General features: G+C 65.9%; 83 protein-coding genes, 1 tRNA gene and 1 riboswitch (1 of these 85 running past the window's edge). Of the genes, 53 read left to right on the top strand and 31 right to left on the bottom strand.

Annotated elements, in window-relative coordinates:
* The first annotated feature begins 318 nt into the window (after positions 1 to 318).
* Positions 319 to 1,299: a S1C family serine protease gene (locus AC5RT3_RS10620; protein ID WP_494124104.1), complete on the top strand. Its 981-nt coding sequence runs from the start codon at positions 319 to 321 to the stop codon at positions 1,297 to 1,299.
* Positions 1,300 to 1,322: 23 nt separating this feature from the next.
* Here the strand turns inward: AC5RT3_RS10620 and AC5RT3_RS10615 are convergent, their stop codons facing one another.
* From AC5RT3_RS10615 to AC5RT3_RS10570, 10 genes are all read right to left on the bottom strand, one after another.
* Positions 1,323 to 1,700 carry a hypothetical protein gene (locus AC5RT3_RS10615; RefSeq protein ID WP_494050791.1) on the bottom strand — a complete coding sequence of 126 codons (378 nt, stop codon included), beginning with the start codon at positions 1,698 to 1,700 and terminating at the stop codon, positions 1,323 to 1,325.
* Between the two features lie 89 nt (positions 1,701 to 1,789).
* A complete protein-coding gene (locus tag AC5RT3_RS10610; protein ID WP_494124103.1) occupies positions 1,790 to 2,191 on the bottom strand; it encodes a fluoride efflux transporter FluC in 402 nt (133 codons plus the stop codon).
* A complete protein-coding gene (locus AC5RT3_RS10605) occupies positions 2,188 to 2,616 on the bottom strand; it encodes a fluoride efflux transporter FluC (RefSeq protein ID WP_494124102.1) in 429 nt (142 codons plus the stop codon). The genes AC5RT3_RS10610 and AC5RT3_RS10605 overlap by 4 nt, the downstream gene beginning before the upstream one ends.
* Position 2,617: 1 nt before the next feature.
* On the bottom strand, positions 2,618 to 3,331 hold the full coding sequence (locus tag AC5RT3_RS10600; protein ID WP_494008678.1) for a metal-dependent transcriptional regulator: 714 nt from the start codon (positions 3,329 to 3,331) through the stop codon (positions 2,618 to 2,620).
* 43 nt (positions 3,332 to 3,374) lie between these two features.
* Positions 3,375 to 4,133, bottom strand: coding sequence for a class I SAM-dependent methyltransferase (locus AC5RT3_RS10595; RefSeq protein ID WP_494050790.1), 759 nt, complete (start codon positions 4,131 to 4,133; stop codon positions 3,375 to 3,377).
* Positions 4,134 to 4,196: 63 nt separating this feature from the next.
* Positions 4,197 to 5,615, bottom strand: coding sequence for an aminotransferase class V-fold PLP-dependent enzyme (locus tag AC5RT3_RS10590; protein ID WP_494124101.1), 1,419 nt, complete (start codon positions 5,613 to 5,615; stop codon positions 4,197 to 4,199).
* A gap of 38 nt (positions 5,616 to 5,653) precedes the next feature.
* A riboswitch (SAM riboswitch) is annotated at positions 5,654 to 5,767 on the bottom strand.
* Positions 5,768 to 5,928: 161 nt separating this feature from the next.
* On the bottom strand, positions 5,929 to 6,741 hold the full coding sequence (gene hisN / locus AC5RT3_RS10585; protein ID WP_494050788.1) for a histidinol-phosphatase: 813 nt from the start codon (positions 6,739 to 6,741) through the stop codon (positions 5,929 to 5,931).
* 48 nt (positions 6,742 to 6,789) lie between these two features.
* Entirely contained in the window at positions 6,790 to 7,905 is a 1,116-nt protein-coding gene (gene rsgA / locus AC5RT3_RS10580; RefSeq protein WP_494124100.1) for a ribosome small subunit-dependent GTPase A, read from the bottom strand.
* A gap of 2 nt (positions 7,906 to 7,907) precedes the next feature.
* Positions 7,908 to 9,287: a 3-phosphoshikimate 1-carboxyvinyltransferase gene (aroA, locus tag AC5RT3_RS10575; RefSeq protein WP_494124099.1), complete on the bottom strand. Its 1,380-nt coding sequence runs from the start codon at positions 9,285 to 9,287 to the stop codon at positions 7,908 to 7,910.
* A 6-nt stretch (positions 9,288 to 9,293) separates the two neighbouring features.
* Complete coding sequence (locus AC5RT3_RS10570; RefSeq protein WP_494124098.1) at positions 9,294 to 9,842, bottom strand: DoxX family protein; 549 nt, start codon at positions 9,840 to 9,842, stop codon at positions 9,294 to 9,296.
* A gap of 293 nt (positions 9,843 to 10,135) precedes the next feature.
* Between AC5RT3_RS10570 and AC5RT3_RS10565 the strand changes: the two genes are divergently transcribed.
* Together AC5RT3_RS10565 and rsrA are read left to right on the top strand one after the other, a co-directional pair.
* On the top strand, positions 10,136 to 10,900 hold the full coding sequence (locus AC5RT3_RS10565; protein WP_494124097.1) for a sigma-70 family RNA polymerase sigma factor: 765 nt from the start codon (positions 10,136 to 10,138) through the stop codon (positions 10,898 to 10,900).
* Entirely contained in the window at positions 10,897 to 11,157 is a 261-nt protein-coding gene (rsrA, locus tag AC5RT3_RS10560) for a mycothiol system anti-sigma-R factor (protein WP_009356877.1), read from the top strand. The genes AC5RT3_RS10565 and rsrA overlap by 4 nt, the downstream gene beginning before the upstream one ends.
* A 104-nt stretch (positions 11,158 to 11,261) precedes the next feature.
* On the opposite strand, the gene AC5RT3_RS10555 is transcribed toward rsrA, so the two are convergent.
* The 5 genes from AC5RT3_RS10555 to AC5RT3_RS10535 all read right to left on the bottom strand — a co-directional run bounded on the left by AC5RT3_RS10555 (position 11,262) and on the right by AC5RT3_RS10535 (position 17,510).
* Positions 11,262 to 11,336 carry a 50S ribosomal protein bL37 gene (locus AC5RT3_RS10555; protein WP_369299106.1) on the bottom strand — a complete coding sequence of 25 codons (75 nt, stop codon included), beginning with the start codon at positions 11,334 to 11,336 and terminating at the stop codon, positions 11,262 to 11,264.
* 119 nt (positions 11,337 to 11,455) lie between these two features.
* Positions 11,456 to 12,070 (bottom strand): PadR family transcriptional regulator, encoded by a 615-nt coding sequence (locus AC5RT3_RS10550; RefSeq protein WP_494008671.1) that lies wholly within the window; start codon positions 12,068 to 12,070, stop codon positions 11,456 to 11,458.
* The gene (locus AC5RT3_RS10545) at positions 12,070 to 12,897 is read right to left on the bottom strand and encodes a DUF4097 family beta strand repeat-containing protein (protein ID WP_494124096.1); all 828 of its coding nucleotides are present in this window, start codon (positions 12,895 to 12,897) and stop codon (positions 12,070 to 12,072) included. Before AC5RT3_RS10545 ends, AC5RT3_RS10550 begins: the two co-directional genes overlap by 1 nt.
* Positions 12,898 to 12,977: 80 nt before the next feature.
* A complete protein-coding gene (locus AC5RT3_RS10540) occupies positions 12,978 to 13,577 on the bottom strand; it encodes a GDSL-type esterase/lipase family protein (protein ID WP_494124095.1) in 600 nt (199 codons plus the stop codon).
* A gap of 129 nt (positions 13,578 to 13,706) precedes the next feature.
* Positions 13,707 to 17,510: a multifunctional oxoglutarate decarboxylase/oxoglutarate dehydrogenase thiamine pyrophosphate-binding subunit/dihydrolipoyllysine-residue succinyltransferase subunit gene (locus tag AC5RT3_RS10535; RefSeq protein ID WP_494124094.1), complete on the bottom strand. Its 3,804-nt coding sequence runs from the start codon at positions 17,508 to 17,510 to the stop codon at positions 13,707 to 13,709.
* A 524-nt stretch (positions 17,511 to 18,034) separates the two neighbouring features.
* Between AC5RT3_RS10535 and AC5RT3_RS10530 the strand changes: the two genes are divergently transcribed.
* The 5 genes from AC5RT3_RS10530 (at position 18,035) to AC5RT3_RS10510 (ending at position 23,236) form a co-directional block, all read left to right on the top strand.
* Positions 18,035 to 19,372: a hemolysin family protein gene (locus AC5RT3_RS10530; RefSeq protein WP_494124093.1), complete on the top strand. Its 1,338-nt coding sequence runs from the start codon at positions 18,035 to 18,037 to the stop codon at positions 19,370 to 19,372.
* Entirely contained in the window at positions 19,369 to 20,439 is a 1,071-nt protein-coding gene (locus AC5RT3_RS10525) for a hemolysin family protein (protein WP_494008666.1), read from the top strand. Before AC5RT3_RS10530 ends, AC5RT3_RS10525 begins: the two co-directional genes overlap by 4 nt.
* Before the next feature lie 125 nt (positions 20,440 to 20,564).
* Positions 20,565 to 21,545: a metal ABC transporter solute-binding protein, Zn/Mn family gene (locus AC5RT3_RS10520; RefSeq protein WP_494124092.1), complete on the top strand. Its 981-nt coding sequence runs from the start codon at positions 20,565 to 20,567 to the stop codon at positions 21,543 to 21,545.
* Entirely contained in the window at positions 21,546 to 22,361 is an 816-nt protein-coding gene (locus AC5RT3_RS10515) for a metal ABC transporter ATP-binding protein (RefSeq protein ID WP_494124091.1), read from the top strand. It begins immediately after the preceding gene.
* Complete coding sequence (locus tag AC5RT3_RS10510; RefSeq protein WP_494050777.1) at positions 22,361 to 23,236, top strand: metal ABC transporter permease; 876 nt, start codon at positions 22,361 to 22,363, stop codon at positions 23,234 to 23,236. The genes AC5RT3_RS10515 and AC5RT3_RS10510 overlap by 1 nt, the downstream gene beginning before the upstream one ends.
* Positions 23,237 to 23,256: 20 nt before the next feature.
* Here the strand turns inward: AC5RT3_RS10510 and AC5RT3_RS10505 are convergent, their stop codons facing one another.
* A complete protein-coding gene (locus AC5RT3_RS10505) occupies positions 23,257 to 23,718 on the bottom strand; it encodes a Fur family transcriptional regulator (protein WP_494008990.1) in 462 nt (153 codons plus the stop codon).
* A gap of 95 nt (positions 23,719 to 23,813) precedes the next feature.
* On the opposite strand from AC5RT3_RS10505, the gene AC5RT3_RS10500 reads away from it, so the two are divergent.
* On the top strand, positions 23,814 to 24,470 hold the full coding sequence (locus AC5RT3_RS10500; protein ID WP_494050776.1) for an MBL fold metallo-hydrolase: 657 nt from the start codon (positions 23,814 to 23,816) through the stop codon (positions 24,468 to 24,470).
* On the opposite strand, the gene AC5RT3_RS10495 is transcribed toward AC5RT3_RS10500, so the two are convergent.
* The gene (locus tag AC5RT3_RS10495) at positions 24,467 to 25,597 is read right to left on the bottom strand and encodes a PLP-dependent cysteine synthase family protein (RefSeq protein ID WP_494124090.1); all 1,131 of its coding nucleotides are present in this window, start codon (positions 25,595 to 25,597) and stop codon (positions 24,467 to 24,469) included. The genes AC5RT3_RS10500 and AC5RT3_RS10495 overlap by 4 nt on opposite strands.
* 76 nt (positions 25,598 to 25,673) lie before the next feature.
* Between AC5RT3_RS10495 and AC5RT3_RS10490 the strand changes: the two genes are divergently transcribed.
* Genes AC5RT3_RS10490 through AC5RT3_RS10480 form a run of 3 tightly spaced genes read left to right on the top strand, consistent with a single transcriptional unit; the run spans position 25,674 to position 28,128 of the window.
* A complete protein-coding gene (locus tag AC5RT3_RS10490) occupies positions 25,674 to 26,561 on the top strand; it encodes a sulfurtransferase (RefSeq protein WP_494050774.1) in 888 nt (295 codons plus the stop codon).
* Positions 26,562 to 26,563: 2 nt separating this feature from the next.
* Complete coding sequence (locus AC5RT3_RS10485; RefSeq protein WP_494124089.1) at positions 26,564 to 27,703, top strand: NAD(P)-dependent alcohol dehydrogenase; 1,140 nt, start codon at positions 26,564 to 26,566, stop codon at positions 27,701 to 27,703.
* Positions 27,700 to 28,128, top strand: a complete 429-nt coding sequence (locus AC5RT3_RS10480; protein WP_494124088.1) for an HIT family protein — start codon at positions 27,700 to 27,702, stop codon at positions 28,126 to 28,128. The genes AC5RT3_RS10485 and AC5RT3_RS10480 overlap by 4 nt, the downstream gene beginning before the upstream one ends.
* A 49-nt stretch (positions 28,129 to 28,177) precedes the next feature.
* Here AC5RT3_RS10480 and hrpA read toward each other — a convergent pair whose 3' ends face one another.
* On the bottom strand, positions 28,178 to 32,149 hold the full coding sequence (hrpA, locus tag AC5RT3_RS10475) for an ATP-dependent RNA helicase HrpA (protein WP_494124087.1): 3,972 nt from the start codon (positions 32,147 to 32,149) through the stop codon (positions 28,178 to 28,180).
* 77 nt (positions 32,150 to 32,226) lie between these two features.
* Positions 32,227 to 32,394: a hypothetical protein gene (locus AC5RT3_RS10470; protein WP_009356890.1), complete on the bottom strand. Its 168-nt coding sequence runs from the start codon at positions 32,392 to 32,394 to the stop codon at positions 32,227 to 32,229.
* Positions 32,395 to 32,475: 81 nt separating this feature from the next.
* Between AC5RT3_RS10470 and AC5RT3_RS10465 the strand changes: the two genes are divergently transcribed.
* Positions 32,476 to 33,444, top strand: a complete 969-nt coding sequence (locus tag AC5RT3_RS10465; RefSeq protein ID WP_494050770.1) for a GlxA family transcriptional regulator — start codon at positions 32,476 to 32,478, stop codon at positions 33,442 to 33,444.
* Positions 33,445 to 33,494: 50 nt separating this feature from the next.
* On the opposite strand, the gene AC5RT3_RS10460 is transcribed toward AC5RT3_RS10465, so the two are convergent.
* Together AC5RT3_RS10460 and AC5RT3_RS10455 are read right to left on the bottom strand one after the other, a co-directional pair.
* Positions 33,495 to 33,830, bottom strand: coding sequence for a protealysin inhibitor emfourin (locus AC5RT3_RS10460; RefSeq protein WP_494050769.1), 336 nt, complete (start codon positions 33,828 to 33,830; stop codon positions 33,495 to 33,497).
* Positions 33,831 to 33,890: 60 nt separating this feature from the next.
* Positions 33,891 to 34,943: a M4 family metallopeptidase gene (locus tag AC5RT3_RS10455; RefSeq protein WP_494124086.1), complete on the bottom strand. Its 1,053-nt coding sequence runs from the start codon at positions 34,941 to 34,943 to the stop codon at positions 33,891 to 33,893.
* 196 nt (positions 34,944 to 35,139) lie between these two features.
* On the opposite strand from AC5RT3_RS10455, the gene AC5RT3_RS10450 reads away from it, so the two are divergent.
* Positions 35,140 to 37,068 (top strand): HNH endonuclease signature motif containing protein, encoded by a 1,929-nt coding sequence (locus AC5RT3_RS10450; protein WP_494124085.1) that lies wholly within the window; start codon positions 35,140 to 35,142, stop codon positions 37,066 to 37,068.
* Between the two features lie 137 nt (positions 37,069 to 37,205).
* Here AC5RT3_RS10450 and AC5RT3_RS10445 read toward each other — a convergent pair.
* The 4 genes from AC5RT3_RS10445 to AC5RT3_RS10430 form a co-directional block, all read right to left on the bottom strand.
* Positions 37,206 to 37,281 (bottom strand) — tRNA-Arg (locus AC5RT3_RS10445).
* Positions 37,282 to 37,403: 122 nt separating this feature from the next.
* Positions 37,404 to 38,948 (bottom strand): ferredoxin--NADP reductase, encoded by a 1,545-nt coding sequence (locus AC5RT3_RS10440; protein ID WP_494124084.1) that lies wholly within the window; start codon positions 38,946 to 38,948, stop codon positions 37,404 to 37,406.
* Positions 38,945 to 39,817 carry an FAD:protein FMN transferase gene (locus AC5RT3_RS10435; protein ID WP_494050765.1) on the bottom strand — a complete coding sequence of 291 codons (873 nt, stop codon included), beginning with the start codon at positions 39,815 to 39,817 and terminating at the stop codon, positions 38,945 to 38,947. The genes AC5RT3_RS10440 and AC5RT3_RS10435 overlap by 4 nt, the downstream gene beginning before the upstream one ends.
* 3 nt (positions 39,818 to 39,820) lie before the next feature.
* Positions 39,821 to 40,294 (bottom strand): FMN-binding protein, encoded by a 474-nt coding sequence (locus AC5RT3_RS10430; RefSeq protein WP_494050764.1) that lies wholly within the window; start codon positions 40,292 to 40,294, stop codon positions 39,821 to 39,823.
* A gap of 188 nt (positions 40,295 to 40,482) precedes the next feature.
* Here AC5RT3_RS10430 and argS point away from each other — a divergent pair, with 188 nt between their 5' ends.
* The 10 genes from argS to AC5RT3_RS10380 all read left to right on the top strand — a co-directional run bounded on the left by argS (position 40,483) and on the right by AC5RT3_RS10380 (position 53,368).
* A complete protein-coding gene (gene argS / locus AC5RT3_RS10425; RefSeq protein ID WP_494050763.1) occupies positions 40,483 to 42,147 on the top strand; it encodes an arginine--tRNA ligase in 1,665 nt (554 codons plus the stop codon).
* Positions 42,148 to 42,152: 5 nt separating this feature from the next.
* Entirely contained in the window at positions 42,153 to 43,646 is a 1,494-nt protein-coding gene (lysA, locus tag AC5RT3_RS10420; protein ID WP_494051337.1) for a diaminopimelate decarboxylase, read from the top strand.
* A 1-nt stretch (position 43,647) separates the two neighbouring features.
* The gene (locus AC5RT3_RS10415; RefSeq protein WP_494008646.1) at positions 43,648 to 44,964 is read left to right on the top strand and encodes a homoserine dehydrogenase; all 1,317 of its coding nucleotides are present in this window, start codon (positions 43,648 to 43,650) and stop codon (positions 44,962 to 44,964) included.
* On the top strand, positions 44,965 to 46,071 hold the full coding sequence (gene thrC / locus AC5RT3_RS10410) for a threonine synthase (protein WP_494008645.1): 1,107 nt from the start codon (positions 44,965 to 44,967) through the stop codon (positions 46,069 to 46,071).
* A 2-nt stretch (positions 46,072 to 46,073) separates the two neighbouring features.
* The gene (gene thrB / locus AC5RT3_RS10405) at positions 46,074 to 47,048 is read left to right on the top strand and encodes a homoserine kinase (RefSeq protein ID WP_494050761.1); all 975 of its coding nucleotides are present in this window, start codon (positions 46,074 to 46,076) and stop codon (positions 47,046 to 47,048) included.
* Positions 47,049 to 47,342: 294 nt separating this feature from the next.
* Entirely contained in the window at positions 47,343 to 49,475 is a 2,133-nt protein-coding gene (rho, locus tag AC5RT3_RS10400; protein ID WP_494050760.1) for a transcription termination factor Rho, read from the top strand.
* A gap of 306 nt (positions 49,476 to 49,781) precedes the next feature.
* On the top strand, positions 49,782 to 50,855 hold the full coding sequence (gene prfA / locus AC5RT3_RS10395; RefSeq protein WP_494050759.1) for a peptide chain release factor 1: 1,074 nt from the start codon (positions 49,782 to 49,784) through the stop codon (positions 50,853 to 50,855).
* A 12-nt stretch (positions 50,856 to 50,867) separates the two neighbouring features.
* Positions 50,868 to 51,740, top strand: a complete 873-nt coding sequence (prmC, locus tag AC5RT3_RS10390; protein ID WP_494050758.1) for a peptide chain release factor N(5)-glutamine methyltransferase — start codon at positions 50,868 to 50,870, stop codon at positions 51,738 to 51,740.
* Between the two features lie 12 nt (positions 51,741 to 51,752).
* Positions 51,753 to 52,613 carry an L-threonylcarbamoyladenylate synthase gene (locus AC5RT3_RS10385; RefSeq protein WP_494050757.1) on the top strand — a complete coding sequence of 287 codons (861 nt, stop codon included), beginning with the start codon at positions 51,753 to 51,755 and terminating at the stop codon, positions 52,611 to 52,613.
* Positions 52,613 to 53,368, top strand: a complete 756-nt coding sequence (locus AC5RT3_RS10380; RefSeq protein WP_494124083.1) for a WecB/TagA/CpsF family glycosyltransferase — start codon at positions 52,613 to 52,615, stop codon at positions 53,366 to 53,368. The genes AC5RT3_RS10385 and AC5RT3_RS10380 overlap by 1 nt, the downstream gene beginning before the upstream one ends.
* A gap of 42 nt (positions 53,369 to 53,410) precedes the next feature.
* Here AC5RT3_RS10380 and AC5RT3_RS10375 read toward each other — a convergent pair whose 3' ends face one another.
* Positions 53,411 to 54,307, bottom strand: coding sequence for a glycosyltransferase (locus AC5RT3_RS10375; protein ID WP_494050755.1), 897 nt, complete (start codon positions 54,305 to 54,307; stop codon positions 53,411 to 53,413).
* Positions 54,308 to 54,593: 286 nt separating this feature from the next.
* Here AC5RT3_RS10375 and AC5RT3_RS10370 point away from each other — a divergent pair, with 286 nt between their 5' ends.
* From AC5RT3_RS10370 to AC5RT3_RS10305, 14 genes are all read left to right on the top strand, one after another.
* Positions 54,594 to 55,706 (top strand): MraY family glycosyltransferase, encoded by a 1,113-nt coding sequence (locus tag AC5RT3_RS10370; protein ID WP_494124082.1) that lies wholly within the window; start codon positions 54,594 to 54,596, stop codon positions 55,704 to 55,706.
* A 109-nt stretch (positions 55,707 to 55,815) separates the two neighbouring features.
* On the top strand, positions 55,816 to 56,298 hold the full coding sequence (locus AC5RT3_RS10365) for a Cg1360 family ATP-synthase-associated protein (protein WP_494050753.1): 483 nt from the start codon (positions 55,816 to 55,818) through the stop codon (positions 56,296 to 56,298).
* Entirely contained in the window at positions 56,291 to 56,629 is a 339-nt protein-coding gene (locus AC5RT3_RS10360) for an AtpZ/AtpI family protein (protein WP_494050752.1), read from the top strand. Before AC5RT3_RS10365 ends, AC5RT3_RS10360 begins: the two co-directional genes overlap by 8 nt.
* An 81-nt stretch (positions 56,630 to 56,710) precedes the next feature.
* A complete protein-coding gene (atpB, locus tag AC5RT3_RS10355) occupies positions 56,711 to 57,511 on the top strand; it encodes a F0F1 ATP synthase subunit A (protein WP_035751787.1) in 801 nt (266 codons plus the stop codon).
* A gap of 107 nt (positions 57,512 to 57,618) precedes the next feature.
* Positions 57,619 to 57,822: an ATP synthase F0 subunit C gene (gene atpE / locus AC5RT3_RS10350; protein WP_009356484.1), complete on the top strand. Its 204-nt coding sequence runs from the start codon at positions 57,619 to 57,621 to the stop codon at positions 57,820 to 57,822.
* A gap of 52 nt (positions 57,823 to 57,874) precedes the next feature.
* On the top strand, positions 57,875 to 58,426 hold the full coding sequence (locus AC5RT3_RS10345; protein WP_494050751.1) for a F0F1 ATP synthase subunit B: 552 nt from the start codon (positions 57,875 to 57,877) through the stop codon (positions 58,424 to 58,426).
* Complete coding sequence (locus AC5RT3_RS10340; protein WP_494050750.1) at positions 58,426 to 59,253, top strand: F0F1 ATP synthase subunit delta; 828 nt, start codon at positions 58,426 to 58,428, stop codon at positions 59,251 to 59,253. The genes AC5RT3_RS10345 and AC5RT3_RS10340 overlap by 1 nt, the downstream gene beginning before the upstream one ends.
* A 78-nt stretch (positions 59,254 to 59,331) precedes the next feature.
* On the top strand, positions 59,332 to 60,969 hold the full coding sequence (gene atpA / locus AC5RT3_RS10335; RefSeq protein ID WP_493975827.1) for a F0F1 ATP synthase subunit alpha: 1,638 nt from the start codon (positions 59,332 to 59,334) through the stop codon (positions 60,967 to 60,969).
* Between the two features lie 72 nt (positions 60,970 to 61,041).
* The gene (locus AC5RT3_RS10330; protein WP_493975826.1) at positions 61,042 to 61,932 is read left to right on the top strand and encodes a F0F1 ATP synthase subunit gamma; all 891 of its coding nucleotides are present in this window, start codon (positions 61,042 to 61,044) and stop codon (positions 61,930 to 61,932) included.
* A gap of 78 nt (positions 61,933 to 62,010) precedes the next feature.
* A complete protein-coding gene (atpD, locus tag AC5RT3_RS10325) occupies positions 62,011 to 63,465 on the top strand; it encodes a F0F1 ATP synthase subunit beta (RefSeq protein ID WP_493975825.1) in 1,455 nt (484 codons plus the stop codon).
* 1 nt (position 63,466) lies between these two features.
* The gene (locus AC5RT3_RS10320) at positions 63,467 to 63,751 is read left to right on the top strand and encodes a F0F1 ATP synthase subunit epsilon (RefSeq protein ID WP_493975824.1); all 285 of its coding nucleotides are present in this window, start codon (positions 63,467 to 63,469) and stop codon (positions 63,749 to 63,751) included.
* Positions 63,752 to 63,761: 10 nt separating this feature from the next.
* Positions 63,762 to 64,193, top strand: a complete 432-nt coding sequence (locus tag AC5RT3_RS10315) for a DUF2550 domain-containing protein (protein ID WP_494008635.1) — start codon at positions 63,762 to 63,764, stop codon at positions 64,191 to 64,193.
* 5 nt (positions 64,194 to 64,198) lie between these two features.
* Positions 64,199 to 65,512, top strand: coding sequence for an alpha/beta hydrolase (locus AC5RT3_RS10310; RefSeq protein ID WP_494124081.1), 1,314 nt, complete (start codon positions 64,199 to 64,201; stop codon positions 65,510 to 65,512).
* Positions 65,494 to 68,049 (top strand): bifunctional lysylphosphatidylglycerol flippase/synthetase MprF, encoded by a 2,556-nt coding sequence (locus AC5RT3_RS10305; protein WP_494124080.1) that lies wholly within the window; start codon positions 65,494 to 65,496, stop codon positions 68,047 to 68,049. The genes AC5RT3_RS10310 and AC5RT3_RS10305 overlap by 19 nt, the downstream gene beginning before the upstream one ends.
* Before the next feature lie 155 nt (positions 68,050 to 68,204).
* Here AC5RT3_RS10305 and AC5RT3_RS10300 read toward each other — a convergent pair whose 3' ends face one another.
* Together AC5RT3_RS10300 and nucS are read right to left on the bottom strand one after the other, a co-directional pair.
* Positions 68,205 to 68,408, bottom strand: coding sequence for a cold-shock protein (locus tag AC5RT3_RS10300; RefSeq protein ID WP_133346276.1), 204 nt, complete (start codon positions 68,406 to 68,408; stop codon positions 68,205 to 68,207).
* A gap of 298 nt (positions 68,409 to 68,706) precedes the next feature.
* Positions 68,707 to 69,402 (bottom strand): endonuclease NucS, encoded by a 696-nt coding sequence (gene nucS, locus AC5RT3_RS10295; RefSeq protein ID WP_494008632.1) that lies wholly within the window; start codon positions 69,400 to 69,402, stop codon positions 68,707 to 68,709.
* Between the two features lie 106 nt (positions 69,403 to 69,508).
* Between nucS and AC5RT3_RS10290 the strand changes: the two genes are divergently transcribed.
* The gene (locus tag AC5RT3_RS10290) at positions 69,509 to 69,865 is read left to right on the top strand and encodes an Rv1322 family protein (protein WP_494008631.1); all 357 of its coding nucleotides are present in this window, start codon (positions 69,509 to 69,511) and stop codon (positions 69,863 to 69,865) included.
* Positions 69,866 to 69,909: 44 nt separating this feature from the next.
* Positions 69,910 to 70,710: an alpha/beta hydrolase gene (locus AC5RT3_RS10285; protein ID WP_494124079.1), complete on the top strand. Its 801-nt coding sequence runs from the start codon at positions 69,910 to 69,912 to the stop codon at positions 70,708 to 70,710.
* 16 nt (positions 70,711 to 70,726) lie between these two features.
* On the opposite strand, the gene AC5RT3_RS10280 is transcribed toward AC5RT3_RS10285, so the two are convergent.
* Positions 70,727 to 72,040, bottom strand: a complete 1,314-nt coding sequence (locus tag AC5RT3_RS10280) for an AI-2E family transporter (RefSeq protein WP_494008629.1) — start codon at positions 72,038 to 72,040, stop codon at positions 70,727 to 70,729.
* 191 nt (positions 72,041 to 72,231) lie between these two features.
* On the opposite strand from AC5RT3_RS10280, the gene AC5RT3_RS10275 reads away from it, so the two are divergent.
* The 9 genes from AC5RT3_RS10275 (at position 72,232) to AC5RT3_RS10235 (ending at position 81,921) form a co-directional block, all read left to right on the top strand.
* Entirely contained in the window at positions 72,232 to 73,944 is a 1,713-nt protein-coding gene (locus tag AC5RT3_RS10275; protein ID WP_494124105.1) for a DUF8094 domain-containing protein, read from the top strand.
* 52 nt (positions 73,945 to 73,996) lie between these two features.
* On the top strand, positions 73,997 to 74,992 hold the full coding sequence (locus AC5RT3_RS10270; RefSeq protein ID WP_494124078.1) for a co-chaperone YbbN: 996 nt from the start codon (positions 73,997 to 73,999) through the stop codon (positions 74,990 to 74,992).
* Positions 74,992 to 76,089: an NADH:flavin oxidoreductase/NADH oxidase gene (locus tag AC5RT3_RS10265; RefSeq protein ID WP_494008627.1), complete on the top strand. Its 1,098-nt coding sequence runs from the start codon at positions 74,992 to 74,994 to the stop codon at positions 76,087 to 76,089. Before AC5RT3_RS10270 ends, AC5RT3_RS10265 begins: the two co-directional genes overlap by 1 nt.
* A gap of 22 nt (positions 76,090 to 76,111) precedes the next feature.
* The gene (locus AC5RT3_RS10260; protein ID WP_494008626.1) at positions 76,112 to 76,378 is read left to right on the top strand and encodes a DUF3253 domain-containing protein; all 267 of its coding nucleotides are present in this window, start codon (positions 76,112 to 76,114) and stop codon (positions 76,376 to 76,378) included.
* A gap of 101 nt (positions 76,379 to 76,479) precedes the next feature.
* The gene (locus AC5RT3_RS10255) at positions 76,480 to 77,319 is read left to right on the top strand and encodes an ABC transporter ATP-binding protein (RefSeq protein WP_494124077.1); all 840 of its coding nucleotides are present in this window, start codon (positions 76,480 to 76,482) and stop codon (positions 77,317 to 77,319) included.
* Positions 77,301 to 78,872 carry a transporter gene (locus AC5RT3_RS10250; RefSeq protein WP_494124076.1) on the top strand — a complete coding sequence of 524 codons (1,572 nt, stop codon included), beginning with the start codon at positions 77,301 to 77,303 and terminating at the stop codon, positions 78,870 to 78,872. Before AC5RT3_RS10255 ends, AC5RT3_RS10250 begins: the two co-directional genes overlap by 19 nt.
* Positions 78,873 to 78,898: 26 nt before the next feature.
* Positions 78,899 to 79,678 carry a glucosamine-6-phosphate deaminase gene (gene nagB / locus AC5RT3_RS10245; protein ID WP_494050735.1) on the top strand — a complete coding sequence of 260 codons (780 nt, stop codon included), beginning with the start codon at positions 78,899 to 78,901 and terminating at the stop codon, positions 79,676 to 79,678.
* Between the two features lie 120 nt (positions 79,679 to 79,798).
* The gene (locus tag AC5RT3_RS10240) at positions 79,799 to 80,140 is read left to right on the top strand and encodes a DUF3039 domain-containing protein (RefSeq protein WP_494008622.1); all 342 of its coding nucleotides are present in this window, start codon (positions 79,799 to 79,801) and stop codon (positions 80,138 to 80,140) included.
* On the top strand, positions 80,140 to 81,921 hold the full coding sequence (locus AC5RT3_RS10235; RefSeq protein ID WP_494050734.1) for a DEAD/DEAH box helicase: 1,782 nt from the start codon (positions 80,140 to 80,142) through the stop codon (positions 81,919 to 81,921). The genes AC5RT3_RS10240 and AC5RT3_RS10235 overlap by 1 nt, the downstream gene beginning before the upstream one ends.
* A 60-nt stretch (positions 81,922 to 81,981) precedes the next feature.
* Here AC5RT3_RS10235 and AC5RT3_RS10230 read toward each other — a convergent pair whose 3' ends face one another.
* Together AC5RT3_RS10230 and AC5RT3_RS10225 are read right to left on the bottom strand one after the other, a co-directional pair.
* Positions 81,982 to 82,608, bottom strand: coding sequence for an isochorismatase family protein (locus AC5RT3_RS10230; RefSeq protein ID WP_494050733.1), 627 nt, complete (start codon positions 82,606 to 82,608; stop codon positions 81,982 to 81,984).
* Complete coding sequence (locus AC5RT3_RS10225; RefSeq protein ID WP_494124075.1) at positions 82,608 to 83,936, bottom strand: nicotinate phosphoribosyltransferase; 1,329 nt, start codon at positions 83,934 to 83,936, stop codon at positions 82,608 to 82,610. The genes AC5RT3_RS10230 and AC5RT3_RS10225 overlap by 1 nt, the downstream gene beginning before the upstream one ends.
* A 155-nt stretch (positions 83,937 to 84,091) precedes the next feature.
* Between AC5RT3_RS10225 and clpS the strand changes: the two genes are divergently transcribed.
* From clpS to AC5RT3_RS10205, 4 genes are all read left to right on the top strand, one after another.
* Entirely contained in the window at positions 84,092 to 84,475 is a 384-nt protein-coding gene (clpS, locus tag AC5RT3_RS10220; RefSeq protein ID WP_494050732.1) for an ATP-dependent Clp protease adapter ClpS, read from the top strand.
* Positions 84,468 to 85,034: a DUF2017 domain-containing protein gene (locus tag AC5RT3_RS10215; protein ID WP_494008618.1), complete on the top strand. Its 567-nt coding sequence runs from the start codon at positions 84,468 to 84,470 to the stop codon at positions 85,032 to 85,034. Before clpS ends, AC5RT3_RS10215 begins: the two co-directional genes overlap by 8 nt.
* Positions 85,035 to 85,157: 123 nt before the next feature.
* Positions 85,158 to 86,165, top strand: coding sequence for a glutamate racemase (gene murI, locus AC5RT3_RS10210; protein ID WP_494050731.1), 1,008 nt, complete (start codon positions 85,158 to 85,160; stop codon positions 86,163 to 86,165).
* Positions 86,162 to 86,830, top strand: the 5' portion of a protein-coding gene (locus AC5RT3_RS10205) for an MBL fold metallo-hydrolase (RefSeq protein WP_494008617.1). 129 nt of this gene lie beyond the right edge of the window; the window shows 669 of its 798 coding nt (coding positions 1–669); its start codon is at positions 86,162 to 86,164; its stop codon lies off the right edge, out of view. Before murI ends, AC5RT3_RS10205 begins: the two co-directional genes overlap by 4 nt.

Below are 86,830 nucleotides of genomic sequence, written 5' to 3'. Positions count from 1 at the left end.
AAGTCGCACGAAACCCCGGAAACATGCGGAACTTCGGCGCTATTCTTGGTGGCTGGGGTGGTTCAATTCCCCCCATCTCCACCAAAAAAGCCCCGGACTTCCGGGGCTTTTTTGTTGCCCTTCGGCATAGGACGCCAGTGGGGGCGCCCTGACACCCCAGTCCTCGGAGCGGGGTGTTTATCGTTGCCTGGGCTATGGCGCTGCCCGTTCACCCACGGCGTAGCCTGCACGGGACTAGGAGGCAGCCGCCGCTCGTTGTGATCGGTAAGGCCCGGTAACGCAACGGAGGTCCGGGCGGGCACAACCAGGAGGTGCGCCGTGGACCAGGCGCAGGAACCGGTCTTCGCCGACGACGGCGAGGTGCTGGATTCATATTCACAGACAGTCATGCGCGTGGCGGCAGCCGTCACCCCACACGTGGCGGCGATTGAGATGACGGCACGGCGCCGCAACGGCAGGATGCGCATGGGGGCCGGATCCGCAGTCCTCTTTACGCAGGACGGCTATCTCCTGACCAACTCCCATGTGGTGGCCGGGACGGAGAGGGGCCATGCGGTCTTCGCCGACGGCAGCCGGATGGAGCTTGAACTGGTGGGCAGCGATCCCTTGTCGGACCTCGCCGTGGTCCATGGCCGGCGTCCGAAAGTTCCGCCCGCTGAATTCGGGGCCGCGGAAACCCTTCGCGTGGGACAACTTGTTGTGGCGGTGGGAAATCCGCTGGGCCTTGCAGGCTCTGTCACGGCGGGCGTCGTGAGCGGCCTCGGCCGTGCCATTCCGGTGTGGTCGGGCAACAACCGCAGGGTCATCGAAGATGTCATCCAGACGGACGCGGCACTGAACCCCGGTAACTCAGGCGGTGCCCTCGCCGATACCCACAGCAGGATTGTGGGCATCAATACGGCAGTCGCGGGCGCAGGGCTGGGGCTGGCGGTTCCGATCAACGCGACCACGCGGCGGATCATCTCCGCCCTGCTTTCCGATGGACGGGTCCGCCGCGCCTACCTGGGCCTGGTCAGCACTCCCATCCGGCTGAACCCCAGCGCAGTGATCAGGACGGGCCAGCGGGAAGGGCTGCGGATCGTGGAGGTGCTGCCCGGCTCACCCGCTGACAGGGCGGGCCTGGCAGCGGGAGACATCCTCCTTACGGCGGGCGGCCGGCCCGTCAGCAATGCCGAAAGCCTGCAGCGGCTGCTCTTTGCCGACGCGATCGGCCAGCCGCTGGATCTCGCGGTACTGCGGGACGGTGCCGAGAGCCATCTGGTGGCCGTGCCGGACGAAATGACCAGCAACGGCAACTGAGCCGGGAACAGTGAAGTCCCGCGTCAGCGCCCCGTATCCGGCGCCGCCACGTCGGCGATGCCCACGAAACGCGTCCCGACGCCGTCGAACTCGCTCCGGACGAACCCCGGCGCGGCAGCCGGCACGTCCGCGGGTGAATGATGGTGGCAGACAACGTACGTGAAGTCCGGCCACCATTTCTTGGGACGGGCCGCCTCCTCGTAGCCGCAGACCGCACACTCAAGGTGGACCCACACCGGCCGCTTGCCCGTCCGGTTGGCGCGGGACTGGACCAGCCAAGGCGGCGGGTTGTCCAGGATCGCACCCAGTTCGGCCTCGGTCATCCATTTGGGAAGGCCATGGCGCTGGGCCATTTCCAGCGGCACATCCAGGGCAATTGCCGCGTCACGTCTGCTAATCATCACAGTCCACCATACGGGAGGCATCCAAATCAGGACCGAGCCCGGTGGGGCCGGGCGCCCAAGCGGGCTGAACCAACCGGACCGCACGACTAGGCAGTCAGCGCAATGCCGGCAGCAGCCGCGGCAAATCCGAGCACCAGGTTGCCGGCGATATTGAGGGCTGCCGCGCCGACGCGCGACTCCGCGAAGAGCCGAACGGTGGCCGTGGTCCAGGAACTGAAGGTGGTCAGCCCGCCCGCCAGGCCGGCGGACAGCCCGGCCTGCCAGTCAGGGCCCAGGCCGAGCCCCGCTGCCGCTCCGTGGGACAACCCGATGATGAAGCACCCCGCCACATTCACCAGCAACGTGGCCCACGGCCAGTGCAGCTTTTGGTTCCCGCTGCCGGTTCGGACGCTGCGGGTGGAGCTGTGGTGTGCGAACCAGCTGTCGACGCCAAAGCGCAGGAGTGCCCCCATCACGCCGAAGACGCCCACCATGACCGCGCCGATCATTGCCGGCGGCCCGGAACAGCGTCCACTGGTTGTAGGGTGAGCCGCTTGCCCAGCCGCCACCCCGCTCCTGCGGCAGCCAGGCCTAGAAGCAGCGATACTGCCAGATAGGCGATCCACACCGGGTGCTGGCCCGCCCGGGCCAGCTGGTCTACGCCGAACACCACGGCCGAGAACGTGGTGAAGGAGCCAAGCAGTCCGGGTCCCAGTCCGGCGCGAAGCCAGAACGCAGTCCGCGGCCGGGCCATCCAGGCAGTGGTCAGCGCGGCCAGGACAAAGCTGCCGGCAACGTTGATGCACAGTGTTGCCCACGGCACCGACGCGGGCTGCTCGGGGAACGCCAGCGTCAGGCCGTACCGGAGTTCGCTGCCAACCAGGCCGCCGACGGCAACAGCCAGCCATGCCCGCCAGACGGGCGCCGCTCCCACGTCAGCTGTCTCCCAGCAGGCAGCCTGGATGGGGATGGTCGCTGTGGACCCAGAGGGCTGAGGTGATCTCGTCCGCCAGGTCGTAATCCCTGGTCCGCCCGGAGTTCCGGATCCGCACCATCAGGGCACCGCCGAACGGCCGGCGTCCCACCACCTCTACTTCGGCGTCAAGGTCGATCTCCTCGGCGGACAGATAGCGGAGCAGGTCCGGGTTATCGTCGCTGATCCGCGTGATCCTGCCGGTGTGGCCCTTATCCAGCTCGCCCATCAGGTGCGCCCTGGGCATTAGCACCTTGCCGTCCGCCGTGGGAATAGGATCCCCGTGCGGGTCCCGGCTGGGATCGCCGAGCTTCGCGGCGACGCGCTCAATGAAAGTATCTGACACTGCGTGCTCGAGCAGTTCGGCCTCGTCGTGGACCTCATCCCAGCTGTATCCAAGCTGCTGGACCAGGTAGGTTTCGATCAGCCGGTGGCGCCGCACCATGGACAAGGCAAGCCGCAGTCCCGCGTCCGTAAGGGTAATGGCGCTGTACGGCTTGTGGTCAACAAGGCCCTGGTCCTTGAGCTTGCGAACCATTTCCGACACCGACGAATTGGCCACGCCCAGCCTTTGAGCCAACTGCGAGGACGTGATGGGCTTGTCCTGCCATTCAGTGAAAGAGTAGATGACCTTGACGTAGTCCTCAATGGAGGAGGAGGGCGCGCTGGTCTTCACAGGACCAAGCCTACCGGGTGCCCAGGGAGCGCGGCGGAACCGCTCATACTTTGACTGCCCGCCACGACAACGTCAGGTACGGCAGCCCGATGTCCTCGTCCGCGGCATGTCCCAGGTGCTCATGCAGGTACCAGTCAAGGTTGGCGAGGACCTTGGCACGGGTGGCATCACCTGCCCGGAGGTAATAGCTGCGCGATTTGGTCAGTTCGATCAGGTCCTCGGTGCTGACGGTGTCCTGCCAGTGCGTCACGTGGCTTTCCAGCTCACCGAATTCCGGGCCCACCACCGGCCGGTGGCCGGGCTTGTAGACGTCCCCGGCGTGCATGATCCGTGAGAGCCGGTGCACCCAGGGGACGGTGGTGTCCAGTTGGTTCCAGACAAGCCCGAGTGTGCCGTGCGGACGCAGGACGCGTGCCAGTTCGGTGCTCGCGGTGAGGGGATCGCACCAGTGCCAGGCCTGGGCAACGGTGACGACGTCGAAGGCGGACGACGGCAGGCCGGTGGCTTCGGCGGTTCCCAGGACCGCGGTGGCGCCGGGATAGTGTGCCTTCAGCTGGTCCAGCATGTCGGCGGAGGGGTCGACTGCGGTGACGGCCAGCCCGCGTTCCAGCAGGAGTTCAGTAAACTTGCCGGTCCCTGCCCCGGCGTCGAGCGCATCCCTCGCGCCCGCGGGGATGAGCCAATTGGCAGAGTCGGCGGGATAACCGGGCCGGACCCGCTGATAGTGCCTACCGCCCTGCTGGAAACTCTTGCCCAGCTCCCGGCGCCGCCCGAGATCCAGCTTTGGGCCACCCCGAACCACGTGCGGCCTCCTTCAGTCAATGCCCTGCGGTACCTTCCGAATTTACCGCATCTGCCGGATGGGTCAGTCGTCGGTGCAGGGAGCAGCGCCGGCGGTCCCAGGCGTGTTCGGGGCCCAGTGCGGGTAGGTGCGGGTGTCATTGGCGGGAACCCACCGCCCTGAGTCCACCACGTAGTCCCAGCCGAGCCCGTCACGGCGCAGCTTGGCGATGCCGGCCAGGAGCCGCTGGGCATCCTCCAGCCGGGAACCTACGCCGAAGCTGGCGCGGAGCGAACCCGAAGGCAGGCCCAACCGCTTCAGCAGGGGATGTGCGCAGAAGCGTCCGTCACGCAGGCCCACGCCGTGCTCGGCCGACAGGTACGCAGCCACGAGGCCTGCGTCGTAGCCCTCAACCGAGAAGTTGACCACGCCGATGGTGTCGGTGTCCGGGTTGGTGTCCTTGAAGATCTGGTGCACTGTGACGCCGTCGATCTCCTGGAGGCCCTCCACCAGGAAGGAACGGATGGCGGATTCGTGGGCGTGCCAGCGTTCCTGGTCCAGGCCCGCGATGACCTGGGTGGCCTTGGCCAGGGTGGCGGCACCCAGGACGTTGGGGGAGCCGCCCTCGTGGCGGGCCGGGCCGGTGGCCCAGCTGACGCCGTCGAGCCTGGCCTCCTTGACCGCGCCGCCGCCGGCGAGGTGCGGGGTTCCGGCGTCGAGCCAGTCCGGCCGTCCCACCAGGACGCCTGCGCCGAAGGGCGCGTACAGCTTGTGGCCGGAGAAGGCGACGTAATCGACGTCGTCCGCGCTGATGTTGATGCGGCGGTGCGGCGCCAGCTGGGCCGCGTCCACCACGATGCGGGCCCCGTGCTGGTGGGCCAGGGCCGCAAGGGCGCGGACCGGGAGGATTTCGCCCGTGACGTTGGAGGCGCCGGTGATGGCCAGCAGGCTGACGCCGCCCTGTTCCAGCTCTGCACGTACGGCGTCGATGGTTCCCGCGATGGTGTCGGCGGCAACAATGCTGCGGTGGGGAACGCCCTGCCACGGCAGCAGGTTGGCGTGGTGCTCAATGTCCAGGTACAGGACGTCGCCGGCGGGCTGGCCGCCGTTGAGGGGCAGGCAGCCGGCCAGCAGGTTGAGCGAGTCCGTGGTGTTCCGCGTGAAGATGACGGAGTCGTTCGGGCGGCCGCCCACAAAGTCGCGGACGATGCTGCGGGCGTTTTCGTAGACCGAGGTGCTGATCTGGGACGCGTAGCCGGCACCGCGGTGGACGCTGGCATAGAAAGGCAGGATCTCGTTGAGGTAGGCGGACACCACCGAGAGGGCGGGGGCGGAGGCGCCATAGTCAAGGTTGGCGTAGCGGATATGGCCGCCGGAAATCAGCGGTGCCTGGATTTCCGCGCCGGTGACGGCGGCGAGAGGCCGGCCGGCCAGTGCCTGCCGTTCGTCAAACACGGAATCAGCGGTGATGGCGGCGTTGGGGGAGACGGTGGCAGTTGTCACAGAGACCTCACTTCAAAACAGGACTCCGCTATCAAGGGAATCCGCGCTTGCCGCATCCGCTCCGGACCGGCCTGGTCGTCACCCGGGGCACCCCACCGCGAATGGAGGGTTGCCGGCCAGCAAACCGGGGTTTTGCGCTGGCACTCGTGACCTGGTTAAGAGCGTAGAACATGGGCCGGCCAGGATTGAAGCCGGCGCAATTGTTAAGGCCTTTGTTACGCGGGAATGGAAAACAGGCTTTTCGGCGAAGAAGACGACGGCGGACACCTCCTTCTGGAGGTAACCGCCGTCGTTTGTTCGGTTGCAGGGGGCTTTAGAGCAGGTCGTCAAGGTACGGGTTCAACCGCTGCAGCACCTCCGAGTGCAGGATGGAGTTGGTGGCCAATGCGTTCCCGCCGAACGGGCCATCCTCGCCCTCAAGCGATGTGAACCGCCCACCCGCCTCCACCACAATCGGCACCAATGCAGCCATGTCGTACAGATTGAGCTCGGGTTCGCAGGCGATGTCCACCGAGCCCTCTGCCACCATGCAGTAGGACCAGAAGTCACCGAAGGCACGGGTCCGCCACACATCCTCGGTAAGGCCGAGGAACTCGTCCAGGTTTCCCCGTTCCTTCCAGCCGGAGAGGCTTGAATAGGACAGTGAGGCGTCGGACAGGCTGGAGACGTCGGACACCCGCAGCCGGGTAGCCGCGGCAAGGGAACGGCCCATGTAGGCACCCATGCCCTTGGCCGCCCACCAGCGCTTGCCCAAGGCTGGAGCGCTCACGACGCCGACCACCGGCTCGCCCTCGTCAACGAGGGCAATAAGGGTGGCCCACACGGGGACGCCACGGACAAAGTTCTTGGTTCCGTCGATGGGGTCGATGATCCAGCGGCGCGAGCCGTGGCCGGTACTGCCGAACTCCTCACCGAGCACTGCGTCGCGGGGGCGGGAGCGGGAGAGCTGGCCGCGGATGGCTTCCTCGGCGGCCTTGTCCGCGTCGGTGACCGGCGTCAGGTCGGGCTTGGTCTCCACATGGAGGTCCAGTGCCTTGAAGCGGCTCATGGTCTGGTCATCCACGGAGTCGGCCAGGACATGGGCCAGGCGCAGGTCATCGTTGTAGCTCGAAGCGGGTTGGATCATGGTTCCAAACTACCGTCTGCAGGCTGTTCTGCTGGGAGATTGGCTTTGTCAGTTGACGCTGCCGAGCTCCTTTGCCTCCTGGGCTTCCTCCCGCGGATCCGCTCCGAGCAACCGGCGCAAGGACGCCAGCCGAGCCTCTCCGGTCGGGCCCGCGTGGCCTTCCGCCACCCAGGCATCCAGGCCGCAGTTAACGGCAGTTGCCGTGTGCTTGCAGCCGCGTTCGCAGGCGTCGGTGCCGGGGGAGAGGTCCGGGAAGGACCGCAGGATCCGGTCCGGGTCCACATGCGCCAGGCCAAAGGAGCGGATGCCGGGGGTGTCAATGATCCAGCTGCCCGGCGGTGCGTCAACCAGCCGCAGGGCCAGTGCTGACGATGATGTGTGCCGGCCCCTGCCAGTGACCGCGTTGACGCCGCCGGTGGCACGTTCGGCTCCCGTGAGCGCGTTGACCATTGTTGACTTGCCGACGCCGGAGTGTCCCAGCATGACGGTGACCTTGCCGTCCAGGTAGGACCGCAGCGCGGCAACAGCGGCGCTGTCCAGCCGGGCTGACAGGCCGTCGTCCGAGCGGGCATCAATGCCGGACGCCGCAAGGTCGGCGGTCCGGCTGATGATCACGGGAAGCTCGAGGTGAGTGTAGTTGGACAGGAGCTCCGCCGGATCCTTGACGTCCGCCTTGGTGACCAGCAGGATCGGGTCGATGCCGGCGTCGTAGGCCGCGACGAGCGCGCGGTCGATGAAGCCTGTGCGGGGTTCCGGGTTGGCGGCGGCCACCACGATCACCAACTGGTCGGCGTTGGCCACCACGGCCCGCTCCACTGGGTCAGTATCGTCAGCGCTGCGCCGCAGGAGCGTCTTCCGGTCCTGGATCTTGACCAGCCGGGCCAGGGTATGGGGGTCGCCGGAAACGTCCCCCACGAGGGAAACGAAGTCGCCCGCCACAACGGGGGAGCGGCGGAGTTCGCGGGCCCGGGCGGCGATAACTGTACGCTCGTCAGCGGAGTCCTCGCCCACCACGGCTGTGTACCGCCCCCGGTCAACGGTGATGATCCGCCCGGTCACGGCGTCGTCGTGGCTGGGGCGGTCCTTGGTGCGGGGCCTGGACCCCTTTTTGTTGGGCCGGATCCGGACATCCGATTCGTCCCAGGAATCAGTGCGCCTTGCCACCGCTAACCTTCCGCCCCGGTGCGGGCCTCCTGCTGCGGGGCACCGCCCTGGGCGAGCATGTCCGCCCAGAGCCGGGGAAAGTCGGGCATGGTCTTTGCCGTGGTGGCGATGTCCTCCACCTGCACTCCTTCCACCGCCAGGCCCAGGATTGCCCCTGCAGTGGCCATGCGGTGGTCGGCGTAGCTGTGCACGACGCCGGAGTGCAGCGGGGCGGGGCGGATCACCAGGCCGTCGCTGGTTTCCTCGGCGTCGCCGCCCAGGCGGTTTATTTCCGTAACCAGCGCGGCGAGCCGGTCCGTTTCATGCCCGCGCAGGTGGGCTATCCCGGTGAGCCGGGACGGCCCCGATGCAAGGGCGCACAGGGCCGCTACCGTAGGTGCCAGTTCGCTGGTGTCGGCGAAGTGGGCGCCCTTGATTTCGGGACCGCCCGTGACCGTGAGGACGCCGTCCTCAAGTGTCACTGTCGCGCCCATCTCGGGGAGGATGCTGCGCCACAAGTCACCCACCTGCTGCGTCTGCTCGGGCCAGCCGGGAATCCGGACGGTCCCGCCTGAAGCCAGCGCCGCTGCGAGGAACGGGCCGGCGTTGGACAGGTCCTGCTCGATCCGCTGGTCGAAAGCGCGGATGGGGCCAGGTGAGACAACCCAGTGGTTGGGCACCGAGTCATCCACCTGGACCCCGGCGCCGCGGAGGACCGCAACTGTCATGTTGATGTGGTCCAGGCTGGGCACTGGTTTGCCCACGTGCTCAAGATGCAGGCCCTCGGTGAACCGCGCCCCCACCAGCAGCAACGCGGAGACGAACTGGGAGGACGCGCTGGCATCGATCACCAGGTGCCCGCCGCGGACCTCCCCGCTGCCTTCCACCACGAACGGAAGCGACGACGGCGTGCCCCCATCCTCAGCGGATACCGTAACGCCCAGCGCCCTCAGCGCCTCGATAATGGTCCCCATCGGACGCTTGCGCGCGTGCGGGTCGCCGTCGAACACGCTGGCACCGTTGCGCAGCGCCGCGAGCGGCGGAACGAAACGCATGACCGTGCCGGCGAGGCCGCAGTCAATCCTGGTGAGCGGCTGCGCCGCATCCTGCCCCAGCGGGACCACTTCGAGGTCCGGCCCGAACGCGCCATCGCCCGGCACTTCCGTGATGGTGGCACCCAGCTGGCGGAGCGCCTCGACCATCAGGGCGGAGTCGCGGGAGTGCAGGGGTGCACGCAGGCGTGACGGTCCGTCGGCCAGCGCGGCAAGGACGAGGTACCTGTTGGTCAGGGACTTCGAGCCGGGAACCGTGAGAGTGGCGTTAACGGGCCGCGAAGCGAACGGTGCGGGCCAGTGGGGGACAGGAGCTCCGGAATCGTCCCGGGTGGCGGCTGCAGCGGTCATTCGTGCTTATGCCCCCGTGGCCTGTTCAACGGCGCGCCGGACGGCCTTGTCCGCCTTGGCCAGCTTATTGTTGGTGGTCCTCCGGGCGTCCGAGGCAAGGTGCGAGGCACCCTTGCGGGCATCGGCCGCCAGGTGCTCGGCGCGCCAGGCCAGGCCCGGCTTGCCGGCCGTGTCCACGGAGGCGAGCAGTGCCCCGCCGCTCAGGGACAGGTTCTTCAGCAGCTGGTTGCGGCGCGTTTCGCGGCCTTCCTTGCTGCTGATGTCCGCGCTGCGCCACTCCACGAAGGTATTCAGCAGGGAGATGACGGTGAGCAGGCTGGCCGAGAGCCTGGAGAACTTGCCCAACCCGAAGAGAACGCCGGCGCCCACCTGGGTCCCGCCGATCACACGGGCCAGCATTTTCTCGTCCGCCTGGAACGGCAGGGACGCCGCAGCCTTGCGGAGCAGGGGGGAGAGCTGCTGCGCCGTCTCGTCGGTGTTCTTGAGCTTATCCACTCCGGCAAGGACAAAGCTGGAGGCCAGCATGGGGCGGGCGAGCGTGCGTATAAAGGGCATGGATTTCCTCCTGATGGACGAACCGCGTCTTCGGCGGGGAGTCCGTTCTAGTCTTGCACTTTTGGGGAATATTTGCCTGCGACCGGGGGTTATGGCAAAGGCGGGTCGGCAAGGGCGGCCGCTATTCGAATCATGAAATAGATGTTCCACGACATACAGAGCGGAGCTGGGCCTTGAGGCAGGTGTTGGACGGAGTGGAAGCAGTGGGCCCGTTGGCTGTTGGCCTGGTGGATGAGGATGCCTCCGGGTATGGCTCGCCGCGCGCGCGGAGCCTGACAGTAGACTTGAAGGCAATGAGCACCCTGGATCCGGCCGTCTCGGCCATGTATGAGGCTTCGAACAGCGGCGTGAAGGGCACGCCCGGTGCGGCGCCCGTGTCCGCATCGGCTGGCGCCCCCGCACCAGGGGCCGACGCCACGGAAACGCTGGTGGACGTCTCGACGGAAACCCCTGAGCAGCGACGCATCCGCTTCGAGCGTGATGCCATGCAGTACGTGGACCAACTGTATTCGGCGGCGATGCGGATGGCCCGGAATCCCTCGGATGCCGAAGACCTCGTCCAGGAGGCCTATACGAAGGCCTTTTCGGCATTCCATCAGTACAAGCCGGGAACCAACCTCAAGGCCTGGTTGTACCGCATCCTGACCAATACGTACATCAACCTGTACCGCAAGCGGCAGCGCGAACCGCTCCAGTCCAACTCGGACACGATCGAGGACTGGCAGTTGGCGCGGGCCGAATCACACACCTCCAGCGGGCTCCGTTCCGCTGAGGCAGAGGCGCTGGACCACCTCCCGGATTCCGACGTCAAGCGCGCGCTCCAGGACATTCCGGAAGAATTCCGCCTTGCGGTGTACTTCGCGGACGTCGAAGGCTTCGCGTACAAGGAAATCTCAGACATCATGAACACGCCCATCGGCACGGTGATGTCCCGGCTCCACCGCGGCCGGCGAATGTTGCGGGACATGCTGGCGGAATATGCCGCCGAGCGCGGATTCAAATCGGCCGCGGATGCACAGGACACGGCTGCAGGCACACAACAGGAGAGCAGGAAATGAGCGACTGCCAGGGATTGGGCGATTGCGACGACACCCGGATGCAACGCATCTACGAATACCTCGATGGCGCCTTGACCCGTGAAGACATCACGGAGATCAAGAACCACCTGGATGACTGCCCGGAGTGCACGGAGCAGTACGACCTCGAGTGCGTCATCCGGAACATGGTCAAACGCTCCTGCACCGAAGCTGCACCGGACAACCTGAAGAACGCCATCCTGGACCGGATCCACTCCATCCGCACGGTTGAGGCATAGGGCCGATACGCACGCCCGGACAGCTGCAGGTTGGAAAGCAAAGGACCCCGGAAGCCGATTGGCTTCCGGGGTCCTTTGCTTGAACCGTAGTCCCTGGCATTTGCCTAGGTGTTGGGGCGCTTCCCGTGGTTCGCGCCGCCACGCTTACGGTCACGACGCTTGCGTGCACGCTTGCTCATAGCTGGCCTCCTTACTGTCGGTACTCAAAAGAGCTGCCCTCAAGTCTCCCACAACATCAGTGCGCCCGCGAACCGGGAGCACCCGCATGACCTGCGATAAGGCGCTGCCTGCCGGCGCCTTACGGCTTCAGCGAGTTCCGGACGGCGATGCGGGCCTGCTCCAGCACTGTGCGCATGGTCTCCAGGGTGACAGGGCCCAGGGGCTGGCTCCGGGCGTGTAGCCGGAGTTCGGTGCGGAGATCGTCCCGGAACTCCTGGAGCATCAGCTCGGCCTCCTTCAGTGACCGTGATCCTTCCGGCGGCACCCTGCCGCCGGGAACCCGGAAGTCCGTTGCGTGGGCGGCGGTGCGGGCCGCCTCGGCCGTGGCAGCCAGGTCCGCCCGGAGGCCGCGCATATTGCTGCGGATGTCCTCCCGCAGGCCGTCGGCCAGCCTTCGCACTGACGCCGAGATGTCGTTCTCCACCCCGGCCAGCTCGTCCCTCCGCCGGTTCAGCTCCGCGAGTCCTGCAGCGGTGATGTGGTAGTTGGTGCGGCGGCCGGCCGATTCCGTGGCCACCAGGCCCTCTTCCTCCAGCTTTCCCAAACGGGGATAGATGGTGCCGGCACTGGGGGAATACGTCCCGCCAAACCGGTCCTTCAGGGCTTTGATGAGTTCGTAGCCATGTTTAGGGCCGGATTCGAGGAGCGCAAGCAGGTAGAGGCGCAGTGCACCGTGCGCGAATACCGGGGGCATCAGTGCCCCGTTTCCGCATTTCCGGCATTCGAGCTGTGGAAGATGGAGGTCTTCCCGGAAACCGAGTTTGTCCGGACCAGCATCAACTGCTCGTCCGGTCCTGCAATGGTCTCAACTTTCCCGCCCACGGACGTGTACTGCCGGTTGCCGATGACCACGGCGCCGCTGGCAGACTTGGCAACAATGTCCACACCGACGTCGTGGGGCAACCGGATGGTGACGTCGCCGGAGACTGAGTTGGCCACGAAGTCGTTGGCGAAGCCGTGCAGGTCGAAGGTCAGGTCACCGCTGACGGTGTTGGCGCGAATGTTCGTGAAGTGGCCGGACGCCGTCACTTCGCCGGAAACACTCTTTGCGGTGAGGACGCCGGTATGGTGGCGGGCAGTCACTTCGCCGCTGACGGTGTTGACGTGGAGTTCCCCGCCTGTGCCGTCCGCCATGACCGATCCGGATACCGTGTTGAGCCGGGTGTGCCCGGATACTCCGGACACCAGGCCGTCGCCGCTGACGATGCCGGCCTCGACCTCCACGTTCCCGGGAACGGCGATGCTGATCACCGCGGAATTTTCGCTGTTGTGGTTGACTGCTCCCATTAGATTCTTGAACCAGCCCTGGGGGCCATGCAGCTGGTGGCGCACTTCAAGGCGGCCGTGGTTAACGGACACCTCCACTGGATCACCGTGGACGTCGGATATTTCGATCCGGGTGACGGGCTCCTGGTGGACCACAACATCGAACCTGCCCTGGACCATGCCCAGCTTCAGGGACGTCACGCCGTCCACATCGATGGTCTGCGGGCTGCTGACGGACCAGTTCTGCTCAGACATGGGAACCTCCGAAGGCGATATATCGTGTACAGATCACGCTACCTCTGGCTGTGGAGCACGTCAAGATATATCGCGAACTGCTAGGCGGGGGTGTCCATTCCCAGCCACTGGAACCAGCCGCGGTGCAACACCAGCCACGCCATGAGGCCATACCCTGCCTGGCCGGGCGTTCCGGCGTTGGCAGCCAGGTCCTGCCGCCACTGCTCGTGGTTCAGGAGCGGGGAGAAGGTATCAACGTAGAGGTGCTTGCGCCGCGTGGTGACGTCCGCGAATGCCGTGTTCAGCTCGTCCAGCCGGCGGTTCTGGGCAGGATCGAGGGTGGGCGGCGGACCCACGACGAACACTTCGATCCGGTTTTGCGAGGCCGAGTCCAGGATGTTTGCCAGGTTCAGCCTGCTGCGCGCGGTGGAGAGGCCGAATTCGATGTCGCGGCCGGAGAGGCCGATCACCAGGCGGTTCTCGGTGTGGCTGCTGAACCTCCGTCCGGCCTCCTCCAGCCACCGGGCGGCCAGGCCCTCGGTGCCTTCCTGCGGGCAGGGGAGGGCGTAGCTTTCCAGGAGCAAGCCGTCCTGGGGAGTGCGGGCCAGGACACGGCCCAGCCAGCCGAGCGCCCGGGGATCTCCGAGTCCGGCCAGCAGTTCATCTCCTACAGCCGCAATGCGCAGCTTCCTGTCTTCCACACGATCCTCTTTACGTCGTTCCCTGGCCGCTGCCACCGTTGGTGCAAGGGGGCGGCGCTGTCCATCCATTAAACAGAACTGCCCGGCCGGAGTCTGGGATTTCGACGTCCGGCCGGGCAGCCTCAGTGCTTACTTGCGTGCAAATGCCTGCTTTAGGAGCACGTCCTGCTCCGCGGCGTGCCGCTTCATGGAGCCGGCGGCCGTGGAGGCAGACGCAGGACGCGAGACCAGGCGGATCCGGCGGTCCAAGGCGTCTGGCAGGTTCAGGCCGATGAACGGCCACGGACCCTGGTTGGCGGGCTCGTCCTGGGCCCAGACAACCTCGGCGTTCGGGTACTTGGCAAGCTCAGCCGCGATCTCGGCGTGCGGCAGCGGGTAGAGCTGCTCGACGCGCACGATGGCCGTGGTCTTGTCGCCGGTCTTCTGCCGGGTGGAGAGCAGATCGTAGTACAGGCGGCCGGAGACCAGCAGGACGCGCTCGACGGCGTCCGCGGCCAGCTGCTCATGCTCACCAATGACCGGGCGGAAGGTGCCGCTGGTGAAGTCCTCGACGGACGACGCGGCAGCCTTCAGGCGCAGGAGCTGCTTGGGCGTGAAGATGATCAGCGGCTTCCGCGGCCGGCTGTACGCCTGCCGGCGCAGCAGGTGGAAGTGCGAAGCGGCCGTGGTGGGGTTGGCCACGACCATGTTCTCTTCGGCACACAGCTGCAGGAACCGCTCAATCCTGGCGGAGGAGTGGTCGGGGCCCTGGCCTTCGTAGCCGTGCGGAAGCATCAGTACCAACGAGGACCGCTGGCCCCACTTCTGCTCGGCAGAGGAGATGAACTCGTCGATGATGGTCTGGGCGCCGTTCACGAAGTCGCCGAACTGGGCCTCCCAGAGGACCAGCGCGTCCGGGCGCTCCACTGAGTAGCCGTACTCGAAGCCCATGGCCGCGTATTCGGACAGCAGGGAATCGTAGATCCACAGCTTGGCCTGGTTGTCCGAGAGGTTGCCCAGGGGGAGCCATTCCTGGCCATTGGCGCGGTCGTGGAACACGGCGTGCCGCTGGACGAAGGTGCCGCGGCGGGAGTCCTGGCCGGCGAGGCGCACGGGCACGCCTTCCATGATCAGGGAGCCAAAGGCCGCGATCTCGCCGAAGCCCCAGTCGATGCCGCCTTCGCGGGACATCTGCTCACGCTTTTCGAGCAGCTGCTTGAGCTTGGCATGGACCGTGAAGCCCTCTGGGATCTCGATGTGGGCCTTGCCGATGCGGGCCAGGGTGTCCGCCGAAATTGCCGTGGCTACCGGCGTGTTGGCATCGGCGTCGGACTGCTGGGCAATGGGCCGCTCGATATCGGACACAGCAGCGGAATCCGCCGTCACGATCGGGATCGGGGAGGTCTGGGCTGCGTGCGTCTCCGCGAAGACGCGCTCCAGCCGCTCCTGGTAGTCGCGGAGCAGCTGCTCTGCTTCTTCCTCGGTGATGTCGCCACGGCCGATCAGCGACTCGGTGTACAGCTTGCGGACGGAGCGCTTGGCCTCAATCAGGTTGTACATCAGCGGCTGGGTCATCGAGGGGTCGTCGCCCTCGTTGTGCCCGCGGCGGCGGTAGCACACCATGTCGATGACAACGTCCTTGTGGAAGCGCTGCCGGAACTCATAGGCGAGCTGGCCGATGCGGACCACAGCCTCGGGATCGTCACCGTTCACGTGGAACACTGGCGCCTGGATCATCTTCGCGACGTCGGTGGAGTACGTGGACGAGCGCGAGGAGGACGGGGCGGTAGTGAAGCCCACCTGGTTGTTGACCACGATGTGGATGGTTCCACCGGTGCGGTAGCCGCGCAGCTGGGACAGGTTGAGGGTTTCGGCAACCACGCCCTGGCCGGCGAAGGCGGCGTCGCCGTGCACCACGATGGGCAGCACGGGGAAGGACTCTCCCTGGTCCAGCCGGTCCTGCTTGGCGCGGACGATGCCCTCAAGTACGGGGTCCACGGCCTCGAGGTGGGACGGATTTGCAGCCAGGTAGACCTTGGTCTCCTTGCCGGTATCCGAGGTGAACGTGCCTTCGGTGCCCAGGTGGTACTTCACGTCACCGGAACCCTGGACCGAGCGGGGATCCTGGGTGCCCTCAAACTCGCGGAACACCTGTGCGTAGGTCTTGCCGGCAATGTTGGTGAGGACGTTCAGGCGGCCGCGGTGGGCCATGCCGATGGCAACTTCATCCAAGCCGTCGTCGGCGGCGTCCGACATGATGGCGTCGAGGAGCGGAATCAGCGACTCGCCGCCTTCGAGGGAGAAGCGCTTCTGGCCCACGAACTTGGTCTGCAGGAACGTTTCGAAAGCCTCGGCAGCGTTCAGCTTGGAGACGATCCGCAACTGCTCTTCACGGCTCGGCTTCGAGTAGGGGTGCTCCAGCTGGTCCTGGAACCACTTGCGCTCGGCAGGCTCCTGGATGTGCATGTATTCGATGCCGGTGGTGCGGCAGTACGCGTCGCGCAGGACGCCCAGGATGTCGCGGAACTTGAGTGTCGGCTTGCCGCCGAAGCCGCCGGTGGGCCATTCGCGGTCCAGGTCCCACAGGGTTAGGCCGTAGGTCAGCACGTCCAAGTCGGGGTGCTTGCGCTGTACGTACTCAAGCGGATCGGTGTCCGCCATCAGGTGTCCACGGACGCGGTAGGAGTGGATCAGCTGCTGGATACGGGCAACCTTGTTGATCTCGTCGGCCGGGTCCACCTGCTTGTCGGCGCTCCAGCGGACGGGCTCGTAGGGGATGCGCAGGGCTTCGAAAATCTCGTCGTAGAAGTTCTGGGCACCCAGCAGGAGCTGGTGGACAAGCTTGAGGAACTCACCGCTGCCGGCACCCTGGATGACGCGGTGGTCGTACGTAGAGGTAAGGGTGAGGACTTTGCTGATGGCGTTGTGGGCAATGATCTTCTCGCTGGCGCCCTGGAACTCGGCAGGGTAGTCAAGGGCGCCGACGCCGATGATGGCGGCCTGGCCCTTGGAGAGGCGGGGCACCGAGTGGACGGTGCCGATGCCGCCAGGGTTGGTCAGCGAAACGGTGGTGCCCTGGTGGTCCTCGGCAGTGAGCTTGCCGCTGCGGGCGCGCTTGATCAGATCCTCGTAGGTGTGCCAGAACTCGGCAAAGTTGAGGGTCTCAGCCTTTTTGATGTTCGGAACCATCAGCAGGCGGGTGCCATCCGGCTTGGGCATGTCGATGGCGATGCCGAAGTTGACGTGGGCCGGCTGGACTGCTGAAGGCTTGCCGTCCACCTCGTCGTAGTACACGTTCATCGAGGGGAACTGGGACAGCGCCCGGATGACGGCATAACCGATGAGGTGCGTGAAGGAGACCTTGCCGCCACGGGCGCGGGCGAGGTTGGAGTTGATGACCACGCGGTTGTCGATCAGCAGCTTGGCGGGAATGGCCCGGACGCTGGTGGCGGTGGGCACCTCAAGACTGGTGACCATGTTGGTGGCTATGGCCTTGGCCGGTCCGCGGAGGACGGAAACAACGTCTTCTTCAGGGGCGGTGGGAGCCTTGACGTTCTTGGGCAGCTGGGCCGGAATCGGCTGTGATCCGGAGGCGGACTCAGTCTTCTTGCCGCCGTCGCGGGCCACGGTGGCGGGAGCCTTTTTAACGGGCGCGGGTGCCGGTGCGGCAGCCGGCGCGGCCGGGGGAGTGGCCGGTGCTGCTGCCGGCGACGGTGCCGGAGCCGCAGGAGCCGCGTTCACAACCGGCATTTCCCGGGTTGGAGGATGGGCAGTGGCCTGCCCCGAATTTCCGTTGGAAGAAGAACTGCTGCCCGAGTCGAACGATTCAAACAGCGGCCACCACTTGGCATCCACAGCGTTCTTGTCCTGCTGGTACTGCTCGTACAGTTCGTCAACGAGCCACTCGTTTCCGCCAAATTCCTCTGGTAGACGGTGGCTTGGCTGCTCTGGCACTTGAAATACGCCTCTTCCATGAGTTTGATTTCTCTCCGGCCCCACGGTGCGTCAACACTACGTTCGAACCAGTCTCTGCGTCCTCTGAACCCAGACCTTTGCAAGTCTAGTAACCATGTTGTGCTAACTGCCAATAAGGGTGACCCAAATCATGAAGTGACGCGGGAACGGCCAAATATGGCGGCCGGAAGCGTGTGAACAAGGGGTTTTAGGGGGAGGCCGTTACGGCGCTTCCGGGCCGTGCCCGGAGCGCGGGGAGGCCGTAGGCGTACCTGTAGACTGAAGTCCTTATGGACAGTAAATCTAGGTGCCGGCCTGGGGGCTGTCAGCGGAGCGCGAAGCACTGCGCCGCACAGTCCACCCGCAGAGCCGGCAAACCCCGAACACGCGCCCATCACCCGCCGGCGGCCCCTTCCGCCGCCGCCCGTCAGGAAAGACGCTCGGCCTCCGCCGACCATCCTCCGCCGGGCAGATATCCCGGTTATCCCGAGCCACGCCCGTGCGCAGTACAGGCGGGATGCTGAATGGAATGGCTCTTCCTTGCGGCAGGCCTGCTGCTGATTGCGGGTACCGGCTTTTTCGTAGCCGTTGAGTTTTCCCTCATTGCACTTGACCAGCCGACGGTCCAGCGCGCCGTGGACGACGGCGATGCGGGCGCGGTCCCGCTGCTCGCCTGCCTTAAGTCGCTGTCAACGCAGCTCTCCAGCTGCCAGCTGGGTATTACACTCACTACGCTCCTCACCGGATACGTGATGGAGCCATCGGTGGGGCAACTCCTGGAAGCCCCGCTGGCCGCCGTCGGACTTCCCGACGTCGCCGTCGCCTCCATCTCGCTGGTCCTGGCCATGGTGATCGCCACCCTGCTCTCAATGCTGCTGGGGGAATTGGTTCCCAAGAACATGGCTATTGCCCTGTCCTTCCGGGTGGGCAAGGCCCTTGCCCGGCCCCAGCTGGTCTTCACCGCGGTTTTCAAGCCTGCCATCGTGCTGCTGAACGGCTTCTCCAACCGGGTGCTCCACGTATTCGGCCTGGAAGCGAAAGAAGAAATCTCGGGGGCACGCACCCCGGCAGAGCTTGCCTCGCTGGTCCGCCGTTCGGCGGCCATGGGAACGCTCGACGCCGGGACGGCCAACTTCATCGCCCGTACCCTTAACTTCTCCACCAGGACGGCCGCGGACGTGATGACGCCCCGCATCCGGGTGGAGACGATCGACGCCGACCAGCCCGTCGCCGACATTGTCGCCGCCGCCCGCCGGACCGGTTACTCCCGGTTCCCGGTTATTGGCGACTCCGCGGACGATATCCGCGGCCTGGTCCATGTCAAGAAAGCCGTGGCCGTCCCGTGGGAGCGCCGGCAGAACCTTGAGGCCGGTGCCATTATGACGGAGGTGCTGCGGGTTCCGGAGACCATCCACCTGGATGCCCTGCTGGCCGAACTTCGCGAAGGAAACCTGCAACTAGCCGTCGTCCTGGATGAATACGGAGGAACCGCCGGTATCGCCACGCTCGAGGACCTTGTGGAAGAAATTGTCGGTGAAGTGGCGGACGAGCATGACAAGGTCCGCCCCGGCCTGCTGCAAAGCGCTTCCGGTGACTGGTATTTCCCGGGCCTGCTGCGGCCGGACGAGCTGTCCGAACAGATCCCGGGACTGACAGTGCCTGACGAGGCTGCCTACGAGACTGTGGGCGGCTACGTCATGAGCATGCTGGGCCGGATCGGCGCGGTGGGAGACACCGTGCCGGTGGGCGGCGGAACACTGAGCGTCACGCGAATGGACGGCCGCCGGATCGACCGCATCTGCTTCCGGCCGGTTGCACCGGATTACGTGGCCGGGGACACCAACGACGGGAACGGCCGATGAGCGACTGGGCAGGAATTGTGTGGCTCGGGGTCCTGCTGCTTGGCAACGCCTTCTTCGTGGGCGCCGAATTCGCCGTGATGTCGGCCCGCCGGAGCCAGATCGAGCCGTTGGCGGAGGCCGGTTCCAAGCGCGCGCAGACAACGCTGAAGGCGATGGAGAATGTTTCGCTGATGCTGGCGTGCGCCCAACTGGGCATCACTGTATGTTCGCTGCTGATCCTCCTGGTGGCGGAACCCGCCATCCACCACCTGCTGGCTGTCCCGCTGGAATCCCTGGGCCTGCCCATCGAGGTGGCCGATGTGGCCGCGTTCGCCGTGGCGCTGATGCTTGTCACGTTCCTGCATGTGACTTTCGGTGAGATGGTCCCGAAGAATATTTCGGTGTCCGTTGCGGACAAGGCCGCACTGCTTCTCGCGCCGCCGCTGGTGTTCATCTCCCGGCTCGTCAACCCGGTGATTTCGGTCCTTAACTGGTCGGCAAACCACATCCTCAAGCTGCTGCGGATCGAGCCGAAGGATGAAGTCAACTCCTCGTTCACCCTGGAGGAGGTCCAGTCGATCGTGCAGGAATCCACCCGTCATGGCCTGGTGGACGACGACGCCGGCCTGATCACCGGCGCGCTTGAGTTCTCGGAACATACCGCCGGGGACATCATGGTCCCGCTGGAGAACCTGGTGATGCTGAAGGCTCCCACCACTCCGGTGGAGTTTGAAAAGGCAGTCAGCCGTACCGGATTTTCCCGCTTCCCGATGCTGGATGACGAGGACATGCTCTATGGCTACCTCCATGTGAAGGACGTCCTGTCCATCCCGGAACCGGCCTATGGGTTTCCGATCGCCGAGAGCCGGATCCGGTCGCTGGCCAACCTGGCATTGGATGACGAGATTGAAAAGGCGATGTCCGTCATGCAGCGTACGGGCTCGCACCTGGCCCGCGTCATTGGACCGGACGGCAAGACGCAGGGCGTGCTGTTCCTCGAAGATGTCATCGAGCAGCTGGTGGGCGAGATCCGGGACGCCACCCAGGCCACCGGCATCCGCCGTCTGGGCCACCCGAACGGAGGCTGACCGGCCTGACCCTTCCCGCCACTGGCGGGAAGGGTGGTCCCGGCCGGGGCTAGATAGGAATGATTCCTATTTACGTATAGACTTGAGGGGTTGTTCTTCCCTCCCCAGTGAACCGAGGTCTTTCCGTGCGCCGTTCCGCAGCCGCCCGTTCGTCAGTCGCCGCCCTCGCCGGGTTGGGACTCCTGTTGACCGCCTGCAGCCCGGAGGCGCAGCCCTCGTCGGACTCCGCCGACGGCATCAACATCGTGGCATCGACGAACGTGTACGGCGATATCGCAAAGACCATCGGCGGAGACAAGGTCAGCGTCACCGCCATCATCAGCAAGACCAGCCAGGACCCGCACTCCTACGAGGCGACCGCGCAGGACCGGCTGGCGGTGTCCAAAGCGGACCTCGTCATCGAGAACGGCGGGGGTTACGACGATTTCCTCCACACCCTCGCCGAGGACAGCAACCTCGACGGCGGCAAGGTGCTCAACGCCGTCGAACTCTCCGGACTGGCCCATCCCGAGGAGGAGGAAGCCTCCGCCGAAGCGTCCGCGCCGGAATCAGAACCGGCCGATGAGCACGACCATGGCGAATTCAACGAGCACGTCTGGTACAGCCTGCACGCCATGGAGGAGCTGGCGGGCGACATCGCCGCAAAGCTCTCGGAACTGGACCCTGCTTCGGCGCAGACATTCGAGACCAATGCCGAAAACTTCACCTCCACCCTCGAAGGCCTGCACGGAAAGCTGGATTCCGTGAAGGGTGCTGCTGCCGGGGCGCCGGTGGCAGTGACCGAGCCGGTTCCTCTCTACCTGCTGGAGGACGCCGGGCTGGTTAACGCAACGCCTGAGGACTACACTGCTGCGATCGAGGAAGGCTCAGACGTGCCGCCGGCCGTACTCAAGGCCACAACCGACCTCGTAGCCTCCAAGTCGGTCCGCTTCCTCGCCTACAACCAGCAGACCGAGGGGCCGCAGACGGAAGCTGTGAAAAAGGCAGCCGAGACAGCAGGAGTCCCTGTGGTGGATTTCAACGAAACCCTCCCTGAGGGCAAGACGTACTTGCAGTGGATGACGGAGAATGTGGACACCATCAGCAAAGTTCTGGAGAGCAAATAGTTGAAGCCCGTCGTCAGCCTCACCGGAGCGTCCCTGAAATTTGGCAAGCGGGTGCTCTGGGAGGATTTGGACCTGGACATCAAACCCGGCGAATTCTTTGCCGTGCTTGGTCCCAACGGAAGCGGCAAGACCAGCTTCCTCAAGGTCCTGCTCGGCCTGCAGGACCTGCACCAGGGACGGGCTGCACTGGGCGGCCGCACCGTTGAGCGCGGCAGCCGCCTGATTGGCTACATCCCCCAGCAGAAGTCGTTTGCCCCGGACACTCCCATGCGGGCCAGGGATCTGGTGGGGCTCGGGGTGGACGGCCACCGCTGGGGACTGCGGCTGTCCCCAGCCAAGGCAAACCGCAGGATTGACGAGCTCCTCGACCTCGTGGGCGCCAGCGATTATGCAAAGGTGCCCGTGGGGCAGCTGTCCGGCGGCGAGCAGCAGCGGCTCCGGGTTGCCCAGGCGCTGGCCACCGATCCCCAGGTCCTTCTCTGCGACGAACCGCTGCTGTCCCTGGACCTGCACCACCAGCAGGCCCTGAGTGCCTTGATCAACAGGCAGTGCCGCGACCGGAACAGCGCCGTTGTGTTCGTAACCCATGAGATCAACCCCATTATCGACTACGTGGACCGGGTGTTGTACCTGGCCGGCGGGCGGTTCAAGGTGGGGACGCCGGAGGAAGTCATGACCACCGAAGTCCTCTCCGATCTCTACGGCAGCCACGTCGAGGTGATCCACGCCAACGGCCGGATCGTGGTGGTGGGGCTTCCGGATGCCACCACCCATCACCATGCCGAGCCCCATGCCCTGGCGGGGGAGGCCGCCTGATGGACGCAGACAGTATCCTGGCGGCAATCTTCAACTTCGAGAACTACGGCGAGCTGTTGGTCCTGGTTCAAAACTCGATCTGGGCGGGCGCCGTCCTGGGCCTCCTTGGCGGCCTGGTGGGCACCTTCGTCATGAAGCGGGACCTGGCCTTCGCCGTCCACGGCATTTCTGAACTGTCCTTTGCCGGGGCGGCCTTCGCCCTGCTGATCGGCGCCGACATTGTGTTCGGGTCACTCGTCGGGTCCGTTGCGGCGGCACTCCTCCTCGGCCTGATGGGGGTCAAGGCCCGGGACAAGAACTCCACCATCGGCGTCCTCATGCCGTTCGGCCTGGGCCTGGGCATCCTGTTCCTGTCCCTGTACGAGGGCCGCGCAGCCAACAAGTTCGGCCTGCTCACCGGGCAGATCGTCTCGGTGGATACGGTCCAGCTCACGGCCCTCGCCGGAACGGCGCTGGTTGTGATGGTGGCGCTGGTGGCCATCTGGCGGCCGCTGAACTTCGCCAGCCTCGACCCCGAACTCGCCGAGGCCCGCGGTGTTCCCGTCCGCCGGCTGGGCATCGTCTTCATGGTCCTGCTGGGTATCAGCGTTGCCCTGTCCATCCAGGTGGTGGGGGCCCTCCTGGTGCTTGCCCTGCTCATCACCCCCGCGGCAGCCGCCTTGCGGGTGACGTCATCGCCGGTGGCCGTGGTGGTGTTGAGCGTAGTTTTTGCCGTTACTGCCACAGTGGGCGGCATCCTGCTGGCACTGGGCGGCCGCATCCCGATCAGCCCTTACGTCACCACGTTGTCCTTCATTATCTACGTGGTATGCCGCGCCATCGGCTCCGTCAGGGCCGGCAAGGGAATCAACGGCAGGGTCCTGCAGGCGCAGTAACCGTCGGCGGTTACTGCCTGCTACAGCTTGCCTGCAGCCTTCAGGGCCGTGCATTCCGGGCAGAGGCCAAAGATTTCCACCGTGTGGGCCACCTCGCTGAAGCCATGCTCCGCGGCGGTGTGCGCTGCCCAGGTTTCGACGGCGGGTGCCTCCACCTCCACGGCTTTGCCGCAGTTCCGGCACAGCAGGTGGTGATGGTGGCCGGTAACGGCGCAGCGACGGTAGACCGCTTCGCCCTCACCGTTGCGCAGGACGTCCACCAGGCCTTCATCGGCAAGCGACTGGAGTATCCGGTAGGCCGTGGCGAGTGAAACGGACACGCCCTGGTTCTGCAGGATCCGGTACAGCTCCTGGGTGCTGACGAAGTCGTCCAGCTCATCCAGGGCGGCACTGACGGCCCGGCGCTGCTTGGTGACGCGCTGTTCCTTGCCGCCCGTTGCCGGGGAGGGCGTAGTGGAATCAACCTTGGCGCCGAGCGGCATGGATGGACTCGCTTCCTTGGGGATCATGGCAAAGACCAAGATTACCAGCCAAGCCCTCGTGGACACCGTTCCGGACAGGACCCTAGGCTGGCGCTATGAAGCTGACGAAATACACCCACGCCTGCGTCCGCCTCGAAAAGGACAGCCGGGTTCTGGTCCTGGATCCCGGCAACTTCTCCGAAACCGGGCAGGCGCTGGCAGGGGCCGAAGCCGTGCTGGTCACGCACGAGCACGCCGACCATGTCGACGTTCCCGCTGTTGTGGACGCACTCCGAAGCACCACGGACCTGGCGGTTTACGCCCCGGCCGGGGTAGCTGACCATCTGCGGACCGAAGTTCCGGAAGCAACGGCCCGGATTAACGCGGTGGAACCCGGAATGTCGCTGGATGTGGCGGGCTTCGCGGTGCGCAGCTTCGGTGGCCAGCACGCCCTGATCCATCCGCAGATCCCGGTGGTGCCGAATATCGGCTACCTCATTGATGACAACGTCTACCATCCGGGAGATTCGTTCATCGTTCCGGACGGCATCAGCGTCAAGACCCTGCTGGTTCCGCTGCATGCGCCCTGGAGCAAGTCGGCGGAAGTAGTGGACTTCGTCGTCAGCATACGGGCGCCCCGGGCATTCCAGATCCACGACGGGCTCCTCAATGACAACGGCCTGAAGATTGTGGAGGGCCACGTCAAAAGGATCGGCGCCAAGTACGGGACCGAGTACAGCCACCTGCGCGCCGGGGAGTCCGTGGAGGTCTAGGCGACGTCCGGGTCCCACCGTCCTGTATCGAAGAAGGTCCGGATCGCTGCTTCATAGGGCGCGGGGTCCAGGCCCTGGGATGCCAGCCAGTCCTGGTTGTAGTAGTTGCCCGCATAGCGTTCCCCGCCGTCGCACATCAGCGTGACAATGCTGCCCTTCCGGCCTTCGGCGACCATGCCGGCGATGGTCTGCCAGACACCCCAGAGATTGGTACCGGTTGAGGGGCCGGAGTGGAGTCCTGCAAGGACGGAAAGGTGGCGCATGGCTGCCACGGATGCGGCGTCGGGGACCTGGACCATGCGGTCGATGACGGACGGCACAAAACTGGGCTCCAGCCGCGGCCGTCCAATCCCCTCGATCCGGGATGGCAGGCCCGCCGGCACGGCGTCATTCCCGCCGCGCCACCCCGGATAGAACGCAGAGTTTTCGGGATCAACCACCAGCAGTCGCGTGGGGTGGCTGTGGTAGCGCAGGTAGCGGCCAATCGTGGCACTCGTTCCGCCGGTCCCGGCACCCACCACAATCCAGTCCGGAACCGGATGCTCCTCCAGCTGGAGCTGCCCGAAAATCGACTCCGCGATGTTGTTGTTGCCGCGCCAGTCCGTGGCCCGCTCGGCATAGGTGAACTGGTCCATGTAATGCCCGTTGCAGGTGGCGGCAACCTCTTCGGCTGCGGCATACACATCCGAGGCGTGCTCAACCAGCAGGCACGACCCGCCGAACTGCTCGATCAGGTGAATTTTCTCCTGGCTCGTGGTCCGAGCCATGACTGCGATGAACGGCAGTCCCAGCAGCTGGGCAAAGTACGCCTCGGAGACGGCGGTGCTGCCGCTGGACGCCTCCACGATGGTGGTGTCCGCCCTGATCCAGCCGTTGACCAGGCCGAAGAGGAACAGCGAGCGCGCCAGCCGGTGCTTCAGGCTGCCGGACCGGTGCGTCGATTCGTCCTTCAGGTACAGCTGGACGCCCCAGTGTTCAGGCAGCGGCACGGAGTAGAGATGGGTGTCCGCCGAACGGTTGTTTTCCGCCCGGATGGTGCGGATGGCATGGTCTGCCCAGTCCCGGTCTGACCACCCGCGGCCTGCCCAGTCCGTGTCCCTGCCGTTCCTGCCGTCCTCAATCTTCACCAATCCAGCCTACCCGCGGGCGGACCGGTGGCGGCTTAGAGTGGAACCGATGGTTTGACCACCCCGAAGGAGCCCGATGAACCCCCTGATGGACCTGACCACGCTGAGCAACCGTATTGCGGCCGGGCGGCGCACAGTGCTGTTGGATGTCCGCTGGGCGCTGGGAGATCCGCTGGGGCATGAGCACTACCTCGGCGGACACCTGCCGGGGGCCGTCTTCGTGGACCTTGCCACCGAGCTTGCTGCGCCGCCCGTTCCGGCGCGGGGACGGCACCCACTGCCGGCGCCGGAGGACTTCCAGGCTGCGGCGCGCGGCTGGGGGATCAACAATGGCGACGTCGTGGTCGCCTACGACGACACTGCCAATATGGCTGCCGCGAGGGCTTGGTGGATGTTAAGGAACGCCGGGCTTCGGGAGGTTTACCTGCTCGACGGCGGCCTGGCCGCCTGGCGTGCCGAAGGCCTTGCGGTGGAGCAGGGCCCGGTGGTGGCTGAGCCCGGAAATGTGGTGCTGGCGGACGGCGGAATGCCCCGGCTCGACACCGGTGCTGCCGCCGCCTGGCCGGACAGCGGAGTGTTGCTCGATGCACGCGCGGGGGAGCGGTACCGCGGCGAGGTGGAGCCCGTCGACCCCCGGCCAGGCCACATCCCCGGGGCGGTGAGCGCCCCGACGTCGGACAACGTGGACGGAAACGGACGCTTCCTTCCCGCTAACGAGCTGCGAAGCAGGTTCGAGGCGCTGGGCGTCCGGGACGGGATGCCGGTTGCTGTCTATTGCGGTTCAGGGGTGACCGCGGCGCACGAGGTGGCGGCGCTGGAAGTGGCAGGGTTCAGTGCGGCGCTGTACGCCGGCTCATTCTCGGAGTGGTCCAACAATGCGCAGCTGCCCGTGGCCACCGGTGCTGATCCCGGCGGCGGATCTTTCCCGGCTGGAAAGTTGGCTGGCCCCAACGGTAGCGTCTGACTATGACCCCAGGACGTCCCGTACCGCCGCCCCTTGCCACACCAATCCTGCCGTACGCCGGCGCCGGCACCCTTGCCGCTGCGTACGGTGCCGTGTCCCCTGGCAGCGGGCTGGTCCCGCTGACCGTGGCCCGGCGCGCGCCCAACCCGGACGACGTCGAAATTGCCATCGAGTTCTGCGGCCTGTGCCACTCGGATGTGCACGCGGCCCGCGGGGAGTGGGGCGGGCAGACTTATCCGCTGGTGCCCGGCCACGAGATCGTGGGAACCGTAAGCCGGGTGGGCTCAGCCGTCACCGGTCTTGCCGTGGGCGAGCGGGTGGGCGTCGGCTGCATCGTGGATTCGTGCCGCGAGTGCGAAAGCTGCCTGGATGGCCTGGAGCAGTACTGCGAAAAAGGTATGACCGGCACCTACGGTGCCGTCGACCGCCGGAATGGTGACGCGGTTACCCAAGGTGGCTATGCGACCTCCATCGTGGTGGACCACCGCTACGTGGTCCGCGTGCCCACGTCACTGGACCCGGCCGCCGTCGCGCCTTTGCTCTGTGCCGGGATCACCACGTTCTCCCCGTTGCGGCACTTCGACGTCGAAGAGGGCGATGTTGTTGGCGTGGTGGGCCTGGGCGGGCTGGGGCACATGGCGGTCAAGCTGGCCAAAGCCATGGGTGCCCGGGTGGTGGTGTTCACAACGTCGGAATCCAAGGTGGCCGCCGCGTTGGAACTGGGAGCCGATGAGGTTGTCCTGTCCCGGGACGAGGATGCGATGGCCGCCGCGAACCGCACCATCGACGTCATCATCGACACAGTTGCCGCCCCGCACGATCTCAACCCCCTGTTCCGCACCCTGCGCGTGGACGGTGCGCTGTTCCAGCTGGGCCTGCCGTCCGAGGCCATGCCCCCGGTGAACCCGCGCGCCCTCATCCGCCGCCGCGTCGCGTACGCCGGCTCGCTCATCGGCGGAATCGCCGAAACGCAGGAGATGCTGGACTTCTGCGCCGAGCATGGCGTGGTTGCCGACATCGAAATGGTCGACGCCGGCCAACTTAACGAAGCTTATGACCGCATGGTCGCAGGAGATGTGAAGTACCGGTTCGTGCTGGACACCAGCACCTTGCAGGCAGCCGCCAAGGAGGCAGACGCATGAGCACGCTCTTTACCAGGATCCTCAACGGCGAAATTCCCGGCCGGTTCGTCTGGCGGGAGGACGATGTGTCCGCCTTCCTCACCACCGGGCCCCTGGCCGATGGGCACACCCTTGTGGTCCCCACCGAGGAAGTGGACCGCTGGACTGATGCGTCACCCGAGACCCTGGCACGGGTGATGGAGGTGGCCCGCCGGATCGGCGCCGTCCAGGTGGACATCTTCGACGCCCCGCGGGCCGGGCTCATCGTGGCGGGCTACGAGATCAACCACCTGCACGTGCACGTATGGCCCTCACGCAGCATGGCGGACTTCAGCTTCGCCTCCGCGGACCAGAATCCTGATCCCGCCGTCCTGGATGCCAACGCGGAGAAACTGCGCCGCGGGCTGCGGGACGCCGGCTGGGGCGAGTTCGTTCCCGCCAGTTAACCCGCAAAGATGTCCCGGCCCGGGCCGGGACATCTTTGTTTTAAGGTCGTCAGGCCGGCGCCAGGGCCTTGTTGAGTACCGTGCGGATGCGCTTTTCGGACACCGAGTAGGCCGTTCCGAGTTCGACGGCGAAAAGGCTCACCCGGAGCTCCTCGATCATCCAGCGCACCTGGGTCAACTCGCGGCCGGCGCGCCGTCCGGGGAGGAGCGCCGCCACGGCATCGTCATAATCGTCCTCCAGCCGCTGCACCACGGCCATGTTCACTGCGTCCCGCTGCACGTTTCCCGGCAACCGTTCAAGCCGCTTCTCGATGGCAGTGAGGTACCGCGGCAGCTGGCTGAGCTGGGCGTAGCCCGTGCGTGCCACAAAACCGGGGTAGACCAGTTGCTCCAGTTGGCTCTTGATGTCGTTGAGGGCACTGATCAGGGCCAGGCTGGTGGTTCCCTTCAGCTGCTTTTCGATGCGCCGGGTGGCAGCCAGTATGCGTTCCACCACCGCGGTCACGCTGAACACGGTGTCGATCAATTCCGCCCGCACCACTTCGTAGAGGGCATCGAAGGCCTGCCTGTCCCAGGGCAGTTCTGCTGGGGTGAGCTTGTCGATGGCCGCGAGGGCGCAGTCGGCAATCAGTGCGGACACTGAGCCGTGCGGGTTCTGGCTGAACGTCAGTTTCTCCGTGTTGCTCAGGTGCTCCAGCACATAGCGGTCCGGCGACGGAACCCGCAGGGCCAGCATCCTGATCACGCCGCCGCGCATGGCATCGAGCTGTTCCTCCGGTGTCTGGAAGACCCGCAGCGACACGGAGGTGCCCTGGTCCACGAGTGCGGGGTACCCGGTGACAGTGTGTCCCTTCACCATGCTGCTGACTTCCCGCGGAAGGGCCCCGAAGTTCCACTCCGTCAGGCCGTCCTGTTCCACGAAGCCGGCAGGCGCGGAAGCCGGACCTCCCTTGCCCGATGAGGGCAGCCGGGGCGTGCCGCCGTCGTCCGTCTTGCCTCTGCCCGGTCCGTTGCCCCCGGCAGTAGTGTTCTTGGGACCAGTCGTCGCGGGGGTGGCGCCCAGTGACTCCGCAATTGCGCGCCGGGTCGCAGGTGCAAGCCGTTCCTGGAGGGCTGCAAGGTCCTTGCCTTCCTCCAGGACCTTGCCCTTGCTGTCCACCACCTTGAAGCTGACGCGCAGGTGCGGGGGCACGGCGTCCCAGTTCCATGACCCAGGCGGGATAATGGCGCCGCGGATCCGCCGAAGGGCCAGCTCCAGCGACGGTTCCAGCTCGTCGTTGGCGGGATCGAAGTCCGATTCCAGGACGGCGACTGCCTGCCGGGCAACGTCCGGTGCCGGGACGAAATTCTTCCGGATCTGCTTGGGCAGCGACTTGATCAACGCGGTGACAAGTTCCACGCGCTGGCCAGGAATCAGCCAGCGGAACGGGGCGTCGTCCAGTTGGTTGAGGAAAAGGACGGGCACTTCCGCCGTGACGCCGTCGGACGGATTGGGCGGGGACCCCGGGGCCACAGGATGGAACTCATAGCTCAGCGGCAGCTCAAAACCCTTGTGCAGCCAGGTCCTGGGGAAGGCGGACTCGTCCAGGTCATCCGCGTCATCGCTCAGGAGGAGCGACTTATCGTAGTCCAGCAGGTCCGGGTTCTGTCTCCGGGCCTCTTTCCACCATTTGTCGAAGTGTCGCTCGGACACCACGTCCGGGCCAATCCGGGCATCGTAGAACTCGAACAGCGTCTCATCATCCACCAGCAGGTCCCGGCGGCGCATCCTGGCCTCGAGCTCCTCCACCTCCTGCAGGAGCGCACGGTTGCGGTGGAAGAACTTATGGTGCGTGCGCCAGTCGCCTTCCACCAGCGCGTGCCGGATGAAGAGCTCGCGGGCAACCACCGGATCCACCCGGCCGTAATTGATGCGCCGCTGGGCGATGATGGGCACGCCGTAAAGTGTGACCTTCTCGTAGGCCATGACCGCACCCTGGCGGGTGGACCAGTGCGGCTCACTGTAGGTGCGCTTCACCAGCTCCGGGGCCACCTGTTCCGCCCAGACGGGATCGAATTTGGCAGCCACCCGTGCCCAGAGCCTGCTGGTCTCCACGAGTTCGGCGGCCATCACGAAGGTGGGGGACTTCTTGAAGAGGGCGGACCCGGGGAAGATTGCGAACCGGCTGCCGCGGGCGCCGGCATACTCGCGCTTGCGCTCATCGAGGATGCCGATATGGCTCAGGAGCCCGGACAGCAGGCTGATGTGGATCCCGTCATGGTTGCCCACCGGGTCCGCCAGGCGCTTGTTGTCCAGGCTGATGCCGAGCGGACGCGCCAGCTGGCGCAGCTGGGCGAAGAGGTCCTGCCACTCGCGCACCCGCAGGTAGTTGATGAACTCGCTGCGGCACAGGCGGCGGAACGCCGACGAGGACAGCTCCTGCTGCTTCTCCTGCAGGTAGTTCCAGAGGTTCAGGTAACCGGTGAAGTCCGAATTCTCGTCCTTGAACCGGTTGTGCTTCTCCGCCGCCAGCTGCTGCTTGTCCGTGGGACGCTCGCGGGGGTCCTGGATGGTGAGCGCCGCCGCCAGGATCATGACTTCCCGGACGCAGTTGCGCTTGCCCGCCTCCACAATCATTCGGCCCAGCCGGGGGTCCACGGGCAGCTGGGCCAGTTTCTGCCCGACGGCGGTGAGGCCGCTGCCGCTCCTGCCGTTACCTTCCGCGTTCTGCGGCTTCGGGGCAGCCAGGGCGCCGAGTTCGCGGAGCAGCGTGACGCCGTCGTTAATCGCCCGTGTTTCGGGAGGCTCGACGAACGGAAAGTCCTCCACGTCCTTGGGGCCGCGGGCCACGCCCATGGCGGTCATCTGCAGGATGACCGCGGCGAGGTTGGTCCGCAGGATTTCGGGATCCGTGAACCGCGGCCGGGACCCAAAGTCTTCCTCCGAATACAGGCGGATGGCAATACCGTCCGAAACACGGCCGCAGCGCCCGGACCGCTGGTTAGCCGATGCCTGCGAGACGCGTTCGATGGGCAGCCGCTGGACCTTGGTGCGGTGCGAGTACCGGGAGATGCGGGCCGTTCCTGTGTCAATGACGTACTTGATGCCGGGCACGGTAAGCGACGTCTCCGCCACGTTGGTGGCGAGCACGATCCGGCGCTTGCTGCCCGGATGGAAGACCTTGTGCTGTTCCTGCAGGCTCAGGCGCGCGAAGAGCGGGAGCACTTCCGTGCCTGCAAGCCGGCGGTTGGACTGGATGCGGGGCTGCAGCGCCTCGGCCGCGTCGCGGATCTCGCGCTCGCCGGAGAAGAAGACCAGGATGTCCCCGGGCGCCTCGTTGGCCAGCTCGTCGACGGCGTCGCACACGGCATCCAGCGGGTCGCGGTCCTCCTCGAGTTCGTCGTCGGAGGCCTCTTCGTCGTCCGCCCTGGGCTGGGTCAGGGGGCGGTAGCGGATTTCCACCGGGTAGGTGCGGCCCGTCACCTCGATGATGGGCGCGGGCTCTTCCTCAGTGCCGAAGTGGTTGGCGAAGCGCTCGGGGTCGATGGTGGCCGAGGTGATGATGACCTTCAGGTCCGGGCGCTGCGGCAGGATCCGTTTGAGGTAACCGAGGATGAAGTCGATGTTGAGGCTGCGCTCGTGGGCCTCGTCAATGATGATGGCGTTGTACTTGCGGAGCAGTTTGTCCCGCTGGATTTCGGCCAGCAGGATGCCGTCCGTCATCAGCTTCACCTTGGTTGCCTTGCTGACCTCGCCGGTGAAGCGGACCTGGAAACCAACTTCCTGGCCAATCTCGACGCCGAGCTCCTCGGCAATGCGCTCGGCCACCGTGCGCGCTGCCAGCCGGCGGGGCTGGGTGTGGCCGATCAGCCCGTTCTCGCCGAGGCCGAGCTCCAGGCACATCTTGGGAATCTGGGTGGTCTTTCCGGAGCCGGTCTCGCCGGCAATGATGGTCACCTGGTTGGCGGCAATTGCCGCCATCAGGTCCTCGCGGCGCTCGGAGACCGGCAGCTCGGCGGGATAGGAGATATGCAAAGTCATGGCTGCAGACAGTCTACTGCGGCGAGGCCGGCACCCCCGGTTCGACTGCCTGCGGCGTTCTTTGCGGTACGGGCTTGCTAGAAGATGCGGAGCGTATAGCTGGTGCTGGGAAGGTCCAGGGCGGACCATTCCTCATGGGAGCTGACGGGAGGGGTGTGGCCCCGTCCGTCGCGCAGGAGGGCTGCGATGGTGGCTGCAGCGAGGAGGAGGAGCAGGATGACGGTGATGGTTGCGAAGATTTCCATGGCTCCATGCTTCTCTTCACGGCACATACACAACAGTGGCAGAAATGCCCAAAAAGCGAAAATTCCTGCCACAATGGAAGCATGCTGAAATCGGTAGCGGTGATTGTGGTTCCCAACTTTTCGATCTTCGAATTCGGGACGGCCTGTGAGGTGTTCGGAATCGACAGGTCTGCCCGGGGCAGTGGAGTCCCCGCCTTTGATTTTCGGGTCTGCACGCCCGAACCGGGCAACGTGCCCATGAAGTCGGGGTTGTCCATGAACGTTAGCCACGGACTGGAAGCCACCGAAGATGCGGACCTGGTGATCATGGCTCCCTTCGGGCGGGACCAGGAGATGCCGGAGCCTGTGCTCTCTGCCCTCCGCGCCGCTGACGCCAGGGGTGCGTGGGTTTTATCGATCTGCTCGGGAGCATTCGCGCTGGCACGCGCAGGCCTGCTGGACGGCCGCCGCTGCACAACCCACTGGCATTACTCCCGTGACCTGGCCGAGGCCTACCCGGACGTGCAGGTGGATGAGAATGTCCTTTATGTGCAGGACGGCAATATCATTTCCTCTGCCGGAACCGCTGCCGGGATCGACGCCTGCCTGCACCTGGTGCGGCTGGAGCTGGGGGCCAACGTTGCCGCCGCGATTGCCCGTGACATGGTGGTTCCGCCCCACCGCGACGGCGGCCAGGCCCAGTTCATCGACCGGCCCATGCCCACCTGCGGCTCGGCGCCCATGGAAGAACTGCTGCGGTGGATGGTGCAGAGCCTGGACCGTGAGCATACGGTCAACGAGCTGGCAGCCCGGGTTCACATGTCTCCCAGGACCTTCGCCAGGAAGTTCCGCTCGGAAACGGGTGCCACACCAGCGGCCTGGCTCAACTCGCAGCGGGTACTCCGGGCCCAGGAGTTGCTGGAATCGACCGATCTGAACATCGATGAGATTGCCCGGGAAGCCGGGTTTGGCCATCCGGTCCTGCTGCGGCACCACTTCGCCAAGGTCCTCGACACCAGCCCGCAGTCCTACCGCCGGGCATTCCGGGGGCAGCTGGCCGAGGCGGGCTAGCTACAGCCCGCGATCTGGTTTGAGTATTGCCCGGGCCTGGATTGGGCGGCCTATTCCCTGCTGCCCGGATTATTCGTGCCCTGCCCACTCCCGGACTCCTGGGCTGCTGCACGGGTCCGCTCCACGAGCACGCGCCAAGGTCCGGTCACTGCCCGTTCAGGCAGGGCCGCCCGCCTGTCCCCGGCCCGGATTGAATAGATGAACCGGTCAGGCTGGTTTCCAACAAACTGTTCGGCGGCCGCCCGCGGTGTCCGGGGAACGGCATCCCACGGACAGGCTTCCACGATCGGCTCCCACTGGTTGATTGCCGTTTTAGAGCGCGCATCTACGGTCCACACCCGCGTCATCGCGGCAATCCCACCTGTGCGTTCCACACTGATTTTCATGGCCTGGTTCCTGGGCTTCCGCGCAGCCTGGCGGCTGAAAGTCCGGCAACCAGGCATCCCTTAATGCTTGACCTTCACAGTTTCCCACGCCTGCCGCACGGCGTCATGCTCTTGTGAGCCGGAACCGAAGAGCTCCACGGCGGCAGCGGCGGTGGCCCGCGCAAAGACGCTGAATGTGGCTGTGGCAGGCAGGGATCCGCCCGTCAGGGTTTCGTACCAGATGCGGCCGGGGGAGTCCCAAGCGTTCCCGCCCAGGGATTCCGCTACGAGGTAGAAGGCGCGGTTGGGAATACCAGAATTAATGTGGACCCCGCCGTTGTCCGCGCTGGTCCTGACATAGGAGTCCATGGAGTCCGGCTGCGGGTCCTTACCCAGCACATCGTCGTCGTACGCCGTTCCGGGAGCCTTCATGGAGCGCAGGGCACTTCCTTCCACCTCGGCGGTGAAAAGCCCCTCGCCGATCAGCCAACTGGCCTGGGCCGCGGACTGGTTTTTCACGTACTGCTCCACGAGGGCGCCGAAAACATCTGACATCGATTCGTTCAGGGCGCCGGCCTGGTTCCGGTAAGCGAGGGCGGCGGAGTGCTGGGTTACTCCATGGGCGAGTTCATGGCCGATGACGCTCAAGGATGCCGTAAAACGCTCGAAAACTTCACCATCGCCGTCGCCGAAGACCATCTGGGTGCCGTCCCAGAAAGCGTTGTCATAGAGCCTGCCGAAGTGCACGGTTGCATCCAGGCGCATTCCCTGGCCGTCGATGGAGTTGCGGCCAAAAACGTCGGCATAAAGGCGGTGGGTGTGTCCCAGTCCGTCGTAGGCTTCATCGGTTGCGGCATCTCCCGTCCCGGGTTCGCCCTCCTTGCGCACCAGCCTTCCCGGCAGGGTCTCCGAACCGTCGGCATCGTAAATGGTCCGGTTGGACGGCCCTGGCTTCGCCAGGCGCACGCCAGAAGGAAGATCGGGCAATGCCTGGGTCCGGGACGCCTGGAATGAGCCGACGTGGCCAAGGGCCTCCCTGGCGGCCCGGGCAGCCGCAGAATATTGCGGAGCATCCTGCCGGGCCAGCCGCCGCAGCAGGTAGGGCGGGACGATGGAACAGAACGGAACGTGCATGGCGTACCCCCTCAACTAGGTCAATTCAGACTACGAGGGGGCTCTGACAATCGGTGCCAGCACACGCGGCACGGGCCGTTTCGCGTGGGTGGCGGTAGCACGCAGAAGCACGACGACGGCCGACCGGCTTTGTTGGTTATCGCCGCCTTGAGCGGGATGCACGAAGAATGTCACACCCCCGCACGATGATGTGGGTATGGAAAACGGCACGTTGACGGCAGCGGAGATGGCAGGCATTCATGCCTCTGTCGCGGCCCTCGACGCGTTGTTCCTTGAAGATGCGCAGCTGCGAAATCCCGTCGACGGCGAAGGGATGAACGTCTTGCAGCGTGCCTATGAACTCCGCCTGGAACGGCTGGGCCAGCTGGCGAGGCTCGAAGCCCAGGTCGCCGCGCTCAAGGCCCGGGACGCGGCCGAATCGGTTGAACTCCAGCAGGCTATGACCCCGCCGGACGCTCCGGTTCAGGCACGGATCTTTCAGGAGATCTCGACCATTGAGGAGATCGCAGGGGTCCTGACCATCAGTTCAGGCGCGGCAGGGGCGTTCGTCACCCAGGCCCGACAGGTCTGCTCTCTCCCTTCCGTGTACGGGGCGTTGTCCACCGGGGCCCTCTCCTGGCAGCAGGCCAAAATCATCGCCGACGAAACCGAGGCCCTGGACCATCCCGCCGCCGTGGCTTTGGCGGATCATTTCCTGGACCCGGATGCACCGAACCCGGCCAGGGGCTGCCCCGCCACCGGGCTCGTGCCGTCCCGGCTGCGGGCCAAGGTCAGGGCTTGGCGGGAACGCCACCACCCCGAGTCGATCCAGAAACGCCACGCGAAGTCCGTGGCCGACCGGCGGGTCGAGTTCCACCGGGACCGTGACGGGATGGCCTGGATCGCCGCGTACCTCCCTGCAGATACCGCCACAGGAATCTGGAACAGGGCAAGGGCTACCGCGCGCGGCCTGCAGGGACCCACCGAAATCCGCACCCTGCCGCAGCTCTGCGCCGATATCGTCGCCAACCGCCTCCTCGCGCCCGCCCAGTCCGGCGGCGGGGACGCGGCCTGTCCCACCGAATCTGGCAGCGCCAGCGAACAGATCCCGAACGACTTCATCGGGTACGCAACGCTTGAAGGGTCCGACGAACCCGCAGCAGTCCTTGGCATCCCCGAAGACCTCACCGGGATCCTGCACCGCAATGACGGCACCAGCAAGGACTTGGCAACCACGCCTATTGCGGTTGACTCGGGGGTTGGGAAGGTTCCGGTGCCGCGGGCGGATGTGCTTGTCACTGTCCCGGCGTTGGCGCTGTTCGGCGTGACGGACGAACCGGCCATCCTCGACGGGTACGGCCCGATCCCGGCGTCCATGGCCCGCAAACTCCTCGTCGACGGAGCGAGTTCCTTCACCCGCGTCCTCGTCGATCCGCGGGACGGTGCACCGCTGGAAATCGGCCGCACCAGCTACCGGATCACCAAAGCAATGAAACAAGCGCTCCGGCTCCGGGACGGCAAATGCACCTTTCCCGGCTGCAACAACAACTCCCCGGATAACGACACCGACCACCTTCAAGCCTGGCAACACGGCGGAACCACCGGCATCAGCAACCTGGCACAACTCTGCCCAAAACACCACCGGGTCAAACACAACAGCGGCTGGAAGCCTACGGAAGCAACGCAAAACGAACCACCCGGCTGGACCTCACCCACCGGCCGCCACTACGCCAGCGAACATCCAGGCTGGGAACCACCACAGCTGCCGCCCGACCTGGCTGCCCTGCTGAGTGACGGCACAGCACCTGGTGACCCCGGGCCGGGCTGGTCTGCCACTAAAAAGCGCGGCTGGCGAGCTGCTGCCACTGATGAACAGCAAGTGGTTCTGGCTGCTGCTACGGACGAGCGCTATCCCGCAGCAGCTGCGGCCGGCACGCATGAAGCAGACGAAGACTTGGTGTGTCCGCCGTGGTTGGAATGGGGTGACGTCGAAATTACAGACGCGGACGTGCCGGACCCGGAAATCTTTGATGGTGCTGGCTTCCCGGATGATCCTGAATTGCTCGGATACGATCCAGCGAAAACCACGTTCCCGGACTGCCTGCTGTGGTTGGAGGCTGAGGAAGCCGCGTTGAGCCACCATTAATGACCACGGGCTAACCAGGCAAACAAATGTTCACGGGCTTACCCCGGCAAAAATAATGTGGTGCCCGCTGCGAGCTTGCCCGGAAAAACTAACTGGAAAAACGAAAGCGGCCCGGTCAGTGACCGGGCCGCTTCTGATGGTGCCCTCGATAGGATTCGAACCTACGACCTTCTGCTCCGGAGGCAGACGCTCTATCCCCTGAGCTACGAGGGCAATCCGGATTTCCTGCCGTTCCCGGCGGGACGTCCTAGAGCTTAGCAGGAAGGTGGGCTCCAAGGGAAAACCTGTCCTGCTCCGGCGTCGCTAACAGGCGAGGAGCACATGGAACCGTGGCCTCAGTAGCCGGAGAACGAGTCCACGTGCACCCGCCGGGCCCCTGCCTTCCGCGCGGCACGGCGGAGTGAGGCAACGCTGGCGGGCGGGCCGGAGACATACACTTCACGGCTGCCAATGTCCGGAACCAGGGCCCTCAATCCCTCGGGGTCCAGCCGGGGTGTTCCGGCCGGAACAGCGCCAAATTCCGGCGGGGGCTCCGAACCGTCCGCGAGGCGTACAAGGACCCGGATGCCTGCAGCACGAAGTTCGTCAGCATAGGCGATCTCGTTGGCGCTCCTGGCCAGTAGGAGGAAGACGGCGTCACGTTCCCGGAGCCCTTCCGACCTCAAGTGTGAGAGGAAAGGTGTGATCCCGATGCCGGCGGCAATGAGCAGTACAGGTCTGCGGGGGTCGCCGGGGAGGACAAAGTCACCGCCCACCGAGGTGGCCGTTACCTCGTCGCCGGGCTTCAGCCCCAGGAGCACCCTCTTGGCCGCGGACAAAGGCTCGGCGGTCCGGACGCCAAATCTCACGAGGCCTTCCGCAGGCGAACCTGTCAGGCTGAACACCCGCCGTCGTCCTTTCCCGTCAGACTTGGCATGCGGCAGGTCGAGTTCCATGTACTGCCCCGGAAGGAAGCGCACCGGCCTGGCCGGCTCGAACGAAAATTCCGTGGTGCTCGGGGTCAGCCTCCGGCTTCCTGCAAACCGCAGCTTCACACCGCCCCGCTGGCCCACCAGGAAGGCAAGGAAGTTGCCCAGCAGCAGCGCCGCCTCGGGGGAATTCGCGATGAATCCGAGATTGTAGGGGACCGCAAAGACAACGCCGACGACGGCGGCCAGCGCCAGCTGCTGCCACCGCCGCGGCGGAAGCGTCAGGGGCTCGGTCAGCATGAACCCGACAAAGAAGAGCACCGGCCGTTGCGCCAGGGCCTGGTAGATGCCCATCCCGGCAGTCATGCCGGCCCTGAGCAGCTCAAAGGTGATGATGCCCGTCGCCACGATGGTGAACACCGAAGCCATCAGGACTTTCCTGGTCCGGTAAAGGACCAGCAGCACGCCCGGGACCAGTAGCCACAGCATGGCAGGCGTCGCTGCCCACCAGGTGGCGATATTGAGCCCGGTAAGGCCGGCGACGAAGGCTCCCGCGGCAGCGGGGTTGAAGATGTGCCGGCCGCGCCAGGCAAGGGCGTATTTGGACGCCGACGCCAGCACACATGCCAGGGCGACCCCCGCTACGTCCAACGGCTGGAAGGAAGGCCAGAAAAGGAAGTAGAGCAGCAGCCCGGTGATCAGTGACGATTCCGAGTGCGGACGTACCCGGAACAGCGCCGCCAGGGCCCGGTTGGAGGCGTAGGTCAGGGCAAGGCACAAGGCCAGGTGAGCCAGCATCTCCGGGATTCCGAAAGTCAGCCAGCCCAGTACCTCAAGCAGCAGGCTGTACACGGCAAGGGCTGCCAGTACCAGGAGGATGAGCCGGTACATGGTGAACCTGCCAAGCAGGGTATCCATCCGTCCGGTGGCAGATGCGGCAGAACCGGCATGAGGGGTTCCGACAGGGCTCATGTGAACAGTGTCCCTTCAAATTCTTCGGAGTAGCCCGCACTGCCGTCCGAATACACGGTCAGCCAGGAGAAATCGAACGATTCCTGGAGGTGCGCGCCGGGAACAAAGAAGAGCGCCGTGGCCAGCGCGTCGGCAAGGACGGCTGTCTCCGCCAGGGCCCAGGTGGCGACGGCGGTCTGGACGGGCTTGCCGGTGGTTCCGTCCAGCACGTGGTGCAGTCCGTCACCCCAGGCCCGCCGGTTGGCAGCGGAAGCGCACAGTGCGCGCCCTGCCAGTTGGACCACCCCAATGGCCTGGTCCGGATTGTAGGGATGCTCCAAAGCCACCGGTACGGGGGACGGGCCGCGTGCCAGGAGATCTCCGCTGCCGTCGACGACGAACGCATCAACGCCCGCCGATTCCAGTTCGGCCGCCAGCAGATCCACCAGCAGCCCCTTCCCGGCGGCGCCGACATCGAGCACCAGGGGAGCGCTGGTGGTGATGGATGTTCCGTTCCATTCCAGGACGTCGTCCCAGGCTGGAGCGGGCAGCGGGGAATCGGCCGGCTGCAGCGAGTACACAGCGTCATAACCGAGCCGCTCGAGGCTTGCGCCGATCAGGGGAGTCATGGTCCCGCCAGAGATCTCGTAGAGGGTCCGGTACAGCTCCCCGAGTTGTCCGGCCTCGTCCGGAAAGCTATAGCGGCCCGGTGTCCGTGCCATGGCACTCACTAGGGAATCGCTGCGGAAACGGGACCAGTCGGCGTCGAATTTTTCAACCCTGGCCAGGATGCGCTCCGTCAGGGACGGCCCCAGCGGAACGGAGGACGAAATTTCCCAATGCGTCCCGATGCCCTCGAACGATATGCCCTCCACGTCCCCTCCCGGCACCGCCTACCGGGCTTCCGACTTGATCTGTTCCACTGCCTGGTTGAAGCCGCCGCTGGTGAGTGAAGAGCCGGCCACCTTCGAAACACTGAGCTCGTCGATGTTCTTGCCCACTACTTGCGCCGCGATGCCGCCGGCAAACTCGCCCTGGAATTTGCGGGTGTTGGGGTTGGAGGGATGCTGGGTGATCTGGACGTCCTTCACCGTGCCCGAAGCGAGGGTGAGCTGGACGCCCACGGTCTCGGTGCCGTTGGGCGAGACGTAGTTCCCGTCCGCGCTGTATGTCCCGTCCTTGTACGTTGAGCCGCTGCCGGCCACTGAGGACGCGTTCGGTGATGGTGCAGCAGTGGTTTCGGCAGCGTTTCCGCCGGTGGAGGCCGGAGCAGTTTCGGTAGCGGACGGCGCACAGCCTGCCACGGTTCCCGCGAGGGAGAGGCCGGCAATACCGGCATAAACGCTCTTGCGCACGGTGGGTCTCATAAGGCTCTCGTTTCGTCATAGGGATCACGGAGTTCAAGCGGTGGTTACGCTGTTGTCAACGCTGGATCCAGCCTATTGGTTCAACCCTGTGCCGTCGTCGGTTTTTCCTTGTGGCCGTCCTGTGTAAGGCGGCCCCCGCACAATACGCAGAATTCTTTGCTGTCACTGGCCCCCGGTAGGCTAGAGGGGTGACTCCCGAAGAACTCTCCCTCGCCATATCCGCCTGCCTGAAAGACGCCGTTGCCGCCGGTGACATCGCCCTTTCAGCATCAGCTGTGCCTGATGAGGTGCGCGTGGAGCGACCCAAGAACCGGGAACACGGCGACTGGGCAACCAACATCGCCCTGCAGCTGGCCAAGCAGGCTGGCACGAACCCGCGGGAATTCGCCACTATCCTTAGTGCCCGGCTGAAATCGATCGACGGCGTCTCGGCCGTGGACATCGCCGGCCCCGGGTTCCTGAACATCACCGTTGATGCTGCCACCGCCGGCGCCCTCGCCAAGGTGATTGTTGAAGCGGGCAAGCAGTATGGAACCAACTCCGCGCTCGCCGGCCACACAGTGAACATGGAGTTCGTTTCGGCGAACCCCACCGGCCCCCTCCACATCGGCCACACCCGCTGGGCCGCCCTGGGCGATTCCATCGCGCGCGTCCTCCGGGCATCGGGCGCGGACGTCACGGCCGAGTACTACATCAACGACGCCGGCTCCCAGATGAACACCTTCGCCAAGTCTGTCTACTCGCGGCTTCACGGCCTCCCGGTGCCTGAGGGCGGGTACCCGGGCCAGTACATCGCCGACCTCGGCCATGAGGTGCTCACCGCGCATCCGGATATCCGCGAACTCACGGAAGTTGCCGCGCTTCCCGTCATCCGCGCCGCCGCGTACCAGGCACAGATGAAGGACATCAAAGCCACCCTCGCGGACTTCGGCGTGGAGTTTGACGTCTTCTTCTCGGAGCAGGAACTGCACGACGCCGGCGCTATCGAAAGTGCCGTGGCGCGCCTTCGCGAGCAGGGCCACGTGTTCGACGACGGCGATGCCGTCTGGCTGCGGACCACGGACTTCGGCGACGACAAGGACCGGGTGATGATCCGCGCCAACGGCGAGCCCACCTACTTTGCCGCCGACGCCGCGTACTACCTCTCGAAGAAGGACCGCGGCTTTACCGAAAAGATTTACCTCCTTGGCGCCGACCACCACGGCTACATCAACCGGCTGAAGGCGATCGCCGCGGCGGCCGGCGACGATCCCGAGAAGAACATCGAGGTGCTGATCGGCCAGCTGGTCTCCGTCAACGGGGCCAAGCTCTCCAAGCGTGCCGGCAACATTATCGAGCTCAAGGACCTGATCGACTGGCTGGGCAAGGACGCCGTACGTTATTCGCTGGCCCGCTTCCCGGCAGATTCGCCGCTGACCCTGGACCCCGAGCTGCTGAAGAAGCACAGCAACGAAAACCCGGTGTTCTACGTCCAGTACGCCCACGCACGCTCACGCGGCGCAGCACGGAACGCCGTGGCCGCGGGAGTGGAGCGCACGGTGGACGGTGAAGACCGCTTCAACGCCTCACTGCTGGACCACCCCACGGAAAACGAGCTGCTTTCATACCTGGGCAGCTACCCCTCGGTGGTGGCCAAGGCCGCGGAACTGCGCGAACCGCACCGCGTGGCGCGCCACCTGGAGATCATCGCCGGCGCCTACCACCGCTGGTACGACGCCTGCCGTATGGCACCCATGGGCGACGACCCCGTGACCGATGTCAACCGCACCCGGCTGTGGCTCAACGATGCCACCAGCCAGGTGCTGGCCAACGGCCTTGACCTGCTTGGCGTTTCCGCGCCGGAACGGATGTGAGCACCATGACCGTGAAAGCTGAAGGAACATTGCAGACCGGAAACACCGGATCCCCGCTGGCACCTGAATGGCTGGCCGTTCCGGCCGACCTCAATGCCCTGCACGAACCGATGTGGGCGGGCAGCGTGGAACGGAACGACACCGGGTCCCTCACCCTTGGAGGCGTCACGGTCCAGGAGCTGAAAGAGGAGTTCGGCACGCCCCTCTTCGTGATGGACGAGGCGGACTTCCGTGCCCGGGCGCGTGCTTTCAAGGACTCCTTTGATGCCGCCTTCGCGGACATCTGCGGCGGCGTGGACGTCTATTACGCCGGAAAGTCCTTCCTCTGCACCGCCGTGGTGAAGTGGGTTGAGGAAGAAGGCCTGCGGCTGGATACCGCGTCAGGCGGCGAACTGGCTGTCGCTGGCCGGGCAGGCATCGCGGGGGAGCGGGTGGCGCTGCACGGCAACAACAAGTCCGACGCCGAGATCAACCGTGCCCTGGACATGGGACTTGGACGCATCGTGGTGGACAGCCTGGATGAACTGGTCCGGGTGGGCGATATTGCCCGGGCCCGCGGGGAACAGGCAAAGGTGATGCTGCGGCTCACGCCAGGCGTCCACGCCCACACCCATGAATTTATCGCCACGGCCCATGAGGACCAGAAGTTCGGCCTCTCCATGGCGGCGGACACCACCGACCAGGCCGGCCTGTCCGCGGCGGAGGAAGCGGTGGCTGCCGCCTCGGCCCACCCCGGCATTGAACTCCTGGGCCTGCACTGCCACATCGGCTCGCAGATCTTTGAGCCGGACGGCTTCGCCCTGGCCGCGGAGAAACTGCTGCGCTTCCTGGCAGCCATGCAGGAAAAGTACTCCATCGTCATGCCCGAGCTTGACCTCGGCGGCGGCTACGGCATCGCCTACACCCCGGTGGACACCCCCCGCCCCGCAGCCGAGATCGCGGAAGCGATGGCCGCCGTCGTGCGTTCCACCTGCGCGGAACTGGGCATCGCTTCGCCGCGCATCTCCATTGAGCCCGGCCGCGCCATCGTGGGCAGCACTACCTTCACGCTCTACGAAGTGGGGACGCTGAAGACCGTGCGCGTCGACGCTCCGGCCGCTTCCGCCGCAGGTGAGGACGGTAACAACGTTACGTATCCGCGCCGCTATGTGTCAGTGGACGGCGGCATGAGTGACAACGCCCGTCCAGTGCTCTACGACGCGGATTACTCGGCGATTCTGGCCTCGCGGACCTCCGGGGCAGCGCCGCAGCTGTCCCGCGTAGTGGGCAAACATTGCGAGAGCGGGGACATAGTTGTTAGAGATGTATATCTGCCCGAGGACGTGGCAGCCGGTGATCTGCTTGCTGTACCGGGAACCGGCGCCTACTGCTGGGCCCTCTCAAGCAACTACAACTATCTGGCCCGGCCGGGCGTTGTCGCGGTGCGCGACGGATCTGCCCGGCTGATTGTCCGCGGGGAAACCGAAGAAGATCTGCTGAACCGCGACATGGGAGCCTGAAGTGACGGAAATGCGAACCCTGAAAGTGGCCCTGCTGGGCTGTGGCAACGTTGGGGCCCAGGTTGCGCGGATCCTGATTGAGGACGCCGACGCCCTTGCTGCCCGCACCGGAGCGCGCCTGGAGCTCAGCGGCATCGCCGTGCGCAACCTGGGCACCAAGCGGGACGTTGAGCTGCCGCAGGAACTGTTCACCACGGATGCCGAAACCCTGGTCAAGGATGCCGACCTGGTGATCGAGCTGATGGGCGGGATCGAGCCTGCCCGCACGCTGATCCTTTCGGCGCTGAGCAACGGCGCCTGCGTGGTCACCGGCAACAAGGCCCTGCTGGCCCAGGACGGGCCCACCCTGTACGAGGAAGCGGACAAGGCCGGCGTCCAGCTGTCCTATGAGGCCGCCGTCGCCGGTGCCATCCCCATCCTGCGGCCCATCCGTGACAGCCTCTCCGGCGACCGGATCACCCGCGTGCTGGGCATCGTCAACGGCACCACCAACTTCATCCTCGACCAGATGGATTCCACGGGCGCCCAGTTCGCCGACGCCCTCGCGGAAGCCCAGCGCCTCGGCTACGCTGAAGCGGATCCCACTGCCGACGTCGAAGGCCATGACGCCGCCGCCAAAGCCGCCATCCTGGCCACGCTGTCCTTCCACACCCGGTTTGCCCTGGAAAACGTCCATTGCGAAGGCATCACCAAAGTCAGCGCCGCGGACATCGCCGCGGCCAAGGACGCCGGCTTCGTCATCAAGCTCCTTGCCATTGCCGAGAAGCTGACGGACGCCGACGGCGGCGAGGGAGTCTCCGTCCGCGTCCACCCCACGCTCCTGCCCCGCGAACACCCGCTGGCCGCCGTCCGCGGCGCGTTCAACGCCGTCTTCATTGAGGCAGAAAACGCAGGCGAGCTGATGTTCTACGGCCAGGGCGCAGGCGGTACCCCCACGGCCTCCGCCGTGCTGGGCGACCTCGTCTCCGCGGCGCGGCGCCTGGTCCTGGGCGGACCGCAGCGCACCGAGACCACCACCGGGCACGTTCCGGCGCTGCCCATCGACGCCGCCGTGACCAGCTACTACATCGGGCTCGATGTCGCAGACCAGCCCGGGGTCCTGGCCAGGATCGCGCAGATCTTTGCCGAAAATGGCGTCTCCATCGAAATCATGCGGCAGACCATCCACCGCGACGCGGAGTCCAACGTGGAGTCCGCCGAACTGCGGATCGTCACCCACCGCGCGTCAGAGGCCGCCCTCGCGGCCACCGTCGAGGCCGTGAAAGGCCTGGACGTGATCAATTCAGTTACATCCGTTCTGCGGGTAGAAGGAGTCTAAGTGGCTCACCAATGGCGCGGCGTTATCCGCGAATACGCTGACCGTTTGCCCGTTACGGAGTCCACCCGGGTCATCACCCTCGGCGAGGGCGGCACCCCGCTGGTCCACGCGCAGAAGCTGTCCGAACTCACCGGCTCCGAGGTGTACCTCAAGGTGGAGGGCATGAACCCCACCGGCTCCTTCAAGGACCGCGGCATGACCATGGCCATGACGGCCGCCGTCGAATCCGGTGCCCAGGCTGTCGTCTGCGCCTCCACGGGCAACACCTCCGCCTCCGCTGCCGCGTACGCCACCGCAGCCGGCCTGAAGTGTGCCGTGCTGGTGCCCGAAGGCAAGATCTCCATGGGCAAGCTCAGCCAGGCGATCGCGCACGGTGCCACGCTGCTCCAGGTGGACGGCAACTTCGACAACTGCCTGGATATCGCGCGCAAACTGGGGGAATCCTACCCGGTGTTCCTGGTGAACTCGGTCAACCCCGCCCGCATCCAGGGCCAGAAGACCGGCGCGTTCGAAATCGTCGATGCGCTGGGCGATGCCCCGGACATCCATGTGCTTCCCGTGGGCAACGCCGGCAACATCACCGCCTACTGGAAGGGCTACAAGGAGTACTCCGCGCCGTTCGAGTCGAAAACTGCCGGCACGCTTCCCGCCGTCGCCACCAAGACCCCTGCCATGTGGGGCTTCCAGGCCGCCGGTGCCGCGCCCTTCGTTGCCGGCCATCCCATCACCGAACCGGACACCATCGCCACCGCCATCCGGATCGGCAACCCCGCCTCCTGGGACGGTGCCATCGGTGCCCGTGACGAGTCCGGCGGGCTCATCGGTGCTGTTACCGACGAGGAAATCCTGAACGCCCACCGCTGGCTGTCCTCCCGCGAAGGCGTGTTCGTGGAGCCCGGCTCCGCTGCCGGCGTCGCGGGACTGCTCAAGAAGCACGCCGCCGGCGAAGTTCCCGCCGGGAAGACCATCGTCATCACCGTCACCGGGCACGGCCTCAAGGACCCGCAGTGGGCCCTGCGCACCGAAGACGGCAGCGACGTGCAGCCCGTCAAGGTGTCCAATGACGTCGTGACCGTTGCCGCTGAACTGGGACTGGAAGAAAAATAACCTTGGACACCACCTCGCAGGCCGCCGTCGGACTGCAACTCATCGAGGCCGGCCAGCGCGTCACCGTCCGGGTTCCCGCCACCTCAGCGAACCTCGGTCCCGGCTACGACAGCCTGGGCCTCGCGCTGGCGCTGCATGACACGTTGACCGTGGAAAGCCTCGACACGGACGAACTCGTGTTCGACCTTCGCGGCGAAGGCGCCGACACCCTGCCACGCGATGCCAGCCACCTGGTGATCCGCGCCATGGATGCGGCCTTCGAGCGGCTGGGTTTCCGCCACGGGGGCCTCAAGGTGACGGCGGAGAACGTCAACCCGCACGGGCGCGGCCTCGGCTCTTCGGCCTCCGCCGTAGTGGCTGCGGTCTCCGCGGCCAACGCCATGGTTCCGGTCGGCAGCCGACGCGGACAGGACTGGATCCTCCAGCTCACGAGTGAGCTGGAGGGGCACCCGGACAACGTCGCTCCCGCGATATTCGGCGGACTGGCGCTGTCGTGGCAGGACAGTGACCAGTACAGCAGCACCAACGCCACCGTGGCCCGATCAGTGATCCCCATCGTGGCGGTTCCGGACTTTGAACTGTCCACCGAGGCGGCCCGCGCGTTGCTCCCGGCAAGCGTGGGCCACCACGCCGCAGCCATGAACTCCGGCCGCGCGGCCCTGCTGATCCACGCCCTCACTCAAAAGCCGGAATTCCTGCTGGCGGGCACCGAGGATTATCTGCATCAGAGCTACCGGGCGGAAGCCATGCGGCCAAGCGCCGCGCTGATCGCGGCACTTCGCGCAGCCGGCCATGCAGCGGTGGTCTCCGGTGCCGGGCCCACCGTCCTGGTCCTCGCAAACGGTGAAGCGGAAGCCGCCAAAGCCCTCGCGTTCATTGACTCGTATACCGCGGCCAACACGCCGGATGTAGCCTGGCGCGTACTGAAGCTCGCAGTGGACGTTGAAGGTGCTAAGGTGGACATGCACCGGCGGTAATTCCGCCTATCTGATCTGCTCCTGCATTCAATTGCTATTTGATCTCCTACTGCGAATGCATTCCGGTGCCACCTGCTTGGTCTGACGCAGGAACCTGCAGCATCCAACTGCCCCTGAAAGCGTCAGCCCGGCGTTCCGCCATGGGCGGAGCGCAAGGTGAATCAGTATCCGGCCCTGCTGGCCGAAATCCAACCGGCAAGGCCGAAATCCCGGCTGCAGATCTGAACTGCAGCCCAGATCAAATCATCGCGTCCAGCTCCCAGTCTGGACGCCGTCGAGGGGGAAGGATCCTTCGTGACCGAAACCACTGAGCTGTCACCAGCTGTGGAACTATCTTCAGCCGCCGAATCGCCGGCAGCACCCGCCAAGAGCAGCGGCCTTGCCGGCCTTAAGCTCGCCCAGCTGCAGGCCCTCGCCAGCCAGTTGGGTATCTCCGGCGGTTCCCGCATGCGCAAGGGGGACCTGGTGACGGCGATCTCCGCCCATCGCGCCGGCACCCCCACCACGAAGGCGCCGGCCAAGGTTGCTGACAAGGCCACCGCGGTCACGGCTGCTCCCGCTGCCGACGTGCCTGCGGCCGCACCGGAAACCGCGGATGCCCCTGCCGCTGAAGCCCCGCGCACCCGTGGCCGTGGCCGCAGCCGCCGGGCAGTCAGCGACGGCGTGATTGCCCCGGCAGCACCTGAAACAGTTGCCGAGGCACCTGCTGCAGCCGCTCCGGTGGAAGCTCCTGCCGCGCCGGAAGCCGCTGAAGCGGAAGCCGCACCCGAGCGCCGCCAGCCGCGCACCCGCAACCGCCGCCGCGGCGAAGCTGCCGGGGCCGTGCAGGAAGCCCCCGCAGAGGCTCCGGCCGAGCAGGCCGCACCGGAACAGGCTCCCGTGGAGCAGCGCACACCTGAGCGCGCCGAAGCCCCCGCCGCCGACTCCGTCGAAGCCGGCCAGCGCACCGACCGCCGTGAGGGCCGCACGCGCGGCGGGCGGGACACCGCAGGACGCGACTCCGACGGCGGCCGCGACAACGCAGGCAGCCGCGAGGCCGGCCAGCGCGAAGGCGCCCGCGACAACCGCCGTGACGACAGCGACGATACCGACGGCGGCAGCCGCAGGAACCGCCGCAACCGCCGCGACCGGAACGACCGTAATGACCGCTCCGGCGGCCAGGACCGCGACAGCTCCCGCAACGACCGCTTCCGCGACCGCAACGACCGCCGCCGCGGACGCTCCCAGGGCCCCGACGTCGACGACGTCGAAATCACCGAGGACGATGTCCTGCTGCCCGTTGCCGGCATCCTGGACGTCCTGGAGAACTACGCTTTCATCCGTACCTCCGGCTACCTGCCCGGCCCGAACGACGTCTACGTTTCCCTGGCCCAGGTCAAGAAGTACAACCTGCGCAAGGGCGACGCCGTCGTTGGTGCCATCCGTGCACCCCGCGACGGCGAGGACCGCAGCCAGCAGTCCAACCGCCAGAAATTCAACGCCCTGGTCCGCGTCACCTCCGTGAACGGCAAGACAGCAGAAGAACTCAAGGACCGCGTCGAATTCGCCAAGCTGGTTCCGCTGTACCCGTCCGAGCGGCTGCGCCTCGAGACCGATCCCAAGAAGATCGGCCCCCGCGTCATCGACCTCGTGGCACCCATCGGCAAGGGCCAGCGCGGCCTGATCGTCTCCCCGCCCAAGGCCGGAAAGACGCTCATCCTGCAGTCCATCGCGAACGCTATCACCACCAACAACCCTGAGGTCCACCTCATGATGGTGCTGGTCGACGAACGCCCCGAAGAAGTCACGGACATGCAGCGCACCGTCAAGGGCGAGGTCATTGCCTCCACCTTCGACCGCCCCGCCGATGACCACACCACCGTGGCCGAACTTTCCATCGAACGCGCCAAGCGCCTGGTGGAAATGGGCATGGACGTGGTGGTCCTGCTGGACTCCATGACCCGCCTGGGCCGTGCCTACAACCTGGCAGCACCGGCCTCGGGCCGCATCCTGTCCGGTGGTGTGGACTCCGCAGCCCTGTACCCGCCCAAGCGCTTCTTCGGTGCCGCCCGCAACATCGAAAACGGCGGTTCGCTCACCATCCTGGCCACCGCCCTCGTGGAGACCGGATCCAAGATGGACGAGGTCATCTTCGAAGAGTTCAAGGGCACCGGCAACATGGAACTCCGCCTGTCCCGCCAGCTCGCCGACAAGCGCATCTTCCCTGCCGTGGACGTCAACGCGTCCGGTACCCGCCGCGAGGAGAACCTGCTCTCGCCGGAAGAAGTCAAGATCATGTGGAAGCTGCGCCGCGTCCTCTCCGGACTCGAGACCCAGCAGAGCCTTGAACTGCTCACCAACAAGATCCGGGAAACCCAGAGCAACGTCGAGTTCCTCATGCAGGTCCAGAAGACGACGCTTGGTGCGAAGTCGGATAACGACAAATAACGCCCTTTTGAGCCGCTGATTCTGCTGCCCCCGCCCCTACGCCGGGTGGCTTGCGATCTACGATCCCAAGCCACCCGGCTTCGGCAGGCCCGATAAGAGAGACGACGAGGGCCCCGACCTGAGCTTGCGAAGGTTGGGAGTCGTCGAACGCTCCCGGGGCAGCAGAATCAGCGGCTCGTTTCGTTTGTCCGTCACCTGAACGGGGCGGTCGCCTCCCAACGGCAGTTCGCCCCGGTCGCCTTCCCCGTTTGTCTACCTTCGCCCTCGGGTTACTAGACTTGTACAAGTCGAAAGAGGTTTTGAAAAATGTTTGATTCCGTACAGGGCCTGCTTGATGAGCATGATTCCATTCAGGCGCAGCTGGGGGATCCTGCTGTTTATGCTGACCAGCGGCTTGCCCGGAAGCTGGGGCGGCGGTCGGCTCAGCTGAATGGCATTGTTGAGGCCTACCACCGGTGGGAGGCCATCCGCGACGACCTTGCTGCGGCCAAGGAGATGGCTGCCGAGGATCCCGAGTTTGCTGCCGAGGTGCCCGAGCTTGAGGCTTCGCTGGAGGCTGCTGCTGCGAAGCTCCGCCGGCTGCTCATCCCGCGCGATCCCGACGACGCCCGCAATGTGATCCTTGAGGTCAAGGGCGGTGAAGGCGGCGATGAAGCCGCGCTGTTCGCCGGCGACCTCCTGCGCATGTACACCCGCTACGCCGAATCGCGCGGCTGGAAGACCGAAATCATCTCTGCCACCGAGTCGGACCTCGGCGGCTACAAGGACGTCCAGGTGGCCGTCAAGGGCAACTCGAACGATCCCGCCGAGGGCGTGTACGCCCGGCTCAAGTTCGAAGGCGGCGTACACCGCGTGCAGCGCGTTCCCGTCACCGAATCCCAGGGCCGTATCCACACGTCCGCCGCCGGCGTCCTGGTCCTGCCGGAAGTCGATGAGCCCGAAGAGCTCGAGATCAACCAGAACGACCTCAAAATTGACGTGTACCGCTCGTCCGGCCCCGGCGGACAGTCCGTGAACACCACGGACTCCGCCGTCCGCATCACCCACCTGCCCACGGGCATCGTTGTGGCCATGCAGAACGAGAAGTCGCAGCTGCAGAACCGCGAAGCCGGCATGCGCGTCCTCCGCGCCCGCATCCTGGCCCACCAGCAGGAGCAGATCGACGCCGCCAACTCCGAGCAGCGGAAGTCGCAGATCCGCACCATGGACCGCTCGGAGCGCATCCGCACCTACAACTATCCGGAGAACCGCATCGCGGACCACCGGACGGGCTACAAGGCGTACAACCTGGACCAGGTCATGAACGGCGACCTGGAGCCCGTCATCCAGTCCGCCATCGAGATGGACGAGCAGGCGCGCCTGGACGCGCTGAACGATTAGTTCCTGCCGGGTATGACCAACGGGCCGGGCCAGTCCCTCGCTGCAGCAGTCAGCGAGGCAACTGCCATCCTTCGCGACGCCGGTGTCCCCAGCCCGCGCGTCGATGCCGAACTGCTGGCCGACCACCTCCTGAAGGTGGGTCTGGGCCGGCTTCGCGCCCTGATGCTGGGCGATGCGCCCGCCCCCGACGGCTACGCAGAGCTGGTGGCGGAGCGGGCCGGCCGGGTCCCCCTGCAGCACATCACCGGGGTGGCGCATTTCCGCTACCTCGAGCTGGCGGTGGGTCCCGGGGTGTTCATTCCGCGGCCGGAGACGGAGTCCGTGGCGCAGCTCGTCATCGACCACGTCAAGGGGATGCCGTCGCCCCGCATCGTGGACCTCGGCACCGGATCCGGTGCCATCGCCGGATCGATCGCCCATGAGGTGCCCGGCGCGGAGGTGCACGCCGTCGAATACAGCCCCCTGGCGCATGCCTGGGCGGCAAAGAACCTGGCGCCCCTGGGCGTCCACCTGGTGCTGGGGGACCTGCGGACCGCGCTGCCGGAGCTTAACGGAACCTTCGACGTCGTGGTTTCAAACCCGCCCTACATCCCTGCAGAGGCCATTCCCAACGAGCCCGAAGTTGCGCTTCATGACCCTCCGGAAGCACTCTACGGCGGGGGAGCGGACGGCATGGAACTTCCCACGGCGGCAGCGGCCTCGGCTGCCCGGCTGCTGCGGCCAGGCGGCTTCTTTGTCATGGAGCACGCAGAGGTCCAGGCCGGTTGGATTGCTTCGATGATGGGCCGCGCGGGAACGTGGCGCAACATCACTACGCATGTGGACCTGAACCAGAAGGAGCGCGCCACCAGCGCCGTGCTCGCGGACCAGCACCACCCGGAATGAAAGAATAGGCCAGTGACCACAACCTATGACTGCACCGTTGACGACCAGCGCGCCCAGGGGCTGGAACATGCCCAGCGCGCCATCAGCGAAAAAAGGTGCGTGGTGTTTCCCACGGACACTGTGTACGGCATCGCGGCCGACGCCTTCTCACCGCAGGCCGTTACCATGCTCCTGGTATCCAAGGGACGCAGCCGCACCATGCCGCCGCCCGTCCTGATCCCGCGCATCAATGCCCTGGACGGCCTGGCCACGGATGTTTCCGCTGACGCCCGGAAGCTCGCCGAGGCGTTCTGGCCCGGCGGCCTGACCCTGATCCTGCACGCGCAGCCGTCCCTGGACTGGGACCTCGGCGAAACCAAGGGAACTGTCGCACTGCGGATGCCCGCGGACGACATCGCCCAGGAGCTGCTGACCCTCACCGGGCCGCTTGCCGTCTCCTCGGCCAACCGCACCGGCCACGCGCCGGCGCAGACCGCCGCGGCCGCCCGCGAGCAGTTGGCCGACTCTGTGGAGGTCTACCTGGAAGGCGGCTTCCGCCCTGCCGAGGGTGAAGCTGCGGTGGCCTCGACCATTGTGGACGCCACCGGGCCGCGTCTCCGGGTAGTCCGCAACGGCGCCGTCAGCCTGGACCAGCTCCGCGAACACGTGCCCGGCGTTCTTGGACTCGGCGAGATTCCCATGGCGGAGGAGGACCCGGCTGCTGAGGAGCCTGCTGGCGCGGTGCCCGCTGTGGTGCCCGCCGATGCCGTGCCCGTGGGGGAGGAACGCGTCGAAGATGTGCCCGCGGCCGCAGGTTCCTCCGCCGTAGCTCCCGCACCCGGCGGTTCCCCGGCACAGGGCCAGGCTGCTCCGGACCAGAGCCAGCAGCCTTGATGACCCTGGAACGCCAGCAGATCCCGTTCCTGGAGGTTGATGCGACCCCGCTGCGGGTTCCCGAACTGGTGGAAGCGCTCAGCCGCTATATCCAGGACGGATCCACCCGGACGGTCCTTGGCCACAACCTGCACAGCGTCACCCTGACGCTGTCCGACGACGGCTTCCGCTCCCTGTACGAGCGCAGCGACGTGGTGCTCCTTGACGGTGCCCCGGTGCTGTGGCTGTGGGGGAGGACCGGCAATGCCGAGGGCCCGGTCATGGACTACCGACTGGGCTCAACCGACTGGCTTCCCGCCCTGGACCAGGTGCGGGGACTGGAACGGATCGCCGTCGTGGGAGCTGGCGCCGAGGCGAATGCGGGTGCGGTAGCGAGGCTGAAGGCCATTGTTCCCGGCGCGCACGTGGCCGGATTCCCGGGAGAGAACTGGAACCCCAGCCTCGAAGATGCCGCCGTTCAATGGCTGCACCGCCAGCAGCCGCAGCTGGTCCTGCTGGGGCTCGGCATGCCGCTGCAGGAACAAGTCCTCCAGCGCCGGCTGGAATCGCTGCCGCCCGCTGTGTATTGCGCCGTGGGCGGTGCCATTGAGCAGCTCGCGGGTGTCCAGAAGCTGGCTCCCCGCTGGCTCGGCCGCCTTGGCCTCGAATGGGCCTGGCGCCTCCTCCTGCATCCCCGGCGCGTCGCCTACCGGGTCTTCGGCGAGCCGTGGGTCCTCTTGTGGCTCCTGGCCGGCAGGCGGCTGCGCAGGAAGTAAAGGCCGCAGGAAGTAAAGGCCGCAGGAACTGCAGGCCGCTGCCTAGAACTTCTGGTCCTCCAGGGGCGCAAAGCCCTTGCCCCGCAGGCCTTTGCTGAACGATGAGGCCCAGCCCAGGAACCCTGCCAGGTCCCGTCGCTGCAGGAAGTAGCCCGCGTACCCGCCCACATCGGCCACCAGGGAACGGACGCGGAAGTAGCGCCGGATCAGGTACCCGCGGTTGCGGTAGTAGTAGTACCGCTTGAACGCATTCTCGGGAACAATGACGTGCCAGCGGGCGCCATAGACGTGCTGTGTTTCGGAAAAGGCATGGGGATGCGTAATGGCCGTGGTGGTCACGGTCCCGAAGCGGATCCCGGCCTTCCGGAGGCGGATGGTGAAATCAACCTCGTCGCCGCGGATGAAGAGGCGCATGTCGGGCAGGCCCACCTTGAAGAAAACGTCAGAACGGATCAGCGCGCCGTTGAAGAAGTGCCCGTCGTTGGGCAGGAACCCCAGCTTTTCAACCTCGGCCCTGCTGTGGGTGACTTTTCCGTCCAGGCGGAAGAAGAAGGACAGCCGGTCCGGATGCCCCGGGGCCGTCACCAGCGGGACCACCGCTTCAAGGTCGCGCGCCTCCGCCTCCCGCAGCAGGGTGGCGAGGCATTCAGGATCCGCAGGTTCGGCGTCGTCATCCATCATCCAGATCCACCTGGCGCCGCTGGCCACCGCCTTGAGCGCGGCCAGCGCGAAGCCGCCTGCTCCGCCCAGGTTGGCCTCAGACCTGACGTAGTCCACATTTTCGTGCCGGCAGGCGACCTCACGCGCCGGCTCCGTTCCGCTGTCCACCAGGCAGATGGTGTCCACCGCCGCCGTCTGCGAGTTGATCGAATCCAGCAGCACAGCCAGTTCCTTCGGGCGGTTGAAGGTGACGGCGGCAACTGCAATGCGGGGGGTCATGAAGGGTCCTTTCAGCATGGCTGTCAGGGAGTTCCCCGCTCGTAATGCGCCGTGTGGCGCGGAGCCATGAAGCCGGTGGCGCTAGTATCTTTGACTAGAGTCCACTGTAATACAGCCCTGTAAGGCACTGCGTGTCAGCCATTTCGCACTGCCTGCTGCGTGCTCGGCGACGGAGAAGTTTCATTTATCGAAGAACAGATTCCCTGCCAGTGAGCCCACCCGCCGGTGTACACCCGCCAAAACTGCTCCGCTGCATTTCCACCCCAGTTGAAACGGCCACCACCCCATGATCATGTACCTGCTCATGGGGCTGACTGCTGCGGTTGTGTCCTATGCCGCCACCTGGGGTGCCCGAGTGGTGGGCCACCGGCTCGAACTGCACCTGCCCATCCGCAGCCGCGACGTGCATTCAACCCCCGTCACGAGGCTCGGGGGAGTCGCAATCTTCCTGGGCGTGATGGTGGCGCTGATCGTTGCGAGCCAGTCCTTCTTCGTCAAGGACATCTACCGGAACAACTTCTCGCCGTGGGGCGTCCTTGCCGGCGCTGCCGTGATCGTCCTCGTGGGTGTGGCGGACGACCTGCTGGACATCCGGTGGTGGGTGAAGCTCATCGGCCAGAGTGCCGCCGCCCTGACCGTGGCGGTCTGGGGCGTCCAGATGACCATCGTGCCCTGGGTGCCGGAACCCATCTACCTGGAGAACGAAACCATCCGGGTGGTGCTCACCGCGGGGCTGATCGTCACCACCATGAACGCCTTCAACTTCATTGACGGCCTGGACGGACTGGCCGCCGGCGTGGCCATCATCGGCGGCACCGCGTTCTTCTTTACCGCGTACTGGGTGCACCGCAACGCCGTCCTCCTGGACTATTCGGACCTCGCCACCCTCATCACCGCAGTCCTGGTAGGCAGCTGCCTGGGCTTCCTGCCGCACAACTGGTTCCCCTCGAAAATCTTCATGGGGGACTCCGGCGCCATGCTGATCGGGCTGCTCATGGCGTCCGCGGGTGTGGTCTCCACCGGCCAGATCACCAGCGGGCTTTACGACCGGGCCAACGGTATCTCCACCGTGATTCCCATCCTGCTGCCGTTTGCCGTCCTGTTCCTGCCGCTGCTGGACCTGGGCCTTGCGGTGGTCCGCAGGACCGCGCGGGGCCGGTCGCCGTGGTCCGCCGACCGGGGCCACCTGCACCACAAGCTCATGGACATCGGCTACTCGCACCGCACTGCCGTAGTCCTGATGTACCTGTGGACCGGCGTGCTGTCCTTCGGGGGACTGGCTTTTGCCATCTTCCCGTGGCAGTTCGTCCTCGCCGTGGACCTCTTCGCCACCCTGGTGATGGGCCTCGTCACCGCATGGCCCTACCTTGCGCGCCGTAACGACGAAACTCCGGCGTAACGCCGGTGCGTAAACATTTCTATCTCATGTAGAATTTAGGGGCAGCCAAAGCTGCCCCTCCACCCCGCCTTGTGGCTTGCTGCCGCTTGGTACCGACGATTGGGATCGCATGACCTCCAACGCCGAGTCCGGACCCGCGTCCGGCAAAGGACCCGTTGGTGCTTCCGGTCCCACCCGGTCCCTTTGGCTGCATCTCCTAAAGCTCAGTTCCGCAGCTGCGGCGGCGGGACTAGTGCTGTGCGCGGGGGCTGCCGCGGTACTGGACGGCTCCGCCGGCGCGGTGTCCGCCCTGCTGGGTGGTCTCCTGGTGATGCTGTTCTTCGGAATAAGCCTCCTGGTGGGCCATTTCGTGGGACGCAGCAATCCCTCCGGAGCCATCGGCGTGTTCGTGGCCACCTACTTCATCAAGGTGGTGGGGTTCGCCGCGGTCCTGTTCGTGGTGGGCGCTCCGCAATGGCTGCACGGCCGCTGGTTTGTTGCAGGTGCCGTGGCCGCCGTCGTTTTGTGGCAGGTCGCTGAGCTCTATGGTTTCAGCAAATCCCGCCTGCAGATCTACAACGATCCAGAAACCAAGGAAGCCTCCGATGCGTGACCCCAAAAAGTCCGGAAAAGCCTCCGCCGGCAAGCCCGTATCCGGCGGTTCCGCCCCCGGCGTCTCAGGCAACAACTCCGACGGCGGATACAACGCCGGGATGGCCGTCTTCAGCTACATCATTGGCGGAATCATCGTCTGGAGTTTGATAGGGTGGGGACTGGATTATATGTGGGGAACGCGCTGGATTGTGCTCGCAGGCGCTCTGCTTGGAGCCGTCGGAGGTTTTTACCTTTCCCACATGCATGGCCTCACCAGTTCTCGTAAAAATGCTGGCGAGCGTCCTGCTGCCAGCGGGCCGTCCACGGACGGCGACACTAATGCCAAATAATTTCACAGGGGGAACAGCAGGCCGTCAGGCTGCCGGTCCCCGCCCAACGCCCAATGATGGACACTGCAGAGAGGAAACGCGTTGATCGCGCTTGCGCTCCCGGCCCAAGATTCAGGAGAGTTCGCTCCTCCTGGTATTAACGAAATGCATTTGCCGGCAATCCTGCCGTGGGGTGCCGCAGAAGGATTCTCCAAGCAGATGCTGCTGGTCCTCCTCTCTGTCGCCATTATCGCCACCTTCTTCGTGCTGGCCGCACGCAAGCAGCAGCTGGTACCCGGCAAGCTCCAGTTCGCCGGCGAAGCCGCGTACGGCTTTGTCCGCAACGGAATCGCCAAGGACATCATCGGCGGCAGGGACTTTATCAAGTACGTCCCGCTGCTGTTCAGCCTGTTCTTCTTCATCCTGGTGAACAACATCTACGGCGCCATCCCGCTGATCCAGCTCCCCACCTTCTCCCACGTTGGTGGCGCGTACGTACTGGCCGGCCTCGTCTACTTCACCTGGATCGCCATCGGCGTCAAGAAGAACGGCCTGCGCTACTTCAAGCTGGCCACCGTTCCCTCGGGTGTTCCGTGGTTCATCCTTCCGATCGTCATCCCGATCGAGATCATCTCCAACTTCCTGGTCCGGCCCGTCACGCACAGCCTCCGTCTGTTCGCCACGATGCTCGCAGGCCACCTCATTGTGATGATCGCCGGCTCCGGCATCGAATACCTGGTCATGCAGGAAAACATCCTGCTCAAGGGAACCTCGGTCCTGGTCCTGGCAGGTGCCATCGCGATGTACATGCTCGAGGCCCTGATCATGGTCCTGCAGGCCTACGTCTTTACCCTGCTGACCGCGATCTACATCGAAGGCGCACTGCACGCCGACAGCCACTAGGCAATGCCGCCGGATGCAATTCCGGCGGGCACACAGACTTCCCCTTCGCGGGGGATGAAGCAACCCAAACAACCTGCCACTGAAGTGGCATCTTGAAAGGAAGAAAAATGGAAGGCAATCTCAACCTCGTAGGTTACGGTCTGTCCGCAATCGGCGGTGGTATCGGTGTTGGCCTCGTATTCGCTGCTTACATCAACGGCGTTGCCCGTCAGCCTGAAGCTCAGCGCGTGCTGCAGCCGATCGCATTCCTCGGCCTTGCGCTGACTGAAGCCCTCGCCATCCTCGGCTTGGTCTTCGCCTTCGTTCTCTAGTCCTGGAACGAAGCGAACTTACAGAACCGAGTAGAAAAGGACGGGTGAAAAAATGGCTCAGCTGATCATCTCAGCCGCCACTGAGGGCGAAGTCAATCCCCTGATGCCCAACATCTGGGAAATGGGCGTTGTCCTCGTGGGCTTTGCCATCCTCATGTTCATCGTGGTCAAGTTCGTTGTCCCGATGTTCGAAAAGACCTTCGCCGAGCGTGCCGAGGCTATTGAAGGCGGCATTGCAAAGGCTGAAAAGGCCCAGGCTGAGGCGTCTGCTGCACTCGAAGAGTACAAGCAGCAGCTGACCGACGCCCGCGCCGAAGCCAACCGCATCCGTGAGGAAGCCCGCGCGGAGGGTGCCCAGATCCTTGCGGATCTCAAGGAGAAGGCAGCTGCAGAGTCTGCCCGCATCACCGCGCAGGCCCACGCACAGATCGAATCCGAGCGCCAGGCGGCCGTTGTGTCCCTGCGTTCAGAGGTAGGCACCCTGGCCACCACCCTTGCCGGCCGCATCGTAGGCGAATCGCTCAACGACGATGAGCGCGCAGCACGGGTAGTTGACCGTTTCCTGGCAGATCTGGAGACCCAGAACGCAGGTGCAGCAAAGTAATGGCAGGCGTATCGAGCGAATCGCTGGCAACAGGGCTGGCCGCGCTGGAAGCCAAGCTTCCCACCGCGTCGCTGCAGCTGGCAAAGGAACTCTTCGGAATTCTGGAAATGGTGGACAGCTCGGCTGGCTTGCGCCGCGCCCTGACTGACCCGTCGCGTTCAGGTGACGAAAAGTCGGCGTTGGTCAGGCAGCTGGTTGGCGGAAAAGTCTCCGCTGATGCTGCAGAGATCGCATCCGGACTGGCCAGTTCACGCTGGGCATCGGCGCGCGATATCGGCGATGCACTCGAGACTCTTGCCGCAACGGTGGTCATTTCCGTTGCTGAAAACAAGTCGGCCGTTTCTGCCTCCGGAATCACTGGCCTGGAAGAGCTGGAGAACGAACTGTTCTCCTTCAACCAGGCTGTTGCCTCCAGCCACGAGGTACAACGTGCTCTGTCCGAGCCGCAGGCCAGTGCAGCCGCCAAGGCTGCCCTCGCCGCGAAGCTGGTGCCCGGGGTGGGTGAGGAAGCAAAGGTCCTCATCACCCAGGCAGTTTCCCAGCCCCGGGGCATCAAGCCCACCCGGCTCGTTGAACGGTTCGCCGAACTGGCGGCCAAGCGGCAGCAGCGCTGGATTGCAACGGTCAGCGTGACCCGTCCCCTGACGCAGACGCAGCTGGAACGCCTCCAGGCGGGCCTGAATGCTCTGTACGGGCGGGAACTGAAGATCAACGTCAATGTTGATCCAGCACTCATTGGCGGAATTCGCGTCCAGGTCGGTGACGAAGTGCTCGACGCTTCGGTCATCACCAGGCTGGGCGAGCTGCAACGCCAGCTGGCCGGCTAGCCGGACAAGCACCAACAAACTGATAGAAACCCCGGTCACCTTCACGGTGATCACAAAACAGGAGAGCAGGGACTGCAGATGGCCGAATTGACCATCAACGCCGACGACGTCCGTATTGCGCTGAACGAGTTCGCGGCGTCCTACGAACCCGGAAACGCAGAGCGCGTAGAGGTCGGCCGCGTAACCACCGCTAGTGACGGCATCGCCCGTGTTGAGGGCCTCCCCTCGGTCATGGCGAATGAGCTGCTGCGCTTCGAGGACGGCACCCTGGGCCTCGCCCAGAACCTCGACGTCCGTGAGATCGGCGTCATCGTCCTCGGCGACTTCACCGGCATCGAAGAAGGCCAGGAAGTCCACCGCACCGGACAGGTTCTGTCCGTGCCCGTGGGCGACGCCTTCCTCGGCCGCGTAGTGGACCCGCTGGGCGTGCCCATCGATGACCTCGGCGAGATCAAGGCCGAGACCACCCGTGCCCTGGAGCTCCAGGCTCCCGGTGTCACCCAGCGCAAGTCGGTGCACGAGCCGATGCAGACCGGACTCAAGGCAATCGACGCCATGATTCCGATCGGCCGCGGCCAGCGCCAGCTGATCATTGGTGACCGCCAGACCGGCAAGTCCGCCATCGCGATCGACACCATCATCAACCAGAAGGCGAACTGGGCTTCCGGCGATGTGACGAAGCAGGTTCGCTGCATCTACGTGGCAATCGGCCAGAAGGCGTCCACCATCGCCGCCATCCGCCAGACCCTTGAGGACAACGGCGCGCTGGAGTACACCACCATCGTGGCGTCCCCTGCCTCCGACCCCGCAGGCTTCAAGTACCTGGCACCGTACGCCGGTTCGGCCATCGGCCAGCACTGGATGTACGGCGGCAAGCACGTCCTCATTGTGTTCGATGACCTGTCCAAGCAGGCCGAGGCCTACCGTGCAGTGTCGCTGCTCCTCCGCCGCCCGCCGGGACGCGAAGCCTACCCGGGTGACGTCTTCTACCTGCACTCCCGCCTGCTGGAGCGTTGTGCGAAGCTCTCCGACGAACTGGGTGCCGGTTCCATGACGGGCCTGCCGCTGATCGAAACCAAGGCGAACGACGTATCGGCGTACATCCCGACCAACGTCATCTCCATCACCGACGGCCAGATCTTCCTGCAGTCGGACCTCTTCAACGCCAACCAGCGCCCCGCCGTTGACGTGGGTGTCTCGGTGTCCCGCGTGGGCGGTGCCGCACAGGTCAAGTCCATGAAGAAGGTCTCCGGCACCTTGAAGCTGGACCTGGCCCAGTACCGCGACATGCAGGCATTCGCCATGTTCGCCTCGGACCTGGACGCCGCATCCCGCCAGCAGCTGACCCGTGGTGCCCGCCTGATGGAACTGCTCAAGCAGGGCCAGTACTCGCCGTTCCCGGTCGAGAACCAGGTTGTCTCCATCTGGGCCGGAACCAACGGTTACCTGGATGACGTTCCGGTTGAGGACATCAGCCGCTTCGAACGCGACTTCCTGGACCACCTGGGCCGAAAGTCCTCGATCCTCACCACGCTGGCCCAGACCAACGTGCTGGACGACGACACCGTTGCAGCTCTGAAGTCCGCAATTGTGGACTTCAAGAAGGGCTTCTTCGGTGAAGGCGACAACCACCTGGTGGGCGCCGGCCACGAGGAACACGACGCCATCTCCGAGGGCGACGTTGACCAGGAAAAGATCGTCAAGCAGAAGCGCTAGTTCCGCTCACCGGGTGTGCCGGGCCTCAGGGTCCGGCACACCCGGTTTACGGAATGTTAGGAAAGGATAAGTATGGGAGCCCAGATCCGGGTCTACCGCCAGAAGATCAGCTCGACCACGTCGATGCGCAAGATCTTCAAGGCGATGGAACTGATCGCTACCTCGCGCATCGGTAAGGCCCGGGCGCGCGTAGCAGCTTCACTGCCTTACGCGAACGCGATCACGCGCGCCGTTTCTGCTGTCGCAAGCCAAAGCGAAATCGACCACCCGCTGACCACCGAGCCGGAGCAGATCCGCCGTGCCGCAGTCCTGGTAATTACCTCGGACCGTGGCCTTGCAGGATCCTACTCCGCCAGTGTCCTCAAGCAGGCGGAAGGTCTCAACGAGCTTCTCCACGCTGAAGGCAAGGAAGTCAAAACCTACCTCGTGGGCCGGAAGGCACAGGCCTACTTCGACTTCAGGAACCGCCAGTACGCGCGGGTCTGGACCGGAGGAACCGACGCGCCCGAGTTCGGCACCGCCCGTGAAATCGGCGACGCGCTGCTGGCCGATTTCGCCGCAGACTTCGAGGACGGTGGCGTGGACGAGATTCACGTCGTCTACACGCGCTTCAAGTCGATGGTGAGCCAGGAACCCACGGTCATCCGGCTGCTGCCCCTGGAGGTAGTGGAAGAGGAAGCCGCCTCCGAGTCGGACCTGCTGCCGCTGTACGAATTTGAGCCGGAGACGGAGCGGGTTCTTGACGCACTGTTGCCGCGTTACATCGAATCACGCCTGTTCGCAGCCATGCTGCAGGCCGCGGCGTCCGAACTGGCTGCCCGCCAGCGCGCGATGAAGTCGGCAGGGGACAACGCCACGGACCTGATCAAGAAGTACACGCGTCTGCGCAACACGGCCCGCCAGGCCGAGATTACGCAGGAGCTCTCCGAGATTGTTGCCGGCGCCGACGCCCTTGCGTCGTAACCCGGCCACGGTTCCGCTGAACCTGCACCACCACAGATAAACTTAACCCCACGCCATCTACTGAGTGAAGTGAGAGAGATGACTGCCACTGCTACCGAAAACGTAGCCGCAACGACCGGTGCCACCGGCCGCATTGCGCGCGTCATCGGCCCGGTTGTCGACGTCGAATTCCCGGCTGACGCAATCCCGTCGATCTATAACGCACTCACCACCGAGATTACTCTCAACGGTGAGACCAAGACCATCACGTTCGAGACGTCCCAGCACCTGGGTGACAACCTCGTCCGCGCCATCTCCCTGCAGGCAACCGACGGCCTGGTCCGCGGCACGTCCGTGGTGGACAGCGGCGCACCGATCTCCGTGCCCGTCGGCGACGGCGTCAAGGGCCACATCTTCAACGTCCTGGGCCAGCCCCTGGATGTTGCCGAGTCGGAATTGGAAATCAGCGAACGCTGGCCCATCCACCGCAAGGCTCCTTCCTTCGCCTCGCTTGAAGGCCAGACCGAAATGCTGGAAACCGGCATCAAGGTGATTGACCTTCTCACCCCGTACATCAAGGGTGGAAAGATCGGCCTCTTCGGCGGCGCCGGCGTGGGCAAGACCGTCCTGATCCAGGAAATGATCACCCGTGTTGCCCGCAACTTCGGTGGTACCTCGGTATTCGCCGGTGTTGGTGAGCGTACCCGTGAAGGTAACGACCTCTGGGTCGAAATGGAAGAGGCCGGCGTTCTGAAGGACACCGCCCTTGTGTTCGGCCAGATGGACGAGCCGCCGGGAACGCGTCTGCGCGTGGCCCTGTCCGCCCTGACCATGGCGGAATACTTCCGCGATGTCCAGAAGCAGGACGTGCTGCTCTTCATCGACAATATCTTCCGCTTCACCCAGGCCGGTTCCGAGGTTTCCACGCTTCTGGGCCGTATGCCGTCCGCCGTGGGCTACCAGCCCAACCTGGCTGATGAGATGGGCCTCCTGCAGGAGCGCATTACCTCCACCAAGGGCCACTCCATCACCTCGATGCAGGCCATCTACGTTCCCGCAGATGACTACACCGACCCGGCGCCGGCAACCACCTTCGCCCACCTCGACGCGACCACGGAACTTTCCCGTGAAATCGCATCCCGTGGTCTTTACCCGGCTGTTGACCCGCTGACGTCCACTTCCCGAATCCTGGATCCCCAGTACATCGGCCAGGACCACTACAACACGGCTGTCCGTGTCAAGCAGATCCTGCAGAAGAACAAGGAACTCCAGGACATCATCGCCATCCTCGGCGTTGACGAACTGTCGGAAGAGGACAAGATCGTCGTGTCCCGTGCACGCCGCATCCAGCAGTTCCTGTCACAGAACACCTACACCGCCAAGCAGTTCACCGGCGTCGAGGGCTCCACGGTTTCCATCAAGGACACTGTTGAAGGCTTCGCAGCCATCTGCGACGGCGAGCTCGACCACATCGCAGAGCAGGCGTTCTTCAACGTCGGCGGCCTCGATGACGTTGAGCGCCAGTGGGCCAAGATCCAGGAACAGACCAAGTAACATGGCTGAGCTACAGGTTGAGATTGTCGCAGCGGACCACTTCGTGTGGTCCGGAGCGGCCAAGATGGTCAAGGCCCGCACCAGCGATGGTGAAATCGGAATCCTGCCCGGCCACTCGCCCCTGCTGGCGATCCTGGCCGAAGGTGAGCTGGCCATCCAGCCGGTGTCCGGTGACCGTATCGCAGTAGCTGTCGACGGCGGGTTCTTCTCCGTGGACAACAACCGCGTGGTTATTGTTGCTGACAACGCCCACCTGGGTGAGTCGGCTACCGCTGGGATCCGCTAGCATCACCTTGATGGACGCATCTAGTCTTCCGTTCATCGCACTGGCAACCGCTTTCGGATTGCTGATCTTTGCACTGTGCCTTTCGGGGGTACGCCGCTTCAACCTGCGGCGTGCCCTCGGCACGGTGGACGCCTCCATCTGCATGGCTGGAAACAGCTGGCAGATGGGGGTTTGTCGTTATCAGGACAACGACCTTGAGTGGTTTCGGCTGCTCTCGCTTAGCGTCCGGCCCAAACACAAGTTCAAGCGGCACTCGCTTGAACTCCTGGGCCGCCGCAAGCCCACTGAGGCCGAGGCCGTCAAGGTCCAGCCCGACGTCGTGATCGTTGAACTGCGCTATGAAGGCCAGGACCTCCGGCTCGCCATGAAGTTCGACGCCTACACTGGCCTCTCCTCGTGGCTGGAGGCCGGACCGGTCATCGGCGTGGGGACCTGGCGCTAGCCGGCGTGGACTGGTTCTTCGACGCCAGGCTGATTGACGGCCCCCTGTACTGGGCAGCCCTCGTCCTGGGTGCCGCCGGGGCCGGCTACCTCCTGCTGCCGCCCCCTTCGTCCCAGACCGGACGCCGCTGGATCTTCCGCATCATCGCGGCCGCAGCTGCCGCCTTTGCCCTGGTGGCCACTGTCCACTGGGCTCTCATCAACGTTTTCACCGTCTTCCCCGAGAACATCCCGGACACCGTCCTGCTCTGGGTGGTGCCCGCCGTCGCCGCCGTGCTCCTGGGCCTGATGCGCCTTCCGCATACCAGTTGGCCGCGCCGCGGGACCGCCATCCTGGCCGCACTCCTGGTGGTCGCGCTGTCTTCGGTGCAGATCAACGCCTACTTCGGCCTGAACAGGACTGTCAGCGACCTTTTGGGAACAACCCTGTCGCGGATTCCTACCCTTGAAGCCGGGCTGATGCGCCAGCCCGGCCAGCCTGACGGCGCGATCCTAGACGGCTGGAGCCCGCAGGGGGAACTTCCGGCCGGGGGAGCCCTTCGCAGGGCCTCCATTCCCGGAACCCTGTCCGGGATGGACACGCGGGAAGCCTACATCTATATGCCGCCCGCGTACTTCGCCCCCAACCGCCCGGCGCTTCCGGTCCTGGTCCTGATCGCGGGCCAGCCGGGCGGCCCGGCGGACTGGCTGACGGGCGGGACCATCCAGGCCCACATGGACTCCTACGCCGCAGCAAACGGCGGGGTGGCGCCGGTTGTGGTGATTCCCGACCCCAATGGTTCCCAGTCGGCCAACACCATGTGCATGGACAGCCGGATTGCCCGTGCGGATACCTACCTCACCAAGGATGTCACCGGGTGGATCAGCTCCACGCTCGTGGTGGACACCAACCACAGCCGCTGGGCAACGGGCGGTTTCTCGTTCGGCGGCACCTGCGCGCTGCAACTGGCCACGCGGCACCCGGAACTCTTCCCTGCGGCACTGGCATTCTCCGCGGAAGCCGAACCGGCCATCGCCAAGGAACGGCAGAAAACCATCGACGCCGCCTTCCCCGGTAATCCCGAGGCCTTCAACCGGCAGACGCCGCTGGCCATCATGCAGCAGCAAAGGTTCGAAGGCAGCGGCCTCTACCTGACGGCCGGACAGAACGATCCAGAGTTCGTGGGGTACCTGCGGACGCTGGCGGCCGCAGCGGAAAAGGCAGGTTTCACGGTACGGGCCTACGAGGTGGAAAACACCGGCCATTCCTGGGACACGTCATCGCGGCGGATTGCGGATGCCCTGGATTTCCTCATGGACAGATGGGGGCTTCGGCGGTGAGCTCCGGGAGGGAGGTCCGCACCGCAACACTGGCGTGGGACACCGTGATCCGGCCAGCACTGGCCCGTGCCGCCGGCGAGCTGCGGTCCGTGCCGTTCAGCCTGTGCGTCCTTGCGGTGTTCCTCACTACCGGCGCACTAACAGGCAGCTTCCTGGCGGGGCCTCCGGAGCACCTGCTGGAACTGGCCGGCGTGAGCGGGCCCGGTCTCCGTGGTGGCAACTGGTGGCAGCTCTTCACCAGCCTCTTTTTCGCCACCAACCCCTTGGCGTACCTGGCAGCGTCACTGATGATCATCGTGCTGCTGGGGCTTGCGGAGCGGAAACTGGGGTCCCGGGCAGCGGCCGCCCTGCTGTTCGGAGGCCAGTTTGCCGCGGTGACACTATTCCTGCTCATCACCCAGCTGGCTGCGTACGGCGGAGACGGGTGGCTGGACCAAATGGCGGACGACATCCTGATCGGGCCCTACGGTCCGGTCCTTGCTGCAGGGCTGGCCGGCAGTGCACGGCTGCCGGTGCTGTGGCAGCGGCGGCTACGGACGGCCGTGATCTCCGTTTCGCTCCTGCTGGTCCTGTACGTGGGGCACGCCGAAACGGTCATCGGCCTGCTTGGCGCCCTCCTCGGCCTCCTGGCTGGCTGGTGGATCCAGGGCGACCAGGGCCACCTGCACCGGCACCGGTCAACGGGCCGGGAGGCGAGGAACCTCCTGGCACTGACCGTCGCCGTCTTCGCTGTCGGACCTATCCTCACCGGAATAGCGCGTGCGCCCACCGGGCCGCTGGCACTGCTGCGCGACGTGGTGCTGAACCCGATGCCCACACTCAGCCAGCTCGCACTGAACTGCGGGGCAACCGTTGAGGCCTCCTGCCTGGAAGCGGGACGTGCAGGATTCGCCGGCCCGTTCGGGCTGGCCCTGGCCGTTGTGCCGGTCCTCCTGCTGCTGATCTGTGCCGACGGCATGCGCCGGGGCCGGAGGCTGGCACTGAACATCGCCATTGCCATCCAACTGGCCGTCACGGCACTGGCGGCCGTCTATCTCGCCCTCTTTGCGCTGGTGCCCTCGCGTCCGCAGGGGCCGCAGGCGGCACCCATGGGATCGGCCTTCGCGCACGTGCTGCCGCTCGTCGTCGTGCCCCTCCTGCTCGCCGTGGTCCTCTGGCTCAACCGGCGGCAGTTCCGGGTGCAGACGCTCCCTGCTGCCCGCCGCACGCTGGCCCTGGTGGTCGGCGGCACATGGGGAGTCCTGGCGACCGCCTACGCCGGCGCATGGTTCTGGTCAGGCGGCCTGGAGCGCGACGGCGGGCTGCTGGGACTTTACGCCGAGCTCGCCAGGCAGTACGTCCCGGTTCCCATCCCGCAGCACTACCACCGGGTTTTTGCCGACCGGAACAGCGTGGAGGCAGTCCTGTTTGCCTACTCGGGCCCCGTGTTCTGGGTGGTGGCACTGGTGGCGGTGTGGTGGGTGCTGATTGGACACCATGGCCATGACTCCGGATGGCAGGACCGCGCCAGGGCGCGGGAACTGCTGCACCAGGGCGGCGGCCCGCTGTCCTGGATGGCACTGTGGGAGCCCAACACCTACTGGTTCAGCCCGGACGGGCAGGGTGCAGTTGCGTACCAGCGGCACGGCAGCGTGGCATTGACCCTGGGCGGGGCAATAGGACCAGCACAGTCACAGCCGGCCGTCACCGAGGGGTTCCTGGCCTATTGCCGCAGCCACGCCCTGATCCCGGCGCTCTACTCCTGCGACGGCTCCATGTGGCCGGCGCTGCAGGAGCGCGGGTTCGCCCGGGTGCCGGTTGCGCAGGAGACCCGGCTCGCCATCAGGGAGCTGGAGTTCAAGGGCAAGGAATGGCAGAACGTCCGGACCGCGCTGAACCGGGCGGCAAAGCTGGGGGTTGAGGCGGTGTGGGGCCCCTACCACGCGCTGCCGGCCTCACTGCGGTCGAAGCTCAACGAGGTCTCGGAGGAGTGGGCGGCCAACAAGTCCGTCCCCGAAATGGGCTTCACCCTGGGCGGGGTGGACGAGCTGGACGACGACGAGGTCCTGTGCTGCCTGGCTGTGGACGGCAACGGCACGGTCCATGGCGTGACCAGCTGGCTTCCGGTGTACGACGGCGGGCGGCTGGTCAGCAGGACGCTGGACGTCATGCGGCGGGGTGCGGAAGGATTTCCGGGCGTCATGGAATTCCTCATCGCCTCGGCCGTGCTGGAGCTGCGCGGATCAGTGGAGGTGATTTCCCTGTCCGGCTCGCCGCTGGCCAACCACGGCGTCGCGAACGACAGTACCGGGGACCGGGACGGGGCCGAAAACCTGGTCCGCATCCTCGACCTTGTGGGGCATGCTTTGGAGCCGGTGTACGGCTTCCGTTCCCTGGCCGCGTTCAAGTCCCGGTTCAAGCCCGAGTACCGCGCGCTGTACCTCTACTACCAGGACCCGCTGCACCTGCCGGCGATCGGCCGCGCGCTGACCCGCGCGTACCTGCCCGGGCTTTCCCTGCCGCAGGGAGCACGGCTGGTCAGCAAACTGGTCAAGTAAGGACAATTCACAATAGGTGTAAAACTTGCGGCCGGGATGCGGGAAAAAGCATATCGAAACGCGAAACGAAGCACCCATAAAAAATGATCCCCGGCGGCAATTGCCGGGGATCATTTTATTACTGCATATCGCCGAAGCGGGTATGCGGCGGGGGATTAGACCAGCGTCACGCCGGTAGCCTGGGGGCCCTTGGCTCCCTGGCCGATCTCGAACTGAACGCGCTGGTTCTCATCGAGGGTCTTGAAGCCGTTGGTCTGGATCTCGGAGTAGTGAACGAAGACATCACCGTCGGAGTCATCCGGGGTAATGAAGCCGAAGCCCTTTTCAGCGTTGAACCACTTGACGGTTCCCTGTGCCATTTATTTCTCCTCATTGTGGAACTTTTTTAAGATCGGCACACCTCGTACCGGCCTTGGTCACTCCGCGAGAAGAATCCTGAATTCCGGGCCCTATTCGGGGATCCGGGTTGCAGGAGCTTCGCGCTCGCAACATGTCTTGCGAGCATGAAAAACACCTACACAAAGACTGAGACAAGAATTTCATGCCTCTTCGCGCCGGTCAACGGTTTTTGCGGTGAAAGGGCCAAAATTTAGGTTAAAACCGGGTTAAATGCCTTGTCAGAAGGCTTTGGGATTGACCGGGCGCGAATGTGACAGGTCAGAAAAGGCGCGATTCACTGTCATCGACGCCGCGCATTGCGTCGTAGTCCAGGGTGATGCAGTCGATGCCGCGGTCAGTTGCCAGCACCTTCGCCTGCGGCTTGATCTGCTGGGCCGCAAAGATTCCGCGCACGGGTGCAAGCAGGGGATCGCGGTTGAGCAGTTCCAGGTAGCGCGTCAGCTGCTCCACGCCGTCGATGTCGCCCCGGCGCTTGAGCTCGATGGCCACGGTGCCGCCGTCCGCGTCCCGCGCCAGGATGTCCACCGGTCCAATGGCAGTGAAGTACTCCCGGCGGATCAACGAGTAGCCGGCACCGAGGGTTTCGATCTGTTCGGCAAGGAGCCGCTGGAGGTCGGCCTCCACGCCGTCCTTGATGAGTCCGGGGTCCACCCCCAGATCGTGGGATGATTCGCTCAGCTTTTCGTGGATGTTGATGATGAGACGGTCATCCGTCTTCGCCGACTGGACGGTCCACTGCTCCACCACCCCCAGCTCAAGGTCCACGTCCTCCGGGGAGGAGACCCGCAGAGTGGCGGGCGGGCTCATCCAGTTGAGCGGCTTATAGGATCCGCCGTCCGAGTGAACCAGTACGGAGCCGTCCGCCTTGACCAGGAGGAGCCTGGTGGCGAGGGGGAGATGGGCTTTGAGCCGGCCAACGTAATCAACGGAGCATCGGGCTATGACAAGTCGCACGCGGTACAGACTACCGCCTGCAGCCTTGCGGCCAGTTCCCGACGGCGGCACGCACGGCGGTTCCGCGGACGCGGCCCGACACGCACGGCTGGGGCAGAATGGATGCATGCCGCGTTCCAACCGTCCCCGCCGTCCTGCCTCCGGAAAAGGTGCAGCTACGGGAAAATGGGGTGCGGGGAAAAAGGGCGGCGGGGAGGTTCCCGAGCTGGACCTGGAACGGGCCCGGGCCGGCATCGCCCGCCGGGAAAGCGCTCCTGACGGCGAATGGATGGTTCGCACTATGACGGCCAGGAACGCCGAAAAGACGTACATCTGCCCGGAATGCTCCACCGCCGTGCTGCCGGGGGTGGCGCACCTGGTGGTCTGGAAGGACGACCACCTCTTTGGCGCCGCCGCCGGACTGGCGGAGCGGCGGCACTGGCACACCAACTGCTGGATGTCGCGCAGTTACCGTTACCGCTGACCGGAGCGGGCGGAGGGGCCCCTGCTGTCGCTAAGCTGGCAGGCATGACTTTTGATCCGGCGTCGTATGAATTCACCCGCGCCCAGGGCCCCGCTCCCATCCGTGCCGCCACCGTCCTGCCCGCCCGGCGTGAGAACGTGGAGCTGCAGACGGACGACGGCCACACCCTGGTGGGTGAGCTCGCGCTGCCGGAATCGGGGCCCGTCCACGCCACGCTCATCACCCTGCACCCCCTTCCCACGCACGGCGGTTTCATGGATTCGCACGTGTACCGCAAGGCCTCGTACCGCTTGCCGGCGCTGGCAGGCGTGGCAGTCCTCCGCTTCAACACCCGCGGCACGGCATCCCCGCGCGGCACCAGCTCGGGTGCCTTCGAAGAAGGAATCGGGGAACGGTACGACGTCGAGGCGGCGGTGCGGTTCGCCGTCGAACGCGGCCTGCCCAACCGGTGGCTGGTGGGCTGGTCCTTCGGCACCGAACTGGCGCTGATGTACGGCGCGGTGGAGCCCGTGGCATCGCAGGTGGAGGGCGCCGTCCTGCTATCGCCGCCGTTGCACCGTGCCACGGACAAGCACCTGCAGCAGTGGGCGGAATCGGGCAAGCCGCTCACCGTCCTGGTTCCCGAGCACGACGACTTCCTCCAGCCGGCCGAGGCGGCCGCACGGTTCAGCCTGGTGCCGCAGGCGCGGGTGGTGGGCGTCGACGGCGCCAAGCACCTGTGGGTGGGGGAGAAGTACGCAGCCCGGGTCCTGAACGAGATCGTGGACGACGTCACCGAAGCCGGCTCCGGGGCTGCCGGGCTGGCGACGGAATGGGACGGTCCGTCGGCTACTGCTTCGGCCTAGGCTGCAGGGGCGGGATTCAGTGTTGGTCCTGCCGGACGATGTAGATCTCCCGGATCAGCAGCAGGACGGCCGCTGCCGTGGGAATGGCGATCAGGGCGCCGAGGACCCCCAGCAAGCTGCCGCCGGCGATGACTGAAATGACTGCCACCGCCCCCGGCACTGCAACAGCCTTTTGCATGATCCGCGGCGAGATGAAGTACGCCTCGAACTGCAGGTAGGCGAAGTAGCAGATGGCGTAAACCGCGGCCGTCTGCCAGCCCTCCGTCAGGGAGACAAGCAGCACCACCACGGCGGCAATTAGGCCGCCAACCAGCGGGATGAAGGCGAGCAGGGCAACGACGAAGGCCAGCAGCAGGGCGAAGGGAATGCCCAGGATGGACATCACGACGAAGGCGAAGGTGGCATTGAGGAGCGCCACGCAGGCCTGGCCGATCACGTAGTTGCCCACAGACCGGGTGATCTCCTCGGACAGGGCCTCCACGCGGTGGCGGCGGGAGCGGGGAGCCAGCCGGTACCCCCACTTCTTCATTGCCGGCAGGGCCGCCAGGAAGTACAGGCTCAGCACCAGCACGATCAGGGCCCCGAACAGGCCGTTCGCCACAGTGGAACCGAAGCCCACCACGCCGCCGAAAATGCCGCCCACCGCCGCGGGGTCGTTGACGAACTTGTCCAGTTCCTCCGCCACCCGGTCACGGACGCCGAACTGGTCGTCAAGGCTGCGGAAGAACTCGGAATTTATGAAGTCGCGGATCCATATCGGCGCCTGCTCCACGATTTCCGTCACCTGCTCCACGATGGTGGGGATCAGCGTGGCAAAGAAGCCGACGACGGCGCTCACCAGGACAGTCACCGACACCAGGATGCCTGCCGGACGCGGGATCTTGCGGTTCTCCAGCCAGCCCACCACCGGTTCCAGGCCCAGGGCGATGAACAGGGCCGCCACGATCCACAACAGCAGCTGCGTGGTGTTCGAACCGATCCAGTAGACCAGCAGGGCAAGCCCCACGCCCACGGTTCCCATGAAGCCCATATAGAGAGGATGCTGCGGCGACATCCGTGGGCCGGGGCGGCCGAACTGCGGGCGTACATCGCCGTCAGGGTCGGTGGTGGTGACTTCGTGCTCCTGGACGTACTCCGGCGGCATCTCGAACCGCAGCCTCGGCTGGGCACCCGGCAGCGGCTGGCGAAGCCGGCGGGCCACAAAACCGAGCGCCGCCGCGGCAGTGCCCTTCCTTCGGGCGTGCGGGGCTCCCTCGGGTGCGGCTGCCGGTGGCTCCTGGCCCCCGGGATTGTTGGATGCCGCGGAAGACTCGTCCGTCTTGTCAGTCACTGGTTTTGAGGGCCTGTTCCGTGCGTGGCGCCGCGTCAACGGGCCAATGTGATGATCATCGCAAACACTATCAGCAGCCTTGTCAACAGCTGCGGACGGGGGCGGTCCGTGGCATATTGCGGAGGCGGCAAGCGCACCCAATCCGGGGCCCTGGTAACAAAACGGTTACTATGGGAAGCAAACCCCCGCTGATGATAGGTGTTCCCTTGCGTTTAAAGACTGCAGTCGCACTTGTGCTGCTCGGCCTCCTGACACTTTTGGCCGGTATCGGCCAGAGAACCATCTGGGCCCCTTCCGAGACCTTCACGGCAGCCGCGCCGGCCGATACGGCGGAAGCGCCGCTGACCGTCATTGACCAGAACCTGCGCACCCTGCATGGCGGTACCGTCAAGATCAGCATCGAGGGCGACGGCAACTTCCTGCTCGCCGCCGGCCGGCCGGATGACGTCGACGCCTGGGTTGGCCAGTCCGCGCACAACACCATCAGCGGTGTTTCGGAGGACGGCAAGTCCCTGCAGGTTGAGCACACCGACGGCGAAGCTACCGCCCCCAACCCGGCAGGCTCCGACCTTTGGGTTTCCAGCGAAAATGCCAGCGGCGAACTCGAATATTCGTGGACCCCTCCGGCAGACGGCGACTGGACACTCCTGCTCGCCTCCGACGGAACAAAAGCCGCCCCGGCCTCCGTCTCCATGACGTTCCCCAACGACACTTCCACTCCCTGGGCCGTTCCGCTGATGCTGCTTGGGTCCCTCCTGATCCTTGCAGGCATTGTGCTGGCACTGCTGTCCGCGCGCAAGCGGAACGGTGAAGGCGATGGACAGGGCAGCGGCTTTGCACAGCGCGCCCGTGCCCGGAGCCAGTCGGGGGCCGGATCTTCCAAGGTAACCTCGCGCGCCAGCATGGTGGCTGCGGGCATCACCGCAGCGGTCCTCGCGGGTTCCGGCACTGCCGCGTACGCGGCCACGCCGGCTCCGGAAGCCAGCGGTTCGCCGTCGGCACCAGCTGCCCCGGAGGCCGGATCGCCGGTCCTGCTTGACGCCCAGTTCCGCCGGATCCTGGAGCAGGTCTCCAGCGCCGTCGACGCCGGTGATGCCGCCAAGGACGCGGGCCAGCTTGCCGAGCGCGTGGGCGGCACCGAGCTGGAAGTGCGCACCCAGAACTACAAGATCCGCTCCCAGGTAGGCTCCTACGAAGCCAGGATGCCGGTGCGGTCCACCAAGCTGCTCACCACCGTGGTCACCAGTGACCGCGACTGGCCCCGCTCCGTCCTGGCCGTGACGCAGGGCGACGGCAACGTGGTGCCACAGCTGCTGACCCTGGTCCAGCCCTCGCCGCGCGAGAACTACAAGCTCGTGGAAACCACCCCGCTCCAGCCCGGCGCCACGTTCCCCACCATCAGCCGCGGCGGCACGGACACGCTCGCCGCCGGTGACAAGACCGGCCTGCTGTACAGCGGGGAAGAGGCACTCTCGGGCCTCGCCGACCGCCTTACCACTCCCGATTCCGCCTTCAAGGACAAGCTTGTTGAGGGCGAGTCCTCGCCGTACATTGCTGACACGCTGTCCTACCAGGCAGAGGTGGTCAAGGCCGGCGAGAACGGCAACTTCTCCTTCACCCACAAGGTGGTACCGGAAAGCACGGTGGTCTTCCGCACCGATGACGGCGGGGCGCTGGTCCTGGGCCGGATCAACTTCGGTTTTGAAGGCACCCCGAAGGCTGCCGGCGACAAGCTGACCATCGGCGATGATGCAGCAGCCCTGGCCGGTGGCAAGGAAACCACCACGGGCATGGTGCTCAACTTCGCCGAGTCCATGGCGGTGTACATTCCGCCTGCCGGCTCCACCGACCCCATGAAGCTCGTCGCGGCAACCCGCGGCCTGGTCGGCGCCAGCTTCAAGTAGCCCCGGCACCGCATTACTTCCGGCAGCGGCCGGAGTGGCTAAAGTGGAAAGCATGAGTTCGCCTGCTTCCCGCCCAGTCCCTCCAGCCGCTGCCAGCCTGCTTAACCTGCGCGGCGCCGTCGACCTTTCCTCCCTGAAGCAGCGCCCGGCCGCGCCTGCCGGAACCGGTGCCGCCGCTGGTACCGGCGGGTTTGGCAACGGCGGACCGGAGGAGACGCAGCCCGGCGGACCGGACCTGAGGGTCAACGTCACGGAGGCCAACTTCCAGCAGCTGGTGGAACTTTCCGCGCAGGTCCCCGTGGTGTTCGCCCTGTGGGCCCCGTACTCGCCGGAGTCCACAGGGATGCTGCAGACGCTGGACAGCGTGGTGAAGAGCTACAGGGGCCGGCTTGTCCTCGGCGCCGCCGATATCGAGGCGTTCCCCCAGCTGGCCCAGGCATTCCAGGTGCAGGCGGTGCCTACCGCCGTCGCCGTCCTCAGGGGACAGCCCGTGCCGCTCTTCCAGGGCAGCGCGGACGAGCAGCAGGTGCGTGCCCTGTTTGATGAGCTGTTGAAGGTGGCTGCGGCGAACGGCGTGACCGGCAGCCTGAACGCCGGCGCCGGCGAAGAATCCGAACCCGCGCCCCTGCCGCCACTGCACCAGGCCGCCTACGACGCTATCGAGGCGGGCGACTTCGACGCTGCCGCGGATGCCTACCGGCAGGCGCTCAAAGAGATGCCCTCGGACCACGAGGCCAAGGCAGGGCTTGCCCAAGTGGAGCTGATGGCACGCCTGCAGCCGCTGTCGGCCCAGGACGGCGAGTCCGTCCGCACGCTCGCCGCCAACGAGCCGGACAACCTGGAAGCCCAGCTGGCTGTGGCGGACCTGGACATCGCCGGCGGACACGTGGACGACGGCCTGAACCGCCTGGTGGCATTCATTGGGAGGAACTTCGGTCCGGAGCGTGAGACCGCCCGCATCCGCCTGCTGGAACTCTTCGACGTGGTTGGCGCATCCGACGAACGCGTTTCCAAAGCGCGCCAGGCCCTGGCGAGGGTCCTCTTCTAGTGCCGGGCCTGTTCGATCCGCTGAAGCTCCGTTCCCTGGAGCTCCAGCACCGCGGCTGGCTGTCACCCATGTGCCAGTACAGCTGCGATCCCGACGTCGCGCCGGGGGTTCCCAACGACTGGCACCTGATGCATCTGGGTTCCTTCGCCGCCGGCGGGGCCGCGCTGCTGCTCACCGAGGCGGCTGCGGTGGGCGCGGAGGGCCGCATCAGCCCCCGCGACGCCGGGCTCTACAACGATGAGCAGGCCGAAGCGTGGCAGCGGATCACCACGTTCGTGCACCGTCACGGAGCGGCCGGCGCGAAGATCGGGGTACAGCTGGCGCATGCCGGGCGGAAGGCGTCCACGTGGTGGCCCTTTTCCGGCAGGCACGGGAGCGTGGCAGCATCCGACGGCGGCTGGGGCACGGTGGGCCCGTCGGCAGTGGCCTTTGACGGCTACGAGGTTCCAGCCGCGATGACAGCGGAACAGATCCAGGCGGTCATCGCCGACTTTGCAGCAGCGGCGAAACGCGCGGTGGAGGCCGGCTTTGACACCGTGGAGATCCACGGCGCGCACGGCTACCTGCTGCACCAGTTCCAGAGCCCGCTGACCAACCTGCGCACCGACGAATGGGGCGGGAACGAGGCCGGCCGCAACCGGCTGATGCTTGCCGTTGTCGATGCCGTGCGGGACGCCATCCCCGACTCGATGCCGCTGCTGCTGAGGATTTCCGCCACCGACTGGGCCGAAGGCGGCATTGACCTGCCGGCCTCCGTCCGCCTGGCACGGCAGGCAGCGGGACGCGGCGTGGACTTGATTGATGTGTCCAGCGGGGGAGCAGTGGCCCACCAAAGGATCACTCCCGGTCCCGGATACCAGACCGGATTTTCCGAGGCCATCCGCAAGGAGGCCGGCATCCCCACCGGGACGGTGGGCCTGCTGACCTCAGCCGGGCAGGCCGGGCATGCCATCGCTACCGGACAGGCCGATGCCGTGCTGATCGCCAGGGCCGCGCTCCGCGACCCGCACTGGTGGCTGCGTGCGGCCTTCGAACTGGGCCATGAAATCGGTTGGGCTCCCCAGTACGAGCGGGCGCTGCCGCGGCGCAGCTTCTGAGTATGTCCGGAGAGGATCAGCAATGACGGACAATGATTCCAGCAGCCTCGACCAGCGGCTGGAAGACACCATCCTTGGGCTCCTGGCTGCGAGGGCCGCCACGTCCACCATTTGTCCGTCCGACGCGGCGCGGGCCGTCGGCGGCGAACACTGGCGCGACCTCATGGAGCCGGCCCGGCGTGCGGCGCGGCGGCTCGTGGATGCCGGCGAGGTAGTGATTACCCAGGGCGGTTCGGTGGTTGATCCTGCCACTGCGAAGGGGCCCATCCGCATCCGCAAGGCCACTTAGGAAGCGCGGGCAGGCCGGCGGGGCGGGCAGCTGCCGTACGTCCTTGTTTCTACTCCTCCCGGAGGACCCCGCAGCCGTGTTCCGGGGGCTAGTCTGGCTTCATGACCGCCCAGTATCCCGATCCCGCGGGCGTGCCGCTGCATCCTACCGACGCCGCCGCACCCCCTTCCGCTGCCGCCGCCGGCGCCGTTCCGGCCCTGGCCATCCGCGGCCTGGCCAAGCGGTTCGGCCAGAAGATCGCGGTGGACGGCATCAGCCTGGATGTGCCTGGCGGGTCCTTCTACGGGATCGTGGGCCCCAACGGGGCAGGCAAGACCACCACGCTGTCCATGGCCACCGGGCTCCTGCGGCCGGACTTCGGCACGGCGTTTGTCCACGGCGTCGACGTCTGGGCGCACCCGCTGGAAGCCAAGAAACTCATGGGCGTCCTGCCCGACGGCGTCCGGCTGTTCGACAGGCTGACCGGAGAGCAACTGATCACCTACGCCGGGCTGCTGCGCGGCATGGACCGGAACGTGGTGGCCTCCCGCGTGGGCGAACTGCTGGAAGCGATGGACCTGGCCCAGGATGCGGGAACGCTGGTGGTGGACTACTCCGCAGGCATGACAAAGAAAATCGCGCTCGCCTCCGCCCTGATCCACGCGCCCCGACTGCTGGTCCTGGACGAACCTTTTGAAGCTGTGGACCCGGTCTCGGCGGCGAACATCCGCTCCATCCTGGACGGCTACGTGGCGTCCGGCGGTACCGTCATCATGTCCAGCCATGTCATGGACCTGGTCCAGCGCATGTGCGACCACGTGGCTGTGGTGGCGGGCGGCCGGCTGCTGGCTGCCGGGACTGTTGACCAGGTCCGCGCCGGGGCGTCTTTGGAAGACCGGTTCGTCCAACTGGTCGGTGGGCGCAGCCGCACGGAAGGGCTGGAATGGTTGCGCACCTTCTAAGGCTGAAACTGACCCTGCTCCGCAACGGCCTCCGGCGCAGTCCGTGGCAGCTCGTGGGCCTGGTCTTCGCCGGACTCTACGCGCTGGGCCTGATCTCCACGCTGGTGGTGGCCCTGGTCCTGCTGCGCTCCGCGGACGCCGAAATCGCGCAGACCGCGGTGGTGCTCGGCGGCTCCGCTGCCGTCCTGGGCTGGGGACTCATCCCGGTGGTTGCCTCAGCCACGGACATGACCCTGGACCCGGCCCGCTTCACCACCTTCGCCATCCCGATGCGGCAGATGCTGGCGGGCCTGGCCCTTGGCGGGTTGATCGGCATCCCGGGTCTGGCCACTGCCCTGGTGGCGCTGTCCACGGTGGTGACCTGGTTCCGCGGAGTGCTGCCCGTGTTCGGCGCACTGCTGGGTGCGGCGCTCGGCGTGATGACGTGCATCGTCCTCTCAAAGGTGGTTACCACGGCCACCGCCAGCCTTGCTGCGTCCCGCCGGTTCAAGGACATCAGCGCCATTGCCTTCATGGTTCCGCTCGTCCTCCTCGGCCCCATCATCGCGGGCGTCGGCCAGGGCATCTCGAACTCGACCGGCTTCCTGCCGGACTTCGCCAGCGTCCTTTCCTGGACCCCGCTTGGGGCCCCCTGGTCCCTGGGCGGCGAGCTCCACGCAGGCCAGTTTGGTCCGGCCGCCGTCAAGTTCCTGGTGGCAGTGGCCTCACTCGCTGCGCTGGCCTGGTGCTGGAAGCTCCTCCTGGAAAGGGCGCTCGTCACGCCGCCCTATGCCGGCAGCAGCAAGCGCAAGGGAAGCAAGCTCGGGCTTCTGGGGCTCCTGCCGCCCGTACCGGCAGGTGCTGTGATGGCGAGGTCGCTCACCTACTGGGTCCGCGACCCCCGCTACTCCGGATCGCTGGTGGTCATCCCGCTGCTGCCCGTTGTCCTGGTCTTCCAGGGATCCCAGGCAGGAGAGTACTCCAGCCTCGCATTCCTGGCGCCGATCTCCGCGTTCATTATCGCGTGGTCCATCTCAGCCGACGTGTCCTACGACAACACCGCGTTCGCCCTGCACCTGGCCACCGGGGTATCCGGCGTGGCTGACCGGCTGGGCCGCGCCCTGGCCTGCATGTCCTTCGCCCTTCCGGTGGTGGTCATCTTTGCCGTGGGCTCCGCGGCGTTCACCGGCGACTGGCCCGGGCTGCCCGGCCAGCTCGGGCTGAGCCTGGGTATCCTCTTCACCTGCCTGGGGCTGGCATCTGTGGTCTCCGCCCGTTACATCGTGGCGGTTCCGCTCCCCGGGGACAGCCCGTTCAAGAAGCCGCCGGGCAACGTGGGGCAGACCCTCGCAGTGCAGTTCGGGGGAATGCTGGTCCTGGTGGTGCTGGTCCTGCCTGAAGCGGCGCTGATGGTCGCGCAGCTGGTGACCGGAAACAGCCTCTTTGGCTGGATCAACCTCGCGGTGGGAACGCTGCTGGGCCTCGGCCTGTTCGTGGCCGGTGTACGGCTGGGCGGAAAATGGCTCGATGCCCGCGGGCCGGAACTCCTGGCCCAGGTGGCTGTGAACAAGTAACGGCAGGCACGGCGGAAGGAAACAGCATGGAGGTCGTCATCCTGGGCGGCAGCAGGCAGATTGGAAAGCTGGCGGCGGATGCCATCGAGGAGCTGCTCGGGCGGAAGCCGGACGCGGTGCTTGGCCTTGCCACGGGGTCCTCGCCGCTGCCGGTGTATGACGAGCTGGCGGAACGGCACGCCCGGGGCCTGGACTTCAGCCGGGCCACCGCGTTCACACTGGACGAGTATGTCGGCCTGCCCGCCGGGCACCCCGAATCGTACCGGGAAGTCATCCGGCGCGAGTTCACGGACCGGGTGAACATCTCACCGGAAAATGTCCATGGCCCCGACGGGACGGCCAGCGATATCCCCGCGGCGTGCCAGGCTTATGAGGACGCCATCGCGGCAGCCGGCGGCGTGGACCTGCAGCTCGTGGGGGTGGGTACCGACGGGCACATCGCGTTCAACGAGCCCGGTTCCTCCTTTGCCTCGCGTACCCGGATCAAGAGCCTGATCGAACAGACACGCCGGGACAACGCCCGTTTCTTCAAGAGCCTGGCCGAGGTCCCGCACCACGTCCTGACGCAGGGCCTGGGCACCATCATGGAGGCCCGGCATGTGATCCTGCTCGCCACCGGTGCGCAGAAGGCACAGGCCGTGCGCGAGTTCGTCGAGGGGTCGGTCGCCGCCATTTGCCCCGCATCTATCCTGCAGTTCCACCCGCACGCCACCGTCCTGCTGGATGAAGCGGCGGCTTCGGCGCTCAAGCTGGCGGATTTCTACCGGCACACCTATGACAACAAGCCCGCCTGGCAGGGGCTCTGACCCGCGGCACGGGAGGCCGGAAGGCAGGAAACGGCACGACGGCGGTGGGCGCTGCACAGCGGCGGCCCGGCCGCCCGCGCCCGGGCCGCCGTCGGACTCCCGGCCACCGGAACAGCTAAGATGGTTGGCATGACTAGCATGACGGACCCTCTCGAAAACGACCCGATGCGTGAGCTTTCCGGGGCTGGAACGTCCACAGCCACCATTGAGCGCGAAGAACTGCGCGAGGAGCTTGAACCGGGGGACCGGGAGCGCTTTGCGCACTATGTGCGCAAGGAGAAAATCATGGAGTCTGCGATGACGGGCGAGCCCGTCATCGCGCTGTGCGGCAAGGTCTGGACGCCGGGCCGGGATCCGAAGAAGTTCCCGGTATGCCCCACGTGCAAAGAGGTCTATGAGGGCCTCCGCCCGGGCAACGACGGCGGCAAGGGTCCCGGAGGGGACTCGGGCAACAACAAGTAGTGACGGAAACGCTCTTTGGCGGCCCCACCCTGCCTCCGGCCTATCCGGAACGCGCAGCCTGGGGAACCGCCCCGAAACTCCGTGCCTGGCAGCAGGAAGCCCTCGACCTCTATCTCCGGAACAGCCCCCGCGACTTCCTGGCGGTAGCAACCCCGGGCGCCGGTAAGACCACGTTCGCCCTGCGGATAGCGTCAACGCTGATCGATTCCGGCGCCGTGAACCGGGTGACCATCGTGGCGCCCACGGACCACCTCAAGCGGCAGTGGGCCGACGCCGCGGCGCGGGTGGGCATCGCCATCGACCCCAACTTCAAGAACTCGGACGGTCAGCACGGCCGCGGGTTCATCGGTGTTGCCGTCACGTACGCCCAGGTGGCCAGCAAGCCGCTGCTGCACCGGGCCAAGACGGAGGCGGCACGCACCCTGGTGATCCTGGACGAAATCCACCACGGCGGCGAGGCCCTCTCCTGGGGCGACGGCCTGCGCGAGGCCTTCGATCCGGCGGTGCGGCGGCTGTCCCTGACAGGTACCCCATTCCGTTCGGACACCTCGCCCATTCCGTTCGTTGAGTATGCCGAGGACAGGGACGGCATCCGCCGGTCAAAGGCGGACTACACCTACGGCTACGGCAACGCGCTGCGGGACCACGTGGTCCGGCCCGTGATCTTCATGGCCTACTCCGGCCAGATGCGCTGGCGCACCAGCGCCGGTGAGGAAATGGCGGCATCGCTGGGCGAGGCCGCCGTCACCAAGGACATTACGTCCCAGGCCTGGCGGACAGCCCTGAACCCCGCAGGCGAGTGGATCCCTGCCGTGCTGGCTGGGGCTGACAAGCGGCTGACCGAGGTCCGCCGTACCGTCCCCGATGCCGGCGGCCTGGTTATTGCCACGGACCACGAGGACGCCCGGGCCTACGCAGGCCAGCTTAAGAGGATCACGGGGGAGTCACCCACCGTTATCCTCTCCGACGACGCCAAGGCCTCGAGCAAGATCGAGGAGTTCTCGGCGGGCGACACCCGCTGGATGGTGGCGGTCCGCATGGTGTCCGAAGGCGTGGACGTTCCCAGGCTGTCCGTGGGTGTCTACGCCACGTCAACCTCCACGCCGCTCTTCTTCGCCCAGGCTGTGGGGCGCTTCGTGCGTGCCCGGAAACGGGGTGAAACGGCGTCGGTCTTCTTGCCCTCGGTGCCGCAGCTGATGGCACTGGCCAACTCCATGGAAGCGGAACGGGACCATGCCCTGGACCGCCCGGAAAAGGAGGACGGGGACGGCCTCTTCAACCCGGAGGACTCGCTGATGGCGGAGGCCAACCGCGAGGACAAGGCCTCGGACAGCCTCGCCAAGGGAAAGTTCGAAGCACTGGACTCGCAGGCTTCCTTCGACCGCGTGCTCTTCGACGGCGGCGAATTTGGCACCGGCGGCGACATCGGGTCCGACGACGAACTGGACTTCCTGGGCATCCCCGGCCTGCTGGACGCGGAGCAGGTGGGCACGCTCCTGCGGCAGCGCCAGCATGAGCAGCTCAACCGGAAGAACCGGAAGGCTCCGGCTGCCGCCGAGGCTGCCGCACCCGCTGTCCCGGACCACCGGATGCTCATGGACCTGCGGAACGAGCTCGCCAAGAACGTGGCCGCCTGGTCCGCGCGGACCGGCACCCCGCACGGTGTCATCCACACCAAACTCCGGACCGTGTGCGGCGGCCCCGCCGTGGCGCAGGCCAACGAGGAACAACTGCAGGCGCGGTTGAGGAAGCTCCGGGACTGGTTCATCGGCCGCAAGTAGCGGTGACCTGAAGACCCGAGTGGCCCGGTGCAAGCGCACCGGGCCACTGTTGCACCAGCGTCAGGAAACGTCCACGCCGCCGAGCTCCATCTCGGCCACGGCCTCTTCGAGGTCCTCGGCGATGCCCGCCGTCAGATGGCGGATGACAGTGACGGAGTACCCGGCCTGGACGGCGTCCAGCGAAGTGGCCCGGACGCAGTAGTCGGTGGCGATGCCCACCACCACAACGTCCTCGACGTCGTGGCTCTGAAGCCAGTCATCCAGGCCGATTGCGTCCTCGTCCGGTGCGAACCGGCTGGCGTCGGCAGCGCCGGGCTGCCGTTCCCCGGTGGGGACGGCATCCTCTGGCGCCAGGAGCCCTTCGAAACCGGAGTAAGCAGCCGCGTACTGTCCCTTCTGGAAGTACGCCTGGATGTACTCCGTGTCCAGGTCCGGATGCAATTCGGCGCCCCGGGTGCCGGCGACGCAGTGCGGCGGCCAGCTGTCCTTGAAGTCGGGGGTGTCCGAGAAATGGCTGCCCGGATCGATGTGCCAGTCCTGGGTGGCAACAACATGGTCGAACTCGTTGTGGTGGGCGTCCACGTAGTCACTGATGGCCCCCGCCACCGCGGCGCCGCCCTGGACAGCCAGGGAACCGCCCTCGCAGAAGTCGTTCTGGACATCGACGATGATCAGCGCACGCGACATCAGTTCTCCTCGTACATGGTGGGGATGGCGGCCTCTCCGCGCTGGAGGCGGTTGACCACGGGCGGCAGTTCGGCCATCGAATCGGCGTGGCGCTGCCGCGCCCGGAGCACGCCTTCATGCCCGGTCCACCCGGGGACCAGTTCACCGTTCTTCATGAACTGATGCAGCAGCGGGCGGTCGTTGCCGTCATCATCAGGCCGGCGGCCGACACCCACGATCTCGGCAGTGGCGATGCCGTGCTCGTTCATCTTCCGCAGAGCGTACTTGCGTCCGCCCACGCTGGCCTTGTTCTTGGCGGCCTTGGCCACGGAGACGAAGTTGCCGTCGTCGTCCGTGCGGCTCACCAGCTTGTAGACCATGCTGGCGGTGGGCGCACCGGAGCCGGTCACCAGGGACGTTCCCACGCCGTAGGAATCCACCGGCGCGGACTGGAGCGCGGCAATCGCATACTCGTCCAGGTCCGAGGTGACCACGATCTTGGTGTCCTCGTTGCCGAGGTCGTCCAGGAGCCGGCGCACCCACTGCGCCTGGTCCACGAGGTCGCCCGAGTCCAGCCGGACGGCACCCAGCCGGGGACCCGCAAGCTCCACGGCCGTGCGGACGGCCGCCTCGACGTCGTACGTGTCCACAAGGAGGGACGTTCCCTCGCCGAGCGCCGCGATCTGGGCCTCGAAGGCGTCCCGCTCGGTGTCGTGGAGCAGGGTGAAGGAGTGGGCGGCCGTGCCGACGGTCTTGATGCCGTACCGGGCGCCAGCCTCGAGGTTGGACGTGCTGTCGAACCCGGCGATGACGGCGGCGCGGGCGGCGGACGCCGCAGCCTCCTCATGGGTGCGCCGGGATCCCATCTCGATGCACGGGCGGCCGTGCGCGGCGCTGACCATCCGCGAGGCGGCCGAGGCGATGGCGCTGTCATGGTTGAGGACGGACAGGATGTAGGTCTCCAGCATGCACGCCTCGGCGAACGTGCCCTCAACGATCAGGATGGGGGAGTTCGGAAAGTACGCCTCGCCCTCGGCGTAGCCCCAGATGTCGCCCGAGAAGCGGTATGACTCAAGGTATTCCAGGGTCTGGTTATTGACCACTCCGGTGCGGGCCAGGAAGTCCAGTTCCGTCCCGCCGAAGCGGAAGTTGGCGATGCCCTCCAGGAGCCGGCCGGTCCCGGCCACGATCCCGTAGCGCCGGCCGTCCGGCAGCCGCCGGGCGAACGCCTCGAACACCGACTTGCGGTGCGCGGCTCCGGAATGGAGCGACGCCTGCAGCATGGTCAGCTCGTAATGGTCAGTGTAAAAAGACGTGCGGGGATGGTCCCAGCCGGCAATGGTACTCACGAAAGTCACTCTAGTCCCCACTGGCTCCCACGTCTCGCTTCGCTTCACCGCGGGGCCCTCGCCAGCGTGGACCCACCCACCGGCTCCCACGTCTCGCTTCGCTTCACCGCGGGGCCCTCGCCAGCGTGGGCCCAGCATCCCCATAGAATGGACAGATGACCCTAAGCGTTGCGCTCGGCCCTGATACGCAGGAGGGCACCCGGACCGGAACAGCGGAGGCCACAGACTCCCTGACCGCCCCGGACATCCCTTGGAACCTGGTGATCTGGAACGATCCCGTCAACCTCATGAGCTACGTCAGCTACGTGTTCCAAAGCTATTTCGGCTACTCGGAGAGCAAGGCGAACAAGCTCATGATGGAGGTCCACAGGAAAGGCCGTTCGATCGTGGCGCACGGCAGCAAGGAACAGGTGGAGCGGCACGCGGTGGCCATGCACGGTTTCGGGCTGTGGGCCACCGTGGAGAAAGCGAGCGGCGGCCCCGGCGGCAACTCCGGGAAGTCCGGCGGACCGGGACAGGGCAAGGGGAGACGTGGCTAAGGCATTCAAGTACGGGCTCAAGGGCATTACCGGCTACCTCGAACCCGCCGAGCGCGAGCTCCTGCGCAGCCTGATTGACGACGTCATCTCCATGCTCCAGCCGGAGGAACGGGCTGGCCAGGATCCGCTGGCGGCGCTTATCGGGCTGGACATGGACGTTGCCGAACCGACGGACCGGGCCGTCAGGCGCCTGCTCCCCAACGTCGTGAAGGACGACGGCGCCGCGTCCCTTGAGTTCCGCCAGCTCACCGAGCGCTCGCTCCGGGAGACGAAGATCGGCGCGCTGCGCGCGGCCGCGCTGGACCTGGACAAGGACGAGATTGTGCTGACGCCCGAGGGGGCGAAGCACTGGTCCATGGCACTGAACGATGTCCGCCTGGTCCTGGCCGAGCGCCTGGACATCCGGGACGAGGAGGACGCCGAACACGTCCACCTGATGCAGGACTGGTCCCAGGCAGAGGACGTGGAGAGCTACCTTGCCCTGGTCTACAACTTCGCCACCTGGCTGCAGGAATCACTGGTGCAGGCGATGCTGCAGTCGCTGGAAACCCGGCGTTGAGGATTTCCGGCCGCGCCGTCCCGGCGCCGTGTGACAAATTAGACATGAGTCACAGGCCACAAGATGATGGCTGAGGCATCGGGGAGCACCTATCCTCGAATAATCATGACAACAGCCTCGAGCATGGATCCGCCGGCAACCCGGCAGGCATCCGAAGCGGACGACCTGCAGGCCGCCGCCCTGGAAGCGCGCCCCATTGGTGTCTTCGATTCCGGCGTAGGGGGCCTCACCGTGGCCCGCTCCATCATCGACCAGCTTCCCAATGAGTCCATCCTGTACGTGGGGGACACGGCCCACGGACCGTACGGGCCCCTGCCCATCGCTGAAGTCCGGGCCAACGCCCTGGGCGTGATGGACGAACTCGTGGACTCCGGCGTCAAGCTGCTGACCATCGCCTGCAACTCGGCGTCGGCCGCGGTGCTTAGGGACGCCCGCGAACGGTACACGGCCAAATACGGCATCCCCGTCATCGAGGTCATCCAGCCGGCGGTCCGGCGCGCTGTAGCCGCCACCCGCACCGGACGCGTGGGCGTCATCGGGACATCTGCCACGATCGGATCGCGGGCGTACGAGGATACCTTCGCTGCTGCTCCGGACCTTACCATCACGTCCGTGGCCTGCCCTGAATTCGTCAGTTACGTGGAGGCCGGCATCACCACCGGTCCCGCCCTGCTGGCAGTCGCCGAGGAATACCTGGCGCCGCTGAAGGCCGCGGAGGTGGACACCGTGGTGCTGGGCTGCACCCACTACCCCCTGCTCACCGGCGTCATCTCCTACGTCATGGGGGCCGACGTGACGCTGGTCTCCAGCGCCGAGGAGACCGCCAAGGACGTGTACCGGGCACTTGCGACGCACAACCTCCAGCGCAGCGCCGGAACACCGCCGGAGCACCACTTCGTGGCAACTGGTGACGCCAGCCAGTTCGAGGCCCTGGCCCGCAGGTTCCTCGGCCCCGAGGTGCTGTCCGTCCGCCACGTGGACCATGTGGCAGCGCAGTACCCCACCGGAAGCCTTGCGCGGATAACCCCGGAAATGATTGCCGCGGCCCGGAGCGCCAGGAACCGGCCCCGGATTTCCAACTTCGTCGCAGGACTGGCGGACGCCGGCCGCGCCGGGGGTCCGGCGCTGTGAAACTGACCATCGTGGGCTGCACCGGCTCGTTCCCGGGCCCCGGTTCGCCGGCGTCGTGCTACCTCCTGACCGCCACGGACGGGGAGCGGACGTGGAAGGTGGTCATGGATCTCGGCAGTGGTGCGCTGGGGGCAATCCAGCGCTACACGGACCTTGAAGACATTGACGCGATCTTCCTCACCCACCTGCACCCGGACCACTGCATGGACCTGTGCGGCCTGCACGTTGCCATCCGCTGGAAGCCGGGTGGCTGGGGGCGCGGTCGGATCCCCGTCTGGGGGCCTGCCGCAACTGCCGACCGGATGGCTACGGCCTACGGCCTGGACCTTGACCCCGGCATGCACGAGGAATTCGAGTTCACGAACTGGACCGAACGTGAGCCGGTGACCGTGGGCCCGTTCACCGTGACGCCCTTCGCCGTGAACCATCCCATCGAGGAGGCTTATGCGCTCCGGGTGGAGGTGGTGGAGCCGGACAAGGACGGCAACACGGTTGCCCGCACTTTGACCTATTCCGGCGACACCGATTCCTGTGCCGGGCTGGAGGAAGCCGCCAAGGATGCGGACCTGTTCCTGTGCGAGGCCGCCTTCGAGGAGGGCCGCGACAACGGTATCAAGGATGTCCACCTGACGGGCAAACGCGCAGGTGAGGCCGCCACGGCGGCC

It is taken from the genome of Arthrobacter sp. Y3221159 (assembly GCF_059089885.1).
Note: the sequence above shows the minus strand (reverse complement) of the source record. Positions and strands in the feature narration are given on the sequence as shown.

Excerpts from the sequence above, each read along its gene's own strand:
- AC5RT3_RS10485 (WP_494124089.1), top strand. The coding sequence starts at position 26,564 with ATGACCCCAGGACGTCCCGTACCGCCGCCCCTTGCCACACCAATCCTG.
- prfA (WP_494050759.1), top strand. The coding sequence starts at position 49,782 with ATGTTTGATTCCGTACAGGGCCTGCTTGATGAGCATGATTCCATTCAG.
- AC5RT3_RS10330 (WP_493975826.1), top strand. The coding sequence starts at position 61,042 with ATGGGAGCCCAGATCCGGGTCTACCGCCAGAAGATCAGCTCGACCACG.
- AC5RT3_RS10290 (WP_494008631.1), top strand. The coding sequence starts at position 69,509 with ATGCCGCGTTCCAACCGTCCCCGCCGTCCTGCCTCCGGAAAAGGTGCA.
- AC5RT3_RS10320 (WP_493975824.1), top strand. The coding sequence starts at position 63,467 with ATGGCTGAGCTACAGGTTGAGATTGTCGCAGCGGACCACTTCGTGTGG.
- AC5RT3_RS10610 (WP_494124103.1), bottom strand. The coding sequence starts at position 2,191 with ATGATCGGCGCGGTCATGGTGGGCGTCTTCGGCGTGATGGGGGCACTC.
- AC5RT3_RS10315 (WP_494008635.1), top strand. The coding sequence starts at position 63,762 with ATGGACGCATCTAGTCTTCCGTTCATCGCACTGGCAACCGCTTTCGGA.
- AC5RT3_RS10255 (WP_494124077.1), top strand. The coding sequence starts at position 76,480 with ATGACCGCCCAGTATCCCGATCCCGCGGGCGTGCCGCTGCATCCTACC.
- AC5RT3_RS10525 (WP_494008666.1), top strand. The coding sequence starts at position 19,369 with ATGAGCGACTGGGCAGGAATTGTGTGGCTCGGGGTCCTGCTGCTTGGC.
- AC5RT3_RS10455 (WP_494124086.1), bottom strand. The coding sequence starts at position 34,943 with ATGCACGTTCCGTTCTGTTCCATCGTCCCGCCCTACCTGCTGCGGCGG.
- AC5RT3_RS10305 (WP_494124080.1), top strand. The coding sequence starts at position 65,494 with ATGGGGGCTTCGGCGGTGAGCTCCGGGAGGGAGGTCCGCACCGCAACA.
- AC5RT3_RS10570 (WP_494124098.1), bottom strand. The coding sequence starts at position 9,842 with ATGCCCTTTATACGCACGCTCGCCCGCCCCATGCTGGCCTCCAGCTTT.
- AC5RT3_RS10470 (WP_009356890.1), bottom strand. The coding sequence starts at position 32,394 with ATGGAAATCTTCGCAACCATCACCGTCATCCTGCTCCTCCTCCTCGCT.
- AC5RT3_RS10545 (WP_494124096.1), bottom strand. The coding sequence starts at position 12,897 with ATGTCTGAGCAGAACTGGTCCGTCAGCAGCCCGCAGACCATCGATGTG.
- AC5RT3_RS10465 (WP_494050770.1), top strand. The coding sequence starts at position 32,476 with ATGCTGAAATCGGTAGCGGTGATTGTGGTTCCCAACTTTTCGATCTTC.
- AC5RT3_RS10460 (WP_494050769.1), bottom strand. The coding sequence starts at position 33,830 with ATGAAAATCAGTGTGGAACGCACAGGTGGGATTGCCGCGATGACGCGG.
- AC5RT3_RS10270 (WP_494124078.1), top strand. The coding sequence starts at position 73,997 with ATGAGTTCGCCTGCTTCCCGCCCAGTCCCTCCAGCCGCTGCCAGCCTG.
- atpA (WP_493975827.1), top strand. The coding sequence starts at position 59,332 with ATGGCCGAATTGACCATCAACGCCGACGACGTCCGTATTGCGCTGAAC.
- AC5RT3_RS10615 (WP_494050791.1), bottom strand. The coding sequence starts at position 1,700 with ATGATTAGCAGACGTGACGCGGCAATTGCCCTGGATGTGCCGCTGGAA.
- AC5RT3_RS10500 (WP_494050776.1), top strand. The coding sequence starts at position 23,814 with ATGAAGCTGACGAAATACACCCACGCCTGCGTCCGCCTCGAAAAGGAC.
- AC5RT3_RS10285 (WP_494124079.1), top strand. The coding sequence starts at position 69,910 with ATGACTTTTGATCCGGCGTCGTATGAATTCACCCGCGCCCAGGGCCCC.
- AC5RT3_RS10275 (WP_494124105.1), top strand. The coding sequence starts at position 72,232 with ATGATAGGTGTTCCCTTGCGTTTAAAGACTGCAGTCGCACTTGTGCTG.
- AC5RT3_RS10565 (WP_494124097.1), top strand. The coding sequence starts at position 10,136 with ATGAGCACCCTGGATCCGGCCGTCTCGGCCATGTATGAGGCTTCGAAC.
- AC5RT3_RS10450 (WP_494124085.1), top strand. The coding sequence starts at position 35,140 with ATGGAAAACGGCACGTTGACGGCAGCGGAGATGGCAGGCATTCATGCC.
- rsrA (WP_009356877.1), top strand. The coding sequence starts at position 10,897 with ATGAGCGACTGCCAGGGATTGGGCGATTGCGACGACACCCGGATGCAA.
- aroA (WP_494124099.1), bottom strand. The coding sequence starts at position 9,287 with ATGACCGCTGCAGCCGCCACCCGGGACGATTCCGGAGCTCCTGTCCCC.
- AC5RT3_RS10530 (WP_494124093.1), top strand. The coding sequence starts at position 18,035 with ATGGAATGGCTCTTCCTTGCGGCAGGCCTGCTGCTGATTGCGGGTACC.
- AC5RT3_RS10370 (WP_494124082.1), top strand. The coding sequence starts at position 54,594 with ATGATCATGTACCTGCTCATGGGGCTGACTGCTGCGGTTGTGTCCTAT.
- AC5RT3_RS10340 (WP_494050750.1), top strand. The coding sequence starts at position 58,426 with ATGGCAGGCGTATCGAGCGAATCGCTGGCAACAGGGCTGGCCGCGCTG.
- AC5RT3_RS10440 (WP_494124084.1), bottom strand. The coding sequence starts at position 38,948 with ATGAGCCCTGTCGGAACCCCTCATGCCGGTTCTGCCGCATCTGCCACC.
- hrpA (WP_494124087.1), bottom strand. The coding sequence starts at position 32,149 with ATGACTTTGCATATCTCCTATCCCGCCGAGCTGCCGGTCTCCGAGCGC.
- prmC (WP_494050758.1), top strand. The coding sequence starts at position 50,868 with ATGACCAACGGGCCGGGCCAGTCCCTCGCTGCAGCAGTCAGCGAGGCA.
- atpE (WP_009356484.1), top strand. The coding sequence starts at position 57,619 with ATGGAAGGCAATCTCAACCTCGTAGGTTACGGTCTGTCCGCAATCGGC.
- murI (WP_494050731.1), top strand. The coding sequence starts at position 85,158 with ATGGATCCGCCGGCAACCCGGCAGGCATCCGAAGCGGACGACCTGCAG.
- AC5RT3_RS10505 (WP_494008990.1), bottom strand. The coding sequence starts at position 23,718 with ATGCCGCTCGGCGCCAAGGTTGATTCCACTACGCCCTCCCCGGCAACG.
- AC5RT3_RS10490 (WP_494050774.1), top strand. The coding sequence starts at position 25,674 with ATGAACCCCCTGATGGACCTGACCACGCTGAGCAACCGTATTGCGGCC.
- AC5RT3_RS10360 (WP_494050752.1), top strand. The coding sequence starts at position 56,291 with ATGCGTGACCCCAAAAAGTCCGGAAAAGCCTCCGCCGGCAAGCCCGTA.
- clpS (WP_494050732.1), top strand. The coding sequence starts at position 84,092 with ATGACCCTAAGCGTTGCGCTCGGCCCTGATACGCAGGAGGGCACCCGG.
- AC5RT3_RS10260 (WP_494008626.1), top strand. The coding sequence starts at position 76,112 with ATGACGGACAATGATTCCAGCAGCCTCGACCAGCGGCTGGAAGACACC.
- AC5RT3_RS10240 (WP_494008622.1), top strand. The coding sequence starts at position 79,799 with ATGGTTGGCATGACTAGCATGACGGACCCTCTCGAAAACGACCCGATG.
- AC5RT3_RS10480 (WP_494124088.1), top strand. The coding sequence starts at position 27,700 with ATGAGCACGCTCTTTACCAGGATCCTCAACGGCGAAATTCCCGGCCGG.
- AC5RT3_RS10345 (WP_494050751.1), top strand. The coding sequence starts at position 57,875 with ATGGCTCAGCTGATCATCTCAGCCGCCACTGAGGGCGAAGTCAATCCC.
- AC5RT3_RS10380 (WP_494124083.1), top strand. The coding sequence starts at position 52,613 with ATGACCCTGGAACGCCAGCAGATCCCGTTCCTGGAGGTTGATGCGACC.
- AC5RT3_RS10510 (WP_494050777.1), top strand. The coding sequence starts at position 22,361 with ATGGACGCAGACAGTATCCTGGCGGCAATCTTCAACTTCGAGAACTAC.
- AC5RT3_RS10365 (WP_494050753.1), top strand. The coding sequence starts at position 55,816 with ATGACCTCCAACGCCGAGTCCGGACCCGCGTCCGGCAAAGGACCCGTT.
- lysA (WP_494051337.1), top strand. The coding sequence starts at position 42,153 with ATGACCGTGAAAGCTGAAGGAACATTGCAGACCGGAAACACCGGATCC.
- nagB (WP_494050735.1), top strand. The coding sequence starts at position 78,899 with ATGGAGGTCGTCATCCTGGGCGGCAGCAGGCAGATTGGAAAGCTGGCG.
- AC5RT3_RS10300 (WP_133346276.1), bottom strand. The coding sequence starts at position 68,408 with ATGGCACAGGGAACCGTCAAGTGGTTCAACGCTGAAAAGGGCTTCGGC.
- AC5RT3_RS10230 (WP_494050733.1), bottom strand. The coding sequence starts at position 82,608 with ATGTCGCGTGCGCTGATCATCGTCGATGTCCAGAACGACTTCTGCGAG.
- AC5RT3_RS10550 (WP_494008671.1), bottom strand. The coding sequence starts at position 12,070 with ATGCCCCCGGTATTCGCGCACGGTGCACTGCGCCTCTACCTGCTTGCG.
- atpD (WP_493975825.1), top strand. The coding sequence starts at position 62,011 with ATGACTGCCACTGCTACCGAAAACGTAGCCGCAACGACCGGTGCCACC.
- AC5RT3_RS10430 (WP_494050764.1), bottom strand. The coding sequence starts at position 40,294 with ATGAGACCCACCGTGCGCAAGAGCGTTTATGCCGGTATTGCCGGCCTC.
- hisN (WP_494050788.1), bottom strand. The coding sequence starts at position 6,741 with ATGATCCAACCCGCTTCGAGCTACAACGATGACCTGCGCCTGGCCCAT.
- AC5RT3_RS10250 (WP_494124076.1), top strand. The coding sequence starts at position 77,301 with ATGGTTGCGCACCTTCTAAGGCTGAAACTGACCCTGCTCCGCAACGGC.
- AC5RT3_RS10375 (WP_494050755.1), bottom strand. The coding sequence starts at position 54,307 with ATGACCCCCCGCATTGCAGTTGCCGCCGTCACCTTCAACCGCCCGAAG.